Consider the following 115343-nt stretch of genomic DNA (forward strand, 5'->3'; position numbering starts at 1 on the left):
GCGATCCCGTGCGGTGGGCGTGGGAGGAAGTGCCCGAGTCCATCGTGCGGGAGGCCGCCCGTTCAGCTCGGTGCACGAAGAACGACATCTGCTTGGCGGCCTTCGCCTGGGCGCTGCGGTGGGACGCCGCACGGACAGCGGCCGGCGGCAACGCCCGTCATCGCGACTTCGACGCCGTCATTCCCATGTCGACCCGTGACGCCCGGAGCAGAACGGTACTCGGCAACCAGTTGGCGGCTTACCGGCTTCGTCTGCCCGTCTCGGCCGGAAGCTTCGAGGAGGCGGTGGACCGGGTGGTCGCGCAGAGTCAGGTGGCGCGCTCCCACCGGCGACGGGATGCGACGCGCCGGTTGCTGGAGCTGAGCCCGACTCCGGTGGGGGCCTGGGCGAGCAGAGTGCTGATGGGCCCCTGCACCACACCGATGATCGCCAGCAGTCTGACGTTCCCCGCCGTCGGCCCATGCCTGGGGGCGCGGCTGCTGGGAGCGTCGATGATGTACAGCCTCGCAGGTGGCCTGCGGTCCTATCTGTCCTTCACCCGGGCCCAGGGAGTGGTGCGATGCGGCCTGGCACACCGTGCCTCCTGGCGGGCGGACGGCGTTCCGGCGCTGTGGCGGCGCGTCCTGGTCCAGAGCCGGGGGCACCCAGAACGACGGCCCGGACACAACGGCGAGCTGCTCGATGAGGCGTGAGGAGATTCTGTGCGACGCGTACCCGGAGCCCGGGCCACGGCACGGCGTGGTCTTGCCGTGTTGGCCGTGTTGGCCTCGATGACGTGTCTGGCCGGGGCGACGCGGCCCGCGGCGGTTCCCCGGGCGGAGGTGGGCGGCGGCTCGAACTACTTCACCTATCGGGTCGACGCGGATTGCACGCGTGAGCCGTATGGCGTCGTCAACAGTTACGACCGAGCCCCCGACGTGATCAGGGACCAGTTGGCCCAGCTGGTCCGGGCCGGCCAGAAGCGGTTGCGGATCCCGGTGTTCCACCACCGGGGCGCGGACTCCGGGACCGTCATGGACTCGGCGGACGGTGGTCTCAGCCGCGGGAATCTGCGCAATCTGCGTGAGCTGCTCAGCGACGTGAAGAGGGCCGGTTTCCAAGGGGTGGAGGTCGCCTTCTTCCCCAAGGACGCCAACGATCCGGCGGAGTGGAAGACGTTCGACCGGGCCCTGTACGCCGAGAACCGTGCGGTCATCCGCCAAGTACGCGCGGAAGTCGTACGCTCCGGGCTTCCGTACGTACTCGATCTGCTGAACGAGGGGGCACCGGCCGACGGCCAGGATGTTCTGCTGCGGTACGACAGGACCCTGTGGCAGGACTACCGGCGGGAGTTCGGCACGTCGGACACGGTCGGTTTCTCGATGACGGTCTGGATCGCCGGCCGCGTGCCCCATCTGCCGTCCGTCTACGGGCAGGAGCCGCCGAAGGTCCTGGAGGTGCATCTGTACGGGCAGGAGGGCAACGGCGACGAATACCGGCAGTTCATGGATGCCGACGCCGCGCTGGACGCCCTCGGGTACCGGCAGCCGCTGATCGTCGGTGAGGCGTACTACGACGACGCGGAGGCCGCCGACGGCATCCGTCGGGCCATGCGGGACGGTGACCGGCCGGTGCGCCACCTCACTCAGTGGCCTTGGCCGCGGCAGGCACGTTGCCCGGCCGCGGACGTCGCACCTCCCGCCGCCTGGAGCGCGTACCGGACGGCCGGATTCTGATCGTTCAGCCACCGCTCCTCGCGCCGGTCGTCCCGCATGACCGGCGGTAGGGCTGTTGGGGGAAGTGCACCGCCCACTCCTCGCGGTTCAGAGGGCCGTCGAGGGCGCAGACGCGACGAATGACGGCGGAGACGTCGTGGGACCAGAACCGCACCGTGGCGTCCTGGCCGGTGGTGGCCAGCGTGCGGCCGTCGGGGCTGAACTCCGCGTCGAGGACCGGGCCGGTGTGGCCGTGCAGCGCGGTGAGCAGGACCGGCCGGTCGGGGTGGGTGACGTCCCACAGCTGCGTCGTACGGTCGTCGCTGGTGGTGGCAAGGGTTCTGCCGTCGGGTGCGAAGGCTGTGCCGCGCGACGCCTCACGGTGACCGATCATGGTGCTCAGCGGAGCGGTGGTTTCCCGCACCGGTCCCTTGGCCCCGCGTGCCGGGAGGCGCCACAGACGGACCTTCCGGTCGTCGTCCGTGGTCGCCAGGAGCCGCTTGTCGGGCGAGAGTTCCACGCCGTTGACCTGGTTGGGGTGGAGCAGATCGGCGATGACCACGGGGTGTCGGCGGTCGGACAGGTCCCACAGGCGGGCGCGGTAGTCGCCGCCTGCGGTGGCCAGGAGGCGGCCGTCGCCGCTCAGGGCCGCCGAGTTGACGCGGTCGGTGTGTTCGTTCACCTCCGCCAGGTGCGTGGGACGCGAGGGGTGACGGATGTCCCACAGTTGGGCGGTGTGGTCCTCTCCGCCGGTGACCAGAAGGTTTCCGTCCTCGCTCATGGCCACCGTGTACACGGCGTCGGTGTGGTGGGTGAGGGTGTGGATCGGGGTGGGGTCGCGGGGGTCCGTCACGTCCCACAGGCGTGTCCGGCGGTCCTGGCCGGCGGTGGCGAGGAGGCGGCCGTCGGGACTGACCGCCACCGCGTTGACGGCGCCCGGATGCGGGACGGTGGCCAACGGGGCGACCGGGCCGCTCCGCGCGCGCTTCCAGAGCCGGGCTCCGGACGCCGCGTCCGCGGTGACCAGCAACCGGCCGTTTCGGGCATAGGCCATCGACGGTGTCGCGGCAGGGGTCAGGACGACCGGTGCGGGCAGCTGCCACAGCAGCAGGCGGCCCTCGTCATCGCCGGTGACGAGGGCACCTTCAGGGCCGAAGGCGGCGGCGCGCACCGGGTTGGGCTGCGGCAGGGTCATGAGTTCCCGGCCGCGGTCGAGGTCCCACAGCCGGGCGGTCTGGTCGTCGCCGCCCGTGACCAGTTGCCGCCCGTCGGAACGGAACGCCACGCTGTGGATCAGGCCCTTGTGCCCGCGCAGGATCTTCGGCCGCTCGGGTTCCCGGGGGTCGCCGACCGGGGTGAGATGGACGGTCTGGTCGAAGCTGACGCTCGCGAGGGTCCGGCCGTTCGGCGCGAACGTCACTCCGCGCACCTGGGCCCTGTGGCTGCGCAGCGTCGACAGGAGGGCGGGCGGCACACGGTGGTTCACGCGCCACAGCCGGACGGTGTGGTCGTCGCCGGCGGTGGCGAGGGTACGGCCGTCGGGGCTGAAGGCGACGCCGTTGACCGGCCCCCGGTGGTGGCCGCCGGTCGCTTCGGGGACGAGGACCGGCCGGTCGCGGCGCGTGAGGTCCCAAACGCGTACCCCTCCTTGCTCGGTGACCGCGGCCAGGGTCCCGGCGTCGGGGCTGATGGCCAGTGCCGAGACCGCCCCGCCCGCCGGGAGCGAGAGCAACCTCCTGGGAGGGGCCTTCGACAGGGCCCACAGCGTCACGGTGGCATCCGCGCCCCCGGCGGCCAGGAGCCGCCCGTCGGAGGTGATCGCCACGCCGGTGAGGGGGCCACGGCCTTTCAGGGAGGCGATCACGGCCGGCCGGGTGCGGTGGCGTACGTCGGTGAGCCGGACCAGCCCGTCCGCGGCCGCCGTGGCCAGCGTGGAGTCGTGGAAGGCGACTTGGCGCACGGTGTACCGGTGCCGGGGCAGCGGGGTGGAGTAGACGCTCCCCGAGGAAGCCAGCAGCGCGCCGCGCGTCTGCGCGGAGGAGGCCACGCGGTGGGCGGCCAGGCTCAGACGCATGGCGAGTGAGGGGTCGACCTGCCGGAGCCGCTCGGCCTCGTCGACCGCCAGCTGTGCCGCCGAATGGTCGCGTTCGGCCAGCGCGTCGGTCCGCTGCCGCAGCGCGTATCCCGTGGCACCGGCCGTCAGCAGCACCAGGGCGGAGAGCAGGGCGACCAAGTGCCGAAGGCGGCGGGTACGGCGACGGTGGGCGGCCGCCTCGTCCTGCTCCCGGCGTACACCGGCGTCCAGGAAGCGGCGCTCGGGAGAGTCCGCGGGGACCAGGCGGCCGTTGAGCCAGTCCACCGCCACGGCCAGCTGTGTTCCCCGGTACAGCACGGCCGGGTCGTGCCCGCTCGCCTCCCACGCCTCGGCGGCCTCGGCCAGGCGCTGGTGGTTGCGCAGGCCCACGCGGTCGGCGTCGATCCAGCCGCGGAGCCTCGGCCACGCGTACAGCAGCGCTTCGTGGGTGAGTTCGACGCAGTCGGCGTCCATGGTCAGCAACCGCGCGTCCGCGAACGCGCGCAGCACGCTCTCCGCCGCTTCCGGCTCGGGCAGGGAGGACACCAGGCGCCTGTGGTGGACCCGCCGACGGGTGTCCTGGTCCGCGTCGCCGATGCGGACCAGCCCCAGCAGCAGCCTGCGCGCCATGGCCTGTACGTCGGGGACGAGCCCGGCGTAGACCTGTTCGGCGCTGGAGGCGACGGCGCCCGTGATACCGCCCGTGCTCCGGTAACCCGCGACGGTCAGCCGCCCTTGCTCCCGGTGCTGCCATGTCGTCAGCAGAGCGTGAGCGAGAAGCGGGAGCGTTCCGGCGCCCGGGCAGGGAGAGGCGGGAGAGACCTGGCCGCCGGTGGGAGAGGCCTGGCCGCCGGCGCCGAGATCGCTCAGGAGCAGCTCCACCAGCCCCGCTTCCAGCTCAAGGCCGGCTGCCCGCGCCGGGCCGGTGATGGCCGCGCGCAACTCGTCGGAGGCCATGGGTCCCAGCAGGAACTGACTGCCCCGCAGGGCGGCGACCAGTTCCGGGTGGGACAGGCACTGGCCGTAGTAGTCCGCCCGCACACCGAGCACGACCAGAATCCGGGCCTGCGAGCGCGGGGCCGGCCGGGACGGGGCCGGCCGGGACGCCGACCGGGACAAGGCGTGCAGCGCCCGTACGAAACGACGCCGCTCGTCTGCCGAATCGCACAGGGTGAAGACCTCCTCGAACTGGTCGACCACCAGTACGAGACCCGGCAGGGCCGACGTACGCCGTCCCGCGTCCGCCTGCCGTGGCATCCCGCCGCGGTGGCCGCTCACTGTCTCCCGTACCAGGGACGCGAACTTTTCGGGGTCGGCAGCCGACGCCTGCCGCAGGGCTTCGGCGTCCGAGCCCGTCGCCGCGGACAGGACCCGCACCAGTTCCGCTGTTGGCCGGGAAGACGGTGTGAGGCACAGCGACGGCCACGCCTGCGCCCCCGGTACGGGGAGGGCACCCCGTGCGATCGCGGGCAGCAGCCCGGCGTGCAGGAGAGAAGACTTGCCCGCGCCTGACGGCCCCACGACGACGACCGGCTCGCCCTCACCGCCGCGCAGCAGATGCCGCGTCACGTGGCCGACGAGCGCGGCGGTCGCCCGCTCCCGCCCGAAGAACCAGGGGGCGTCCTGCCTCCCGAACGAGGCCAGGCCCGGGTAGGGGCAGACCGCCCCGGCGGAGCTCCGGCCCGGCGGCGCCAGGGCGGCCAGCGCGCCGTCGGCACCCAGCGCCTCGTCGCAGCCGAGGGCGAGATCAGTGCTGGCGGGCTTCTGGCCGTTCTCGACCTTGCTCAAGTGACCACGGCTGTAGTGCACGAGACGGGACAAGTCGGCCAAGGACAGCCCGCGTTCCGTCCGCAACCGACGCAGGCGCTCCCCGAATGTCTCACCGACCACCCCGGACGGCTTCTGTTTCACCAGGTCAACGGGTGTTTCCTGTTTCCGCTCCCGCAAGGCGACAGGCACCTCCTTGGCTCAGTCGGGCCGGTTCACCCACGATGAGATCCGGCACTCTCCGCAGTCGCGAAACTACGGCGAGTCCATCTCCTCGGGACCGGATACGCCCACCCGCCCCCTCAAGGAGTGAGGGCGACGCGGCACGAAGCGCCGTATCCCCGCCCTGACCGGATCAACGACTACCTGCCGCAGTACCTGGCGTGAGAGGGGCGAGCACGTCGACAGCGGCCCGGCGACCGGCGGCAGCCGAGAAAAAGCAATTGACGTACCGACAACGAGAAAGAGCAGTGACGTACCGACAAAGCGCGTGATCTGAACGCGCGACTGCCGGACGCGATCACGCGCCTATCCGGTGCCGGGACCATCCGGTCCCTCACAGCACCGCACACCACACCACACCACCCACACCACACCACACCACCCACACCACACCACACCAAGGAGCACCCATGCGCACCACCCTCACCACCCGCCGCCGCGGCGTCGTCGCCGCCCTCACCGCCCTCACCCTCGCGGGCACCATCGCCTCCGCGGGCACCGCCCACGCGGAAAGCCACCGGCTCGACTGCCTGGTCGACACCTTGGCCTACAAGGTCTGCTCCGGGAAGCTGACGCTCCAGGTGGGCCAGCGGCTCGAAGTGGACCTGGTTTCCTCGGGCGGCCACCAGTTGCAGTTCTGCGCCGAACCGCACGGCGGCGGCATCGACCTCGACTGCACGGGCTGGGTCAACCCTGGCGCCAGCACGCAGCTCGTATGGCACAACGGAACGGCGGGCCCGAAGGACGTCCAGCTCATCGTCGGCCGTAAGTACCCCACGACGGTTCTCGCACGCGGCAGCTACCACGTGCGCTGAGGCACAACCAGAAGTACCGCAATGGGCAGTCGCACTTCACCTACCACGGCAGCCAGGAGAGCAAGGACCCCTTCGGTTGGCGCAGCGTCTGCTTCCACTGCTGACCCGAACCACTCATTGAAGGGCGGTCCTGCCGATCCACGGTCGGCAGGGCCACCCACCAACTCCCGTACCTCCGCCCCATCCTCGGAAAGAGAAGCGTCATGGGCCCCTGCCACATTCCTCCCGACCGCGACATCGAGGTCACCAAGACCGTCTACACGGTAGGCCGCGACTTGGGCGTCTCGGATAAAGTCATGCTCGCCGGCTTCGAAGCCGGGTGGGTCGAATCGCACATGCATAATCTCGACTGCGGAGACCGGGACTCTCTCGGCGTCTTCCAGCAACGGCCCAGCCAGGGTTGGGGAACCCCCGAACAGATCCGGCATGTGCCGTACGCGGCCACGCAGTTCTTCACCCGGGCGGTCCGTGTCGAGCAGCGATACCCACACCTCACTGCCGGTCTCACCGCGCAGGAGGTGCAACGCTCGGCCTTTCCGCCCCGCTACGACCAGGCGGAAGCCAAGGCGCGAGCCCTCCTCGACGAGGCCAGGCGCGCGGTCGGGTCTCCGCCGCGGGTGGCGCGGGTGGGTGTGGGTGTGCCGTCGGTCGTGGACCACGGTTCGGGCATGGTGGTCTTCGGCGTCGACGCATCGGGCGGGGTGACGCATCGGTGGCAGAACACCGCAGGGGGCGCGTGGTCGGCCTGGACGGGCCTTGGCCGGCCGCCGGGGGGTGCGGTGGGCCGTCCCTGGGCGTTGGTGGGCCGCTACGGAAAACTGGCGGTCTTCGTCCGCGGGGCAGACGGGGCCCTGTGGCACACCTGGCAGTCGGAAGCGGGCGCGTGGGCACCTGACTGGGTGTCACTGGGAGGGCGGCTCGCGGACGACCCCTCGGTCGTACTGAGCCCCAACGGAGCCCTGTCGGTATTCGCCCGCGACCCAGAAGGCCGCGTCACCCACACCTGGCAACGCGGCCCCGAACACGGACACGGCTGGCACGGATCCTGGGCCGACATGGAAGGCGCGGTCGCAGGCCGCCTGTCGGTGGTGGTGGGCCGCGACGGCGGCATGGTCCTCTTCGCCCGCGGCACCGACGGCGCCCTGCACCACCGCTGGCAAACCGGAACCGGCGGCCCCTGGTCCGCCTGGACACCCCTGGGCGGGCGACTGGCGGGTGACCCAACGGTCGTACTCAGCCCCAACAACGCCCTGTCGGTATTCGCCCGCGACCCAGAAGGCCGCGTCACCCACACCTGGCAACGCGGCCCCGAACACGGACACGGCTGGCACGGATCCTGGGCCGACATGGAAGGCGCGGTCGCAGGCCGCCTGTCGGTGGTGGTGGGCCGCGACGGCGGCATGGTCCTCTTCGCCCGCGGCACCGACGGCGCCCTGCACCACCGCTGGCAAACCGGAACCGGCGGCCCCTGGTCCGCCTGGACACCGCTAGGCGGACGCCTCACCGCCGACCCCGCCGTCGTACTCAACCCCAGCGGCGACCTCTCAGTCTTCGCCCGCACCCCAGAAGGCCGCATGACCCACACCTGGCAACGCGGCCCCCAACACGGCCACGCATGGAACGACACCTGGGCCGACATGGAAGGCAACCTTGCCCATACCGAGGCTTCCGAGGCTTCCGAGGCTTCCGAGCCGAGTTTCGGTGCCGTCAACGTCCCTCCGGGCCCATGAGCCCGTGCCGCGTCATCGCTGTCCACGGACCCCACGCGGAGAGCGACCGGGCGCCGACGTCGCCATACCTCAGTACCGTGGTCAGCGCTTCGAGGCGTATTCCCGTCACGGTACGTCGAAGAGAGTGCCGCGCTGCTCGGGCGTCAGCTCGCTCTCGTCGACGCGACGGAGCAACGACAGATGTCGCCCCACCTTGCACATGCCCAGTCGGCGCGGACCGAGCCGGATGGTGGTCACTGAGGCTCCGGGGACCCAGCTTCCCCAGAAGACGTGGCCCTTGCCGCACGCGATGATGGTGTCCGCAGCCATGTGTCTCTCCTTCAACTGAGTTGGGGGGTGGGCATCGGTTCTCTATGGGCTTGCTCGACTGGCTACGACGTGACTGGCTACGACGCCTTCGGCCCCTCCCGCGACCGGAACGCGTCGCCCGTCGCCCGTCCTGCGGTACTGGGTCCGCCGGCTCCACGCGGTCCGGCGTCGCGGCGGCGACCGCGGCGGAACCGATCACGCTCAATGATGATCACAGCCCAGGTCGTCGCACCGACCCAGCAGGCCATTTCCGGACATTTTCAGCAGTGGTGGCGAGTAGTGACGCGAAGGGCTCGGCGACACGTGATCAGCACAGCGGCGGCGGTTCGGCGCCTCAAGAAAGAGACGGCAAAGAGGCGGCAACCACCGCACGACGGAAGCCGAACGCCGTTGTCGTCGTTGCCGATGCCTCGGCTGAGGACCGCAGCACGGATCACCCTTCGGCCTCGACTGGTTGAGGCACTTCGGCGGCTCCACAGAGCCGTATCGCTTTGTCCTGCTCGGGCCGGCAGCGGACCGCGAGGAGATGGCCGTGCGTGAGCCGCCCGCGAGCCAAGGAGCAAGCTCCTCGAAAGTGCCTCTCGTCATGGCCGACGCGGCCCGAATACGCTTTCAGGTCACCCGTCGCGCGGAGGACGCGGGCCTGTGCGAACCCCGGCTCAGCGACTTCGTGCTCGCCGTGCACGGCGGCGGCAAGGGCCGCAGCCCCTCGACCGCTCGGGTAAGGGGCTGCGGTGCGCCGTCTCGGACAGCGGCCTCGGACCGGCCGGGGCGGGGCCGTGCGGGCCCGCCACGCTGCCCGTGGCCGACGAGGCGGAGAACGGCCGGGGCCGGTGGCTCGCGCAGGCCCCCACCGAACACGGCGACATCGCGTCCGGCGAGACCGGGACCACGGTCACCCTGGTGGCGCTGCCGCCCTGAGCGGACCTGCCCCGTCAGGTCGCCCTGCCGAACTTCGAGGTCTTCTCCAGGACGTCCGGCGCGTACAGGCGAAGACCCTGCTGGAGCGCGAACTCCGCCAGGTAGGCGCGCAGCACGGGCAGCGGCTCCTCCGCGAGACCGATCATCGTCCGGTTCGCGACCACCGCGGGGGCGGACAGCTCCTCGGCCGCGGCCGCCACCGCCGTGTCGAGATCGGCGGGGCCCGCCGGATCCGCGGCGTCGACGACGGTGTCGCAGATCAGCCGTGCCTCCCGATCGGTGGCGTGGATGCGGCGCCCGGACAGGATGACCTGGCGTGCGATGCGGCTGCCCGCGATGCGCGGCAGCCGCAGATTGGCCACGCCCGGGATGATGCCTTCCTGCGCGGCGGGCAGGCTGAAGTAGGCGTCAGATGCGGCGATCACCCGGTCGAAGGCGAAGAGCAGCTGCATGCCGCCGCCGATGGCGAAGGTGTCGACGGCCGCGATCCACGGCTTCTGCACGGTCCGCGTGGACCAGTGCGTGCCGTGTCCGGCGAGCACGTTGCCGTCCGCGTCGACCGGAAGGACGCCGCGGTGCAGCTTGCTGATGTAGCCGAGTTCGCGCCGCAGCAGGAAGTCCGTGTACGAGATGCGGCCCGCGTCGAGGTGGACGAGGTTGATGCCCGCGCTGAAGACGCGGCGGCCCTGGTAGCGCGGGTGGGTCATCTCGCCGCCGCGCAGGACTCCGACCTTGACCCGGTCGTCCAGGAGCGCCAGGTCGACGCCGACGTCCATAGCGGCGATCAGGTCGTTGTCCTCGGCGTTGAGGGCGGCCGGATTGGTGACGGTCAGATGGGCGGTGTGGCCGTCGAGCTCGACGCGCAGCGGGCCCAGGTCGACGACGCCGTGCGCGGTGAACTCCGGGAGCAGGGCCAGCGACCGGTCCGTCGGGCGGAGCGCCGCGTCCATCAGGTGCTCCCCGGCCCGCTCGTGGCGCAGCACTCCGGCGAAGAAGATGGCCTGGTCGATCTCCCGGCCCTCCTTGTCTGCCTGCGCGAGCACGGACTCGGCCGACATCTGCTCGCGCGTCGGCGCCAGGCCGTCCAGCAAATCGGCCGCGGCGTACACGAGTTCGTCGAGCCACAGGTAACGGGTGCGGGCGTGGGTCAGCGCGTCGTAAAGCGCCTGCCCGTGCTCGGCCATGAACGTGCTGCGCCCGCGCCGGGCCTCGTCCACCGCGGCGCCCAGGAGCCTTCGCTGCTCGGGCGTGCGGTCCGCCTTGCGCGGCAGGTCCGCCAGGAGCTCCTCGGCGCGCGCGGCAACAGCGCGCGGGCCGTCCTGCCAGGCGGCGGCGAGTGCGTGCGTCATCGCTCTTCCCCCGTCCCGAGGCCTGCGGCCGCCGCGCGCAACGCCCGGTCGCACGCGGCGAGATGGGTGCCCAGGGCGTCCTCGAACGGGATGCCGGGGGCGTCGAGTATCAGACCTCTCAGGAGCCGGGCCTCGACGCCGGACCGGCATCCCGCGAGCACCTTGGCCACACGGTCGTCGAGTTCCCCGGTGATCTCGTCGACGACGTCCAACTCCTTGGCCTGGACCGCCTCCAGCGTCCCGGCACCGGCCATGCAGAGGATCAGGCGGCGGGCGCGGGACACACCGGCGCGGTGGGCGAGCCGGTGCACGGCCATGCCGGGCCAGAAGCCGCCGGGCCCGGTGGGCAGGGCGATGCACAGGTCGGGGGCGGCGAGCCGTACGTCCGCGGCCATGAGCAGGTCGAACGCGGGCCCTGTGCACCTGCCGGACGCGGTCACGAGCGTGACGGCGTCCAGGCGTTCCCACTGCCGCAGTGCGCGTTCCCACTTGTTGACCGCGTGGATGCCGACGAGCCCCGGCCAGTCCGTGCGGCCCGGCAGGAGTTCGATCAGCGCCGCGGTGGCCCGTTCGTCCTCGGCCCACTCACGGAACTCCGTGAGCGTCTTGGTCAGCTGCTCCATGCCCTGGGTCTGATCGAGCCGCAGGCGCAGAATTCCCTTGTCCCATAGAGAATCCCGTACGAGATCCCCTACAGGCGTTGCTTCGTCCGCCGTCACTGTCATTCACATCCATCCAGGTCAGCACCGCACAAGTGCGGTTTCGATGGTTGAACCGGGGCCCATGCTCATCAGGACGGCGAATTCGCCGGGGCGCACCACGCCTTCGTCCAGGAGCCGGCGGTAGGAGAAGAGGAAGGAACCACTGGAGAGATTTCCGTGGTCGCGCAGCACACTCACCGTATGCCGCATGTCGTGGCGTGTCAGGCCCAGATTGACCATGACGGAATCGATGACTTTCTTTCCGCCGGAATGCACGACCCAGTGCGCGATGTCCGTGCGCCGCACCCCGGTGTCCGTGAGGAGCGAGTCGACGGCCTCCTCCGCATGGGCTCCGACGACATAGGGCACCTCGCGGTCGAGGAAGAAGCTGAATTTCCCCTGGGCGTCGTCCCAGTCGTAGCGCATCGCCCCCAGCGCCTCCGGGATGAGCAGTCCGGCGAACTTCAGGATCTGCGGACCGTCCTGCGGCGCTTCGTCGCCGGCCATCACCGCCATTGCGGCCGCGCCGTCTCCGAAGAGACTGTTGACGACAGCGCTGCGCATCGTGTCGTCGAAGACGTACGCGGCCGAGCACGCCTCGACGCACAGCATGACGGCAAGCCGCCCCGGATGGGCGCCGGCCCAACCGGACACGGACGTCAGGGCGTTCAGGCCCGCGTTGCAGCCCATGCCGACGATGTCCGTCCGCGAACAGTTCCGCGGCAGCCCCATCTCGCGGATCAGCCGCGCGGAGAAGCCCGGTGTGAGGAAGCCGGTACTGGTCACGCACGTGAGGTGGTCAACGTCGTCGACGGAGGCGCCGAGCTGCTTCAGGCAGCTCTCCAGGGCCGCCGCGCCCATGGCGATGCCGGTCTCCCGGTGTTTGGCGAGGAGTTCACCCTGGCTTTCCGCCCGGGGCCTGCCGGTTTCCGGGTCGAGCGGCGGCAAGGTCAAATGCCGTGTCCTTATCGCGCTGTTGGTGAAGAGCGACCTGATGCGAGGGTCCGTGATTCCGTAGAGGTCGAGTACTTCGGACTGGGTGTAGGAAAGGGGCGGTGTCGCGGTGGCGACATCGAGAATGCGGGGCCGTGGCCCGGCCAGGATTCCTGTCATTCGGCGGTCCCGCCTTCCAGGGATGCTCCGCTGGTGGTGATCGCTTCGCCGGTGGTGATCAGTCCGCCGGTGCTGGTCGGTCCGCCGGTGCTGAGCGATTGCTTCAGGTGGTGTACGAGGGTCGCCGCGATGTCGCGGAGCGGTTCGGGCTGCATCATCTCCTTGTGGGCGCAGTCGATTCGGTACGTCGACGTCCGTCCGTTCACATAAGGCGCGAAGGCCCGCGACGGCGCGTGCGGCGGTGCGTCCACGGGCTCGAAGAACAGGACGTCCCCGTGGAAGACATCGGGACGGTGCTCGTGCGCGAGGCGCTTCCCGGCGAGCGTCAGCTCGACCATCGCTCTGGCCGTGGTCTCCTCCATCCCGGCGAACTCCGCGTCGTTGCGGACGAGGAAGCGCGCGGCTTCGCTGATGTCCAGGTCTGTGGCCGCCACCCCTTGGGCCGACATCTCTTCGGCCGTGTGACCCAGTTCGCGCAGCCCTTCGCGGAGCGCGTGCGCGGCGTCCTCGGCGCCGGGCCGCGCTCGGTCGGAGAGCTGCCCTTCGTCGGAGAGCCGCGCGTCGAGCAGTGCGAGCAGCTCCACCTCCTCGCCCGCCGCCTGGAGCCGCGTCGCCACGGCGTGGGCGAGGGTGCCGCCCATCGACCAGCCGATGAGGCGGTACGGGCCCGACTTCTGTACGCCGCGTATGCAGCGGACGTAGTCGGCCGCCATGTCCGCGAACGAGGCCGGTGCCCCGCCGCCCTCCGACAGGAGGCGCGCCTGGAGGCCGTACACGGGCACGTCGGAGGGGACGTGCCGGAGCAGCCCGGCATAGCACCAGCTGAGACCGGCGCCGGGGTGCAGGCAGAACAGCGGTGGCTCAGCACCCTGCCCCGCCTCCGGCTCCCGCAGCGGCAGGAGCACGTCGAGGGCGTCGCGCGCGGGGGGCGTGCCCGCGAGGCGGCGGGCCAGGGCCTCGACCGTGGGCGCCTCGAACAGGGTCCGTACACCCGCGTCGGCACCAAGGACGGAGCGCATCCGGCTGACGAGGCGGGCCGCCAGCAGGGAGTGTCCGCCCAGGTCGAAGAAGCTGTCGTCGATCGTGACGGACGGCAGACCGAGGGTCTCCGCGAAGAGGCCGCACAGTGCCTGCTCGCGCGCCGTGCGAGGCGTCCGTCCGACCGGGGACGCGGTGTGGTCGGGTGCGGGCAGCCGCCGCCGGTCGATCTTCCCGCCGTCCGTCGCGGGCAGGGCGTCCAGGAAGACGACCGCGCTCGGCACCATGTGGTCGGGGAGGGTCCGCCGTACGTGGTCCCTGAGCTCGGCGCTCTCGCACCGCGCGCCGGGCACGGGCACGGCGTAGCCGACGAGCCGGGCGTCTCCCGGGGTGTCCTCGCGTACGACGGCGGCGGCCTGCACGATGTGCGGGTGAGCGAGCAGTGCCGCCTCGACCTCGGCCAACTCGATGCGGAAGCCGCGCACCTTCACCTGAGCGTCGACACGGCCCACGAACTCAAGACGCCCGTCCGCCAGCCACCGCACAAGATCGCCGGTGCGGTACATCCGCTCACCCGACGCGCCATACGCCACCGCGTACGGGTCCGCCACGAAACGCTCCGACGTCAGACCCGGCTGCCGCACATAGCCGCGCGCCAGCTGCGTGCCCGCCACGTAGAGCTCACCGACCACGCCCTGCGGCACAGGGGCGAGCCGGTGGTCCAGGACGTACACGCGGGTGTGCGGGACCGGCGCCCCGATGGGGACAGCGCCGCTGCCCGCCGCACCGCCGCTGTCGGCCCCGCCGTCGTCACCGTCCGATGCCGGGCTGTCCGGGCAGTCCCACACCGTCACGTCCACGGTCGTCTCGGCGGGCCCGTAACAGTTGGTGAGGGAAGCGTCGAGCGTGTCGGTGAAGGCGGTGGCCGTGCGGTGCGTGAGGGGTTCGCCGCCGCTCAGGACCCGGCGCAGCGAGGTGCATCGCGCGGCCTCACGCGTCCGCAGGAACGCCTGGAGCATGGACGGCACGAAGGTCGCCGTCGTCACGCGCCGCTCACGGATCAGCCGGGCCAGGTACTCCGGGTCCCGGTGGCCGTCCGGCCGCGCCACGACCAGCGCGGCACCGTCGATCAGCGGCCCGAGAAACTCCGGCACGAACGCGTCGAAGCTGGCAGGTGTCTTCAGGAGGGCGCGGTCGTCGCAGGTCAACGGGGACCGCTCCCGCATCCAGCGCAGCCGGTTCACGAGGGCGCGCTGCGGGACCGCCACGCCCTTGGGGCGCCCCGTCGAACCAGATGTGTAGATCACGTACGCCGGGTGGGACGGGTGGAGCGGCCGGGCGCGGGTCGCGTCGGCCGGGTCGCCCAGGTCCTGTCCGTCCGGCGGCGGTTCGCCGGTGTGGTGATCAGGAAGTTCGTCGATGACCACGACGGGAACGCCGGTGTCCGGCACCACACCGGCCGCCGCCGCCCGGGTCACCACACAGCCGGGGCGTGCGTCGGCGAACATGAACGCGACGCGTTCGGTGGGCAGATGCGGCTCTACGGGCAGGAACGCGGCCCCCGCCTTCAGCACGGCCAGCAGGGTCACGACGAGCTCCGCCGACCGCTCCATGACCACGGCGACCACGTCCTCGGGGCCGGTTCCATGGGCGATGAGGCGGTGCGCGAGGCGGTTGGCGGCGGTGTTCACCTGCGTGTAGGTCAAGGTGCCGTCCTCGCCTGTGACGGCGGGCGCCTCCGGGTTCCGCACCGCCTGTTCCTCGAACAGCTCCGCCACGCCCTGATGTGTCGCCGCCGTGGTCGTCCCGCCGTCGCCGTCGGCCACGATCCGTGCGCGCTCGTCCGCCGTGAGCAGGTCCACGTCGGCGACGCGAAGCTCCGGCTGACGGGTGACCGCGTCGAGCAGCCGGGTGAAGTGGCGGGCCAGTGCCTCGGCCGTGGCGCGGTCGAAGAGGTCGGTGGCGTACGTGAGGCCGCCCTCGATGCCTGCCGGGGCGCCGTCGGCGGTGAACCGTTCGGTGAGGTCGAAGGAGAGGTCGAACTTCGCGGCGCTCGCCCCTGCCGCCATCGGGTCCACGCGCAGGCCGGACAGGTCAAGCGCCTGCCGGACGGCGTTCTGGAGCGTGAGCATGACCTGGAACAGCGGGTGGCGAGCCGCGGCGCGGACCGGGTTGAGGGACTCCACCAGCTGCTCGAAGGGCACATCCTGGTGCGCGAAAGCGGCCAGATCCGTGGCCCGCACCCGCTCCACCACCTCACGAAAACTCGGATCCCCCGACACATCCGTACGCAACACCAACGTGTTCACGAAAAACCCGACCAGATCCTCCAAACCCTCGTCCGTCCGACCCGCCACCGCCGTCCCCAACGGCACATCCTCACCCGCACCCCACCGCGACAACACCGCAACAAGCCCCGCCTGCACCACCATGAACACACTCGCCCGCGCCTCACCCGCCACCGCCACCAGACACTCATGCGTCCGAGCAGACAAACCGAACGGCACCACACCCCCACACCCACTCGACGCAACCCCCCGCGGCCGATCCAACGGCAACGACAACTCCTCCGGCGCCCCCGCCAACTCCCCACGCCAAAAACGCAACTGCCGCGACACCAGGCTCCCCGGATCACCCTCCACGCCCAACAACTCACGCTGCCACAACGCATAGTCCCCGTACTGAACCGGCAACGACTCCCACCGCGGCCCCCGCCCCCGCACCCGAGCGGCATACGCCTCCCCGAGATCACGCGCCAGTGGCCCCACCGACCAGCCGTCCCCGGCGATGTGGTGCACCACGAGCAGCAGCACGCTCTCGCGTGGCGTCACCTCAAGGAGCCAGGTCCGTAGGGGAACTTCGGCGCTCAGGTCGAAGGCGTACTCCGCGCGTGCGGCCAGCTCCTCGTCCAGTTTCCGGGGATCCACGCGCACCACCGAGAGCGTCTCGCCCACGTCGGCGGGCGCGAGGACCCGCTGGTAGGGGACGCCGCCCGAGGTCGGGAACACCGTCCGCAGGCTCTCGTGCCGCTCCACCACGTCCCGCAGCGCCGCCGCGAGCGCCGCACGGTCCACCACCCCCGTCAGACGCACCGCCATCGGAATGTTGTACGTCGCCGAAGGACCCGCCAACTCACCCAGGAACCACAGCCGTTGCTGCGCGAAGGACACGGGCAGGCGCTTGGGACGGGTCCGTACGCCGAGCACGGGGCGCACCGTGTCGCCGCCTTCCGGGAGCTGCGCGGCGAGCGCGGCGACCGTGGGGTGGTCGAAGAGCGTGCGGATGCGCAGCTCGACGCCCCATGCGGATCGCACGCGGCTGACCAGGCGGGTCGCCAGGAGGGAGTGACCACCCAGGGCGAAGAAGTCGTCGTCGGCGGTGACCGAGGGCATGCCGAGCAGATCGGCGTAGATCCCGCAGAGCACTTCCTCGCGGGGTGTCCGGGGCGCCCGTCCGGCAGCTGCGCGATGGAACCTCGGTGCGGGAAGGGCTCGTTGGTCTAGCTTGCCGGTCACGGTCAGCGGCAGTGCGTCGACGGCCACCACGGCGGACGGCACCATGTAGTCCGGCAGGCGATCGCCGGTCAGGGCAGCGGGATCCGCGGTGTCGACGGCCTGTGGGTCCACGTCCGCGCCCGGCACCGCATAGGCGACGAGGCGCCGGTCTCCCGGGGTGTCCTCGCGTACGACGGCGGCGGCCTGCACGATGTGCGGGTGAGCGAGCAGTGCCGCCTCGACCTCGGCCAACTCGATGCGGAAGCCGCGCACCTTCACCTGAGCGTCGACACGGCCCACGAACTCAAGACGCCCGTCCGCCAGCCACCGCACAAGATCGCCGGTGCGGTACATCCGCTCACCCGACGCGCCATACGCCACCGCGTACGGGTCCGCCACGAAACGCTCCGACGTCAGACCCACGCGTCCCTGGTAGCCGCGTGCCACACCCGTACCAGCCACGTACAACTCGCCCACCACGCCCTGCGGGACGAGGCCGAGGCCCGCGTCGAGCACGTAGGCCCGCGTGCCGTCCATCGGCCGCCCGATCGGCGGTGACACCGTCGCCAGGTCGGCCTCCGTTACGGCTCCGCAGGTCGCGAAGGTCGTCGTCTCCGTCGGACCGTAGACGTCGATCACGGCGGTTCCGGGACAGGCCCGCAGCACGCTGCCCACGACCGGGGACGGCACCGACTCGCCGCCCGTCCACACCTCGCGCAGTCCGGCGAAGCAGTCCGGTGCCTCCTCGGCCAGGACGCGGAAGAGCCCGATCGTGACGAACAGGGCGGTCACGCCCTGCTGCCCGGTCGCCCGTTCCAGCACGGCGGGGCTCAGCTCGCCCGGTGCGGCCACCACGACCGTGCCGCCACCGAGCAGCGGCGCCCAGATCTCGTACGTCGACGCGTCGAACACATGGGCCGAGTGGAACAGCACGCGCCGGTGCGCGGCGTCGGCGAACCGCCGGTCGGCCGCCAGACCCATGACGCCGCGATGGCTGACGGCGACGCCCTTGGGCCGTCCGGTCGAGCCGGACGTGTACATCACGTACATCAGGCCGTCGGGCCCGACAGCGCGGCCGGTGCGCGGGGTGGCCACCGCGCTCTGCGCCTCACCCTCGTCCGCATCCGGTACGTCCTCGCCGATGTGGATGCGCACGACGCCGTCCATCGGGACGTCCGTGGTGCCGTCCGTGAGCAGGACGGTCGCGCCGGTGTCCAGGAGGATGAACTCGATCCGCGAGCGTGGCCACCTGCCGTCGAGCGGCACGTAGGCGCCCCCGGTCTTGAGCACCGCGAGCAGCGCGACGACCAGTTCCGGCGAACGCTCCATGAGGACGGCCACCGGACGCTCGGGTCCCGCCCCTGCCGCGCCGAGACGCCGTGCGAGACGGTCGGCGCGGGCGTCGAGTTCGGCGTACGAGAGCTCGGTGCCGTCCCCGCCGACGACCGCCGTGGCTTCGGGGGTGCTGCGCACCCGGGTCTCGAAGAGGTCGATGACGTTCGTGGGCGGGAGGTCCTGGCGCCCGCCGTCTCCGTCGCCGAGCAGGCGTTCGCGCTCCCCCGGATCCAGTAGGTCGAGGGCGCCGAGCCTTTGGCCCGGTTCGCTCGCGGCGGCTTCGAGGAGGCGGGTGAGGCTGTCGGCGAGGCGTTGCGCGGTGGCGTGGTCGAAGAGGTCGGCCGCGTAGCCGAGGCCGGCGTCGATGCCCGCCGGGGCGCCGTCGGCGGTGTACCGCTCGGCGAAGTCGAAGGAGAGGTCGAACTTCGCGGTGGCGGGCCGGGCCGGGAGCGGTTCGACCGCGACGCCCTGGAGGCTCAGCCCGGCCTGGCGCGACGGGGGTTGGAAACCGATCATGACCTGGAACAGCGGGTGGCGAGCCGCGGCGCGGACCGGGTTGAGGGACTCCACCAGCTGCTCGAAGGGCACATCCTGGTGCGCGAAAGCGGCCAGATCCGTGGCCCGCACCCGCTCCACCACCTCACGAAAACTCGGATCCCCCGACACATCCGTACGCAACACCAACGTGTTCACGAAAAACCCGACCAGATCCTCCAAACCCTCGTCCGTCCGACCCGCCACCGCCGTCCCCAACGGCACATCCTCACCCGCACCCCACCGCGACAACACCGCAGCAAGCCCCGCCTGCACCACCATGAACACACTCGCCCGCGCCTCACCCGCCACCGCCACCAGACACTCATGCGTCCGAGCCGACAAACCGAACGGCACCACACCCCCACACCCACTCGACGCAACCCCCCGCGGCCGATCCAACGGCAACGACAACTCCTCCGGCGCCCCCGCCAACTCCCCACGCCAAAAACCCAACTGCCGCGACACCAGGCTCCCCGGATCACCCTCCACGCCCAACAACTCACGCTGCCACAACGCATAGTCCCCGTACTGAACCGGCAACGACTCCCACCGCGGCCCCCGCCCCCGCACCCGAGCGGCATACGCCTCCCCGAGATCACGCAGCAGCACGCCCATGGACCGGCCGTCCGCCGCGATGTGGTGCACCACCAGGACGAGCAGATGCCGGTCGCGGCCCGTCGCGGCCAGCCATGCCCGCAGCGGTGCCTCCGACGCCAGGTCGAACTCATACGCCGCCGCCGCTTCTGGCGCCTCCCGCGGAGGCACTCCGCCGGGCGTCCCGTACGTCAGGAGGTCTCCCGTGCCGGTCGCGGCGAGCACCTGCTGGAACGGCTCGCCCGTCGTGCGCGGGAACACCGTCCGCAGGCTCTCGTGCCGCTCCACCACGTCCCGCAGCGCCGCCGCGAGCGCCGCACGGTCCACCACCCCCGTCAGACGCACCGCCATCGGAATGTTGTACGTCGCCGAAGGACCCGCTAACTCACCCAGAAACCACAGCCGTTGCTGCGCGAAGGACATCGGGAGCCGGTCGGGGCGGCTGCGTGCGCGCAGGGCCGGGCGGTCCGTGACGGCGTGCGGCAGCTCGCGCGCCAGAACCTCCACCGTCTGCGCCGCGAACAGCTCCGCCATGCCCAGCTCCACGCCGAGTTCGGCCCGCACCCGGCTGACCAGACGGGTCGCGAGGAGAGAATGGCCTCCCAGAGCGAAGAAGTTGTCGTCGATCGTCGCCTCGGGCACCCCGAGAACCTCCGCGAACAGCGCACACAGCGCCTGCTCCCGTGGCGAGCGCGGTGCGCGGCCGCCGGGCGTCGCGGTGGGGTCGGGGTGCGGCAGCGCGTCGCGGTCCAGCTTGCCGTTCGGGGTCAGGGGCAACGCGTCCAGGAGCAGGACGGCGGACGGCACGGCGTGGTCGGGCAGCACGGTCCCGGCGTGGCGGAGGACCGCCTCGGTGTCCACGGCCCGCGGCGCGCCGCTGGTGGCGGTGACCGGACCGGTGCCACGCACCGGCACGACGTACCCGATCAGACGCTTGTCACCCGCGCCGTCCCGCTTCGTCGCAGCAACCGCCTGTGCGACGTCCGGGTGAGCGAGCAGAGCGGCCTCGACCTCGCCCAGCTCGACACGGAAGCCGCGCACCTTGACCTGGTCGTCGACGCGGCCCGCGAACTCAAGCCGACCGTCGGGCAGACGGCGGGCCAAGTCACCGGTGCGGTACATCCGTTCCCCCGGCGCCGCGCCGTACGACACCGCGTAGGGGTCGGCCACGAAGCGCTCCGACGTCAGGCCCGCACGCCCCTGGTAGCCGCGCGCCAGCCCCGTGCCCGCCACATACAGCTCGCCCACCACACCCGGCGGGACGAGCCCGAGACGGGGGTCGAGGACGTAGGCCCGCGTCCCGTCCATCGGGCGGCCGATCGGCACCACGTTGGGCACGCGGCCCGGGTCCGAGCCCGCGGGGAAGGAGCTCAGGGTCGTGAAGGCCGTCGTCTCCGTGGGGCCGTACGCCGCCGTGACCACGGTGTCGGGACAGGCACGCAGCACCGCGCGGATCGCGGCCGCGGAGACGACGTCACCGCCGGTCGTCACCTCCCGCAAGCCCTTGAAGACCTCCGGTTCCTCCTCCGCCCAGACGCGGAAGAGGCCCGCGGTCACGTGCACGTGGGTCAAGCCGTGCCGGGCCGTGAACCGCGCCACCGCCGCGCCGCCCACCGGGCCCGGCGGTGCGATCACCACCCGCCCACCGCGGGCGAGTGTCGCCCACAGTTCGTACGTCGAGGCGTCGAAGGCGTGGTTGGCGTGGAACAGGACGGTCCGCGGACCGCCGTCGTCCGGTCGGCGACGCCCGTGGGACGCGAACGCCGCGACGGCCGCGTGCGGCGTCACCACTCCCTTCGGGCGACCGGTGGAGCCGGAGGTGTACATCACGTACAGGGGGTGGTCGGGGTGGACGGCGACGGGCGGCGCGGTCCGCCGCTCGTCGGTCTCGTCGGTCTCGTCGGTCTCGTCGGTCTCGTCGGTCTCGTCGTCCGTGGTGACCGTGGTGACCGTGGTGATGTCGAGGACCGGGATGCCCAGGTCCCGTGGGGGTGCGGTGCCGCCGTCCGTCAGGAGGAGTGCGGCGCGTGTGTCGTCGAGGATGAAGCGGGTGCGCGTCGCGGGCGTGCCGGGCTCCAGCGGGACGTAGCCCGCGCCCGCCTTGAGGACGGCGAGGAGCGCCACGACGAGGTCGGCCGAGCGGTCCATGAGGACGGCGACCAGACGTTCGGGCCCCGCACCCCGGGCGCGCAGGTGGCGCGCGAGGCGGCTCGCGCGGGTGTCCAGGTCGCGGTAGGTGAGTTCGGTGGCGTCATCGACGAGCGCGACGGCGTCCGGGCGGCGTGCCACGCGGGCCGCGAACAGCTCGGTCACCGTCGCGGACCGAGCCGCGGCGTCGCGGGCGGCGTCCGCCTCGGCCCGCAGGCGGTCGTGCTCGGCCGCCGTCAGGAGGTCGATGCCGGTGACCGGTCGCGCCGGGTCGCCGACGGCGGCTTCCAGGAGGCGGACGCAGCGTTCGGCGACGAGAGCGGCGGTCCGCGGGGTGAACAGGTCGGTGGCGTAGCCGAGCGTGCCGCTGATCCCGGCCGCCCGGCCGTCGTCGGTGAGCCGTTCGGTGAGATCGAAGGAGAGGTCGAAGTGGGCGACGGGGAAGTCGAGCCGCAGCACTTCCACGTCCAGGCCGGGCAGCCGCGGCGCGGTGCCGGCGAACTTGTGCAAGGAGAACATCACTTGGAACAGTGGGTGCCGGGCCGGCGAGCGTGCCGGGTTCAGCGCCTCGACCAGCCGGTCGAACGGCAGGTCCTGCTGGGCGAGTGCCGCCAGGTCCGCGTCCCGTACTCGCCCGACCAGCTCCGCGAACGTCGGGTCACCGCTCGTGTCGGTCCGCAGGACAAGGGTGTTGACGAAGCATCCCACCAGGTCACCGAGTGCCCGGTCGGTGCGGCCCGCGACCGGCGTGCCGACGGGGATGTCGTCGCCGGCGCCGAGCCGGGAGAGCAGCGCCACGAGCCCGGCTCGCACCACCATGAAGACGCTCGCGCCCAGCGTGTGGGCGAGTTCCGTGACGCGGCCGTGGAGTTCGGCACCGAGCACCAGCGGCACGGTGCCGCCGCGCCGGCTCGCGACCGGCGGGCGTGCACGGTCCACGGGCAGGGTGAGCTCCTCCGGGATGCCCGACAACTGTTTCCGCCAGTAGGTGAGTTGTTGTGCGACGAGACTGCCGGGGTCGTGTTCGTCGCCGAGCAGTTCGCGCTGCCAGAGGGTGTAGTCCGCGTACTGCACCGGCAGTGGTTCCCACAGCGGTGCCCTCCCCAGCAGCCGGGCCGCGTACGCCTCCCCGAGATCACGCAGCAGGACCCCCATGGACCAGCCGTCGGCCGCGATGTGGTGCACCACCAGGACGAGCAGCCGCTCGTCGGGGCCGGTCGGGCAGAGCCACAGCCGCAGCGGCACATCGGCCGTCAGATCGAACTCGTGCCCGACGAGCCGGCGCAGGACCTCGCCCAGCCGCCCTTCTCGCAGGTCCTCCTCGCCCACCGGGCCCACCGGGCCCACCGCGCCAGGAGCCACGTCCGTGAGGAGTTCGCCCACGTCGTCCAGGTCCAGCACCTGCTGGAAGGCCTCGCCCGCCGCCCGCCCGATGACCGTCCGCAGGCTCTCGTGCCGCGCCACGACATCACGCAGTGCCGCCGCGAGCGCCGCTCGGTCCAGGGGGCCACGAAGACGCAGAGCGAGCGGGATGTTGTACGTGGCGGAGCGGCGCTCCAGCTGCCCGGTGAGCCAGAGCCGTCGCTGTGCGAACGATAGAGGGATCACTCGGGGTCTCCTATGTGCCGGGTGAGGTGTGCGGCTGTGCCAGGTGAGGGTGTGCGGCGTGCGGGCCCGCCGCCGGGGCAGCGCACGCCTTCGGGTCAGCGCATGCGTCTCAGGGCGGGACGCTGCGGGGCGGCGGCCGGGGTCCGATCGAGCAGGGGTTCCAGGGAAGCCACCGTCGGGTGCCGGAACAGGAGGGGGAGGTCGAGCTCCACGTCCAGGGCCGCGCGGACGCGGCTCGCCAGGCGCATGCTCAGGAGGCTGTCGCCGCCGAGCGCGAAGAAGCTGTCGTCGATGGTGACCGCGGGCAGGCCGAGCACCTCGGCGAACAGGACGCACAGGGCGCGCTCCCGCTCCGAGCGCGGCGCACGGCCGCCCGCGGCGGCCGGGCGGCCGGGGCCGGCAGTGCCACCGTGTCCAGCTTGCCGTTGACGGTCAGCGGAAGGGCGTCCAGGACGACTGTCGCCGAGGGCACCAGGTAGCCGGGGAGGCGCTCGGCGGCCACCGCTTCGACGTGCGCGACGTCGATCTCGTCGCGGGCCACCCCGCCGCCCGGCACCACGTACGCGACCAGACGCCGGTCGCCGGGCCGGTCCTCCCGCACCACCACCGCCGCCTGCCCGACGTGCCGCTGCTCCATGAGCACGGCCTCGACCTCGCCAGGCTCGACCCGGAAGCCGCGCACCTTCGCCTGGCCGTCGACCCGCCCCACGAACTCCAGTTCGCCGTCCGGCAGTTGGCGCGCCAAGTCACCGGTGCGGTACATCCGCTCGCCCGCGGCCCCGTACGACACCGCGTACGGATCCGCCACGAATCGTCCGGCGGTCAGACCCGCACGGTTCTGGTAGCCGCGCGCCACGCCCGCGCCCGCCACGTACAACTCACCCACCGTGCCCGGCGGGACAAGGCCCAGGGCGCGGTCGAGGACATACGCGCGCCTCCCGTCCATGGGGCGGCCGATCGGCACCACGTCCGCGACGCGGTCGCCGGGCCGGAACGCGTGGCAGGTGGCGAAGGTCGTCGTCTCGGTCGGCCCGTACACGGCCACGACCGTGGTGTCCGGGCAGGCCCGCAGCACGGCGCGCAGCGGCTCGGACGGCACGCGCTCGCCGCCCGTCCACAACTGCCGCAACCCGCCGAAGCAGTCCGGCGACTCCTCGGCGAGGAGACGCAGCAGGCCGACCGTCAGGAACATGCCGGTCAGCTCGTGTCCGGTGACGAGCTCCTTGACGGCGGTCACGGTCAGTTCGCCCGGGGGTGCCACGACGACCCGGCCGCCGTTGAGGAGCGGGGCCCAGATCTCGTACGTGGAGGCGTCGAAGGCGTGCGACGAGTGCAGCAGGACCCGTTCGTGGGCACTGCCGCTGAGGCGCCGGTCCGTGGCGAGGGCGAGCACGTCGTGGTGTGTGACGGCGACGCCCTTGGGCACGCCCGTGGATCCGGAGGTGTACATCACGTAGGCGAGGCCGCCCGGATGTGCCTCCGCGGCGGTGCCCTCGCCGGTGGTGTCCGGGGCCAGCGTGCGGGGCGGCGCCGTATCCGTGAGCAGGACGCCCGCCCCGGTGTCGCGCAGGATGAACCTGCGGCGCTCCTCGGGCCAGCGCGCGTCGAGCGGCACATAGGACGCGCCGGTCTTCACCACCGCGAGGAACGCCACCACCAGCTCCGCCGAGCGCTCCATCGCGACGGCCACGCGGCCCTCGGGGCCGACGCCGCGGGCGACGAGTTCGCGGGCCAGCGTGTCGGCGCGCGCGTCCAGTTCGCGGTAGGTGAGGCGGGCGTCGGCCTCTTCGACGGCCACCCGGTCGGGGTGCCGCGCCACCCGGGCGGCGAAGAGCCGCGGCAGGGTCGGGGCGAGCGGGTGCTCGGGGACTGCCGGGGCGCTGCCCGGGGCCCAGTCGGTGAGCGTGCGTGCGCGCTCTTCCGCGGAGAGGACGTCCGTACGGGCCACGAGGCGGCCGGGGTCGTCCGACGTCGCCTCCAGGATGCGGACGAGCCGGTCGAGGATGCCACGCGCGGCGGAGGCGTCGAAGAGGTCGGGCCGGTGGTCGACGCGCAGCCGCAGCCGGTCGCCGGGGTGGGTGATCAGGGCCAGCGGGTAGTGCGTGCCGCCCCGGTCCTCCGTACCCGTGATCTGGGGCCGCTCCTCGTCCGCGCCCACCGGTTCCTCGTACGCCGGGTAGTTCTCGTGCACGACGACGGTGTCGAACAACTGCCCCGCGCCTACGTCGCGTTGCAGGCCGGCGAGTGCGACGTGCCGGTGGTCGATCAGCCGTGCCTGTTCCTCCTGCAGGAGGGTGCAGACGGCGGCCAGACTGTCGGCGGGGGCGATCCGCACGCGTACGGGCAGGGTGTTGATGAGCAGACCGACCATCTCGCCCACGCCGGGGAGCTCGGGTGGCCGTACCGACACGACGCTGCCGAAGACCACGTCGTCGCGGCCGGTGAGCTTGTGCAGGAGCACGCCCCAGGCGCCCTGGATCAGGGAGTTGAGGGTCAGCCCGTGCTCGGCGGCGCGGGTGCGCAGGTCACGGGTGAGACCCTCGGTGAGGTCCGTGGTGAGGTGAGCGGGGGCCTGCGCGGGCCGGTCGTCGTCGCCGTGCGGCGCCAGCTGTGTGGGGCCTTCGAGGCCCGCGAGTGCGGCGGCCCAGGCCGTGCGCGCGGCGTCTTGGCCCTGCTCGGCGAGCCAGGCGAGGTAGTCGCGGTAGGGGCGGACCTTCGGCAGGCGCGCGGGGTCGCCGTGGTGTGCGTAGAGGGTGAGCAGCTCGCGCACAAGGACGGGGACGGACCAGCCGTCGAGGAGGATGTGGTGGTAGGTGAGAGAGAACAGGTGCTGTTCGTCGGCGAGTCGGAGGAGGGTGAAGCGGATCAGGGGTCCGTGAGAGAGGTCGAAGCCACGGTCCCGTTCCGCCGCGAGCAGGCGGGCCGCTTCCTCCTCGGGTGCCGCGGTGCTCTCACCTCCGGCGGCAGCTCCCGCGGTGCGCAGGTCCTGCTCGCGCCAGGGGGCGTCCACGTCGGCCGGTATGACCTGGACCGGGCGGTCCAGGTCCTGGTGGAGGAAGCTGGCGCGGAGGTTCGCGTGGCGGTTCAGGAGCGCCCGGCAGGCGGTACGCAGCCGGGCGGGGTCGACGGCGCCTGCCAGGCGCAGGGTCAGCTGGACGCCGTATCCGTCCGCCGTGCCCGCTCTGCCCTTTCTGCCGTGCAGGGTGTGGAAGAGCAGTCCTTCCTGCAGCGGGGACAGGGGCAGGATGTCTTCGATTTCCGCGCTCACCGCGAAGTCCTCCAAGTGTTCTCAAGCCGCTCGATCTGCTCCTGGCTGAGGGAGAGCAGGGCGAGGTCGGACGGCGAGCGGCCGCCCGCGCGCGGCCGCGCGGCGTGCCGGGCCAGCGCGCGCAGGCTCGCCAGCCAGTGCTCCGCGAGTGCGGCCACCTCGGACTCGGCGAAGAGGCCGCCGGGCCAGGAGAGGGTGGCGTGCAGGCGCGGGCCTCCGCCGTGGTCCTCGACCAGGGTGGTGATCTCCAGGGCGTGGGACATCGCCAGGCCTGCCGGGCCGCGCGGCGGGCCCGGCGGGGACGCGACGGGGCGCCAGGCGGTGGGCGCGCGGTCGTCGGCGACCGCGAGTCTGCCCAGGTGGTTGAAGAGGATCTGGGGGCGGTCCTGCCGGGCCAGCTCAGCTGCCGTCTCGCTGTTCAGGTAACGCAGCAGACCGTGGCCGACGCCGCTGTCCGGCACCGCTCGCAGCTGTTCCTTGACCCGCTTGAGGGCGGCGCCCACCGCGGGCCCCGCGGCCCGGATGTCGTCCAGGTCGTCTGCGTCGAGGCCCGCGTCCAGGCGTACGGGATGCAGGGTCGTGAACCAGCCCACGGTGCGCGAGATATCGGCGCCCGGCACCAGCGTCGCCCCGCGGCCGTGTCCCTCCATGTCGATCAGCGCGCTCCCGCCGCCGGCCCTGCCGCCGTCGTGGCGCCAGGCGGCGAGGGCGAGCACGAGACCGGTGAGCAGCACGGTGGGCACGTCGGTGTGGAAGGCCGCGGGTACGCCGTCCAGGAGCGGGGTCGTGTCCGACGCGAGCAGGGTCACCGTGCGGGACAGTGCGGTCGCGCCGACGTCCTGTCGCGGATCCAACGCACGGGCACCCAGTAATGGTTCGGGCTGCTTCAGGAACTCCGTCCAGGCCGGGAGTTCCGCCACCCGCTCCGGCGTGCGTGCCCGCTCCACCAGAGCGGCGGCCCAGGCACGCAGGGAGGTCACCACCGGCGCCGGGGCCGGGGCAGCCCCGCGGCGACGGCCTCCCAGGCCGCGGCGAGGTCGGCGAGCAGGATGCGCCAGGACACCGCGTCCACCGCCAGGTGGTGGGCCGTGAGCAGCAGTTGACCGTGTCTCTCGCGGCCCGCGTCGAACCACACGGCCTGGAGCACGGTGCCCTCGCGCGGCCTCAGGCGGCCCGGCGCGGTCTCGGCCTCCTCGGCGACACGGACCCGCAGGCTTACGGCGTCCGCCCCGGCCACGTCGATCCTGCGTACGCAGTCAGCGGCGTCGACCGTGCCCGTTTCGGGGATGTACGGGAGCCATGGCGTCGTCGCGTCGCCGTCCAGGCGCATGCGCAGCGCGTCGTGGTGGTCGAGCAGCGTCTGCACCGACGCGGTCAGAGCGGCCTCGTCGAGGTCCGGCGGGGTCCAGACGAGCGCCGACTGGTGGAAGGCGTCCAAGGCGTCCGCCGTGCCGCCGCGCTCACGGAGCCAGTGCATGATCGGCGTCGGGCAGAGGGCACCCGTGCCGGACTCCGGGGCGGCTGGGGCAGGCCCGTCCTCGACGGCTTCGCGTGCCGCGTCGGCGAGTTCCGCGACCGTGGTGCAGCGGAACACGTCGCCGGGGGTGAGCACGAGCCCGACGGCGCGCGCCCGGCCGACCAGGTCGATGGCGAGGATGCTGTCGCCGCCGAGGTCGAAGAAGCCGTCGTCGACGGTGACCGCGTCCACCGAGAGCACCTCGGCGAACAGGCCGCACAGGGTCTGCTCGCGGCCCGCGCGGGCGGGGCGGCCACCGGGCGCCGCGGTGAACACGGGCGCGGGAAGTGCCGCACGGTCGAGCTTCCCGTTCGCCGTCACCGGCAGCGCGTCCACGACGACGACGGCCGCGGGGACCATGTACTCGGGCAGCACGTCGCGCACGGAACGCCGTACGTCCGCCGGATCACATCCGTGGGGTGCGCCGAGGGCCGAACCGGTGGGAACAGCTCGCACGCCGCCTCCTGCCGGCACCACATACCCGATGAGCCGTGGCTCTCCCGGACCGTCCGTACGGACCACCACCGCGGCCCGCGCCACCCGGGGGTGCGCGACGAGGGCGGCCTCGACCTCGCCCGGCTCGATGCGCAGGCCCCGCACCTTCACCTGGTCGTCGACGCGACCCACGTACTCGACCTGCCCGTCGGGGCCATGGCGTGCCAAGTCGCCCGTGCGGTACATGCGTTCACCGGCGGCTCCGTACAGACTCGCGTAGGGATCCGCCACGAAACGCTCGGCCGTCAGCGCGGACCTGCGCACGTAGCCGCGCGCCAACTGCGCGCCCGCCACGTACAACTCCCCCACCGAGCCCGGCGGGACGAGCCCGAGGCTGCCGTCCAGGATGTAGAGGCGGGTGTTCGCGACCGGTTCCCCGATCGGCACGGGTCCGGCGCTCGACGCGTCGTCGGGGGCGCAGTCCCACGCCGTGACGTCCACCGCCGTCTCGGTCGGCCCGTAGAGGTTGGACAGCGGTGCGTCCACCGTGGCGAAGTACGCGGACACAAGCTCTCGCGACAGTGCCTCGCCACTGCTGAACACACGGCGCAGTGCCGAGGGTTCACCCGCACGCGGCGCCTGAAGATACGCCTGGAGCATCGAGGGCACGAAGTGCGCCACGGTCACGCCGCGCTCGCGGATCACGTCGGCCAGGTAGTCGGGATCCTTGTGGCCCTCCGGTTCGGCGACGACCAGTGTGGCGCCCTGAACGAGCGGCCAGAAGAACTCCCAGACGGACACGTCGAAGCTCGCGGGGGTCTTCTGCAGCACGCGGTCCTCTGGGGTGAGGCGGTAGCGGTCCTGCATCCAGGCGAGGCGGTTGGCGATGCCGTCGCGGGTCACCATGACGCCCTTCGGGCGCCCGGTCGAGCCGGAGGTGTAGATCACGTAGGCGGGGTGGGACCCGTGCTGCCGGCCACCGGGCCGCCTTGCCTGCTCGCGCGCGGGGGCCGGTGCGTCCGGCTCGCCCCGCTGGTCCTGCTCGTCCAGTACGAGGCGGGCGTGCCCGGTGTCCGGCAGCGTGCCGGTGGCGGCACTCCCGGACACCACGACGCACAGCGGGTCCGCGTCCCGGAGCATGAACTCAAGGCGTTCGCGCGGCAGCTGCGGGTCGATCGGCAGGAACGCCGCGCCGGTCTTGAGGACGGCCAAGAGCGTGACGATCAGCTCCGTGGACCTCGGCAACGCGATGCCGACGACGTGCTCCGGGCCCGCGCCGTGGCCCGCCAGGCGCCCGGCCAGGCGGTCCGCGCGGGCGTTCAGTTCGCGGTAGGTCAGCTCGGTGTCCCGGAAGACGACCGCGGTGGATTCAGGGGCACGGATCGCCCGCGCCGCGAAGAGGTCCGCCACCGTGGCCTCGGGGAGGGCGGCACGGGTGTCGTTCAGGTCGCCCAACAGCCGCTCGCGCTCGGCGGGTTCGAGCAGGTCGGCCCGGCTCAGGAGGAGGTCCGCGTCGGCGGCCACGGCATCGAGAAGGCACACGAGCCGCCGGGCGACGCCGGCTGCCGTCGCCGCTTCGAAGAGGTCGCGCGCGTACTCGACGCTGCCGACGATTCCGGCGGCCGTGCCGTCCGGCGCGAACCGTTCGGCGAGCTCGAAGGAGAGGTCGAACTTGACCGCGGGGGCGGTGAGCGGTTCGCGCTCCACGCGCAGCCCGGCGAGTTCCAGCTCCACGTCGGCGACGCCCTGGAAGGCGAGCATCACCTGGAACAACGGGTGCCGCGCCAGCGAGCGCCGCGGGTTGAGTGCCTCGACAAGGCGGTCGAAGGGCATGTCCTGGTGGGCGAAGGCCGCCAGGTCCGCATCACGCACCCTGCCGAGGAGTTCGCGGAACGTCGGGTCGCCCGAGGTGTCGGTGCGCAGCACCAACGTGTTGACGAAGAAGCCCACCAGGTCGTCGAGCGCGTCGTCCGTGCGCCCGGCCATCGGCGCGCCGATGGCGATGTCATCGCCCGCGCCGAGCCGCGTCAGGAGCCCGGCGAGTGCCGCCTGCACGACCATGAAGACGCTGGCGCCTTCCTCACGGGCGAGGCGCCCGAGCCGGTCGTGCAGCCGGGCGTCGATCACGAGCGGCACGGAACCACCACGGTGCGACGCGGTCGGCGGGCGCGGGCGGTCGAAGGGCAGCGCCAGTTCCTGCGGAAGACCGTCCAGTGTGCGCAGCCAGTAGTCACGTTGAGCAAAGGCGAGGCTCTCCGGGTCGTCGAGCTCGCCCAGGAGCTCCCGCTGCCACCGGGTGTAGTCCGCGTAGCTCACGGGCAACGGCGCCAGTTCCGTTCCCCGTGCCTCGCATCGGGCCGCGTACGCGGCGGAGAGGTCCCTCATCAGCGGGGGCACCGACCAGGCGTCGCACGCGATGTGGTGGATGACGAGGAGAAGCATGTGCTGGTCGCGTCCGAGGCCGAACAGCCGGGCCCGCAGGGGTACTTGCTCGGTGAGCTCGAAGGCCCGCGCCGCCTCCGCGGCGAGCAGTGCCGGTACCTCATCGGGGTCCGTGTCGACCACGGTGAGAAGCGGGCCGACCTCCGTCGGGCCGAGAACCCTCTGGTGGGGCTGCCCGTCGGCCCCCTTCGGGAAGACGGTCCGCAGACCGGCGTGCCGCTCCGTCACGTCCGTCAGCGCTTGGGCCAGGGCCTCGCGGTCGAGCGGCCCGGAGAGACGCAGGGCGAGCGGCATGTGGTACGTCGGCCCGGGGCCCTCCAGCTGGGCGATGGTCCAGAGCCGACGCTGAGCGTACGAGAGGGGCAGCGGTTCGGGAAGCCGAGAGGGCGAGGGAACCAGCTGGGGCCGCACCTTCCTGGCCGCGGCAAGGCCCGGGGAGAGCGCCGCGACGGTCGGCGTCTCGAACAGCGCCCGCATCTCCAGTTCGAGGCCGAGCGCCGACCGGACGCGGCCCGCGAGGCGCGTGGCCGTCAGCGAGTGGCCGCCCAGGTCGAAGAAGCTGTCGTCGATGCCGACGCGCTCGACGCCGAGCACATCGGCGAAGAGCCCGCAGAGCGCCGCTTCCAGTGGGGTACGGGGCACCCGTCCCGGCGCCGCCCCGAAGTCGGGCACCGGCAGGGCGTCCCGGTCGAGCTTGCCGTTCGCCGTGATCGGCAACGCGTCGACGACGACGACGGCCGCGGGCACCATATAGTCGGGCAGCTGCCGGGCCAGTTCGGCGCGGAGCAGCTGGGGCCGCGGGGCGGCGGCCGTCCCGCCCGGCGCCGAACCACTGGAGGCCGGCGGAACCACGTACGCGACGAGGCGCTTGTCCACGCCGTCCGTCGGCTGCGCGGCAGCCTGTGGTCCGACCGAGCGGAACTCCCGCACCAGGGCCACGGCCTGGCCCACGAGCGGGCTGCGTCTGAGTGCCGCCTCGACCTCGCCGAGCTCGATGCGATAGCCGCGGATCTTGACCTGGTCGTCGGCGCGTTCCAGGTAGTCGAGCGTGCCGTCAGGGCGCCAGCGGGCGATGTCTCCCGTGCGGTACATGCGTTCGCCGGGCGCTCCGAAGGGGTCGGGCACGAAGCGTTCGGCGGTCAGGGCGGGGCGCCGCCAGTAGCCGCGGGCGAGGCCCGCGCCCGCCACGTACAGCTCGCCCGGCACCCCGATGGGAACCGGGCACAGCCGCGCGTCCAGGACATGGGTGCGAGTGTGGTCCATGCTCCGGCCGATGGGCACGGCGTCGGGCACCGGATCGGCCGCCGTGTACGGGATGTGCGTGGCGAAGGCGGTGGTCTCCGTCGGCCCGTAGGTGGAGCGGATCACCAGGCCGGGGCAGGCGCGCTGCAGGGCGCGGATCGCATCCGCGGAGACGACGTCGCCGCCGGTGGAGATTTCCCGCAGCCCGGCGAAGATGTGCGGCGACTCTTGCGCGAGGACGCGGAACAAACCTGCCGTGGCGTGGATGTTGGTCGGCTTGTGGGTGGCGATCAGGCTCTCGATGTGCGCCGCCGTGGGCGGTTTCGCCGGGGCCACGATGACGCGTCCGCCGCGCAGCAGCGGCACCCAGAGTTCGTAGGTCGAGGCGTCGAAGGCGTGGTTGGCGTGGAACACGACGCGTTCGGCGACCTCGTCGCTCCAGCAGCGGTCGAGCGCGAACGCGGCGACGTTGGCGTGGGTGGTCGTCACGCCCTTGGGCCGGCCGGTCGACCCGGAGGTGAACATCACGTAGGCCACCGCGTCGCCCGGAACGGCCGTGCCGGGATTCGCCGCGTCCTGGCCGCCGGACAGGTGGCCGGGGCCCACCTCGATCACGGGCGGACCGTCCGCCGCGGCCTCGTTCCCGGCCGTCGACGCGTCGGTCAGGAGGAGGCGTGCCTCCGTGTCGGCGAGAATCTGCCGGGCGCGCCCGGCCGGGTGTCCCTGGTGCAGCGGCACATAGCCCGCGCCCGCCTTCAGTGTCGCGAGGATCGCCGCCACGAGGTCCGTCGAGCGTTCCATGAGCACCGCGACGAGGTCGCCGGTGACCACGCCTCGCGCGATGAGATGCCGGGCGAGACGGTTCGCGCGCGCGTTCAACTCCTGGTACGTCAGGGTCTCTTCGGCGGATACGAGGGCCGGCGCGTCCGCGTGCCGCTCCACCACCCGCTCGAACAGCTCCACGAGGTTCGACGTGGGCGGCGGCGTGCCCGTGCCGGTGTCGCGCCACGCGCGCAGCAGGCGCCGCTCGTCGGCACAGAGCAGCTCGACGCGCGCCACCGGCTCGTCCGGTGTGTGTGCGAGCGCGTCGAGGAACGCGGTGAACCGGTCGCGGTGCCGGGCCAGCTCCTCCTCGTCGTACACGGCGGGGTTGGCCTCCAGTTCGAGCTGGACGCCGCCGGTGCCGTCCTGGGTGCCGACCGCCACGACCGAGAGGTCCCTGACCGGTCCCGTCATGACCTGGTGGCGGGTGACGCGCAGACCGGAGAAGACCGGGTCCTCCGCGAAGGCGACGGTGTTGACGGACGGTCCGAAGAGGTCCTGCGCCGCGCCGGAGAGGCCGAGTTCGGCCCGCAGCTCCTCGCCGCGGTAGCGCTGGTGCCTGATCGCCTCGCTGACCCGCCCCCGGGTCTGGTCGACGAGCTGGGTGAACGTCGTCGATGCGTCGAGGGTCAGCCGCAGGGGCAGCACGTTCACGGCCAGCGACGGCGTCGTGGCCGCGGCTCCACCGACGCGGCCCGCGAGCGGCAGGCCGACGACCACGTCGCGGGCGCCGGTGAGCCGGTGCAGGTATGCGGCCGTCGCGGCGACGACGAGGAGCGACCAGCGGCCCGCGGCGCCCGGCAGCGCCTCAAGGAGCCGGGCCACCCGCTCCCCCGGCAGCCGTACGGAGCTGCGCAGGACGGCGGCGGAGGGTGCGGCGGCGCGTCCGGCGAGGGTGACGGGCGCGGGGGCCTCGCTGCACTCCCCCAGCCAGTGGGCGCGGTCGCGCGCATGGCGTGGCGATGCGCGGTACTCCTCCTCCTCGTCGAGGAGGCTGCCCAGGGGCGCGAAGCCGCTCGGGCCGGGCTCGCGCCCCTCCGCGAGAGCGCTGTAGAGGTCCGCGACGCGGCGCAGGTAGAGGTTCTGGCCGTACCCGTCGAGGGCGATGTGGTGGTAGCGGAGGTGGAGCCAGGCCCGGTCACCGGTGAGCCTCAGCAGAACGTGCGCCGCCAGGGGGCCGTGGACCAGGTCCATGGGGGCCGCCAGGTCCGCGTCGATCCATGCCTTGGCCGCGGCCTCCGCGTCGTCCGCGGGCCGCGCGCGCAGGTCGACGACGGACAGCGGGTCGTCCGGCACGTCGGCGATCCGCAGGCGCAGTTCGTCCTCGTACGCGACGAACCGCGCCCGCAGGGTCTGCGTCTCGGCGAGTGCGCGGCGTACGGCCTCCCGCAGCAGCGGGACGTCCAGGTCGCCGTCGAGCGCGAGGCGGACCCCGCAGGTGAGCAGTGGGCTGCCGGGGTCCAGCTGGTGGGCCAGCCAGACGCCTTGCTGGGCGGGGCTCGCGGGTCGGTACGTATTCGGGTCTGCCACTCCGCCAGTCTCGAAGTGCGCGGCATGCGGGCCCTATTGGTGCGTTATCGCTCCTTGATCCGGCCGGTCCGCGGTTGCGTCGTCGCTCCCTCGTCCCGCCAGTCCGCGTACAGCGGCCGCAGGGCGTCGGCCAGAAAGAGGTCCCGCATGGCGACCCGCTGGATCTTGCCGCTCGTCGTGCGCCGGACGGTGCCCCGGCGCAGCAGGGCCACGCCCCGCACGGGGAGGCCGAACTCGCGGCTGACGGTCTGCTTCATGGCGGCGGCGAGCCGCGCGAGCTCCTCGTCGGACAGCCGCCCCGCCACCTCCTGCGTCACCACGAGTGCTTCCTCGTGCCGCTCGCCGTGCTGCTGGGGAACGGTGAACACGGCGCCGGGCAGCTTCGCCAACTGGGCGTGCCGGCCGACGAGCTCGTTCTCGACGTCCTGCGGATAGAGATTGCGACCGTTGATCACCAAGGTCTCCTTCATCCGCCCGGTGATGAAGAGTTCCCCGTCGACCAGGGCCCCCAGGTCTCCCGTGCGCAGGTATCGCTCGCCCCGCAGCGTGGCGCCGAAGGTCTCCTCGGTGGCCTCCGCGTCGTCCCAGTAGCCCCGGGCGACGGCGGGCCCGCTCAGCCAGAGCTCGCCGATGCTCCCGTCGGGCAGGACGGCGCCGGTCCCGGGGTCGACGATCAGGCCCGCGACGTCCTGGAGCGCACCGCAGCTGACGAGCTCGCGCGCGTCCGAGGCCCCAGGGGGCGTCACGGCCGCGAGCACGTTCCGCTCCAGGAGTGCGGTGTCGGCCAGGAGCACGGCCGGCGGCCGCAGGACCGTTCCGGAGACCAGAAGCGTCGCCTCCGCGATGCCGTAGCACGGCACGAGTGCGTCCCGCCGAAGTCCGTGGGGAGCGAACCGTTCGGCGAACTCCCGCAGTGTCGCCGCCTGTACGGGCTCCGAGCCGTTGACCGCGTACCGCAGGCGCGACAGGTCGAGCCCTTCGATCTGCTCGGGCCTGACGCGTTGGAGGCACAACTCGTAGGCGAAGTTGGGGGCGTTGGTGTGGGCGATGTCGAACCGGTCGACCGCGCGCAGCCATTGGTGGGGCCTGCGCACGAACGCCATGGGATTCATGGTGACGACGCCTCTGCCCAGCAGGACGCCGGTGAGCAGATGACCGATGAGCCCCATGTCGTGGTAGAGCGGTATCCACCCGCCGTGCCGGGTCCCGGGCGGGATGTCGAAGGCCGCCCCCATGGTCGCCACGTTGTGCAGTAGATTGCCGTGAGTGACCACCACGCCCTTGGGGTCGGACGTCGACCCCGAGGTGTACTGGATCAGCGCGGGAGTGTCGGGGCTCGCGGACCCGTCGTACACGGCCCCCTCCTCCGTCAGGTCCGAGGCCGTGACCTCCGACGCCACCTCCTGCCCCCCGGTGACCAGCAGGGGAACGCCCCGCAGCGTCTGTTCACCCGCCCAGCCGACGGCCGCCGCATGGTTCTCGTCGTCGGTGAGGACCGCACGGACGCCCGCCTGCCGCACGATCCCCTTGACTCGCACGAGTTCCCGCCCGTTGTTGCCGGGCAGCGGGGCGGGCACCGCGATGAGGCCCGCGTACAGGCACCCGAAGAAGGCGACGGGGAACCCGGTGCCGGACGGGTACTGGAGCAGCACCCGGTCGCCCGCCAGCAGCCCCGCCTCCGTGCGCAGCCGGGCTGCGAGCCTGCGCGCCCGCCGGTCCAGACCGGCGTACGTCAGGGTGTCGTGGCCGTCGTCGTTCTCCGGGTCCCGGATGTGGATCACCGCGGCCTCGTCGGGCCGCGATCGGGCGAGGCCGCGCAGCACCTCGGGCAGGCTGGACGCGTTGCGTACGTCGGTCATCGGTCAGGCCTTTGCGGTGGAGGCGGGTCGTCCGGGGTCAGGGGCGGTACGTCCGGTCAGGAACTGCGCTGCTCGCGGAGGAACTCACCTACCCGGAAGGCGAGTTCGATGGACTGGACGGCGTTCAGACGAGGGTCGCAGGCCGTTTCGTAGCGGCTCGCGAGATGGGTGTCGAGCACCTCGTCGAGGTCGCCGCCGAGGCATTCGGTGACGTCGTCGCCGGTGAGTTCGAGGTGGATGCCGCCCGGGTGCAGACCCTCCTCCTTGTGCACGGTGAAGAACTCGCCGACCTCGGCGCTGATGTCGGAGAGGCGGCGGGTCTTGAATCCGCTCTCGGAGACGAAGGTGTTGCCGTGCATGGGATCGCACGCCCACACCGGGGCGTGCCCGGCGTCCCGCACGGCCCGCAGTAGCGGGGGCAGCAGGTCGGCGCCCTTTCCGGCGCCGAGCCTGCTGATGAGGACGAGCCGCCCCTGCTCGCGGTCCGGGTCAAGGCGCTCGCACAGCTCGCGCAGCTGGCCGGGTGTGGTGGAGGGGCCGACCTTGATCCCGATGGGGTTGCCGATGCCGGACAGCAACTCCACGTGGGCACCGTCGATTTGACGGGTTCGGTCGCCGATCCACACCATGTGCGCGCTGGTGTCGAACCAGGTGCGCCGCTGCTCGTCGTAGCGGGTCAGCGCCTGCTCGTAGTGGGGCAGCAGGGCCTCGTGCGAGGTGAAGAGCTGGATCTGGTGCAACGCGGCCTCGGAGCGGGTGTCCACGCCGCAGGCGGACATGAACCGCAGCGCCCAGGTGATGTCGTCGGCCGCCTTCTCGTACCGCTGGCCTGCCGCGCTGCGGCGGACGAACTCCTCGTTCCAGGCATGGACCTGGCCGAGGTCGGCGTAGCCGCCCATCGTCAGGGCGCGCAGGACGTTGAGGGCCGCCGATGAGTGGTGGTAGGCCCGTAGCAGCCGGTCGGCGTCGGGGCGTCGCGCGTGCGGGGTGAACTCGGGCCCGTTGACGATGTCGCCTCGGTACACGGGCAGTTCGACGCCGTCGACGACTTCGGTGGGGCGGCTGCGGGGTTTGGCGAACTGGCCGCCGATGCGGCCGACCTTCACCACGGGCAGGCCGGTTCCGTAGGTGAGCAGGATGGCCACCTGGAGGATCACCCGCAGCTTGCCGCGGATGCCGTCCTCGGTGCAGGAGCTGAACCGTTCGGCGCAGTCCCCCGCCTGGAGCAGGAACCCCTTGCCCGCCGCGACACCGGCGAGGGAGCTGCGCAGGTCGAGGATCTCGTCAGGCAGCACGAGCGGGGGCTCCAGCGCCAGGGTGTTCTCCGCGTGGCGCAGGGCCTGGAGGTCGGGCCAGTCCGGCTGCTGCGCGACGGGGTGACCGCGCCATGAGCCGGGGCTCCAGGCGGCTGCGACGGGTGCGTCGAGGGGTGCGCCCGCGTCCGTTCCGGCGTCGCCGTGCGGGGCCGGCAGTACTGGCGTGTATGTGTCGCTCACAGTCATCCGATCAGTTCCTTGATCGTGGCACCGGGATCCCCGGCCCGCATGAGTACTTCTCCGACCAGGACCGCGTCCACTCCGGCCCGCTCCAGTTCGCGCGCGTCCCGTGCGCCGCGGACGCCGCTCTCGCCGACCATCACCCGGCGTCGGCCCACCCGCTCGCGCAGCCGGGCGGAGAGAGTGCGGTCGATCGTGAAGTCCCGCAGGTCGCGGTGGTTGACGCCGATGACCGTGGCGCCGGCCGCGAGGGCGACGTCCACCTCCCGGGCGTCGTGCACCTCGACCAGCGCCTCCATGCCGAACCGCCTGATGTACCTGAGCAGTTCGGCCAGGCGCTCGGGAGCCAGCGCGGCGACGAGGAGTAGTACGGCGTCGGCGCCGAGCGCGCGGGCCTCCAGGATCTGGTACTCGTCGACGATGAAGTCCTTGCGCAGGACGGGGACTTCGACTGCGGCGCGGGCGACGACAAGGTGGTCGGGGCTGCCCCCGAAGCCGTCCTCGTGGGTGAGCACCGAGATGGCGCTCGCACCGCCGCGCTGGTAGGCGCGTGCCAGCTCGGTCGGCCGGTAGTCGTCGGTGAGCGGCCCCTTGGACGGGCTGCGGGGCTTCATCTCGGCGATGACGCCGAGGCCCGGCTCCTTGAGGGCCGTGGCGAAGTCCCTGGGCGGGGGCGCGGCGGCGGCGAGCACGGACAGCTCGGACGCGGGGCGCAGCGCACGCCGCCGTTCGGTCTGCCGCTCGGCCTGGGTCACGAGCCCGGCGAGGATGTCGCTCACGCGGTCACCGCCAGTTCGACCCGCTGCCAGGAGGCGCGGGTCCAGCGTTCGAGGAGGTCGGCGGCGGCTCCGCTGTCGACCGCGGACGCTGCGGTGCGCAGGGCGTCGCGCCAGGTGCCGGCCACGTCGGCGACGCGCAGGGCGGCGGCCGCGTTGAGCAGGACGATGTCTCGCGCGGGTCCAGGTTCTTTGGCCAGGACCCGGCGGATGACGGCCGCGTTGACCACCCGGTCGCCGCCGGTCAGATCGCTGCCCCGGGACGGCGGGAGGCCGAGGTCGGCCGGGTCGAAGCGGTGGGTGGTGCGGCGCCCGTCGCGCAGTTCGACGACGTGGGCGGGTGCTCCGGTGCTCAGCTCGTCCATGCCGTCCTCACTGTGGAACACCAGGGCGCGGGTAACGCCGAGGCGCTCCAGTACCTCCGTCATCGGGTCGACGAGGTCACGGCTGGGCACCCCGAGGGTCCGCAGCCGTGCGCCCGAAGGGTTGCAGAGCGGCCCCAGGAGGTTGAAGACCGTGCGCGCGCCCAGTTCCCTGCGCGGTCCCGCCGTGTGCTTGAAGGCGGGGTGGAAGACGGGCGCGAACAGGAAGGTGATGCCCGCTGTCTCCAGGCAGGCGGCCGCCTCGTCGGCGCCGAGGTCGATGCGGACCCCGAGCTCCTCCAGGACGTCGGCGCTGCCGCAGGCGGAGGACGCGCTGCGGTTGCCGTGCTTGGCGACGCGCACCCCGCAGGCGGCGGCGACGATCGCGGAGGCGGTGGAGATGTTGAAGGTGTTCAGGCCGTCGCCACCGGTCCCGCAGGTGTCGAGCAGCTCCCCCTCGCACTGCACCGGCGTGGCGAACTCCTGTGCCGCGCGGGCCATTCCGGCGAGGTCGTCGACGGTCGCGCCGCGCACCGTGACGGCCAGGGCGAACCCGGCGATCTGCGCGGACGTGGCGTCGCCGCGCATGATCACGCGCATCGCCTGTGCCGCTTCCTCCTCGGTCAGGCGTCGGCGCGCGACCGCTCTCAACAACTCAATCATCACTGCACTCCAGGAAGTTGGCGATCAGCTGCTTGCCTTCGGGGCTGAGGACCGATTCCGGGTGGAACTGCACGCCGTACGTCGGGTGGTCGCGGTGCCGCAGGCCCATGATCGTGCCGTCCGCCGTGCGGGCGGATGCGACGAGTTCCGCAGGGAGACCGGCGGGCTCGACGACGAGCGAGTGGTAGCGGGTGGCCGTGAACGGGTCGGGAAGTCCGGCGAGGACGCCGCTGCCGTCGTGTCGTACGAGGGAGGTCTTGCCGTGTACCGGCGCGCCGCGCACCACGGAGCCGCCGAAGGCCGCGGCGATGCACTGGTGGCCCAGGCAGACGCCGAGGATCGGCAGCCGTCCGCTCAGCTCACGGACCGCGTCGACGGAGATACCCGCGCCGACGGGGGAGCCGGGCCCCGGAGAGATCAACAGCAGGCCGTGCGCGGCGAGTTCGGCGACACTGGTGGCGTCGTTGCGGAAGACCGTGGGGCGCCCGCCCATCTCGGCGACGTAGTGCACGAGGTTGTACGTGAACGAGTCGTAGTTGTCGATGACCGCCACGCGCGGCCTCGCGGCAGCGGCGCGGGGGCCCGTGGAAAAGCTCATGCCTGTGCCTCCGCGCGTCGTACGGCCGTGATCATCGCGCGTGCCTTGTGCAGCGTCTCGCGGTACTCGGACGCGGCGTCCGAGTCGGCGACGATGCCCGCGCCGGACTGCACGTGCACCTGGCCGTCGGCGACGACCAGGGTGCGCAGGGCGATGGCGAAGTCGGTCAGGCCGTCGAAGCCGACGAGGCCGAGCGCGCCACCGTATACGCCGCGCTGCTGCGGCTCCAGCTCCGCGATGATCTCCATGGCCCGGATCTTGGGTGCTCCGGAGAGCGTCCCTGCGGGAAAGGCCGACCGCAGCGCGTCCAGCGCGCTGCGCCCCGGCGCGAGCCGACCGGAGACCGTGGACGACAGGTGCATCACGTGCGAGAACCGCTCGACCTGCATGAGCTGTTCCACCTGGACGGTGCCGGGCTCGGTGACCCGGCCCAGGTCGTTGCGCCCGAGGTCGACCAGCATCACGTGCTCGGCGCACTCCTTCTCGTCGGCGAGCAGTTCGCGCTCCAGGTCCAGGTCCGTCGCGGGGTCCGGATGGCGTGGTCGGGTGCCGGCCAGCGGGCGGGTCCGGACGCGCCTGCCCTCCGACTTGACGAGCAGCTCGGGTGAGGCACCGATGATGTGGCGGCCACCGCCCAGGCTCAGGTGGTACATGTACGGCGACGGATTGGTCGCCCGAAGATGCCGGTAGAGGTCGAGCGGGTCGGCGCGCAGGGGCCTGCTGAGCCGCCGGGAGAGGACGATCTGGAAGGCGTCCCCGGCCATGATGTGTTCGCGGGCGCGGGCGACCCGGTCGGTGAACTCCGCCTCGGTGAGGTTGGGGGTCCAGCCGTCCATCAGGTCCTCGTCCGCCGGGACGGTGTCCATCAGCGGACGGCCCGTGAACCCGGCGGGTGCCGCGGCGTCCCGCAGCCTGTCACCCAGGTGCACGATCCGGCCCACGGCGTCGTCGTACGACTCGCGTGCCGGGCGGTGGAGGGTCATCAAGAGGACGCGCCGGGTGGCGTGGTCGAAGACCACGAGGTCGTCGGCGGCCAGGAAGGCGGACTCGGGCAGGCCGGGCGGCGCGCCCGCCGGGACCGGCAGCTCCTCGAAGTGACGCGACGTCTCGTACCCGAGATAGCCGACGACGCCGCCGGGGAACGGCGGCCGGCCGTGCACGGGTGCCACCGACACGGCGAGCATGGGTTCCAGGGCGGCCAGCGGGTCGCCGTCCGGCAGGTCGATCGGGACCGGCCGGTGGCCCACGTACGAGTAGCGTGCGACGCCGCCGGACACGGGCACGCTCTCCAGCAGGAAGCCGGCCTCGTCGGGCCCGCACAACTGGGAGAACGCGGTCACGGGGCTGATCACGTCGGCCAGGAACTCCTGGTGCAGCGGGATCACGTCGTACTTCTGTGCCAGCTCCGCCGCGGCGGAGCGATCGGGCACGGTGGCGCGGGCGGCCTCGGCCAGCTGGGCCGCGACCTCTTCGGTCGGATAGGTGGTCATGTCGCCTTCCTGGGCGGGCCACACGCCCGCTGTTCCCTGCCGGAAATGTCTCGCCTGCCGGTGAACGGCAAATTGAACGAATGCGGCCTCGAATCCACCGCCGCAGACCTTACGAATGCGCCTTATAGCTTCGCTATTGAAGCCATATCCTTTCCGCTCCTCCGCATCTCCTTGACGTGACTTCTCGGGCACTGATAGTTTCCCGAGGGTCCAGCACGCTTGCTCGCCCCGAGTTGCGGCCGCATGTCCACCACCTTGCAAGGGATCAGCAACCAAGGGGACATGGCGGACATGACGCACGCTCAGCACTCACTCGAAACCGTCCGGGCCTGGCTCATCGAGTATTTCGCCCGTCACGTGCGCTGCCCGGAACAGGACATCGACCCCGCGCGGACGTTCTCGGACTACCATTTCAACTCCGTCTCCCTCGCGGGCCTCGGCGTCGATATCGAGGATCACTTCGATGTTGTTCTCGACGCCACCGAATTGTGGGACCACCCCAGCATCGACATCCTGAGCATCCTGCTCTCACGGAAACTCTCCACCGCCTCCGACGAGGCCCCGGACAGAGTGAACTGAAGGGACGGGATATCGGTCATGGACTTCAGTCTGTTGTACTTCGCAAACCGAAAAGTGGATGACGCGCCCGCCGAGTACGACCTGCTCTTCGACGCCGCGCGCTTCGCGGACCGCAACGGCTTCACCGCCGTGTGGCTGCCGGAGCGGCACTTCCACCCGTTCGGCGGCGCGTACCCCAATCCGGCGCTGGCGGCGGCCGCCCTCGCGGTGCGGACCGAACGCGTGCGGCTGCGGGCCGGCAGTGTCGTCGCCCCGCTCCACGATCCGCTCACGGTGGCGGAGGACTGGGCGTTCGTCGACAACCTGTCCCGCGGCCGGGTCGACCTGGCCCTCGCCACCGGCTGGAACGCCCACGATTTCGTACTGGCACCCGAGCGGTACGCCGAGCGCCGCGCCCACACGGTCGAGAGCGTCTCGGTACTGCGGGACCTGTGGGCGGGCAAGACCGTCGAGCGCACCGACGGCAAGGGGCGCCCCGCGCAGGTCGCCACCTATCCGCGCCCCGTGCAGGCGGACCTGGACATGTGGCTGACCTGTTCGTCCGACCCCGCCGGTTTCGAGCAGGCCGGGGCGCTGGGACTCAACGTACTGACCGCGCTGCTCTTCCAGAACGTGGCGGATCTGGAGCCACGCGTCCGCGCCTACCGCGCCGCGCGGCAGCGGGCGGGACACGACCCGGACACCGGCCGCGTGACGCTGATGGCGCATACCTTCGTCGGCGAATCCGACGACTCGGTTCGGGAGTTGGTGCGCGCGCCGTTCCTTGAGTATCTGGCGTCGTCCGTCGACCTGTGGCAGGACCACTGGCCGGAGCTGCGGGCGCACAGCGGCACCGCGCTTTTGGAGCACGCCTTCGAGCGCTACTTCCGCACCTCGGCACTGCTCGGCTCGGTCGAGCGGTGCACGCGCTTCGTGGAGCGGCTGCGGGCGTGCGGCGTCGACGAGGTGGCCTCGCTCATCGACTTCGGCGCGCCCGCCCCGGCCACCCTGGGTGCCCTGCACCATCTGGACCGGGTCCGGCGCGCCTTCGCCGGCTGAGCGGGCCCCCGATCGGCCGCCCGCCGTCGTCGCCCTCCGTCAGGGGGCGTCGGACGCGGCGGCGGCCATGCGCCCCACGCCGACGACCGCGCGGCGCGGGATGGTGATGCGCCACTTGCGGTCGGCTTCCTCGTAGCGCAGTTCGCTCTCGGCGAGGGAGCCCTCGCCCTCCGGGTACCGGAAGATGGCCCTCGCGGTCTCGGTCACCCAGCGGTACGCCTCGTCGTCGGTCCGTCCGTCGAAGACCTTGACCAGGCCGTACATGTTGAGCAGGTACCGGCCGATCTCCAGCTCGGCCTCTTCCGGGGAGTCACCGACTGCGGTGTACGGATCGTCGATCTCCGTGACCTCGTGGTGGTCGTACCCGGCCATCGCCAGGTACCCGCCGATCTCGTCGCGGGTGAAGTGCGGGAACTTGTGGCCGGTCGCCGAGTACTTGTCGGTGACCTCCTCGAACCAGACGTCCACGGGTGAGCCGACCAGGAAGTCGTGCAGGATGAACGTCCCGCCGGGACGCAGCATGCGGTGGGCCTCGGTCGCCACCGTCTGGCGGTCCGACGGCGGCACGTGGTGCGAACCGTAGGCCAGCAGCACGGCGTCGACGGACCCGTCGCGCAGCAGCGGCTGCTCCGCGCGCTGTAGCAGCGCCGGCATGCCGGCCGCCCACGCCGACGTGATCATGTGCGGAGACGCGTCGCAGGTGAGGATGTTGAAGTCGCCGATGCCCTGTTCCTCGCACACCTTGCGCACCAGACCGTCACCGCCCAACAGGTCCACCAGGAAGGGCCGTTCACCGTTCGGCCTCCGGCGCGCGGTGTCCGCGAAGCCAAGGAGTTTTCTGATGCCGGTCTCGCGGGCCCGCGAGTTGAGCGTCTGGGCCTGTACGTACTCCACGCCTCGGCTGCTCCGAGCGTCGGCGCCGAAATCGTCGTGCCGCTCCAAAGTCGCGCCCAGGGCGGCCTCCCAGTCTGCCAGCCGCCGCGGATCGGTGAGGGCGTGCAGCTCGGGATGGCTGCTCCGCAGTTCTGCCAGCTGGCTCCGCACGTCGTCCCCTGTCACCGCGGAACGGCTCGTCTGTGCGTGCATGAGTGAGGACTCCTCTGCATGGGGGGGTCGGCAGATCGTTCGCCACCGCGACGCTAGGAGCACGCACTTTCCCCTCGCTATCGATCGGGTTTCGACCCTGACGAAAGTTAGGCGAAGAGGAGTCGTTCGTGCCTGGTGGGAGGCGGTGGCGGGCTTCTACGGTCGGTCCCGCTGCACGACGCAGTGGGATGGGACGAGTCCAAAGGACGTCAGGGAATGAAGAAGCGGTTGGACGAACCCGGTGGTGCCGCGGGACTTGACGATCCCGGCGGACCCACCGGGGCCGTCGCCCAAGGCACCCCGCCACTCGGAGCGGGCGTGGACGCCGGTGTCGGGCTGACCACGGACCAGGTCGCCGAGCGCGTCGCCGCCGGCCGGATCAATGATGTGCCGCCCCGGTCGAGCCGGAGCATCGGCGAGATCGTCCGGGCCAACCTGTTCACGCGCATCAACGCGATCATCGGTGTGCTGTTCGTCATCATCATGATCGTCGGGCCGGTGCAGGACGGTCTGTTCGGCGGTGTCATCCTCGCCAACACCCTGATCGGCATCATCCAGGAGGTGCGCGCCAAGCGGACCCTCGACCAGCTCGCGATCGTCGGCGAGAGCAAGCCGCGCGTCTGGCGCGACGGGAAACGCGTCACGCTCGGCGCATCCGAGATCGTCATCGACGACACCATCGACCTGGGCCAGGGCGACAAGATCGTGGTGGACGGTACCGTCACCGCGGGCCAGAACCTGGAGGTCGACGAGTCGCTGCTCACGGGCGAGGCGGATCCCGTCGTCAAGCAGCCCGGCGACGCGGTGATGTCCGGCAGCTTCGTGGTGGCGGGCACCGGCAGGTTCACCGCGACACGGGTGGGCCAGGAGGCGTACGCGGCGCAGCTCGCCGAGGAGGCCAGGCGCTTCAGCCTCGTCAACTCCGAGCTGCGCAACGGCATCGACCGGATCCTGAAGTTCGTGACGTACGCGATCATCCCCGCGGGCATCGCGCTGATCATCACGCAGTTCATGGTGAACGACGACGACGCGCCGGAGGCGATCCGCCGCATGGTGGGCGGTCTGGTCCCCATGGTTCCCGAGGGTCTTGTCCTGCTGACCTCGCTGGCCTTCGCGGTCGGCGTCGTCCGGCTCGGCAAGAAGCAGTGCCTGGTCCAGGAGCTTCCCGCCATCGAGGGGCTGGCCCGGGTGGACACGGTGTGCCTGGACAAGACGGGAACGCTCACCGAGGCGTCGATGGACATCGACGAGGTGCGGGTGCTGCTGCCGGACGCGCCCGTCGACGAGGTGCTCGGTTCTCTCGGGGCCGCCGACGAGCGGCCCAACTCAAGCCTCCAGGCGATCATCGCGGCGTACCCCGCTCCCGAGGGCTGGACGTGCACGGCGACCGCGCCGTTCTCGTCCGCCCGGCGGTGGAGCGGCGCCGCGTTCACCGAACCCTCCGGTGCGGCGTCGGCGTGGCTGCTCGGCGCGCCCGACACGATGCTGCCGGCCGGGCACCCGGTGCTCGCGGCCTCGGACTCCTACGGGGCGCGGGGGCTGCGGGTGCTGCTCCTGGCGCGCTGCTCGCAGCCGCTCGACGAGCTCCTCGAACATCCGGCGGCAGTGCCGGACGCGGTGACGCCGGCCGCGCTCGTCGTCATCAAGCAGCGCGTACGTCCTGAAGCACCCGCCACCTTGCGGTACTTCGCCGACCAGGGCGTCTCGGTCAAGGTGATCTCGGGCGACAACGCGGTGTCCGTCGGCGCCGTCGCGTCGAGCCTGTCCCTGCCCGGCGCGCACGACCCGGTGGACGCCAGCTCTCTGCCGGACGACCCGGACGAGCTGGCCGACGCCGTCGAGCGGAACTCCGTCTTCGGACGGGTCGGCCCGCAGCAGAAGCGGGACCTGGTGGGTGCCCTGCAGGCCCGGGGCCACACCGTGGCGATGACGGGCGACGGTGTGAACGACGTGCTCGCGCTGAAGGACGCCGACATCGGCGTGGCCATGGGGTCGGGCAGCCCCGCCACTCGTGCGGTCGCCCAGATCGTCCTCCTGAACAACAACTTCTCCGCGCTGCCCTCGGTGGTCGCGGAGGGCCGCCGGGTCATCGGCAACATCGAGCGCGTGGCCAACCTGTTCCTGACCAAGACTGTGTACTCGGTCCTGATGGCCATCGTCATCGTGATCGCCCAGGTGCCCTACCCGTTCCTGCCGCGCCACATCACGCTGATCGGCTCCCTCACCATCGGCGTGCCCGCGTTCTTCCTCGCGCTGGCCCCCAACTCGGAGCGCGCCAGGTCGGACTTCGTCGGCCGTGTCCTGCGGTTCGCCGTGCCCGCGGGCGTGCTCGCGGCGGCCGCCACCTCGGTCGCGTATCTCTTCGCCCGGTCCGTGTACGACGACAACCTGGACGCCGAGACGTCGGCGGCGACCCTCGCGCTGTTCCTCACGGCGCTGTGGGCGCTGGCCGTCATCGCCCGCCCGTACACGTGGTGGCGTGTCCTGCTCGTCCTGACGATGGCCGGGGGCTTCGCCGTCGTCCTGGTGGTGCCCTACCTCCAGGAGTTCTTCCAGCTGAAGCTGGTCGGCATCACGGCCCCGTGGACGGCGGTCGCCTGTGCCGTGGCCGCAGGGCTCGTCCTCGAAATCGTGTGGGCCCGGATGCGTCGGCAGCTGGCCGACGACTGAGCCCACCGGGGCGGTACATCCCCCGCGCCGCCCGTGAGAGGGACGCCCGGCCTCGTGCCGGGCGTCCCTTTTTGCCTTTTCCCTCCCCTTTGTGGGCTATTTCACCGGCAGCCGCGCTGGCGGGGGCAAAAAGATCGGACGGCCTGATTCAGCCATTTTCGCACGTGGCCTGGTTTCGGCGTGTCGCGCTCCGCGGCACCTCGGTCCGGGCGGGCTCCACCGCCGCCACCACGGCCGTTCGGGATTGGGTACCACAATCGGCGCGTCTTATTACTGGAGCGTAAGCAGGGGGCGCGGCGAAGGAGCCAGGGAATAAAACACGACGTTCTATCGAAAGCCAGGGAAGCTACCTATCGAAAGTTGAGTGTTGTACCCGAGGAAGATCCGTATCATGCAACGGAAGGCAGAGAGGAGGCGCCACGAACGATTAACCGGGCCGGCGCAATCGCAGAAGTTGCAGGCACGGTCAGAGTCGGACACACCGCGCATCGCGCCACGAGCGCTGTGAAGTCGGCGATATCAATCGTCCACGCTCTTGCCACACCCTCCTAAAAGTGCACCACTCGCCTGTCCGCCGGACAGACGCGCTGCCGCCTCCGTCGATGAATTCGGAGTACGGCATTCCGGATCACGGGTGGCACCATAACGACAGGGGCTCTCACCTGCGGTAAGGGCACGCGGCGCAGCAGAGAGCCGGGTGTTTTCGGGACATTGCATCAAGCGGATATCAGTAAAACTTGACACGGGGGTTTCAAGCGTCATGGAATTTGAGCTGATAGATCTAATATCCCAGAGCCTCGCAAGCGGCGAGCAAAATGGAAATTCCGCCTCACATCAACAAAGCAATTCCGCGAGCACCGCAAGCACAAAGGCAAGGGAGAGTACGGAAACAGAAATCGGGCTCGATTTCCGAATACTTGGTCCACTTGAGGTACAGATGAACGGCCAGGGCCTCACGGTCGGTGGGCCCCGGCAGCGCGCAATTCTCTCGGCCCTCCTTCTCTCCGCGAATCAGGTCGTGTCTTTCGATTCACTGATCGAGAACGTATGGAATGGGCGCCCGCCGAGCACCGCCCGCACTCAGGTGGCCATCTGCATCGCCACGCTGCGCAAGATTTTCCGGTCGGCCGGCTGGAGCCGGGAAACGATCATCACCGCCGCACCCGGCTACATGCTCAACCTCGCCGGCCACACGCTCGACTCCCTGCGCTTCGAACATCTGGTCGGGAAGGCAACAGAGTTGACGGCCGAGAACCGCCCTACCGAGGCGGCAGCAGCCCTCCGGGAGGCCCTGGCACTGTGGCACGGACCCGCCCTCGGCGGCGTCTACGCGCCCTTCGCCGAGACCGAGGCGGCCCGCCTCAACGAACAGCGGATGCTGGCTGTTGAGCAGCACATGGCGCTGCGGTTGCAGCTGGGCGAGCACCAGGCCATCCTCAGCGCGCTCCAGGCCCTGGTGGGTGCCTGCCCGCTGCGCGACCGGATCCGCTACTACCTGATGCTCGCCCAGTACCGCTCGGGCCGGCGCGCGGAGGCGCTCACGACGTTCCGTGACGGAATGCGGCACTCCATTGAGGAGATCGGCCTCGAACTGGGCGCGGACCTTCAGTCGCTCCACAACTCGATCCTGCGTGACGAATTTCCGCAGCTCGACGTTCCCGGAATTTCCGCGTCACAAAGCGAAAAGCAGCAGTCCGCTCCGTGCCAACTCCCGGAAAGTGACGCGTGCTTCATCGGGCGTAGTCACGACCAGTGGCTCATGAATGAGGCACTGCTAGACGGTTCTCCGCAGAATCCGGTCCCCATCGCCTACATCACGGGAAGCCCCGGGATCGGGAAAACGAGCCTCGCTGTCAACTGGGCGCACCGAGTGGCGCACCGTTTTCCTGACGGCCAGTTGTTCGCGGACCTCAGGCAGGGCGAGCCGCTCGACGTGCTCCACCAGTTCCTGCGCCAACTGGGCGCGGAAGGACCGCTGCCCACACAGACCGCGGAGGCTTCCGAGCTCTACCGCACGATGCTGGAGGGCAAGCGCGTCCTGGTGATCCTCGACCACGCGTCGTCGTACGCCCGGCTGCGCCACTTGCTGCCGGGCAACGGCGAGTGCTGCGTACTCATCACCGGGCAGGCCAACCTGGACGAGCTGCTGCAGAAGTACCGCGCCCTGCGGCTGCGCATCGGCCCCCTTTCCGACGAGGAGTCAAGGGAGCTGTTGGCCGGCGTGCTGCGGGACACGAGGGCGGACGAGTCCCATGAGGCCACCGAACAGCTCAGCGCGCTCTGCGGACACATGCCGCTCATGCTGCGCGCCGCGGCCGCCAAGCTGCTCACGAAGCAGCACTGGCGCGTCCTCGACCTCGTACGGCGCCTGGAACGGTCCGGCGACCGGCTCGCGGAACTCAGCATGGGGGACGACTCGCTGCGCGCCCGACTCGACCACAGCCTGCGGGAGTTGGACCCCGAGGCGGCTTCGGCCTACCGCGAGCTGAGCCGACTCGACAACGCCGACTTCGAGGCGGCCGAGGCGGCGAAGGTGCTCGGCACGGACCTCTTGGACGCCGAGGACCTCATCGAGACCCTGGTGGACGCGCAGCTCCTGGAAGTGGTGGGCCGCAGCCCCTGGGGCGAAATGCGCTACCGATGGCAGGAGTTGGTGCGGCTGCACGCGGTGCACTCGCTGAGCGCCACCCCGCGCGAGGCGAGCCTGGCGGACTGAACGGCCGCACCGCTCCAAGGCCCGTACGGCCCCGCAGAGGGCCGTCGTACGGGCCTTCGCGCGTGGTCCGGACAGCACTGCGCCCCGCTGGATCGCGTCCAGCGGGGCGGAGGGTGCCGGGCCGTTCCCGGCGGAGAGGCGCTCCTGTGGCGGGGCCGTCCGATCAGCTGTCGACGCTCATCGCGTCGATGAGGCTCTTGGGCCGCATGTCGGTCCAGTTCTCCTCCACGTACTCGAGGCAGGCCTCCCTGTCGGCCTCGGCGAAGGCGACCGTCCAACCGGCTGGCACCTCCACGAACGACGGCCACAGCGAGTGCTGGCCCTCGTCGTTGACCAGCACGAGATAGCGGCCGTCTGCGTCTTCGAACGGATTGGTCACGTCGCATTCCTTCCGGGAACGTCGGGTGGTGATCTGCACGGACTGCGGGGTCCTGCCCCCGACCCTGGCGACGGTACGGAGCCCGCGTTTCCTTCCGATATCGGTTCGTTTTCCGCACGGCCGGCCTCGACTGCGCTCAGCCGCCGTGCCTTTTGACCTCCGGACGGTGCTGCGCGACGGCATCGGGTCCTGACCAGGGCCGGTGCAGCAGCTGTTCGTCGAGAAAGGCCGTGACCAGCTCCCTCGTGATGCGGGAAGCGTCCCGGGCGGGCAGTGTGACGTCCTTGCCCGTCCGGCCGATCCGCTCGATCAGGGGCGCGTAGTCGGTGAAGGACAGATGGCCCGCGCCGTCCACCGCGAACCAGCGGCGCCGGCCCGAGAGGTCGCGCCAGGCCTTGTCCCATGTCGGGTCGGCGCCGGGCCTGCCGTGCTCACCGGCACCCAGCAGCATGAAGGGCCGCCGGACCGTGGACCTGCCGGTCGTGTGGAAGGTGCCGTCCATGTTCACGCCCGCCGCGAACCCCGTGTCCTTGCGCAGCGTCTCGAACGCGGCGGACCCACCGATGGAGTGGCCCACGAGCGCGACCCGCGACGGGTCCAGCGGCGGCAGCGCTCCCCCGCCGGAAGCCGCCGACCGGAGCAACCGCTCCCGCACGAACGACAGATCGGCCGCGCGCGTCGCGGAGACCGTCGCCCCGTCCGTGCCCCGCTTGCAGGCCCGGCAGCCCGTCACCCGGCCGTCGGGATGACCGATGGCCGCCGCCTCGTAGGCGTGGTCGACCGCTGCCACCGCGTAGCCCTTGCTCGCGAGCTCCTCGGCGAGCCCGGTCAGCGACGACCGGGGCAGGGAGAAGCCGGGTGAGAGCAGCACGAGCGGCAGGCCGCGGGCGGGCGCGGGCAGCGGCGGCGCGAGCGTCCGCGCGTGCACCCGGGTGCGGCTGAGCAGATCCGCGGGAGCGCCCTCGACACGGTGCCGGCGCAGGATCATCTCCGACTCACGCGCCGAGACGTAGCGGGCGCGCGGCACCTGGGACGGCCGCGCGGGATACCAGAAGGAGACCATCAGCTCCCGGACCCGGTCGGGGTTCCAGGGGTCGCGCCGTGCGGTGTCGCGCAGCTCCGTCGTCCGCAGACCGACCGGCAGGGCTCCCGTCGGCGCCGGCAGGACGGGCGCGGTCCACGCGGCCGTCCTGGGCGGTGGCGGCTCGGCCGCGCTCCGCCCGTTGGCGGCGGCGGGCGCGACCGCCAGCATCGCCGCCGCCACCAGGACGCCGCATCGACGCAAGGGACGCACGGCTCCGGTCACCTTCAGCATCAGCGCTCATTTCGTCGAGAAGTACTGAACGCTGATCACGCTAGGCGCGGAAACCGGCCTCCGGCGGCACTGACGGCATACTCATGGCCTTGGACAAAAAGAACATTTCCTACGGCTGTTTCCGGGCGCCGTCCGCCCGTACTTCCGCCGTGCGTTCCCGCGCCCGTGCCCTGACTTTCAGCAGGTCGTCACATCCAGACGGTGCCGAGGCTCACCGACTTCACGCCGGTGATGTTCTTCGGCCCGTTCGCACCCTCGCTCGGGTCGTAGTCGAAGTCCACGTACGTGGTGTCCATGAAGTGGCCGCAGACCAGAGGGCTGTACTCCGACTTCACTCCTGACGCGGTCTCGTAGCTGATGTACCAGGCCACGCAGCCGCCGTCGGGCCCGCCGAGGCCGCCGCCGGGCAGCAGGTCCTCGACGTATCCGGTCACCCGGGCCCGGCCGTCGTCCCGCACACAGACGCTGATGTCGCCGCGGCCGAAGTCCTGCGCGTCGCTGTCGGTGGTGCAGCCCGCCGCGGGGGCGCGGCCGGGGCGGCGGACGCCGTCGGCGTCGAGAGGAGAGCGGCGGCCGCCAGCACCGCCGAGGCGGCGGTGGCGCGCTTCGATCCATGCATGGTCATGTCCTGTCGGTAGGTGATGCTCGGGTTCAGTCGGTGGTGGTGCTCCGGTCTCGGGGCCGCTCGCGGATCCGGGCCCGTCCCGCCACGCCCAAGGAGAGCGCCTCCCGGAGCCGGACCGGCCGCACGGCGTCCCCGGAGCGGGCGATGTCGCGCAACTCCCGGGCCACGGCCTGTGCTTGGACCGCCCAGTCGTCCAGTTGGTCGGCGACGGGACCGGCGTTGGCAGTGAGGATCTCCGCCCAGCGCTCGGGGTTGCCGTCCGCGGTGCGGGTGACGTCCCGCAGGCCCTGACCCGCGAGCCGTACGGCCGACTCGTCCCCGCCGAGCAGCCTGGCGGCCGCCAGGCTGGCGATGAGGTGCGGCGCGTGCGAGACCAGGGCGACCGCGCGGTCGTGGGCCTCGGCGTCGAGCAGGACCGAGACCGCGCCGCACAGCGCGACCAGTTCCAGGGCGCAGTTCAGGGCGAGGTTCCCGGTGAAGTCGGTCGGGGTGAGAGCCCAGGGACGGCCGTCGAAGAGATCCGCCCGGGGCTCCGGAGGGCCCGCCCCGATGTCGACCACGGGCGCCCCGCTGACCAACGAGGTCAGGTCGCAGCCCTGCTCAAGGACTTCCTGGTGCAGCCGGACCTTGACCCCGGAGACGTCGGTGTAGCAGTGCGCGGTACCGAGCTTCTGGTGCTCGGCGAGAACGGGGGCGACCTGGCCGGGCGGCACCGTGATCACCGCGATGTCGGCCGGCCGCGGAGGCTGCGCGGCGAGGCCCGCACCGCGCGCCTCGGCCGCCCGCGCCGCCTCGGGGTCCGCGTCGATCAGGTACGTGGTCACACCGTGCCGTCGCAGTGCGAGCCCCACGGAGCAACCGATCAGTCCGGCGCCCACTATGGCGGCGCTGCGCATGCGTCATCCTCTCTCGCCTTCGGGCCGGGAACGACACCGTGGACCGACGCCAGGGGGCATCGGTCCACGGGGGTTCTCGTCAGCCGAAGATCTTCACGGCCTGGTAGTAGGTCCAGGCAGTGCTGTTGCAGTTCGTCTTCTTCTCGGCGGTGTAGCCGTTGCAGACGCGCTTCATGTCCTCGTAGAAGGCGCTGTCGACGCGCGCCTTGTTGGCGTCGAAGCTGCCGGCCGCCTTGTAGTTGCGGTAGCCGAAGTCATGGCGCGCGCAGGCGTTGTTGAAGGGGAAGCCGAACGGGTTGTCGGGTGCCTGGGTGCAGTAGTCGGTCGACCAGTCGAACCCGTACGCGGCCCAGTCGCCCTGGTTGCGCTGAGCGGAGTTCCACGCGTTCTGGCTCGCCGCGCTGGTCTGGGTGAAGGAGGCGAGCACCGCCGGCTTGTCGGCGGGGGCCGCCTGCGCGGGAGCCGCAGTGACGCCGAGCGCGAGCGCGCATCCTGCGACGGCGAGTGTCGTGGTGGTACGACGACGCATGTCCGAGCCTCCAAGTTGAGGGAAGGGGAAGCGCTCCCACCTTGGCGGCGCCCGATATGCGGCCCGTATCGCGTTGTTATCACCACCGGTACCCGAGGTGCCACGACCGGTACGCGGACACGGCGACCGGACTCGGCGACCGGACACAACGGCCGTACACAGCGGACGGGGCCGCATGCCGGGGGGAGGCATGCGGCCCCTGGGAAGGGCGGCTTGGGGATGCGCGATGTCCTAGGCGTCGCGGCGGCGCAGCACCATGAGCCCGGCCGAGAGCGCGGCGAGCGCCCAGAGCAACAGGACGAGCACCGCGGTGCCGCCGTTGTAGGGGTCACTGTCCTGCGTCATCAAGACGGTGCCCGCGACGCTCGGCATGTAGTCGGAGGCGGTCTCCAGCCACTTGGCGCCGACGACGCCCATGAGTTGGGGCAGGGCGAGCAGCACCATGATGAGCGTGGTGATGGTGCCCGCGGCGCTGCGCAGGACCGTTCCCAGGCCGATGGCCATCATGGTGAGGAAGGCGAGGTAGACGGCCGCGCCGACCGCTGTCCCGAGCAACTGGCCACCCGTGTAGGTGCCGTCGTCCCCCATCAGGGCGGCGGCGACCAGGCTGCCGAGGATGCTGAACACGAAGCCGGCGACGGCGACGACCGCCATGACGACGACCGACTTGGATACCAGCATCCGGGCGCGCTTGGGCACGCTCTGGAGCGTCGTGCGGATGGAACCACTGGAGTATTCACTGGTGAGCGCGAGGGTGGCAAGCACCACCACGGTCAGCTGGGAGATCAGGAAGGCCTGGGAGGCATGGTGCGGGGCGGGCATCGCCACGTCGACGCCCTTCTTCGCACTGGCGTCGGCCGAGGCGCCGACCATGGCGGCGAAGCCCACGGTGAGCAGTAGGCCGACGACGAGGTTCCACCAGGTCGCCCGGACGCTCCAGAACTTCGTCCACTCGAACGCGATGGCTCCGCTGAAGCCACCGCCCTTGACGGGGCCGACGAGCTTGGGGGCCGTTGTTGTCGTTGTCATATCCGCTTACGCCTTCTGGTGGTCCGGTGCGTCGGTGGCCTGCGACAGGGTGGGAGAGCCGTACTCCACGCTGGCAGCGGTGAGTTCCATGTAGGCCTGCTCCAGGCTGGCCTTGCGCATGCTCAGCTCGTGGACGGGGACCCGGTGGTGGAAGGCGAGGTCGCCGATCTCCTCCAAGGTGCCGCCGACGACCATGAGCTCCTCTGGCGCCGCGTCCGCGCTCTGCTCCACGCTCATGCCGAACTGCAGCAGTTCGCGCCGCAGGACATCGGGCTGCGGGGTTCGGACACGGACGGCGTTGAGCGAACTGCCCGCGATGACCTCGTCGATCGGGGCATCGGCAATGATCTTGCCGCGGCCGATGACCACCAGGTGGTCGGCGGTCTCCTGCATCTCGCTCATCAGGTGACTGGAAACCAAGATCGTTCGTCCCTCCGTGGCCAGGGACCGCATCAACTCCCGCACCCAGCGCACGCCGTCCGGGTCAAGGCCGTTGACCGGCTCGTCGAAAAGCAGCACCTTGGGATCGCCGAGCAGCGCGGCGGCGATGCCCAGACGCTGGCCCATGCCGAGTGAGAAGGAACCGATGCGCTTCTTGCCCACCTCGCTGAGGCCGACGGTCTCCAGCACCTCACCGACCCTGGACGCCGGGATCCCGTTGCTGCGGGCCAGGCCGAGCAGGTGGTGGTAGGCGGAGCGGCCGGGGTGCCCGGCCCGCGCGTCGAGCAGGGCGCCCACCTCACGCAGCGGGTGCTGCAGATCCGCGTACGGCTTGCCCTTCACGAGCGCCCGGCCCGTCGTCGGCGTGTCCAGACCGACGATCATCCGCATGGTGGTCGACTTGCCCGCGCCGTTCGGGCCGAGGAATCCGGTGACCTTACCCGGATTGATCTCGAACGAGAGGTCCGACACGGCCGTCTTGTCGCCATACCGCTTGGTCAAACGGTCCAAAGTGATCATCGCCTGGTGGCTCCTTCCAAAGTCACGAGAGCAACGCTAGGGATCCGGCGCCGCCGGAACATCTGGCGAACGGCACGGGCGTACTCGACTTTCGGCAGGTCCGGGGTCATGGCCCCCTCTTGTAGCGTGCTGGAATGCAGCAATGGCAGGCCGCACGCCGACGGACCGGACGATTCCTACGGAGCCTTGGCTCCGAACAGCCCTTCGCCAGGCGCGGCGATCTGGTGCTGCTCCTCGCACTGCTCGCGCTCTCCGCTTTCACCGCACAGGCCCTCGCGACCACGCCGGCCATCTGGCTGACGGCATGTCTGGTCATCGCGGGCGCGGTCGTGGTGCAGCGCACGGCGCCGCTGTTCTCCCTGCTGCTGGCGGCGCTGCTCGCGCTGTTCTATCCGTGGTTCGGCGCGAACCTGTGGCCGGCGATGGCGGCCGCGGTCCTCAGCTTCCTCGCGGGCCGCAGGCTGACCCGGATCCGGCACGCGCACATCGTCTTCCTCTGCGTCGCGGTGGCCGGCTTCCTGCTGGTCAACGCCCTCCCCGACGCCAAGGACTGGCTCAGCATGCTGATGACCGAGTTCGTCGCCTGCGTGCTGCCGTGGTGGGCGGGCAACTGGTGGGGGCAGCGCCGCTCGCTGGCGCACGCCGGCTGGGAGCACGCCGAGCAACTGGAGTGGCGCCAGCGCTACATCGCCGAGCAGGTCCGGCTCAGGGAGCGTTCGCGGATCGCGCAGGACATCCACGACTCCCTCGGCCACGAGCTGAGCGTGGTGGCCCTGCTGGCCGGCGGTCTGGAGCTCACCCCCGGCCTGTCCGAGCAACAGCGGGAGTCCATGGGCCAGTTGCGCAAGCGGTGCACCATGGCCACCGAGCGGTTGCACGAGGTGATCGGGCTGCTGCGGGAGGACGCCACGCCCTCACTGACCCCCGCCGACGAGTCGATCGCCCATCTGGTGCGCCGCTTCGCGGAGTCCACCACGCCGGTGGAGTTCCACGAGGAGGGCGCGGGGTCCGGCGAGACACCCCTTCTGTACGACCTCGCCGCCTACCGCGTGGTGCAGGAGGCACTGACCAACGCGGCCAAGCACGCGCCGGGCGCCCAGATCACCGTGCGGGTGGTCCACCGGACGGACGAGACCGTGGTGTCGGTCGTCAACAAGCGCCCGGAGAAGGGCGACCGGCCCCCCGCGACGGGCAGCGGATCCGGCCTGATCGGCCTGGACGAGCGCGTCCGCCTCGCGGGCGGCACCCTGCGGGCGGGCCCGCTCGCGGGCGGCTTCGAGGTGGAGGCACGGCTGCCGCACACCCGGGTCGCACCGTCATGTACGACCGTTCCGCGAGACCTCGCCGCGAGAGCAACGCAGCCCGGCGGTCCGGCCGACGGCGGGAGCGGCGGCGGGAGCAGCGGCGAGAGGGGCGGCGAGAGCAGCGGCGCCGACGATGCCGCTCCGGCCGGGGACGAGGCCGCCGCCGGCTCCCGGGCGCCGCTGCGGAGCGCGTCGAGGGCCGCGCTGCTGCGGACCAAGACGCGGCTGCGGCGCGACGCGCGGCGGGCCGCCCTGATCCCGGTGCTCCTCGGCGTGGTCATCGTCTCGCTCCTCGCGGGCCTGTACGTCTTCACCTCGGTGGCCACCTCGCTCTCCCCCGAGGGCTACGCGCGGCTGCGGGTCGGCGAGCCGCGCGCGGACCTGGAGTCCGTACTCCCGTCGCGGCGGATCAAGAAGCCCCCGCCGGTGGTCACCGAGCCCGTCGTCCCTGAGGGCGCCCAGTGCGAGTACTACCGGGCGAGCACCAGTCCGCTGCAGATCACCGACGCGATGTACCGCTTGTGTTTCAAGGATGATGTGCTCGTGGCCAAGGACACGCTCTGAGAGCAGCGCGCCCCGCAGCGGCCACCTGTGGGGCCGATGAGCAGAAACCTTCAGGGAAGGATCGGATGATTCGCGTATTGCTCGCCGACGACGAGACCATCATCAGGGCAGGGGTTCGCTACATCCTGACCACGGAGCCGGACATCGAGGTGGTCGCAGAGGCGTCCGACGGGCGTGAAGCAGTCGAACTGGCCCGCAAACACCGCCCCGACGTGGCGTTGATCGACATCCGGATGCCGGAGATGGACGGCCTGACGGTCGCGGGCGAACTGCGGTCCACCACCCCGCAGACCGGGGTGATCATGCTTACCACCTTCGGCGAGGACAAGTACATCGAGCGCGCCCTCGACCAGGGGGTGGCGGGCTTCCTCCTGAAGGCGTCCGATCCGCGGGACCTGATCTCCGGCGTCCATGCCGTGGCGTCCGGGGGTTCGTGTCTCTCCCCGCTGGTGGCCCGGCGTCTGATGACCGAGCTGCGCAGGGCGCCCTCGCCGCGCTCGGAGGTCTCGGGGCAGCGTACGACGCTGCTGACCAAGCGCGAGCAGGAGGTCCTCGGAATGCTGGGCGCGGGCATGTCGAACGCCCAGATCGCCCAGCGGCTGCACCTGGTCGAGGGCACGATCAAGACGTATGTCAGCGCCATCTTCACGCAGTTGGAGGTGCGCAACCGCGTGCAGGCGGCGATCATCGCCTACGAGGCGGGGCTGGTGCAGGAGGTCGATCTCAACGGATAGTCGACCGATGGTCGAGAGATAGGGCCCAGCACACCGCAGGGGGCCTGCGAGGACTCCTCGCAGGCCCCCTGCTCGCCTCAGCCCTGCACCTGGTCCTTGATGAACCGGGCGAGCCGCAGCGCGCCTTCGGTCGCCTGGCCGGTGGTGAGGTAGCTGCAGGAGAGCCGGATCTGCCGGTCACCCGCCGTGTCCAGGTGGAAGTGGCGCATCGGCGTCCAGATGACGCCGTACTTCTCTGCGGAGACGTGCAGCGCGGCCTCGTCCGCGGGGAACGGGACGTCGAGCGTCAGGAAGAAGCCGCCGTCGGGGTCGTTCCACCGGACGTCCGCCAACTCCGGGCCCCCGGCGCCCAGTTCCCGTGCGAGGGCCTCCCGCAGGTGCCTCATCGTGGCCTGGTAGTGGCGCGCCGCGCCTTCGTTCGCCGCCCGTAGTCCGCCGCCGTTCTGCAGCAGCATCCCGGCGACCGCCGCCTGGCTCAGGCTTGAGGTGTTGACGGTGACCATGCTCTTGACCTTGGCCAGTTCGTCGGCGAGCAGCCCGGGCCCACCGCCCTCGCCGCCCTCGACCAGCTGGTCGGCGACGACGAACCCGACGCGGGCGCCCGGGAAGGCGGTCTTGGCGAACGAGCCCAGGTAGATGACGCGCCGGTCGGTGTCGAGGGACTTGAGCGTGGGGCGCCGGACCGAGCTGAACACCCCGTAGGGATTGTCCTCCAGAAGCAGCAGCCCGTGCCGGCCCGCGGCGGCCAGGAGGGCCGTGCGGTCGTCGCGGTGCATGCTGACGCCCGTGGGGTTGGAGCAGTCGGGCACCACGTACAGGCACTTGGCCCGGCGGCCGCTCGCCTCGATCTCCCGTACGGTGCGGTCGAGCCCTTCGAGGCTCGGGCCGTTCGGGGTGCCGGGCACGGCGACGACCGGGATCCCCAGGAGGGCGGCCGCGCCGGTGATGCCGACGTACGAGGGGCTGTCGACGAGGAGCACGTCGTCGGGGCCGGTGAACAGGGCGCGCAGGGTGAGCAGGACGGCTTCTTGGCAGCCGACGGTCACCACCACGGAGGCGGGGTCCACCGTCATGTCCTCGTCGATGTCGAGCATGCGCGCGACGACGTCCCTGATCTGTCCCGCGGTCTCGCCGTACTGGTAGAGCGCCGTGCGGACCCGTTCCTCGGAGTAGCCGCGCTCGCGCAGGTGGTCGAGGTAGGTCTCGATGAAGCCGGGCACGTGGGCGACGTCGAAGTCGCCCTCGTAGGGCCGCCCCGGGGCGAAGGAGATCGCCTGCGGATAGCGCAGGGTGACTTCGTTGAGGAAGGTCATCGTGTCGAGCAGCGGGGCGGAGAGGCTGGGGTGCAGGGCGGTCCGCGGCAGGGCGCCCAGCGAGCTCCCGCCGCCTGGCGTGGTCGTCATCCGCGACTCCTGTCTGTGTGAGGTCGGCCGTGTCCCGGCAGCAGGACGGTGTGCGTGTCGATCGTGTCGAGTGAGGCATGGCCGGTGAGCACCATGGTGTCGGCCAGTTCCGCGGTGAGCAGCGCGAGCATCCGGTGTACGCCGTCGCCGCCGCCCGCCGCAAGGGCGTACAGGGCGGGCCGCCCCACGAACACGGCGCGTGCGCCGAGCGCGAGCGCCACCAGGATGTCGCTCCCGGACCGGACGCCGCCGTCCAGGAAGACGGGGCAGGCGCCGCCTACGGCGGACACCACCTCGGGCAGGGCGTCCAACGCGGCCGGCGCGCCGTCGAGTTGGCGGCCGCCGTGGTTGGAGACGAGGATGCCGCGGACGCCGGCGGCCACCGCCGCCTCCGCGTCCCGCGCGGTCAGCACGCCCTTGGCGAGCACGGGCAGCCCGCTCGCCTCCCGCAGCCGGTCCACGGCCGACCAGTCGAGTGAGCGGTCGAAGGCCAGCCTGCTGTGCGCTCCCGGTGTGGCGCTTCCCGCGGCGGCCGTGCCCGTCAGGTTGGCCGGGGTGATGTGCGACGGGATCGCGAAGCCGTTGCGCAGGTCGCGCAGGCGGCGTCCGGTGAAAGGGGTGTCGACGGTGAGGACCAGTGCCTGGTAGCCGCTGTCGCGGGCGCGGCGTGCCAGGTCGAGGGTGGTCCCTTGCTCACGGAAGCAGTACAGCTGGAGCCAGAGCGGCGCGCTCGCGGCGTGGGCCACCTCCTCGATGCTCCGGCTCGCGAAGGTGCTGAGGACGAGCGGGACACCGATCCGGCCCGCGGCCTCGGCGCTGCCCAACTCGGCCTCCTTGTGGGCGAGTTCGTGGTAGGCCACGGGCGCTATGCCGACGGGGGCCGCCCAGCGGGAGCCGAGCACCTCCACGGAGGTGTCCGGCTCCTCGATGCCGGGCAGCGCCTTGGGACGCAGCCGCACGAGGCCGAAGGCGGCCTCGTTGGCCGCGAGCGTCCGTTCGCGGCCCGCTCCGCCCGCCATGAAGTCCCAGTCCTGGGGCGGCAGGACCTGCCGCGCACGCTCGGCGAAGTCGTCCAGCGTGAGCGGCTCCCGCAGGTCGGGCGCCGTGGTGGCGGGCACCCCGGTGGCAGGCGTCATCGGCCGGCCACTTCCCGCTCCCTCTCGACCGCCTCGTACAGGGCCTTGATGTTCGAACTGCCGAAGCCACGGGCGCCGTTGCGCTGGATGTACTCGTAGAAGAGTGTGCTGCGCGGGTAGGGCGAGCGGGTGAAGATCTGCAGCAGGTAGCCCCACTCGTCGCGGTCCACGAGGACGTTGGTCTCGCGCAGGTCGGCGATGCGGTCGGCCATGCCGCTGACGCGCTCGTTGAGCAGGTCGTAGTAGGCGCCGGGGGTGCGCAGGAAGGCCACGCCGCTGTCGCCGAGGGAGCGGACCGAGCCGACGATGTCGTCCACGAGGAAGGCCAGGTGCTGCACTCCCGGGCCGTTGTGCGCGTTCAGGAACTGGTTGATCTGGCCCGGCACGCGGGTGTCGTCGGGCTCGATGAGGGTGAAGGTGATGCCTCCGTCGGCGTTGCGCACCACGATGGAGTCCATCGCCTGGTCGCCCACCTCGATGTACTCGGAGGAGTAGTAGGGCGTGTCGAAGGCCGCCTCGTAGAACTCGGCGGTGCGGCGCAGGGTGCCCGCCTCCAGGCAGACCGCGACGTGGTCGATGACGGGCCGGGGCCCCGCGGGCTCCGTGGCTGCCGGAAGGAGCGCCCAGTCCCGGTCGGGCGGCAGGTGCCCCGCGCGGCCCTCGACGTCGGCGAGCAGGGTGTGCTGGATGTCGCCGAAGCCGGAGACGGTGGCGTACCAGGTGTCCTGGCCGCGCACCTGCGAAGGGGTCGGCCGCTGCACGGCGTTCGCGCCGGCGAGCACGGCCCGGTCGAAGCCCGACTGGACGTCGGCGCAGCTGAAGGCGAGGTCCGCGATGGAGTCGCCGTGCAGGTCGACGTACTGGGCGACGGCGGTTCCCGGCTGTAGCGCCTGGGTGACGACGAGCGTGACCCCGCCGCGGCGCAGCACCGTGGACCGGCGGTCGTGCGTGCCGGTGGCGGGACCCGCCACGGCCAGCGGCACGAAGCCGAGGCTGTCGATGAGGAAACCGGCGGCAGCCCGGTCGTCCGTGACGTACAGCTCGGCGTACGCAATGGCCCTTGGCGGCATGGCGGCTCTCCAATGAAAAGAAGGGGAGGGAAACGGGAAAACGCGCCGTGAAGACACTTCCCGCATTCTCGATCAGGAAAGTCGAATAGACTTGATGACCACTCTACAAATCCCCCGTATACCCTCGCTATCGGCCGGTTATCACCGTCTCTACCTGCGGTTATCGCCTTCGAGAACAGTATTGACCAGATTGCGGAAGCCTTGCTAGCGTCCCACTTCACACTTAATTGAATGCCGCTCGATCGGCACCTCGATTATTTTTCTGCACGGTACGAAAAGGCCGGGGGGTCCGGCGGAAGATTGTGAGGAGACAGGTGTCTGAGCTCTCGACCATTCGGCACGGTCTGACCAGTGCGCAGCACGAGGTGTGGCTCGCTCAGCAGCTGGATCCGCGCGGCGCGCACTACAAGACCGGCTCCTGCCTGGAGATCGAAGGACCGCTGGACCATGCCGTGCTGAGCGCGGCCCTGCGGCACACCGTGGCCGAGACCGAGACCCTTCGCTCGCGCTTCCTCACCGACGAGCAGGGCCGCCCGTACCGCGCCCACTGCCCCGTCGCCCCGGAGGGCTCGAACGCCACCGAGGACCCGAACGGCGTGCCCTACACCCCTGTGCTGCTACGGCACTTCGACCTCACCGGACACCAGGACCCGCGGGCCGAGGCGCTGCGCTGGATGGAGCGCGACCGCGCGACCCCGGTGGCCCTGGACCGGCCGGGACTCAGCAGCCACGCGCTGTTCACGCTCGGCGGCGGCCGGCACATGTACTACCTGGGCGTCCACCACATCATCATCGACGGCACGAGCATGGCCCTGTTCTACGAGCGGCTCGCCGAGGTGTACCGCGCCCTGACGGACGGACGTGAGATACCGCCCGGCTCCTTCGGTGACATGGACAGGATGGTCACCAACGAGGAGACCTACCGCGCGTCCGCCCGGCACGCCAAGGACCGCGCCTACTGGACCGGCCTGTTCGCCGACCGCCCCGAGCCCGTCTCGCTCACCGGCCGCGGCAGCGGACTCGTCCTGGCCGGCACCGTGGTGAGCCGCCGCCTGGGCCCCGAGCGCACGGCTGTGCTCGACCGCGCCGCCGAGGCGACGGGCTCCCCCTGGGCCCGCGTGGTGATCGCCGGTGTGGGCGCCTTCCTGCACCGGATGACGGGCGCGCGGGACATCGTGGTGTCCGTCCCGGTCACCGGCCGGTACGGCGCCAACGCCCGCACCACGCCCGGTATGGTCTCCAACCGGCTTCCGCTGCGCCTCGCCGTGCGCCCGGAGCAGACCTTCGCGCAGCTGATCGAGCACGTCTCCGAAGGTCTGAGCGGCCTCATGGCGCACAGCCGCTACCGCGGCGAGGACCTGAACCGTGAACTCGGCGGCTCGGGCGTGGCAGGGCCGACGGTCAACGTCATGCCCTACATACGGCCGGTCGACTTCGGCGGCGCGCTCGGCGAGATGCGCAGCATCAGCTCGGGCCCGACGACCGACCTGAACTTCGTTCTGACCGGCACTCCCGAGACCGGGCTCCGCGTCGACTTCGAGGGCAACCCGCAGGTGTACGACGCCCGGGACCTGGCCTCGCTCCAGGAGCGCTTCGTCCGGTTCGTCGAGGACCTGGCGGCCGATCCCGGCGCGCCCGTCGACGAGGTCGCGCTGCTCGCGCCGGACGAGCGCCGCCGCATCCTGACGGAGTGGAACGACACGGCGCACGAGGTGCCCGACGCGACGCTGCCCCAGCTCCTCGCCGAGCAGGCCGCCCGCACCCCGGAGCACGAGGCCGTCGCCTACGAGGGCACCTCACTGACGTACGCGGAACTGGACGCCCGGGCCGAGGAGTTGGCCAGGTCCCTGGTCGACCGCGAGAGCCGGCCCGAGCGGTTCGTCGCGGTCGCGGTGCCCCGCTCGACGGAGCTCGTCGTCTCCTTGCTCGCCGTGCTGAAGTCGGGCGCGGCGTACGTGCCCGTCGACCCCGGATATCCGGCGGACCGCATCGCGCACATCCTGCGCGACGCGGGCGCCATGCTCGTCCTGACCACGCGCGACACCGAGGAGCGGCTGCCGCAGGACGGCACCCCCCGGCTCGTGCTCGACGGCCCCGGCCGTGCGCCAGAGCCCGCCGCAGCGGCGCCGGCAGCGACCCTCGACCCGTGCCACCCCGCCTACGTCATCTACACCTCGGGGTCCACCGGCCGCCCCAAGGGCGTCGTCATCTCCCACCGGTCCATCGTCAACCGCCTTGCCTGGATGCAGGACACGTACGGCCTCGACTCCGGTGACCGGGTGCTCCAGAAGACCCCTTCCGGCTTCGACGTGTCCGTGTGGGAGTTCTTCTGGCCGCTGACTCAGGGCGCCACACTGGTCGTCGCGCGCCCCGACGGCCATCTGGACCCGGCCTATCTGGCCGACACCGTCCGGCGCCAGGGCATCACCACCCTGCACTTCGTGCCGTCGATGCTCGACGTGTTCCTGCGCGAGCCCGCCGCGGCGTCGCTGACGGGTCTGCGCCGCGTCTTCTGTAGCGGCGAGGCGCTCTCGGCCGAGCTCAGCGCACGGTTCAAGGCGGTGTCGGACGTCCCGCTGCACAACCTGTACGGGCCCACGGAAGCCGCCGTCGACGTGACGTACTGGCCGTGCGCGAAGGACATGGGGTCCGGCCCGGTGCCGATCGGCCGCCCGGTATGGAACACCCGGATGTACGTGCTCGACGCCGCGCTGCGGCCGGTGCCCGCGGGCACGCCCGGCGAGCTGTACATCGCCGGTGTCCAGCTCGCCCGCGGCTACCTGGGCCGTCCCGGCCTGAGCGCCGAGCGCTTCACCGCCGATCCGCACGGCGGGCCGGGCAGCCGGATGTACCGCACGGGCGACCTCGCCCGCTGGAACCACGACGGCAGCCTCGACTACCTCGGCCGCGCCGACCAGCAGGTCAAGCTGCGCGGCTTCCGCATCGAACTCGGCGAGATCGAGGCCGTCCTCGTCCGGCAGCCGGAGGTCGCCCAGGCCGCCGTGGTGCTGCGCGAGGACCGGCCCGGCGACCAGCGCCTGGTCGCCTATACGGTCCTCACGGACACGGATGCCCCGGACGACGGCAGGCCGCTCTTCGGCACCCTCAGCGCCCGGTTGCGTGAGCTGCTGCCCGACTACATGATGCCCTCGGCGTACGTCACGCTGCCGGACCTTCCGGTCACCCCGAACGGCAAGCTCGACCGCAGGGCCCTGCCCGCTCCCGACCGCACGGAGCGGTCCGGCGGCCGTGCGCCGCGCACGGCGCGCGAGGAGCTCCTGTGCGCGCTGTTCGCCGAGGTCCTCGGGGTGGACGAGGTCGGCATCGACGACAGCTTCTTCGACCTGGGCGGCCACTCGCTGCTCGCCACGCAGCTGATCAGCCGGCTGCGCGCCGCACTCGGCGCGGAACTGTCGATCCAGCAGGTCTTCGAGTCGCCGAGCGTGGCCGAGCTCGCCGTGGCGCTCCAGGGCGCGGGGCGGGCCCGTACGGCGGTCACCGCCCGGCAGCGGCCCGACCGCCTTCCGCTTTCCTTCGCCCAGCAACGCCTCTGGTTCATCCAGCAGTTCGAGGGCCCATCGCCGCTGTACAACATCCCGGCGGCGCTGCGGCTCACCGGCCCGGTGGACGCCGAAGCCCTCGCGGCGGCGATCGGTGACGTGGTCACCCGGCACGAGAGCCTGCGCACGGTCTTCGCGGAGGACGAGCACGGCCCCCACCAGGTGATCCTGTCACCGGAGCAGGCCAAGGTCCGCCTGGAGACCCTCGACAGCGACGCACAGCGGCTGACCGAGGACATCGCCCGGGGGGCCCGTCACCCCTTCGACCTCACCAGTGAAGTCCCGCTGCGCACCACCCTGTTGCGCCTCGCGCCGGACGAGTACGTGCTGCTGCTCGTGCTGCACCACATCGCCGGGGACGGCTGGTCCCTGGCCCCGCTCGCCCATGACCTGGGCACCGCCTACGCCGCCCGGCTCGACGGCGCGGCCCCCGGCTGGGAGCCGCTGCCGGTCCAGTACGCCGACTACACCCTCTGGCAGCACGAACTCCTGGGCGCCGACGAGGACAGCGGCAGCGAGAGCGCCCAGCAGCTCGCCCACTGGAAGCGGGCGCTCGCGGGCCTGCCCGAGCGGCTCGAACTGCCCACCGACCGGCCGCGTCCCGCACGCCGCGACAACGCCGGTGACCGGCTCGACCTGACCGTGCCCGCCGATCTGCACCGCTCGCTCGCAGGACTGGCCACCGAGACGCGGACCAGTGTCTTCATGGTGCTCCAGGCAGCACTCGCCGGTTTGCTGACCCGGCTCGGCGCGGGTGAGGACGTACCGATCGGCTCCACCATCGCGGGGCGCACCGACGCGGCGGTGGAGAACCTCATCGGCTTCTTCGTCAACACGCTCGTGCTGCGCACGGACACCAGCGGCGACCCGACCTTCCGTGAGCTCGTCGGCCGGGTCCGGGACACCGACCTGGCCGCCTACGCCCACCAGGACCTGCCCTTCGAGCGGCTCGTCGAGGCGCTCAACCCGGACCGCAGCACGTCCCACCACCCCTTGTTCCAGGTGGCGTTGACGTTCGACACCACGCAGCAGGAGGCCCTGGGCGAGCTGGGCAGGCTGCCCGGCATCAGCACGACGCGGCTGCCCGTGCACACCGGGCTCTCCCGGTTCGACATCGTGTTCGCGTTCGACGAGAGCCGTGACGCCGATGGCGAAGCGGCGGGGCTCGACGTCGCGGTGGAGTTCAGCACCGAGCTGTTCGACGCCGGGACCGTCGTCACCCTCACCGAGCGGCTGCTGCGGCTCCTCACGGAGGTCGTCGCGGATCCCGACGTGCGCCTGGGCGCACTGGATGTCCTGGCGCCCGGGGAACACCGCGAGCTGCTCGTGGCGGCCAACGGCCCGTCGTCCGCGACTGAGGCCGCCGAGACCGCCGAGGCCACGCTGGTGGAGCTCTTCGAACGGCAGGCCGCCAGGCACCCCGACCGCACGGCACTGACCTTCGACGGCACATCCCTGTCGTACGCCGAGCTCAACGCGCGCGCCAACCGCCTCGCCCGGCTCCTCGTCGCCCGCGGGGCCGGGCCTGACGCCCTGGTCGCCCTCGCCCTGCCCCGCTCGGCGGAGCTGGTCGTCGCGCTGCTCGCCGTGGTCAAGTCGGGTGCCGCCTATGTGCCGCTCGACCCCGGCTATCCGGCCGACCGGCTCGCCTACGCGCTGTCCGACGCGGCGCCCAGCGTCCTGCTCACCGACCGCGACACCGCCGAGCGGCTGCCCGCGCACGCGGTGCCGTGTGTCCTCATCGGCGACGGCACGGACGCGTACGGCTCGGACGACCTCGCCCAGAGCGAGCGGGTCAGACCGCTCGACCCGCGGGACACCGCGTACGTCATCTACACCTCCGGCTCGACGGGGCGGCCCAAGGGGGTGGCCGTGCCGCACCACAACGTCGTGCGGCTGTTCTCCGCCACCGAGCACTGGTTCGGCTTCGACGAGCAGGACGTGTGGACGCTCTTCCACTCCTACGCGTTCGACTTCTCCGTGTGGGAGCTGTGGGGTCCCCTGCTGCACGGCGGCAGGCTCGTCGTCGTACCGCACGACGTCAGCCGCGATCCCGCCGCGTTCCTCACCCTGCTCGCGCGGGAGCGGGTCACCATCCTGAACCAGACGCCGTCGGCGTTCTACCAGCTGGCGGCGGCCGACCGCGAGCTACGGCCCGAACTCGTCCTGCGGCACGTGGTGTTCGGCGGTGAGGCGCTCGACCTGTCCCGGCTCGCCGACTGGTACGAGCGGCACGGCGATGACGCCCCCGTTCTGGTCAACATGTACGGCATCACCGAAACCACCGTCCACGTCTCCCACTTCGCCCTCGACCGGGCCACCGCGGCGGCCTCCTCGGCGAGCACCATCGGCGTCAACATCCCCGACCTGCGGGTCTACGTCCTCGACGACCGGCTGCGGCCCACCGCGCCCGGCGTGACCGGCGAGATGTACGTCGCCGGCGCCGGCCTCGCCCGCGGCTACCTGGGACGCCCGGGACTCACCGCCGACCGCTTCCCCGCCGACCCCTACGGGGCTCTCTTCGGCGAGCCCGGCACCCGGATGTACCGCACGGGCGACCTGGCCAGGCGCCGCACCGACGGCGGCCTCGACTACCTGGGGCGCGCGGACCAGCAGGTGAAGATCCGCGGCTTCCGGATCGAGCTCGGCGAGATCGAGGCCGTGCTCGCGGCCCACCCCCGCGTCGACGACGTGGCCGTGCTCGCGCGTGAGGACACCCCGGGCGACCTGCGGCTCGTCGCGTACGTCGTGACCGGTGCGGACGTCACTGCCCGTGCGCTGCACGACCACGCCGCCGCCCAACTGCCCGACTACATGATCCCGTCGGCGTTCGTCACCCTGGACGCCCTGCCGCTGACGCCCAACGGCAAGCTCGACGGCAAGGCACTGCCCGCCCCCGCGCACGCGGGGCAGGTGACGGGACGCGCGCCGCGCGGTCCGCGCGAGGAGATCCTGTGCGCCCTGTTCGTCGAGGTGCTCGCGGTCTCCCGCCTGACCATCGACGACAACTTCTTCGACCTGGGCGGCCACTCCCTGCTCGCCACCAAGCTCGCGGGCCGCATCCGCGGCACCCTGGGCGTCGAGCTCTCCGTGCGCCAGCTCTTCGAGACGCCCACGGTCGCCGGGCTCTCCGCCGCCCTTGCGCAGGCGGAGCACGCCAGGACGCCGCTCACGGCCGGGGTCCGCCCCGAACGGCTTCCGCTGTCGTACGCCCAGCAGCGGCTGTGGTTCCTGCACCGACTCGAAGGTCCCTCGCCCACCTACAACATCACCGGCGCGCTGCGGCTGACCGGCGGGCTCGACGCGGAGGCACTGCGCGCGGCCTTCCAGGACGTGATCACCCGCCACGAGAGCCTGCGGACCGTCTTCACGGAGGACGGGCAGGGCGCGCGGCAGACCATCCTGGACGCCGACGACGTGCGCTTCGAACTGCCGCTGACCGACACCGGCGAGGACCAGCTCGACGAGCGGCTCGAACGGGCCGCCCGGCACTGCTTCGACCTGCGGACCGACATCCCCGTGAAGGCGGAGCTGTTCCGGCTCTCCGGTGACGAGCACGTGCTGCTTCTGATGATTCATCACATCGCGGGCGACGGCTGGTCCCTGGGCCCGCTGATCCGGGACCTGGCCGATTCCTACACGGCCCGCGCAGCGGGCCGGGCCCCGGCCCTGCCGCCCCTGCCCGTGCAGTACGCCGACTTCGCCCTGTGGCAGCGCACCTCGCTCGGGGAGGCGTCCGACGCGGCGACCCCGGCGGGGCGCCAGCTCGCCCACTGGAAGCAGGCCCTGGCCGGGGTGCCCGACCGGCTCGAACTGCCCGCGGACCGGCCGCACCCGGCCGCCGCGTCGCACCGCGGCAGCCGCGTCCCGCTGGCCGTGCCCGCGGAGCTGCACCGGGGGGCCGCCGAACTGGCCAAGGAGTCACGCACCAGCGTCTTCATGGTGCTCCAGGCGGCGCTGGCCACCCTGCTCTCCCGCATGGGCGCCGGTGATGACATTCCCCTCGGCACGCCGGTGGCGGGGCGGACCGACGAGGCCGTGGACCAGGTCGTCGGGTTCTTCGTCAACACCCTGGTGCTGCGCACCGACACGGGCGGCAACCCCACGTTCCGCGAGCTGCTCGACCGGGTACGCGACACCGACCTGACCGCCTACGACCACCAGAACCTGCCCTTCGAGCACCTGGTGGATGCCCTCAGCCCGACCAGGTCGCTCTCCCACAACCCGCTGTTCCAGGTCCTGTTGAGCCTGGACACCACCCAGCAGGACGCGCTCGCCGCGATGGCCTCGACCGGTCTCGGCGTGACGCTGATGCCCGTCGCCACCGGGGTCTCCAAGGTCGACCTGGCCTTCGAGATCGCCGAGCACCGTAACGCCGACGGCACTCCGGCGGGCCTGTTCGGCGCGGCCGAGTACAGCACCGACCTCTTCGACGAGAGCACGGTCACCGCGCTGGTGGACCGCTTCCTGCGGCTCCTCGGCGCCCTGGTCGCCGAGCCGGGACGGCACATCGGTGACGTCGACGTCCTGAGCGAGGAGGAGCTGGCGCGCGTCCTGGTCGAGTGGAACGACACACCGCGCAAGCCGGTCGGCCAGACCTTCGCCGCGTACGTCGAAGACCATGCGGCGAAGGCGCCGGAGCGCGCCGCGGTCGAGTTCCACGGGCAGGTCCTGTCCTACGGCGAGCTGAACGAGCGGGCCAACCGCCTGGCCCGCCGTTTCCTCGAACTCGGCGCGGGCCCGGAGCAGTTCGTGGCGATGGCCCTGCCGCGCTCGGCCGACCTGATCGTCGCCGCCCTCGCCGCCTTCAAGGCGGGCGCGGCCTACCTGCCAGTCGACCCCGCCTACCCCGCCGAGCGGATCACCCACCTCCTCGACGACGCCTCACCCACGCTCGTCGTCACCACGTCCGCCATCGCCACCGGTCTCCCGGACACCGCCGTACCGCTGCTCCTGACCGACGGCGCCGAGACCGCGACGGCCGTCGAAGGGCTGCCCGCCCACGACGTCACCGACGCGGAGCGGCCGGCGCCGCTGCGGCCCGAGCACCCGGCGTACATGATCTACACGTCCGGCACCACGGGCCGGCCCAAGGGTGTCGTCGTCACCCACACCGGCCTGCCCGGTCTGGTCGACATCTTCACCCGCGACTGCGCGGCGGGTCCGGGCAGCCGGGTCCTACAGCACCTCTCCCCCAGCTTCGACGCGTCGTTCTGGGAGCTGGCGATGGGCCTGCTCACGGGCGCCACCCTCGTCATCGCGCCGCAGGAGACCACGCCGGGTCCCGAACTGGCCGACCTCGCGACCCGGCACGCGGCGACCCACCTCAGCCTGACGACGTCCGTCCTCGGACTGCTTCCCGAAGGCTCGCTGCCGGACGGGCTCACCCTCGTCGTCGGCGCGGAGTCGATCCCGCCCGAGCTGGTGGAGCGCTGGTCCGGCGGCCGTACGATGCTCAACTCCTACGGCCCCACGGAGACCACGGTCTGCTCGACCATGAGCGGGCCGCTGTCCGGGCCGCTCACCCCGCCCATCGGCTCCCCCGTCACCAACACCGCGGTGTACGTCCTGGACGCGGCCCTGCGTCCGGTCGCCCCCGGTGTGCCCGGCGAACTGTACGTGGCGGGACCGCACTTGGCGCGCGGCTACCACGACCGGCCCGCGCTTTCCGCCGAGCGGTTCGTGGCCAACCCCTTCGGGGCACCCGGCAGTCGCCTCTACCGGACCGGCGACCTGGTGCGCTGGCTGCCCGGCGGCGAGCTGGAGATCCTGGGGCGCGTCGACACCCAGGTCAAGATCCGCGGCCTGCGGATCGAGCCCACCGAGATCGAGGCCGTGATCACCGAGCGCCCGCACCTGGACAGGGCAGCCGTGATCGTACGGGAAGACCGGCCGGGTGACCGGCGGCTCGTGGCGTACGTGGTGCCCGAGCAGGGTCACGCCCTGGACGCCGCGGCGCTCCGCGCCGAACTGCGCGAGACCCTGCCCGACCATATGATCCCGACGGCGTTCGTCTCCCTCGACGCGCTGCCGCTGACGATCAACGGCAAGCTGGACCGCAAGGCGCTGCCCGCCCCCGACTACTCCGTCCGGCCGACCGGGCGCGCCGCCCGCACCCCGCGGGAGCGGCTGCTGTGCGAGCTGTTCGCCGAGGCCCTTGGCGTGGCGTCCGTCGGCATCGACGACGGGTTCTTCGACCTCGGCGGCGACAGCATCCTGTCCATCCAGCTCGTCGGCCGGGCCCGCGCGGCAGGACTCGTCCTGTCGGTGCGTGACGTCTTCGAGCACCAGACGCCCGCGCTGCTCGCCGATGCCGCCACTGCCGAGGACGACGCCGGGCACGGCACGGACCGGCGGGAGCGGGGCGCCGACGTACCGGCGCACGGCCCGGCACCGCGCACCCCGATGATGGGCTGGTTCGCCGACCTCGGTTCGGCGGCCGCCGAGTTCAACCAGTCCCTGGTCCTTCGTGTGCCCGCCGACCTCGACCTCGACGCGCTCGGCGCCGCACTCCTGACCGTGCTCGACCACCATGACGCGCTGCGGATGCGGGTGGCCGACGACTGGACGATCCAGATCCCCGAGGCCGGTTCCGTCACGGTGGCCGACTGCCTGGTCCGGTACGACGCCACGGGGCTCGACGAGTCCGCACTCCGCTCGGCGGTGACCGAGCAGGCACGCGCGGCCCGCGCACGGCTCGCTCCGTCCGACGGCCGGATGCTCCAGGCCGTGTGGCTCGACCGGGGCGCCGGGGCGGGTGACGGCGCGCCCGCGCCGGACGGTCTGCTCGTGCTCGTCGCCAACCACCTGGTGATGGACGGCGTCACCTGGCGCATCCTCGTGCCCGACCTGGCGGCCGCCTACGCGGGAGACGCGCTCGCCCCGGTGGGCACGCCGTGGCGGCAGTGGGCGCTGTCCCTCGCGGACATCGCCGTGGAACCGCGGATCGAGGACGAGCTCGACCACTGGCGTTCGGTGCTCGGCGACACCCCGCGCACCCTGCACGCCGACCGCACGCGTGACACCCACGCGACGGCGGGCGAGATCACCGCCGAACTCGACGCGGAGACCACCGAGGCCCTGCTCACCTGGGTCCCCGGCGTCTGCCACGCGGCGATCAACGACGTGCTCCTGAGCGCCTTCGCCGTCGCCGTCGCCGAGTGGCGGCGCGGGCGCGGCGACGACTCCGACGCCCCCGTCGTGGTCGACCTGGAGAGCCACGGCCGCCACGAGGACGCCGTCCCGGGCTCCGAACTCAGCCGCACGGCCGGCTGGTTCACCTCCATGTACCCGGTCCTGCTGGCGCCGCCCGCCACGGCGGCCACCGGTGGCGCGTCGATGATCCACGCCCTGAAGGCCGTCAAGGAGCAGCTGCGCACCGTGCCGGGCGACGGCATCGGCTACGGCCTCCTTCGCCACCTCAACCCTCGCACCGGGGCCACCCTCGCCCCGCTCCCCGCACCCGACTTCGGCTTCAACTACCTCGGGCAGATCGGCCAGGGCGGCGCCCACGAAGGCCCCTGGACCATCGCGGGCGGAGACGTCGCGGGGATCGACGGCACCATGCCGCTGGCCCACCCCGTGGACCTCAACGCCGTGGCGAGCGAGACTTCTTCGGGCACCCGGCTGCGGGCGAGATGGACCTACGCCGCGTCCGAGCTGGATGCCCAGGACGCGCAGCGCCTCGCCGACGCCTGGTTCCGGGCGCTGAGGCAGCTCGTCGACGAGGCCCGCGGATCCGGCGCCGGCGGCCTCACCCCGTCGGACGTCACCCACCCGGAGCTCGACCAGGCAGACATCGAGCACCTGGAGCGGCTCGTGCCGGGCATCCAGGACGTCCTCCCGCTCGCGCCTCTCCAGGAGGGCTTCCTCTTCCTCAACCTGTACGACGAGAGCGCCCGTGACGTCTACGTGGGCCAGCTCTCCTTCGTACTCGAAGGGCGCTACGACGGGGAGCGCATGCGGGCCGCGGCGCAGGCGCTGCTGCGGCGGCACGCCAACCTGCGCGCCGGGTTCCGGCAGACCGCTTCGGGCGCATGGGTACAGGTCGTGCCCGCCGACGCTGAACTCGACTGGCGTGAGGCCGACTTGACCGCTCTCCCCGAAGGCGAGCGGCAGGCTGCGGCCGACCGGCTCGCTGCCGAGGACCGGGGTCGGCGCTTCGACCTGACGTGCCCGCCCCTGATGCGGTTCTCGGTCATCAGGACGGCCGTGGACCAGGTCCGCCTCGTCATGACGAACCATCACATCGTGCTCGACGGCTGGTCGATGCCACTGCTCCTGGAGGAACTGACCGAGCTGTACGTGTCCGGGGGCGACCCCGTGGGCCTGCCGCGGGTGCGCCCGTACCGCGACTATCTCTCCTGGCTCGGCGCCCGCGACCGCGACGGCGCCCAGGAGGCCTGGCAGAATTCCCTGGCCGGGCTCGACGAGGCGACGCTGCTCGCCGCCCCCTCTGACGCTCCTTCTTCTTCTGCTGCTTCCTCTCCTCATGCTTCCTCTGATGTCGGCGCGGTCGCGTCGGACCCGCTGAGCGTGCCGTTCGGCCTGGAAGCTGACGCCACCGCGGCCCTGGCCTCCTGGGCGCGGGGCCAGGGCGTGACGATGAACTCGGTGGTGCAGGGCGCCTGGGCACTGGCCCTGGCCCAGGCCACCGGCCGTGACGACGTCGTCTTCGGAGCCACCGTCTCCGGACGTCCGCCAGAGCTGCCGGGCGTCGAGTCGATGGTCGGCCTGTTCATCAACACCCTGCCCGTACGGGCCCGCATCGACCACGCCGAACCCGTCAGCGGCTTCTTCCGCCGCCTCCAGGCCGAACAGGCCCGCCTCCTGGACCACCAGTGGGCCGGCCTCGCCGACATCCAACGCTGGGCCGGACACACCGAACTCTTCGACACCGCCATGGTCTTCCAGAACTACCCGGTGAGCGCCGACGCGACGAGCGGGCTCTTCGGCGACCTGCGGGTGGCCGGATTCGACGCGGTCGAGAGCACCGACTTCACGGTCAACCTCGTTGCGCACACCCGGGGATCGGACCTGCGACTGCGGCTCGACTACCACGCGGACCTCTGCGAGGAGGAGCTGGCCCGGTCACTTGCGGACCGGGTGGTGCGGGTGCTTCAGGCGCTGGTCTCCGACGCCGATCTGCCCGTGGGACAACTGGACACCCTCGACCCCGTCCAGCGGGAACGGGTGCTGGTGGAGTGGAACGGGGCGACTACCGAGCTGCCTGACACACCACTGCACGAACTGGTGACCCAGCAAGCACTCCGAACGCCGGACGCCGTGGCGGTGGTATGCGAGGGTGACTCGTTCACCTACCAGGAACTGGACACACGCGCCAACCAGCTCGCCAGGCACCTGCTCCACCAGGGGCTCGGAGCAGAGCAGTTCGTGGCACTGGCTCTGCCGAAGTCACTGGACGCCGTTATCAGCATGCTCGGTGTTCTGAAGACCGGCGCCGCCTACCTGCCCATCGACCCCGAGTACCCGGCCGACCGCATCAGCTACATGCTCCAAGACGCCAACCCCGCCCTCACCCTGACCGAGCCGGTCCCGGCTGCGGCATACCAGGAGTACTCCACCGCCGAGATCACCGACGCCGAACGACGGGTGCCCCTCTCGTCCCGCCACCCCGCATACATGATCTACACCTCAGGCTCCACCGGCCGCCCCAAGGGCGTCATCATCGAACACCACGCCCTGGCCACCTACCTCCACCGAGCCCGCACCACCTACCACGCCACCACCGGCACCACCACCCTCCACTCCCCCCTCGCCTTCGACCTCACCATCACCGCCCTGTGGACCCCCCTCACCAACGGCGGCACCGTCCACCTCACCACCCTCGAAAACACCAGCACCCAACCAACCCTCATCAAAGCAACACCCAGCCACCTCCCCCTCCTCAACACCCTCCCCAACACCGCATCGCCCTCCCACACACTGATCCTGGGCGGCGAAGCCCTCCTAGCCGACCACCTCGCCACCTGGCACAACCAACACCCCGGCGTCCAAGTCATCAACGCCTACGGCCCCACCGAATCCACCGTCAACATCACCGACCACCACATCGACCCCACCACCCTCACCGAGGGACCCGTCCCCATCGGACGCCCCTTCGCCAACACCCAGGCCTACGTCCTCGACTCAGCCCTGCGCCCCGTCGCCCCCGGCACCACAGGCGAGCTCTACCTCGCCGGCGAACAACTCGCCCGCGGCTACCACAACCGCCCCGCCCTCACCGCCGAACGCTTCACCGCCAACCCCCACGGCACCCCCGGCAGCCGCATCTACCGCTCCGGCGACCTCGCCCACTGGAACCACAACGGCCACCTCATCTACGACGGACGCGCCGACCACCAGATCAAACTCCGCGGCCACCGCATCGAACTCGGCGAAATCCAAACCGCCCTCACCACACAACCAGGCATCACCCAAGCCACCGTCACCCTCCGCGAAGACCACCCCGGCGACCAACGCCTCATCGCCTACATCGTCACCGACCCCAACCACTGGGACCACACGGCCACCCACACCGCCCTCACCGCCCAACTCCCCCACTACATGGTCCCCTCAGCCATCGTCACCCTCGACACCCTCCCCCTCACCCCCAACGGCAAGCTCGACCACAAAGCCCTCCCCGCCCCCGACTACACCGCGGTCACAACAGGCCGAGCCCCGCGCAACCCCCGCGAAGAAATCCTCACCGGCCTCTACGCCGAGGTATTGGGCGTCGACCGCGTCACCATCGACGACGACTTCTTCGACCTGGGCGGCCACTCCCTCCTCGCCACCCGCCTCGTCAGCCGCATCCGCACCACCCTGGGCGCCGAGTTGTCCATCCGGCAGCTCTTCGAAACCCCCACCATCGCCGCCCTCTCCCACGCCCTCGACGCCTCCCACTCCGTCCGCACCTCCCTCACCGCGCGCCCCAGGCCCGAACGCATCCCCCTCTCCTACGCACAACAACGCCTCTGGTTCCTCCACCAGTTCGAGGGCCCTTCCTCCACCTACAACACCGTCACGACCCTCCGCCTCTCCGGCACGCTCGACGAGGACGCGCTGCGCACGGCGATCGACGACGTCGTTGCCCGGCACGAAAGCCTGCGCACCGTCTTCACCGAGGACGAGCAGGGTTCGTACCAGATCGTGCTGCCCACGGAGGCGGCCGAGACACCGTTCATGGTTGTCGACGTGGCGGAGGAGCAGCTCGACGACAGCCTGGCCGAGGCGGTCGGCCACTGCTTCGACCTCACTCTCGAACTCCCGCTACGCACCTGCCTGTTCCGTGTCTCCGAGCAGGAGCACGTACTGCTCCTGCTCATCCACCACATCGCCAGCGACGCCTGGTCCCGCACCCCCCTGGCCCAGGACCTCACCGCCGCGTACGCCGCCCGCATGCGGAGCGATTCTCCCAAGTGGACGCCACTCTCCGTGCAGTACGCCGACTACTCCCTCTGGCAGCACGACGTCCTCGGCGACGACAGCGACGCGGACAGCACGGCGGGCAAGCAACTCGCCTATTGGACCGCGACGCTGGCCGGGCTTCCGGAGCAGCTCGATCTGCCCACCGACCGATCACGTCCCGCCGTCGCGAGCAACGAAGGCGACCGCATCCCGTTCACCCTCCCGGCAACACTGCACACGCGGCTGACGGAGCTGGCGCGTGCCACCAACACCAGCGCCTTCATGGTGGCCCAGGCCGCGGTCGCCGCGCTCCTCACGCGGCTCGGCGCGGGCGAGGACATCCCCGTCGGCACCCCGATCGCCGGACGCACCGACGACGCCACCGACCACCTCATCGGCCTCTTCATCAACACCCTCGTCCTGCGCACCGACACGGCAGGCGATCCCACCTTCCGCGAGCTGCTCGACCGCGTCCGCGACACCGACCTCTCCGCCTACGCCCAGCAGGACCTGCCCTTCGAGCGGCTCGTCGAGGCACTCAACCCGACCCGCTCCCTCTCGCACCACCCGCTCTTCCAGGTGCTGCTCACCTTCAACAACACCGATCACCAGGGTGCGTTGAGCGAGATCGCGCAGCTTCCGGGGCTCGACGTCTCGTACCGGGAGATCCAGCGGACGACCTCGAAGTTCGACCTGTCCTTCGGGTTCGCGGAGTCGTTCGACGAGGCACGCCGCCCCCAAGGCATCAGCGGGGCGCTGGACTTCAGCACCGACCTCTTCGAACGCACATCGGCCCAGGCCATCGCAGACCGCTTCGTCCGCCTGTTGGAGGCCGTGACCGCCGCTCCTGATCAGCGCATCGGCGACATCGACCTGCTCAGCGCTGTCGAGCGGCAGCGGGTGCTGGTGGAGTGGAACGGGGCGACTACCGAGCTGCCTGACACACCACTGCACGAACTGGTGACCCAGCAAGCACTCCATACGCCGAATGCCGTGGCGGTGGTATGCGAGGGTGACTCGTTCACCTACCAGGAGCTGGACCAGCGGGCGAACCAGCTCGCCAGGCACCTGCTCCACCAGGGGCTCGGAGCAGAGCAGTTCGTGGCACTGGCTCTGCCGAAGTCACTGGACGCCGTTATCAGCATGCTCGGTGTTCTGAAGACCGGCGCCGCCTACCTGCCGATCGACCCCGAGTACCCGGCCGACCGCATCAGCTACATGCTCCAAGACGCCAACCCCGCCCTCACACTGACCGAGCCGATCGCTCACACCGAGTACACGGACCAACCCGATTCTGAGATCACCGACGCCGAACGACGGGTGCCCCTCTCGTCCCGCCACCCCGCATACATGATCTACACCTCAGGCTCCACCGGCCGCCCCAAGGGCGTCATCATCGAACACCACGCCCTGGCCACCTACCTCCACCGAGCCCGCACCACCTACCACGCCACCACCGGCACCACCACCCTCCACTCCCCCCTCGCCTTCGACCTCACCATCACCGCCCTGTGGACCCCCCTCACCAACGGCGGCACCGTCCACCTCACCACCCTCGAAAACACCAGCACCCAACCAACCCTCATCAAAGCAACACCCAGCCACCTCCCCCTCCTCAACACCCTCCCCAACACCGCATCGCCCTCCCACACACTGATCCTGGGCGGCGAAGCCCTCCTAGCCGACCACCTCGCCACCTGGCACAACCAACACCCCGGCGTCCAAGTCATCAACGCCTACGGCCCCACCGAATCCACCGTCAACATCACCGACCACCACATCGACCCCACCACCCTCACCGAGGGACCCGTCCCCATCGGACGCCCCTTCGCCAACACCCAGGCCTACGTCCTCGACTCAGCCCTGCGCCCCGTCGCCCCCGGCACCACAGGCGAGCTCTACCTCGCCGGCGAACAACTCGCCCGCGGCTACCACAACCGCCCCGCCCTCACCGCCGAACGCTTCACCGCCAACCCCCACGGCACCCCCGGCAGCCGCATCTACCGCTCCGGCGACCTCGCCCACTGGAACCACAACGGCCACCTCATCTACGACGGACGCGCCGACCACCAGATCAAACTCCGCGGCCACCGCATCGAACTCGGCGAAATCCAAACCGCCCTCACCACACAACCAGGCATCACCCAAGCCACCGTCACCCTCCGCGAAGACCACCCCGGCGACCAACGCCTCATCGCCTACATCGTCACCGACCCCAACCACTGGGACCACACGGCCACCCACACCGCCCTCACCGCCCAACTCCCCCACTACATGGTCCCCTCAGCCATCGTCACCCTCAACACCCTCCCCCTCACCCCCAACGGCAAGCTCGACCACAAAGCCCTCCCCGCCCCCGACTACACCGCGGTCACAACAGGCCGAGCCCCGCGCAACCCCCGCGAAGAAATCCTCACCGGCCTCTACGCCGAGGTATTGGGCGTCGACCGCGTCACCATCGACGACGACTTCTTCGACCTGGGCGGCCACTCCCTCCTCGCCACCCGCCTCGTCAGCCGCGTACGCACGGCGTTGGGGATCGAGCTCTCCGTGCGGCAGTTCTTCGAGGCCCCGACCATCACCGCGCTGTCCGGTGCGCTCGACGGGGCCGGGCGTGCCCGTGCCGCTCTCACCGCGCGCCCCAGGCCCGAACGCATCCCCCTCTCCTACGCACAACAACGCCTCTGGTTCCTCCACCAGCTGGAAGGGCCCACCCCGACCTACAACATCCCCACCACCCTCCGCCTCACCGGCACCCTCGACCAGCACGCCCTGCACCAAGCCCTGCGCGACCTCGTCGCCCGCCACGAAAGCCTGCGCACCAGCTACTCCGAGGACGAGCACGGGCCCCGGCAGGTCATTCACGAGTTCACGCCCGAGATCCTGCCGTTGGCGGTGGTGGCCACGGACGAGGAGCAGTTGGAGACACGGCTCTCCGAGGCGGTTCACCACGCCTTCGACCTGACGGCCGACATCCCGGTGCGTGTCACGCTGTTCCGGGTGGGCGAGGAGGAGCACGTACTGCTCCTGCTCATCCACCACATCGCCAGCGACGCCTGGTCCCGCACCCCCCTGGCCCAGGACCTCACCGCCGCGTACACGGCCCGGTGCGCGGGCGACGCGCCCGGCTGGAAGCCACTGCCGGTCCAGTACGCCGACTACGCGCTGTGGCAGCGGCACATACTCGGCGACGACAGCGACGCGGACAGCACGGCTGGCAGGCAACTCGCCTATTGGGCGGCGCAGTTGGCCGGGCTCCCCGAGCAGCTCGACCTGCCCACCGACCGGCCGCGGCCCGCCGTCGCGAGCCAGGACGGAGGCCGGGTCGGGTTCACGCTCGACGCGGAACTGTACGAGCGCCTCACGGAGTTGGCGCGTACCACGCACACCAGCACGTTCATGGTGGTGCAGGCCGCGATCGCAGCGCTGCTCACCCGCCTCGGTGCGGGAGAGGACATTCCGATCGGCACACCGATCGCGGGGCGCACCGATGACGCGACGGAGAACCTTATCGGGTTCTTCATCAACACCCTGGTCCTGCGCACCGACACCAGCGGCAACCCCACCTTCAAGCAGCTCCTGGAGAACACGCGCCGCACCGACCTGGCCGCCTACGCGCACCAGGACCTGCCCTTCGAGCGGCTCGTCGAGGCACTCAACCCCACCCGTACGCTGGCCCATCACCCGCTGTTCCAGGTGATGCTCGTCCTGAGCACGGCGGAGACGGACCCCGACGCCTCGCTCGGTCTGCCGGGGCTTCGGGTCACCGCGGAGCGCAGCAGGCTCGGTGCGGCCAAGGTCGATCTCGCCTTCGCCCTCGCCGAGACGCGGGACGCCGACGGCAGGAGCAGCGGGCTGACCGGGGCCCTGGACTTCCGTACCGATCTGTTCGACCGGTCGACGGCGCAGTCCCTGGTGGAGCGGTTCATCCGGACCCTGGACGAGGTCACCGCGGCCCCTGACGTCCGCCTGTCCCAGGTGAGTGTCCTCAGCGACGCCGAGCGGCACTGGCTGCTCGGTGACGGGGCCTCGGCGAGCACGCTGGAGACCCTGGATGCGACGCTGCCCGAGCTGTTCGCGGCGCAGGTGGCCAGGACGCCGGACGCGCCGGCCGCCGTGCAGGGCGGGACGACGGTGTCGTACGCCGAACTCGACGCCCGTACGCACCGGTTGGCCCAGGTCCTGCGCCAGCAGGGCGTGCGGCCGGGGACGCCCGTGGTCATGCTGATGGAGCGGTCCTTGGCCCATGTCGTGGCCACCCTGGCCATCGCCAAGGCGGGCGGTGCCTATGTGCCGCTGCACGACACCTATCCGCTGGACCGCATGCGCTACGTCGTGGCGGACACCGCCGCCACCCTGGTCCTCACCGACCGGGCGGAGTCCGCGCGGGCCGCGGAGCTGGGTGCGCGGGTCCTGGTGGTGGACGAGCACGGCGTCCCGTCCGACGCGGCGCACGACGCCGGGCTGAGCGTGGGGCTGCGGCCGGAGGATCTCGCGTACGTGATGTACACGTCCGGTTCCACCGGTCTTCCCAAGGGGGTGGCCGTCACCCAGCGCGGCGTCGTGGACCTGGTCCGCGACCACTGCTGGCGGCCCGACGCGCACGAGCGGGTCCTCCTGCACGCCCCGCACGCCTTCGACGTGTCCTGCTACGAGCTGTGGGTGCCGCTCGTCTCCGGTGGCACGGTCGTCGTGGCACCGCCCGGGCACCTGGACGCCGCCGCGATCACCGAGCTCATCTCCGTCCACCGCATCACGGCGGTCCACCTCACCGCGGGCTTCTTCCGGGTCGTCGCGGAGGAGGCGCCGGAGTCCTTCGCCGGGGTGCGGGAGGTGCTGACCGGCGGTGACGTGGTGTCGCCCGCCGCGGTCGCCCGGGTTCTCGAACACGCCCCTGACACCGTGCTCCGTCACCTCTACGGGCCGACGGAGACCACGCTGTGCGTGACGCAGCACGAGATCGGGGCGCCCTACACGGCGCAGGGCAGCCTCCCGATCGGCCGACCGACGGGGAACACCCGGACGTACGTACTCGACCAGTACCTTCAGCCGGTCCCTGCCGGAGTGCCCGGCGAGCTGTTCATCTCCGGCAGCGGCCTGGCGCGCGGCTACCTGGACCGCCCCGACCTGACCTGCGAGCGGTTCGTCGCCGATCCGTTCGGCGGGGCGGGGGGCCGGATGTACCGCACGGGCGACCTGGTGCGGTACAACCCGGCGGGCGAGCTGGAGTACCTGGCGCGCGCCGACGACCAGGTCAAGATCCGCGGCTTCCGCGTGGAGCTCGGCGAGATCGAGGCGGTCCTCGCGCCCGGCCCGAACTGGCCCAGGCCGCCGTCGTCGTCCGCGAGGACCGGCCCGGTGACCGGCGCCTGGTGGCCTATGTGGTGGCCGCGGACGGACCTGCCGGTGACGTGGACACGGGCGCGCTGCGCACCTTCGTGCGCCAGGCGCTGCCCGACTACATGGTGCCGTCCGCGTTCGTCGTCCTGGATGGTCTGCCGCTGACCGTGAACGGCAAGCTGGACCGTAAGGCGCTGCCCGCCCCGGACTACGCGGCGGCGTCCACCGGACGTGTCGCCCGTACGCCCGAAGAGGAGCTGCTGTGCACGCTCTTCGCCGAGGTGCTCGGCCTGCCGACGGTGGGGGCCGAGGACGGGTTCTTCGACCTGGGCGGTGACAGTATCCTGTCCATCCAGCTCGTCGGCCGGGCCCGCGCCCGGGGCCTGACGCTCTCCGTGCGGGACGTATTCGAGCACCAGTCGGCGGCTCAGCTCGCCGAGGAGCTCGGCAGCCGGGACGACGGGCCCACGTCTGAGTTCGCGGAGGTCGATCCGTACGGACCCGTACCGGCGACCCCCGTCATGGCGCGGATCGCCGACCTCGGCCTGGGAGGCGATGACTTCAACCAGTCCGTCGTGGTCTCGGTGCCGCCCGCACTGGACGGGGCCACGCTGACCGCAGCCTTCCAGAAGGTGCTGGACCACCATGACGCGCTGCGGCTGCGCGCCGGGGCGGACGGGACGATGGATGTCCGCGGACCCGGCGCCGTGCCGGCCGCGGAGATCCTCGTCCGCGCCGAGGTGCCCGGCTCCGGGTCCCTGCCCGAGTCCGCGTGCGGCTCCGGCTCGGCGTCAGGCCCGGGCGCCGCCGACGACGTCGAGGATCTTGTCGCCGAGCTCGCGTACGCCGCGCGGGACCGCCTCGCGCCCGCCGACGGCCGGATGATCCAGGCGGTCTGGCTCGACCGGGGGGCCGAGCGGGAAGGGCTGCTGATCCTGGTCGCCCACCACCTCGTGGTCGACTCGGTCACCTGGAGCATCCTCGTACCGGATCTCGCGGCGGCGTACGGAGGAGGTGAGCTCGCCCCCGTCGGCACCTCGTGGCGGCAGTGGGCCGTCTCCCTGGAACGGCTCGCCACCGACCCGCGCATCCAGGCCGAAGCGGACCACTGGGAGACCACGCTCACCGCCGACGCGGCCCTGCGGGTTGACCGCGGGCGCGACCTCCACGACCGTGCGGGCCGCGTCACGCTCGACCTGCCGTCCGCGACGACCGGTGCGCTGCTCGACGAGGTGCCGGGCAGTGTCAACGCGAGCGTCAACGACGTGCTCCTGACCGCTTTCGCCGTCGCCGTCGCCGAGTGGCGGCGCGGGCGCGGTGACGACCCCGACGCCCCCGTCGTGGTCGACCTGGAGAGCCACGGCCGCCACGAGGACGCTGTCCCAGGCGCCGAACTCAGCCGCACCGCGGGCTGGTTCACCGCCCTCTACCCGGTGCGACTCGAACCGGGCGTCGCGGACTGGGCCCGGCTGCGCCAGGACGGTGCCGCCCTCCGCGACAGCCTCAAGCAGGTCAAGGAGCAGCTGCGGGCCGTGCCGGGCAACGGCATCGGCTACGGCCTGCTCCGCCACCTCAGCCCCACCGCGGGACCACGGCTCGCGGCTCTGCCCGAGCCCGAGTTCGGCTTCAACTACCTGGGGCGCCGCACCCGTCCGGTGTCCGGCGAGCCGGAGCCCTGGAGCGTGATCGGCGGCGGAGTCGCGGCTTACCGGCCCACGGCACCGATGGCCCACGCGGTGGAGATCAACTCGGTGGTGTACGAGGGGGACGAAGGCCCTCGGTTGCGCGCCGACTGGACGTACGCGAGGAGCTTGGTCCCCGACCAGGACGCCCGGCAGCTGGCCGAGCACTGGTTCCGGGCCCTCGAAGCCCTCGTGGAGCACGCCGGCCGCCCCGGTGCGGGAGGCCTGACCCCGTCCGACGTGACACTCGACTCGCTCAGTCAGTCCGAGATCGAGGAGTTCGAATCCGACCTTGAGTCCGAGTGGGAGATTGAGCAGTGAGTCAGCAAACGTCTCGTTCGCGTAGCAAGATCGAGGACATACTTCCGCTGTCCCCGCTGCAAGAGGGCTTCGTGTTCCTCGGGATGCTCCACACGGACGGCCCCGACCTCTACGTGGGCCAGGTCGCCTTCGAACTCAAGGGTCCGTACGACGGGGAGCGCATGCGGACTGCGGCGCAGGCCCTGCTGCGCCGGCACGCGAACCTGCGCGCCGGATTCCGGCAGCGCAAGAACGGCGCCTGGGCCCAGATCGTCCTTCAGGAGGTAGAACTCCCGTGGCAGGACGCGGACGTGAGCGACCTGCCCGATGAGGACCGGCAGGCGGCGGCCGACCGGCTCGCCGCCGACGACCGGGCGCACAGGTTCGACCTGGGCCGGCCGCCGCTGCTGCGGTTCACGGCGATCCGCCTGTCCCGCGACCGGGTGCGGCTTGTCATGACGAACCATCACATCGTGCTCGACGGCTGGTCGATGCCGGTGCTGCTGCGCGAACTCATGGCGCTGTACGCCGCCGTGGGACAGACCGCCGTCCTGCCGCGGGTGCGTCCGTACCGCGACTACCTCACCTGGCTCGGCGCCCGCGACCGCGCCGCCGCCCAGGAGGCCTGGCAGGAGTCCCTGACCGGACTCGACGAGGCCACCCTGCTCGCCCCGGGCAGCGCGGCGCCGCCGACCGCGCCCGAGCACGTCTCCTTCACCGTGGACTCCGCAGTCAGCGGGGCGCTGGCCTCCTGGGCGCGGGGCCAAGGCGTGACGATGAACTCGGTGGTGCAGGGCGCCTGGGCACTGGCCCTGGCCCAGGCCACCGGCCGTGACGACGTCGTGTTCGGAGCCACCGTCTCCGGGCGTCCGCCAGAGCTGCCGGGCGTCGAGTCGATGGTCGGCCTGTTCATCAATACCCTGCCCGTACGGGCCCGCATCGACCACGCCGAACCCGTCAGCGGCTTCTTCCGCCGCCTCCAGGCCGAACAGGCCCGCCTCCTGGACCACCAGTGGGCCGGCCTCGCCGACATCCAACGCTGGGCCGGACACACCGAACTCTTCGACACCGCCATGGTCTTCCAGAACTACCCGGTCGAGGAGGGCGAGCTCGCCGCCCCTTCGGACACGGAGCAGCTGCGGGTGGCATCGGCGGACATCAAGGGCGGCACGCACTTCGCGGTGAACGTCGTCGCGACGATGCGCGGCTCCGAACTGTCCTTCCGCGTCGACTACCGCCCCGACCTCTACGAGGCGGAGTACGCACGCGGCTTCGGCCAGCGGGTGGTGCGGGTGCTTCAGGCGCTGGCCTCCGACGCCGATCTGCCCGTGGGACAACTGGACACCCTCGACCCCCTCCAGCGGGAACGGGTGCTGGTGGAGTGGAACGGGGCGACTACCGAGCTGCCTGACACACCACTGCACGAACTGGTGACCCAGCAAGCACTCCGAACGCCGGACGCCGTGGCGGTGGTATGCGAGGGTGACTCGTTCACCTACCAGGAACTGGACACACGCGCCAACCAGCTCGCCAGGCACCTGCTCCACCAGGGGCTCGGAGCAGAGCAGTTCGTGGCACTGGCTCTGCCGAAGTCACTGGACGCCGTTATCAGCATGCTCGGTGTTCTGAAGACCGGCGCCGCCTACCTGCCCATCGACCCCGAGTACCCGGCCGACCGCATCAGCTACATGCTCCAAGACGCCAACCCCGCCCTCACCCTGACCGAGCCGGTCCCGGCTGCGGCATACCAGGAGTACTCCACCGCCGAGATCACCGACGCCGAACGGCGTACAGCATGGTCACCCCGCCACCCCGCATACATGATCTACACCTCAGGCTCCACCGGCCGCCCCAAGGGCGTCATCATCGAACACCACGCCCTGGCCACCTACCTCCACCGAGCCCGCACCACCTACCACGCCACCACCGGCACCACCACCCTCCACTCCCCCCTCGCCTTCGACCTCACCATCACCGCCCTGTGGACCCCCCTCACCAACGGCGGCACCGTCCACCTCACCACCCTCGAAAACACCAGCACCCAACCAACCCTCATCAAAGCAACACCCAGCCACCTCCCCCTCCTCAACACCCTCCCCAACACCGCATCGCCCTCCCACACACTGATCCTGGGCGGCGAAGCCCTCCAAGCCGACCACCTCGCCACCTGGCACAACCAACACCCCGGCGTCCAAGTCATCAACGCCTACGGCCCCACCGAATCCACCGTCAACATCACCGACCACCACATCGACCCCACCACCCTCACCGAGGGACCCGTCCCCATCGGACGCCCCTTCGCCAACACCCAGGCCTACGTCCTCGACTCAGCCCTGCGCCCCGTCGCCCCCGGCACCACAGGCGAGCTCTACCTCGCCGGCGAACAACTCGCCCGCGGCTACCACAACCGCCCCGCCCTCACCGCCGAACGCTTCACCGCCAACCCCCACGGCACCCCCGGCAGCCGCATCTACCGCTCCGGCGACCTCGCCCACTGGAACCACAACGGCCACCTCATCTACGACGGACGCGCCGACCACCAGATCAAACTCCGCGGCCACCGCATCGAACTCGGCGAAATCCAAACCGCCCTCACCACACAACCAGGCATCACCCAAGCCACCGTCACCCTCCGCGAAGACCACCCCGGCGACCAACGCCTCATCGCCTACATCGTCACCGACCCCAACCACTGGGACCACACGGCCACCCACACCGCCCTCACCGCCCAACTCCCCCACTACATGGTCCCCTCAGCCATCGTCACCCTCGACACCCTCCCCCTCACCCCCAACGGCAAGCTCGACCACAAAGCCCTCCCCGCCCCCGACTACACCGCGGTCACAACAGGCCGAGCCCCGCGCAACCCCCGCGAAGAAATCCTCACCGGCCTCTACGCCGAGATCCTCGCGGTGAGTGACGTCACCATCGACGACAACTTCTTCGACCTGGGCGGCCACTCCCTCCTCGCCACCCGCCTCGTCAGCCGCATCCGCACCACCCTGGGCGCCGAGTTGTCCATCCGGCAGCTCTTCGAAACCCCCACCATCGCCGCCCTCTCCCACGCCCTCGACGCCTCCCACTCCGTCCGCACCTCCCTCACCGCACGCCCCAGGCCCGAACGCATCCCCCTCTCCTACGCACAACAACGCCTCTGGTTCCTCCACCAGCTGGAAGGGCCCACCCCCACCTACAACATCCCCACCACCCTCCGCCTCACCGGCACCCTCGACCAGCACGCCCTGCACCAAGCCCTGCGCGACCTCGTCGCCCGCCACGAAAGCCTGCGCACCGTCTTCGCCGAGGAGGCCGACGGTGAGCTCGGGCCCCAGCAGATCGTGCTGCCCGTCGAGCGAGCCGACGTGCCGTTCGCGGTCGTCGACGTGACCGAGGAGGAGCTGGCCGACCGACTGGCCGGCGCGACCGGGCACGCCTTCGACCTGACGACTGAGATCCCCATCCGGGTGGCGCTGTTCCGGGTGGGCGAGGAGGAGCACGTACTGCTCCTGCTCATCCACCACATCGCCAGCGACGCCTGGTCCCGCACCCCCCTGGCCCAGGACCTCACCGCCGCGTACACGGCCCGGTGCGCGGGCGACGCGCCCGGCTGGAAGCCACTGCCGGTCCAGTACGCCGACTACGCGCTGTGGCAGCGGCACATACTCGGCGACGACGCCGACCCGGAGACCGCGGCGGGCCGGCAGCTTGCCTACTGGACGCAGCAGTTGGCCGATCTCCCCGAGCAGCTCGACCTGCCCACCGACCGGCCGCGGCCCGCCGTCGCCGGTTACTCGGGCGACCGGGTGCCGCTGGCCGTTCCCGCGGAGCTGCACCAGGGGCTCACGGAGCTTGCCCGGTCCTGCAACGCCACCGTGTTCATGGCCGTGCAGGCCGCGCTCGCCACTCTGCTCAGCCGGCTCGGCGCGGGAGAGGACATCCCCGTCGGCACCCCGATCGCGGGGCGCACCGACGACGCCACGGACCACCTCATCGGCTTCTTCATCAACACCCTGGTCCTGCGCACCGACACCAGCGGCAACCCCACCTTCAAGGAGCTCCTCAGCCGCGTACGCGACACGGACCTGGCCGCCTACGCGCACCAGGACCTGCCCTTCGAGCGGCTCGTCGAGGCACTCAACCCGACCCGCTCCCTCTCACACCACCCGCTCTTCCAGACGATGCTCACCCTGCACAACACGCAGGGCACGACGGCGGAACGATTCGCCGGTCTTTCTGCCGAGGTGGTGGCATCGGAGTCGGTGTCGGCCCGTTTCGACCTGTCGTTCGCGCTGGCCGAGCGGTTCGGTGACGGCAACGCCTGCGCGGGCATGAGCGGCAGCGTCACGTACAGCACGGACCTCTTCGACCGGACGACCGCGCAGGACATCGCCGACCGTCTGGTCCGGCTGCTCACCGCCGCCGTGGCCCACCCCAACCGGCCCGTGGCCCAGTTGGAGATCATGGATGCGGCCGAGCGGCGGCTCGTCCTGGAGGAGTGCAACGACACCGCCTCCGAGGTGCCCGCCGATTCGGTGGTGCGTCTCTTCGAGCGGCAGGCGGTGCTCTCGCCCGACGCGACAGCCGTCACGTTCGCGGACCTGAGCCTGTCCTACGCCGAGCTCAACACCCGCGCCAACCGCCTGGCCCGGCATCTGATCGCCCGGGGCGCGGCGCCCGGCCGGTTCGTCGCGGTGGCCCTGCCGCGCTCGCCCGACCTCGTCGTCACGCTGCTCGCGGTCCTCAAGTCCGGTGCGGCCTATCTGCCGATCGACCCCGGTTACCCGGCCGACCGCATCGGCTACATGCTCGACGACGCCGCCCCCGCCCTCACCCTGACCGAGCCGGTCGCGGAATCCGCGTACGCCGGGTACGCGGGCTCCGACCTCGGTGACGGGGAGCTGCGGGCACCGGTCTCCCCCGCGCACCCGGCGTACATGATCTACACCTCGGGGTCCACGGGGCGCCCGAAGGGCGTGGTCGTGCCGCGCGGGGCGCTGGGCAACTTCCTCGCCGCGATGGGCCGCAGGTTCACGCCGGGCGCCCGGGACCGGCTGCTCGCGGTGACCACGGTCGGCTTCGACATCGCGGGCCTGGAGATCTTCCTGCCGCTGCTGCACGGTTCGGTGCTCGTGCTCGCGGACGAGGAGACCGCCAAGGACCCGCACGCGCTGCTGCGTGCCGTCACGGCCTCGGACGTCACCATGGTGCAGGCGACACCGAGCCTCTGGCAGGGTGTGGTGGCCGCGGCACGGGACGAACTGGCCGGTGTGCACGTGTTGGTGGGCGGCGAGGCGCTGCCCACGGAGCTGGCTCGCGCGCTTGGCGACCGGTCCCGCTCGGTGACCAACCTGTACGGGCCGACGGAGGTGACGATCTGGGCCACGGCCGCCGACGTGTCCGAGGCGGGCCCCGTCATCGGCCGGCCCGTCGCCAACACCTCGGCGTACGTCCTGGACGCGGCGCTGCGTCCGGTACCCGTCGGGGTGCCCGGTGAGCTGTATCTGGCAGGTGCGCAGCTCGCGGAGGGCTATCACCTGCGGCCGGGCCTGACGTCGGAGCGCTTCACCGCCGACCCCTACGGTCCGCCCGGCGCGCGCATGTACCGGACGGGCGACCTGGTGTGCCGTCGGCGCGACGGTGCGCTGCGCTATCTGAGCCGCGTCGATCAGCAGGTCAAGCTACGCGGCTTCCGTATCGAGCTCGGTGAGATCGAGGCGGAGCTGGTGCGTCACCCCTCGGTTGCGGAGGCCGCGGTGACGGTGCGCGAGGACCGGCCGGGCGACCAGCGTCTGGTGGCGTACGTCGTGGCGGCGGACACGGCGCCGGTCACGGGGGTGCTGCGCGACCATCTGCGTCACCGGCTGCCGGAGTTCATGGTGCCCACGGCGTTCATGACGCTCGACACCCTGCCGCTGACAGCGAACAAGAAGCTGGACCGCAAGGCGCTGCCCGCCCCGGAGTATGCCGCCGAGTCGGTAGGTCGTGCGCCGCGTGGTCCGCGCGAGGAGATCCTCTGCGCGCTGTTCTGCGAGGTGCTCGGCACCGCCCGGATCGGCATCGACGACAGCTTCTTCGATCTCGGCGGGCATTCGCTGCTCGCGAGCCGTCTGGTCAGCCGCATCAGGACCGCGCTCGGGGTCGAGCTGCCCGTGCGGCAGTTCTTCGAGACGCCGACGATCGCCGGGCTCTCCGGTGTGCTCGACGGGGCCGAGGGTGCCCGGGAGCCGCTGGTGGCCAGACCCAGGCCGGAGCGTGTGCCGCTCTCCCCGGCCCAGCAACGGCTGTGGTTCCTCTATCAGTTCGAGGGCCCTTCGGCGACGTACAACGTGCCGACGGCGCTGCGGCTGAGCGGCGAGCTCGACCGGGTCGCGCTCGGCCGGGCGATCGGTGACGTTCTTGAGCGGCACGAGAGCCTGCGTACCGTCTTCGCCGAGGACGAGGAGGGCTCGCGCCAGATCGTGCTGCCCGCCGACCGGGCCGGCCACGGCCTCGACGTCGTCGACGCCACGGAGGAGGACGTCGAGGAGCGGGTGCGGGAGGCGTCGCGTCACGTCTTCGACCTGACGGCCGACATCCCGTTCCTGGCGCGGCTGTTCAGGATCTCCGCGACCGAGCACGTCCTGTTGCTGCTCATCCACCACATCGCGAGCGACGGCTGGTCGATGACCCCGCTCTCCCGCGACCTGATCGCCGCGTACGCGGCGCGCCGCGAGGGCGACGCCCCCGGCTGGCAGCCGCTGCCGGTCCAGTACGCCGACTACGCCCTGTGGCAGCACGACGTCCTGGGTGACGAGTCCGATCCGCGGAGCGTCGCGGGCCGCCAGCTCGCCTACTGGAAGGACGCCCTGGCCGGTCTTCCCGACCAGCTCGAACTGCCCACCGACCGGCCGCGGCCGGCCACCGCCGGGTACACCGGTGACCGCATCCCCTTCACCGTCCCCGCGGCACTGCACACGCGCCTGACGGAACTGGCCCGCTCCACGCGCACCAGCACCTTCATGGTGGCCCAGGCGGCGTTCGCGGCGCTGCTCACGCGGCTCGGCGCGGGTGAGGACATTCCCATCGGTACGGCGGTGGCGGGCCGCAGCGACGACGCCACCGAGGACCTTGTCGGGTTCTTCGTCAACACCCTCGTGCTGCGCACCGACACCAGCGGCAATCCCACGTTCCGCGCTCTCCTGGGCCGGGTGCGGGAGGCCGATCTGGCCGCGTACGCCCATCAGGACGTGCCGTTCGAGCGCCTGGTGGAGGCGCTCAACCCCACGCGCACCCTCGCCCATCACCCGCTCTACCAGGTGATGATCACGTTCAACAACACAGCTGCCGCGTCGGGCGATGAGGAGCGGACGGAGGGCGCGCGGGGCGGCACGCTCCTGGACGCGACCCGGATGACGGCGAGCACCGGGGTGGCCAAGTTCGACCTGTCGCTCACGCTCGGCGAGGGCCACGACGCTGCGGGCACGCCCACAGGCATGCGGGGTTCGCTGGAGTACCGCACCGAGCTGTTCGACCGCGAGACCGCCGAGTCGATCATCTCGCGGCTGCTCGGCGTCCTCGGCTCGGTCACCGCCGAGCCGGACCTGCCGATCGGCGGGATCGGTCTGCTGAACCCGGCCGAGCGGCGCCAGCTCCTGGAGGAGTGGAACGACACCGCGCGCCCCCAGCGTGAGAGCACGCTGCCCGAGCTGTTCGAGGAGCAGGCGGCGCGGACGCCACGCAAGCCCGCGTTCTCCGCGGGCGGCACCACGCTGTCGTACGCGGCGCTCAACTCCCGTGCCAACCGGCTCGCCCATCTCCTCGCGGAGTGCGGCGCGGGACCCGAGCAGGTGGTGGCGATCTCGCTGCCGCCGTCGGTGGAGATGGGTGTCGCGGTGCTCGCGGTCCTGAAGACCGGTGCCGCGTATCTGCCGGTGGACCAGAGCAGTCCGCGCGAGCGGGTCGCCACGATGCTCGACGACGCCGACCCGATCTGCGCGCTGACCCTGCTCTCCGTGCCCGACGAGGTGTTCCCCTCGGAGCTGCCGCGGCTCGTCCTCGACAGTCCGGAGCTGATCGAGCGGCTCGCCGGGCAGCCCGCGCACGACCTGACGGACGAGGACAGGACCGAGCCCCTCACGCCGTGGAACGCGGCGTACATCATCTACACGTCGGGGTCGACGGGCCGACCCAAGGGAGTGCTCGTCGAGCACCAGCCAGTCATCAACTACCTCGCGGTCTCGGCGGAGTTGTATCCGGGCGTGGCGGGCAACGCGCTGCTGCACTCGCCGCTGTCCTTCGACCTGACGGTGACGGGTCTGTTCGCGCCGCTCCTGAACGGCGGCTGTGTGCACCTCGCCGACCTGGAGGAGCTGCACGAGCGGTCACTGACCGGTGACGGGCCCCAGGACCTGCCGCAGATGACGTTCCTCAAGGCGACGCCGAGCCATCTGCCGCTGATCACCGAGCTGCCCGGTGCCTGCGTGCCGCAGGGTGAACTGGTGCTCGGCGGCGAGTCGCTGACGGGCCGCGCGGTGCGGACGCTGCTCGCGGCGCACCCGGATGCGACGGTCCTCAACGAGTACGGCCCGACCGAGACCATCGTCGGCTGCACCACCTGGACCGTGGAGAGCCCGGACGACCTCGCGGACGGCGTGCTGACGATCGGCCGTCCGTTCCCCAACACCCGGATGCTCGTGCTCGACCCGTACCTGCAACCCGCCCCCGCGGGCGTGCCGGGCGAGCTGTACGTCTCCGGGGTGCAGTTGGCGCGCGGCTATCTCAACCGGCCGGGGCAGAGCGCGTCGCGGTTCGTCGCGAACCCCTTCGAGGGTCCCGGCAAGCGGATGTACCGCACCGGGGACATCGTGCGCTGGAACCGGCGCGGCGACCTGGAGTTCATCAGCCGGGTCGACGACCAGGTGAAGATCCGCGGCTTCCGCGTGGAGCTGGGAGAGGTCGAGTCGGCCCTGTCGCGGCACCCCTCGGTGCCGGAGGCGGTCGCGGTCGTACGGGAGGACAGGCCGGGCGACCGGCGCCTCGTCGCGTACGTGGTGGCGGGGGACGCTCCCGCGGTGAGCGACGCGGAGCTGCGGGGGCACCTGCAGGACTCGCTGCCCGACTACATGGTGCCGTCGGCGTTCGTCCGCCTGGACACGCTGCCGCTGACCTCGAACGGCAAGCTGGACCGCAAGCGGCTGCCCGCGCCGGACTACGCGACGCTCAGCACGGGCCGGGCGCCGGGCACGCCGCGCGAGGAGCTGCTGTGCCGGCTGTTCGCCGAAGCCCTCGGGCTGGAGTCCGTCGGTGTCGACGACGGCTTCTTCGACCTCGGCGGGGACAGCGTCCTGTCCATCCAGCTCGTCAGCAAGGCCCGCGCACAGGGCCTGGCCCTCTCCGTACGGGACGTCTTCGAGCACCAGAGCGTCGGTCACATCGCCGAGGCCCTGGGTGCGGCGGAGCCCGAGGCGCGGGTGTCCGGCGCCGTGGACCAGGGGGCGAGCGGGCCGGTGCCCGCCACGCCGATCATGCGCTGGCTCGCCGAACTGGGCGGCCCCCTCGACCCGTTCAACCAGTCGGTGGTGGTGTCCGTCCCCGCGGACCTCGACGAGGAGCGACTGGTCGCGGCCCTGCGGGCCGTCGTCGACCGTCACGACACCCTGCGCCTGCGGGTCGCCGACGACGGCACCATGTCGATCCCCGAGCCCGGGGCACCGGACGCGTCCGGCCTGCTCGTCCGGCACGACGCGCCGGAACTCGACGACGGCGCGCTGCACACCACCGTCGCCGAACTCGCCGCCGCCGCGCGCGACCGGCTCGCACCCTCCCGGGGCGAGGTGCTCCAGGCGTGCTGGCTCGATCGCGGGCCGCGCCGGCCCGGGCTGCTCGTCCTGGTCGCCCACCACCTCGCCGTCGACGCGGTGAGCTGGCGGCTCCTGGTGCCCGATCTGGCCGCGGCGTACGAGGGCGGTCCGCTCAGCACGGCCGGTACCAACTGGCGCCAGTGGGCCACCACGCTCGACGAGCTGGCCGCCCGCCCCGCCACCGAGGCCGAGGCGGACCACTGGCTGGAGGCGGTCAGGAGCCCGGCCGAGCTGACCCTCGACCCGGCGCGGGACACCCACGCCCGGTCCGGGCAAGTCGTCCTCGACCTCGACACGGACACCACGGATGCCCTGCTCACCTGGGTCCCCGGCGTGTTCCACGCGGAGATCAACGACCTGCTGCTCACCGCGTTCGGCCTGGCCGTCACCGACTGGCGGCGCACCCGCGGCCACAGCTCCGACACCGCCGTCACGGTCGACCTGGAGAGCCACGGCCGCCACGAGCACCTCGCGGCCGGCGCCGACCTCACCCGCACCACCGGCTGGTTCACGTCGATGTATCCGGTCCTCCTGAGCCCGGGGGTCACCGACTGGGCGGACGTGTGGGACGGCGGCCCCGCAGCGGGGCGCGCCCTGAAGCGGGTCAAGGAGAAGCTGCGGGCCGTCCCCGGCGACGGCATCGGCTACGGCCTGCTCCGCTACCTCAATCCCCGCACCCAGGGCCGGTTCGCCGGACTCCCCGCCCCCGCCTACGGTTTCAACTATCTGGGGCGGTACACCGGAGGGCGTGGCGCGGGCCGGGGCGGTGAGCCCGACCTGTGGAGCGTCCTGGGCCGTGGCGTCGCGGGCCAGCATCCGGACACCGCGCTCGCGCACGCCGTCGAGCTCGTCGCGGGTGCCCACGACACGGAGCACGGGCCCCGGCTGCACAGCGTCTGGACGTACGCGAGTGCCGTGCTCGACGCCGAGGACGTACGGCAGTTGGGCGAGGGCTGGTTCAGGGCCCTGAGGGCGCTGGTCGAGCACGCGCGCCGCCCGGAGGCCAGTGGCCTGACTCCCTCGGACGTCTCCCTCACCTCGCTCAGCGAGGACGACATCACACGACTCGAAAGCGAATGGGGCTCCCTCTGATGGCCAAGTCCGGCTTGGAAGACATCCTTCCGCTGTCCCCGTTGCAAGAGGGCATGCTGTTCCACAACCTCTTCGACGACCAGGAACTGGACGCCTACAACGTCCAGGTCTTCATCGAACTTGACGGGAACGTGGACGCGAACCGGCTGCGGGAGGCCACCGGGGCGCTGCTCGCGCGGCACTCGAACCTGCGCGCCGCCTTCCGTCACGAGGGTCTCAAGCGCCCGGTGCAGCTGATCCCGCGCGGGGTCGCCCTGCCCTGGCGCGAGGAGGACCTGCGGGCCGAGGCCGAGGGCGAGCGGGAGGACGCGGCGGAGCGGATCGCCTCGCAGGACCGCTGGACGCGGTTCGACCTGGGCCGCCCGCCCCTGATGCGCTTCACCCTGATCCGGCTGACCGCGAGCCGCTACCGCCTGGTGATGACGAACCATCACATCCTGCTCGACGGCTGGTCGATGCCGGTGCTGCTGCGCGAGATGATGACGCTGTACACCGTCCACGGCGACGTGACGGCGCTGCCCCGGGTCCGCCCGTACCGCGACTACCTCACCTGGCTCGGCTCCCGCGACCGTGAGGCGGCGCGCGAGGCCTGGACGGAGGCGTTCGCCGGGTTCGACACCCCGAGCATCGTGGCGCCGGACCGGGGGGCGCTCACCGCGGCACCCGAGCGGATCGACTTCTCCGAGGACGAGGCGGCCAGCGCCGCGCTCACCCGGTTCGCCAAGTCGAACGGTCTGACGGTCAACACCGTGATCCAGGGGGCCTGGGGCCTGGTCCTCTCGCATCTGATGGGCCGCGACGACGTGGTGTTCGGCGTGACGGTCAGCGGGCGCCCGCCCGAGCTGCCCGGCATCGACACCATGGTCGGCCTGTTCATGAACACCCTGCCGCTGCGCGTCCGGCTGCGGCCCGCGGAGCCGCTGACCGCGTTCCTGCGCCGGGTGCAGTCCGAGCAGACACGGCTGATCGACCACCAGTGGGTGGGGCTCGCCGAGATCCAGCGCTGGGCGGGGTCGGGCGAACTCTTCGACACGGCCATGGTGTTCGAGAACTATCCGCTGAACTCGAGCCGCGGGCGGCCCCAGGGCGCCGCACCCGACGCGGACCTGCCCACGGTCCTGAAAGTCCACTCGCGCGACCAGATGCACTATCCGCTGGGCCTGCTCGCCCTGCCGCGCGAGACCCTGCGGTTCTCGCTCGGCTATCTGCCGCAGGTCTTCAGCGCCGAGCAGGTCGAGTCCGTGATCGCCGCGTTCCGCAGGGCGCTCGGCACGATCCTGCGAAGCCCGCAGACCCCCGTGGGCGCGGTCGCGCTCATTGACCCGGCGGTGCGCGGCACGGCCCTGGAGCAGTGGAGCGGCTCGGACGACGTACGGCCCGCCGAGCGGTTCACCGACCTGTTCGAGGAGCAGGTGGCGCGCACCCCCGACAAGACGGCCCTGATCGCCCCCGACGGCAAGCTCTCCTACGCCGAACTGAACGCCTCCGCCAACCGTATGGCGCGGCGCCTGGTCGAGCTCGGCGTGGGACCGGAGCGGCCGGTGGCGATCGTGGTGCCGCGCCGCACCGAACTCGTGGTGGGCATGCTGGCGGTGCTCAAGGCGGGCGGCGCGTACGTGCCGATCGACCCGGAGTACCCCTCCGACCGCATCCGGCACATGATCGAGGACTCCGACCCCTCGCTGGTCCTGACCACGGCCGACGTGGACACCCAGGTGAGCGAGGAGTGCGGCGGGCCGCTGACGTTCGTCATGGACGACCCGCAGACCGGCAGGTCGCTGCGCAAGCACTCGGCGGTCAACCTCGTCGACGCGGACCGCAGCGGTCCGCTGCTGCCCGGCCACCCGGCGTACGTCATTTACACGTCGGGCTCGACGGGCCGCCCCAAGGGCGTCGTCACCGAGCACCGGGCGCTCTCGGCATTCGTCAGGCACTGCCGATCCGCCCAGGCGCCGGACATCTCGGGGCTCTCCGTGATGCAGGCGTCGGCGTCGTTCGACCAGAGCGTCGGCTCGCTGCACGCTCCGCTGATCAGCGGTGGCTGCGTCCGCGTGACGGACCTGCGGGACCTCGCCGAGACGGCCGTGGCCGAACCCGGCTTCCGCCGGGCGACGTTCATGAAGGGCACCCCCTCGCACCTCGCGCTGCTCGCGACCATGCCGGAGAGCGTCTCGCCCTCCGGGATCCTCACACTGGGCGGCGAGGAGCTGCGCGGCGAGCTGCTCACGCAGTGGCGCGCCGGGATGCCGGGGGTGACCGTGGTGAACGTCTACGGCCCCACGGAGGCCACCGGCCACTGCCTGGAGTACTGGATCACGCCGGAGACCGAGGTGGCGCCGGGGCCCGTGCCCATCGGCACCCCGCACGAGGGCGTGCGGGTGTACGTCCTGGACTCGGCGCTGCGGCCGGTGGGCCCCGGTCTCGACGGCGAGGTGTACCTGGCGGGCGTCCAGCTGGCCCGGGGCTATCTGAACCAGGGCCGGCTGACGGCCGAGCGGTTCACCGCCGACCCGTTCGGCGCGCCGGGCACCCGCATGTACCGCACCGGTGACGTCGCCCGCTGGAACGAGGCGGGCGAGCTGACGTTCACCGGCCGCGCGGACCGCCAGGTCAAGCTGCGCGGGTACCGCATCGAACTCGGCGAGATCGAGGCAGCCGTCGCGGACCGGCCGGGTGTCGCCCAGACCGCGGTCGTGCTGCGCGAGGACCAGGCGGGCGACCAGCGTCTCGTGGCCTACGTCGTCGCGGACCGTGCCCGGTGGGACGAGGCCGCCGTGCACGCCGCGCTCGCCGACCGGCTCCCGGACTTCATGATGCCCTCGGCGTTCGTCACTTTGGACGCCCTGCCACTCAGCCCGAACGGCAAGCTGGACCGCGCGGCCCTGCCCGCCCCCACATACACCGGGCGGGTGTCGGGCCGTGAGCCGCGCACACCGCGTGAGGAGATCCTCTGCGGACTCTACGCGGAGATCCTCGCGCTGCCGCAGGTCACCATCGACGACAACTTCTTCGAGCTGGGCGGGCACTCCCTTCTGGCCACGCGGCTCGTCAGCCGCATCCGTACGACGCTGGGCGCCGAGCTCTCCATCCGGCAGTTCTTCGAGACGCCGACGATCGCCGCGCTCTCCGGTGTGCTGGAGCGGGCGGGCCGGGCCCGTGCCGCGCTCACCGCTCGCACCCGCCCCGAGCGCATCCCGCTCTCCTACGCACAGCAGCGGCTCTGGTTCCTGCACCGCCTGGAGGGCCCGAGCCCCACGTACAACATCCCGACCACGCTCCGTCTCACGGGCCCCCTGGACCCGCGGGCCATGCGCCGGGCGCTGCTCGACGTGATCTCCCGTCACGAGAGCCTGCGGACGACGTTCGCCGAGGACGAACACGGGTCACGGCAGGTGGTCGTCGACCCCGCCGACGTGCGGCTCAGCTTCGAGACGGCCGACACGACGGAAGACGCCTACGAGGCCGATCTCGCGCAGGCGGCCCGTCACGCGTTCGACCTGAGCGCCGAGATTCCCGTCCGCGCCCGCCTGCTCCGCCTCTCCGCGCAGGAGCACGTCCTGCTCCTGCTCATCCACCACATCGCCAGCGACGCCTGGTCCCGCGCCCCGCTCGCCCACGACCTGAACGCCGCCTATACGGCGCGCTGCGCGGGTGAGGCGCCCGCGTGGGAGCCGCTGCCGGTGCAGTACGCCGACTACGCCCTGTGGCAGCAGGAGGTCCTCGGCGACGACAGCGACGCGCAGAGCATCGCGGGCCGACAACTCGGGTACTGGAAGACAGCGTTGGCCGGTCTCCCCGAGCAGCTGGACCTGCCCACCGACCGGCCGCGCCCCGCCACCGCCGACCACACCGGCGACCGGGTGTCCTTCGCCGTCCCCGTGGAACTGCACGCGCGGCTCGCCGAGTTGGCGCGCGCCACGCACTCGACGCTCTACATGGTGCTACAGGCCGCGCTCGCCACCCTGCTCACCCGGCACGGCGCGGGCGAGGACATCCCCGTCGGAACGCCCATCGCCGGACGAACCGACGACGCGACCGACGGCATCGTCGGCTTCTTCGTCAACACGCTCGTCCTGCGCACCGACACCAGCGGCGACCCCACCTTCAAGGAGCTCCTCGGGCGGGTGCGCGACACCGATCTCGGTGCCTACGCCCACCAGGAGCTTCCCTTCGAGCGGCTCGTGGAAGCCCTCAACCCCACCCGGTCCCTCTCCCACCACCCGCTCTTCCAGGTGGTGCTCGCGCTGCAGAGCGCGGGCCCCAGGCCGGCGGACGGCGCGGGCGGCCCGGCGCTTCCGGGCGGTCTGGTCATCTCCGGGCTCGGCGGCGCGGCGGCGACCGCCGCCAAGGTCGATCTCGGGTTCTCGGTGTCGGAGCGGCGGGCCGCGGACAACGCCCCCGCCGGGATCTCGGGCGTACTCGACTACAGGACCGACCTGTTCGACCACGGCACCGCCCAGGCGCTGGTGGACCGGTTCGTGCGGGTGCTCACCGAGGCGGCCGCACATCCCGAGCGTCCGCTGAGCCGGATCGACGTCCTGGGCGCCGAGGAGCGCCACGTGGTCATCGAGGCGTGGAACGACACGGCTAAGGGCCTGGCTCCGACGACACTGCCGCGCCTCTTCGAGCAGCACGTGCGACAGCGGCCCGACGCCGAGGCGCTCGTCTTCCGCGGTGAGTCGCTGAGTTACGCGGAGCTCAACGCGCGCGCCAACCGGCTCGCGCGGCTGCTGGTCGCACGCGGCGCCGGACCCGAGCGCGTCGTCGCGCTCGCGCTGCCCCGATCCCCGGAGCTGGCCGTCGCCGTCCTCGCGGTGGCCAAGGCGGGCGCCGCCTATCTGCCGCTCGACCCGGGGCATCCCGCCGAACGGATCACCGGCACGTTGCAGGACGCGGCTCCGGTGGCGCTCCTCACGACGAGCGCGGTCGCCGCCGGTCTGCCGGACGCGGCGATGCCCCGCATCCTCCTGGACGCGTCCGCCCCGGCGGCCGACGAGGACTCGGGCGACTTGACCGACGCCGACCGGATCGCGCCGCTCCTGCCGCTCCACCCGGCCTACGTCATCTACACCTCCGGCACGACCGGCCGCCCCAAGGGTGTGAGCGTGACGCACGCGGGCCTGCCCGGCCTGGTGGACATCTTCACCTCGCAGTGCAGGGTCGCCCCCGGCAGCCGCGTCCTGCACCACCTGTCGCCCGCCTTCGACGGCGCGTTCTGGGAACTGGCGATGGGGCTGCTGACGGGTGCGACCCTGGTCGTCGCGGAGCCCGGCATCACCCCCGGCCCCGACCTCGCGGACCTCGCGGTGCGGCACTCGGTCACGCACGCGGCGATCACTCCGGCGGTGCTCCAGCTGATCCCCGAGGGGGCCCTGCCCGCCGACATGACCCTGGTCGTCGCCGCCGAGAGCTGCCCGCCCGAGCTGGTCAAGCGCTGGTCTTCGGGGCGCGTGATGCTCAACTCGTACGGGCCGACCGAGGCGACGGTCTGCGCGACCATGAGCGCCCCGCTGACGGGCGCGGTCGTCCCGCCGATCGGCGGCCCGATCGCCGACACCGCCGTCCACGTCCTGGACGGCGCCCTCCAGGCGGTGCCGCCGGGCGTGCCCGGTGAGCTGTACGTGCGCGGCCCCGGGCTCGCCCGCGGCTACCTCGGCAGGCCGTCCCTGACCTCGGGGCGCTTCGTGGCCAGTCCGTACGGCCCCGCGGGCAGCGTGATGTACCGCACGGGCGACCTCGTGCGCTTCAACCGCGACGGCGACCTGGAGTACCTGGGCCGCACCGACACGCAGATCAAGCTGCGCGGTATGCGCATCGAGCCCACCGAGATCGAGGCGGTGGTGACCCGTCAGGCTGGGATCGCGCGGGCCGCGGTCCTGGTCCGCGAGGACGCGCCGGGCGACCGCCGCCTGGTGGGCTACGTCGTGCCGGACGCCGGCACGGCCGTGGACACCGCCGCGCTGCGCCAGCGGCTGCGCGAGCTGCTGCCCGAGTACATGGTGCCCGCCGCCTTCGTCGCCCTGGACACGCTGCCGCTCACCGCGAACGGCAAGCTCGACCACGGCGCGCTGCCCGCCCCCGAGTACCGCGCCGCCGACGGCCGGGCCCCGCGCACCCCGCGCGAAGAGACCCTGTGCCGGCTCTTCGCCGAGGTGCTCGAACTGGACCTGGTCGGCCCCGACGACGGTTTCTTCGACCTGGGCGGCCACTCGCTGCTCGCGATCCGGCTCGTGGAGCGAGCCCGCGCCGAACTCGGCGTGGAGATGGCCGTGCGCGACCTGTTCGCCGCGCCGTCGGTCGCGGACCTGACGGCACGGCTGGCCGAGCGCGGCGACCACGAGCCGATGGAACGCCTGCTGCCGCTGCGCGCGTCCGGCTCCGGGCGTCCGGTGTTCTGCGTCCACCCCGGCTCCGGCATGAGCTGGTGCTACTCCGGTCTCGTACGTCATCTCCCGCCCGAGATACCGGTGTTCGGCATCCAGGCCGCGGGTCTCGACGGCGAAGGACGGCTGCCCGACACGCTTGAGGAGATGGCCGCCGAGTACGCCGACCTGGTCCAGGAGGCGCAGCCCCAGGGTCCCTACCGGCTGCTCGGCTGGTCGCTGGGCGGCAACGTGGCCTTCGCCATGGCAGTCGAACTGCGCGCACGCGGCGCGGAGGTGGAGCTGGTGACGTTCCTCGACGCCTACCCGCGCAGTGCGACGTCGGGCGACGAGACCCCGCTGGCCGAGGTGTTCGCGCACAACCTGCGGGACGCCGGGTTCGACGTCACGCCCGCGGAACTCGCCGACGGCGCGTTCCCCGCCGCACGCTACCGCGCGTTCCTGCACGCCACGGGCGACCCAATGGGCCGCCTCGACGAGGCCGAACTCGCTTGTGTGCTCAAGGTGTTCATGAACAACGCCCGACTGATGCGCGGCCACACGCCGGGCAGCTTCGACGGTGACGTGCTGGTCCTCTCGGCCGAGCAGGCGCCCGCCGAGAAGCTCGCGCGCCGCAACGCCGATTCGTGGCGTCCGCACGTGACGGGCCGCATCGAACGGGCCGGCGTGGACGCCGACCACCTCGGGCTCGTCCAGTCCGACGCCGCGCTCGCCCGGATCGGGCAGGCCCTGGCCGAACAACTCCCGGCCGATTCCCGCCGCCCCACGACCCAAGGAGCCACCGCCATGTCCCCGTCGAGCGAGGTTGCCTGACGCCATGCCTGTCCTCACCGTCAACAGCATCAAGCTCAACTACTACGACAACGCACCGCCCGGCAAGAACGGTTCGACGCCCACCGTGCTGCTCGTCATGGGCTCGGGCGGCAGCGGCCGGGCCTGGCACCTGCACCAGGTGCCCGCCCTGGTGGCCGCGGGCTTCCGGGTGATCAGCTTCGACAACCGGGGCATCGCGCCCAGCGACGAGTGCCCCGAGGGCTTCGGCATCGACGACCTGGTCGCCGACACCGCGGCGCTCATCGAGGGACTGCGCATCGGCCCCTGCCTGGTGGCGGGGATCTCGATGGGCTCGCACATCGCGCAGGAGCTCGCCCTGACCCGGCCCGACCTCGTGGACCGCATGGTCCTGATGGCCACCCGAGCCCGCCCCGACGTACTGCGCGACGCGCTGACCCGGGCCGAGATGGAGCTGTACGACCGGGGTGTGGAGCTGCCCGCCGCCTACGGTGCCGTGATCCAGGCCATGCAGAACCTCTCGCCCCGCACCCTCGACAACGACCAGCAGGCGCGCGACTGGCTCGACATGCTGGAGCTGACCCGGGCCTCGGGTCCAGGTCACCGGGCGCAGCTCGCGGTGGGCGCCATGCCGGACCGGCGCGCGGCCTACCGGGGCATTCGGGCCGCCACCCGGGTCATCGCCTTCCAGGACGACCTGATCGCGCCGCCCGGCCTGGGCCGTGAGGTGGCCGAAGCGATCCCCGGCGCCGAGTTCGAGGTCGTGCCCGACTGCGGGCACTACGGCTACCTGGAGTCGCCGGACACGGTGAACAAGAGCATCGTCGAATTCTTGCGCCGGTGAACGCTCCGGTGAACGCGCCGGTGAAGGGGAGCGAGTTGAAAGGGAGCGAGTTGAACGACGAGTTCGAGACGGGCCTCACGCGGGACGACCGGGAGCTGCTCTCCCTCACACTTGAGGTGTGCCCCGGTTTCAGGCCGGCGGAGATCGTCTACCGCAGCCGCACCTCACTGGTGTTCGGCGGCTCCCTGGACGGCACCGAGGCCCTCGCCAAGATCCGTACGCCGGACTGGCGGCGCCAGAGCCTGCGCGAGATCGACACGTACGACCTCTTCGACGAGGAGCGGCCTCCGGTGGCGGTGCCGCGCCGCTTCGGCTCCGACAAGGAGCGCGCGGTGCTGGTCCTCGAACGGCTTGCGGGGGAGGTCGTGGCGCCGGACCGGTTCCCGGCCGCCCCGGTCTCCGACGCGGATCTCACCGGGGTGCTCGATGCCGTGGAGCGCCTGCGGCACTGGCACCCCGAGGGGGCGCGCGCGTGGGGGGTCGACTACCGGAAGATGCTGGAGGGCGTGCACGCTCAGGGCGTGTTCGACGACGCGGAGTGGAAGGCGACTCTCAGGCTCCTCGAACTGTCGGGAGAGCCACGGGAGTTCGGGCACGGAGACCTGGTGCTCGCCAACGTGGTGCGCACCGACGGCCGGTACGTCCTGATCGACTGGGCGAGCAGCGCGCTGTATCTCCCCGGGCTCGATCTGGCCCAGCTCTGGCTGCTCCTGGGGGACGTCCCGGGGGCACGGGCGCGGATCGAGGCCGAGGTGGCGGGCCGCGGTGACGTCCGGGAGGGCCTCGCGCCGTTCCTGCTGAACCTGACTCTGCTGCTCTACCGCGAGCGGCGCGCCCACCAGCGGTTCACGGACACCCTCTCGCAGGAGCGTGCCGTGCGGCTGGACGCCGCCTGGGACCTGTGCCGCGAGCGGGTCGGTCGCTGCGTGGAGATGACGCACTGACGGGGCTCACCCGCGGGACACGCAGAAGGGCCTCCCGGTCATCGACCGGGAGGCCCTTCTGCGTGGGGGCTACTTGATGAGCAGCTGGTGGCTGGCGAGCTCGCGGTAGAGCGGGCTGCTGCCGGTCAGTTCCTCGTGCCGGCCCGCGGCGACGACCTCGCCGTGTTCGAGGACCACGATCTGGTCGCTGTCCACGACGGTGGAGAGCCGGTGGGCTACCACGAGCAGGGTCCGGTCGGCGGTGACGGTGCCGATCGCGTTCCGCATGAGGGCTTCGTTGCGGGCGTCGAGGTTGCTGGTCGCCTCGTCGAGCAACATGATCGGCGGCGCGGCCAGGAACGTCCGTGCCAGGGCGAGGCGTTGGCGCTCGCCGCCGGACAACAGGACGCCGCCCTCACCGACCTGGGTGTCGAGGCCGTGCGGCGTACGCATGATCACGTCTTCGAGGTTGACCGAGCGCAGTACCTCCCGCATGTCCTCGTCGGTGGCGTCGGGCGAGGCCAGGGAGAGGTTGTCGCGGACCGTTCCGGCCAGGACCGGCGCCGTCTGCTCCACGTAGCCGAGCGCGTTGCGCAGCTCGCGGCGCGGCAGGTCGCGCACGTCGCTCCCGCCCACCCGCACGATGCCCGACGTGACGTCGTAGAACCGCTCCACCAGGGACAGCAGCGTGGACTTGCCCGCGCCCGAAGGGCCGACCAGGGCGGTGCGGGTGCCGCGGGGAACCGTGAGGGACACATCCCGCAGGACGCTCTCGCCGCCCGCGTAGCCGAAGCTGACCCGGTCGAACTCGATCGCGGGCGGACTCACGGTGCCGGCGTCCGCGTCGGGCCTGGTCCGCTCCCGTACGGAGAACGAGCCGTCGGTCAGCGGACCGGTGGCCTTGCCGCTGCCCGCCCGGTCGGACTCCTGCGGTAGGTCGAGCACCTCCTCGATGCGCTGGAGGGCACCGAGCCCCGACTGGAGGCGGGAGTAGGCGGTCAGGGCGCGGCCGAGCGGAAACCACAGCATGAACAGGAAGAGCACGAACGCGACCATGTCGCCGACCTGGATCGCGCCGCTGGCCACGCGGGCGCCGCCGAGGCCCAGGACGACGAGGAACGCCACCTGGATGGTGGTCGAGGTGATCGGGTTGATCATCGCCTGGAGCTTGGCGATGCGCATTCCGGCGCTGTAGGCGTCCTTGGCGTACCCGTCGACGGCCTCTTCCTCGCGGTGCTCGGCGCCGCTGGCGCGGATCGTGCGTACGGCGGAGATCGCGCGCTCCACGGCGGAGGTCATCTCGCCGATGCGGTCCTGGGCGTCCCTCGACGCCCCGCGCACCCTGCGGGAGAGACCGACGACCGCGACGACACCCAGGCCGAGGCCCAGGGCCGTGGCCCCGAACAGGGTGGGGTCGATCAGGCACATCATGACCGCGGAGCCGCCGACCATGACGACGTTGGTCACCGTGTCGAACAGGCCTGATGTGACCACCGCGCGCAGCAGCGTGGTGTCGGCGCCGACACGGGAGAGCAGGTCTCCCGTGCGGCGCTGGTCGTACTCGGTGATGGGCAGCCGCAGGAGCCGGGCGACCAGGCGGCGGCGCGCCGTGAGGACCAGGCCCTCGGCGGCGCGCTGCAGCAGGTAGTCGCGGATCCCGCCGAGCACGGCCACCACGATGAGGACGCCGATGAGCAGGGCCACGAGCTTGCCGACCGGTTTGTCGGCCTCGATGTCGGCCAGTACGTCACGGGTCAGCACCGGCTGACTGAGCGTGAGGAGGGTCACCACCAGCGAGAGCACCGCGACGATCCCCAGCGTCGACCAGCGGCCCTGGAGATACGGGAACAGGGAGCGCAGCCCGACCTTCCGGCTCGGCTCGGCGGGCGGCTTCGGCGCTTTCACCGCTGCTGCATCTGCTTGCGGCGCGGGCGACCGCTCCCTGGTCTGCGTGCTCGTCATCGGACTCCAACTCCTGTTTTCCTGCGGGGGGTTCGCCGGTCAGGCGGGCTGCGCCACGTCGCCGAGCACGTAGCCGTCGGCCGGGCGCATCGCCCGTGAGCGGCGCAGATCGGTCATCACGAAGGTGCGCTGCAGCCAACGGTCGGTTCCGTCGTAGCGGGGGGTGAACTCGGTGCGGCCGTGGACGGTGACGCGGTTGTCGACGATCGCGAGCTCGCCCGGGTTGAGGCGGTAGGTCGCGGCGGACCTGGTGAAGTGGTCCTGGAGATCGCGCAGGGCCTCGGCGGCGCGTTCGGTGACCGGCCTGGTGGCCGCCAGGTCCACCCGGATGTCGGGGTCCGCCGGGTCGCCGCTGAGCACGGGTGCGGCCACTGCGTCGACGTCGCCCATGTTGAAGGAGGGCGGCGGCGCGGTGACGAACTCCGGTGCCCACAGGGCCCGCAGGGTCTCGTCGGACAACACGGGGAGCACCTGCCGTATGCAGGCCGTGCGCAGGCCGGCCTGACCCAGAGGGTCGGCGCGCAGGCACAGCAGCATCACGAAGTCGGGGCGGTGCTCGTGAAAGGCGTTCTCGTTGTGGAACGTGAGCAGGGTCGAGCCCGCGTTGCCCTGGAACTCCTCCATGCCGGGGACGGGGACGACGTCCTGGACGAGGGCCCCGTTCTTCTCGGGCCGGAACGCGCCGGGGTCGCCGAGTCCGCAGGCGACCATCAGCAGGACGGCGGCGCCGAGCGACGGCTCGCGCTGGACGGAGCCGTTGACGTGGGGCGTCGGCGGCAGTTCCAGGGCGTCGACGGGCAGTCCGCGCAGCAGTAGACCGCCGCCAGGACCCGAATCGCGGCGGAATTCGGCGAGGGTTCTGCGCAGGGCGACGGGCAATTCGTGCCAGGATTTCCTGGCGCTCTCGACCCATTCGACGTCGTCGGGGCGGCCCGATGCCTGAGTGGCGAGTTTCCACGCGATCTCTTCGACGCGTTCCGCATCGGATGGGTTCAGCGTCACGTCGTAGCGCGGAGCCGATCGGTCGGCATTCGCTGCCATGTTCATAGCCTCCGTCCACTGTCTTTTATGTGCCCTCCGGACGCTATGGCCGGGCGTTATCGGCCGCGTATCGAGTCAGCATGAGCAGGAATTCCCGTGCCATTTGTCGCGGCGGAACGGCAGACGCCTGAGCGCCGGCTCACCGTGGCGGGCGGGCCGGCGCTGCGGGATGCCGCTGCCTCGTGGCGGGGGCGCGTGCCCCGTCAGGCGCGTACCTCCTGTACGGGTTCCGCGCCTGACCAGACAACCGCGGCGGAGCCCCAGGTGAGGCCGCCGCCGAAGGCGGTCAGGAGCAGACGGTCCCCCGCGGCGACGCGCCCCTGGGCGGCGGCGTCGGCCAGGGCGAGGGGGATGGAGGCGGCGGCCGTGTTGCCCACGTCCGCGATGTTGGAGACGACACGCTCCGGGGGCAGACCGAGGCGCTTGGCCACCGACGTGAGGATGCGGATGTTCGCCTGGTGTCCGACGAACGCGTCGACGTCCGCCATGTCCCAGCCGGCCTTCCCGGCGACGGAGCGGGCGGACTCCGTCATCGTGGTGACGGCCCGGGTGTAGACGTCGCGCCCCTGCATGGTGAGGTGCTCGCCCCCCGGCGGGATGGTGATCAGCTCGTCCCCGGAGCCGTCGCTGCCGAGTTCGGTGTGCAGGACCGCTCCCGGGTCGCTCGTACGGCCCCGCTCCAGGAGGACGGCGCCCGCCCCGTCGCCGAACACGACGGCGGTCGTCCGGTCGTCCGGGTCCACGATCGAGGAGTAGACGTCCGCGCCGATGACCAGAGCCCGGTCACAGGCGCCCGCGGTGATCATCGAGGCGCCCACGGTGAGCCCGTAGACGAAGCCGGAGCAGACGGCGGACAGGTCGAACGCCGCCGCCGCGAGCCCCAGTTGGGAGGCCACCCAGGGTGCGGTGGCCGGGCAGCGCCGGTCCGGGGTGGTGGTCGCGAGCAGGACCAGGTCGCAGCCGTCGCGCCCGGCGGACTTCAGCGCTGCGGCTCCGGCGGCGACGGCGAGGTCTCCTGTTCCGGTGGACGCGGAGACCCGGCGGCGCCGGTCGATGCCGGTGCGCCGGTGGATCCAGGCGTGGTCCGTGTCGAGGTGCCGTGACACCTCGTCATTGGTCACCACGGTCTGCGGCAGGCAGGTGCCGAGTCCCGTGACGACGGCGCCGACCCTGTCACTCGGTCCGGTCATGCGCCCCCTCCTTCCGACGAGATGAGCGGTGCGGTCACCGGGGCGTGCCCGGCGTGGGCGGCCGCCACGTGGCGTTCCGCGAAGTCCTTGCGGGCGATGGGCGCGGTGATCAGTTCCTCCGGCACGGCGAGCAGCTGGAGCAGTGCGTCGCCGTCGAGGTCGGCCGCGGCCGCCGCGCCGCGGGCCTCTTCGAGCCGCAGGATCTCGTCCTGGTCGAGGATCCCCGCCCGCAAACCGGTGAGCGCGTGTTCCAGGACGCAGGACGCCGCGTACTGCTCCAGCAGGCGCCGGGACAGCGGGGTCTCGGCGTGCGCGGCCCAGTGGCCGATCGCCATGGTCTGGCAGACGGCCCGGGTCCACCGGGTGCTGGCCTCGCCGGGACCGTTCCGCTCGACGTCGTCGAGCAGGGCGTCGCAGACGGCGCGCAGTCGGCGGGCCGCACTCAAGTCGCTCGCCCCGGCGACCGCCTCGTCGAGCACCGCGTCGAAGTCCTCGCGGTGGCGCAGGGCGTAGCGGGTGGCCTGGTAGCCGAGGACGGTGTTGTCGCCGCCGAAGGTGACGGCGATCTCGTAGTCGTGGAGCAGGGGCGTGATCTGGTTCAGGTCGTGGTAGCCGAGTCCGCCGCACAGTTCCCGCGTCTCGGCGAGCGTGTGCCGGGCGTCGCCCGTGCAGCCGGACTTGCCGCAGGAGATCAGGGCGTGCAGCACCTGGTCACGGGCCGGTTCGCCGTGGGCGGAGCGGGCCATGGCGATCGAGGAGAGCGCCTCGACCGCGTACTGGGCGGCGAGGGCACGGCCCACGGCCGTGGACAGCCGCACGCGGTAGTGCTCGTGGCCGATCAGCGCCCTGCCGAAGGCCCGCTTGGTACCCGCGAACCGGGTGGTGACGGTGCAGGCGAGGCGCTGCGCGTACGCCGCGCCCACCGTCGGGAAGAGCCGCTCGTGGGTGAAGGTGGCCAGGCACTCCTCGAAGCGCCGGTGGCGGGGCAGCGGGGAGCTGTAGGTGCCCTCCGCGTCGATGGAGGCCCAGCGGTTCATCAGGGCCGACAGCGGGAGCCTGCAGTCCGTGAAGGACAGGACGCCGGTCTGGTTGGCCGTGACGCCGCCCTTCGGCTCGGCCCGTCCGATGCTCACGCCGGGCAGGACCACGCCGTCCTCGCGCAGCGGGACACGTATCCAGTGGTGGCCCTCATCCCGCCCCGCGACCGTGAGGCGGCTCAGCACCATGGCCACGTCGCCCGTGTGCAGGCTGTTGCCGATCCACACCTTGCTGTCGGCGGGCCGGGGGGTGTTCAGGACCAGCGTCCCGTCCCGCGGGTCGTACGTGGCGGTGGTCCGCACCTGCTTCAGGTCCGAGCCCGCGTGCAGCTCGGATCCGGCGAAGCAGTAGACCTTCGTCATGTTGTCGATCTCAGGCTCGTGGGCGCGCAGCTGCTCGGGGCCGCCGTGGCTGAGCAGCGCGTCGCCCGAGATCTGGTGGGAGACGAGGACGTTGAGGAGAGACAGGTCGTACGCGCCGATCCAGCCCATGGTGCGCAGGAAGCCTGGGAAGTCGTCGCTCTCGCCGCGGCCCAGCCAGAGCGAGTTCGCGGTGAGACCGGCGGCGTTCAGGAGACGAGCCCGGCGAAGTGTCAACAGGCTGTAGTCGTGAACGCTGAGATCGTCCGGTCTGATGGTGGCGAACTCGGGTCCGGCGAGGACACGGGCCAGCTCTTCTTCGCGTGGGGTCATGGGCTCTCCTGGGAGGGGTCGCGGGGGGGGTGGCTGTGCGGCCGCGCCGGGGTGTCAGGCGTCCAGCACCAGAGCGCAGTTGCTGCCCCCGAACCCGAAGGAGGTGCTCACCGCGACGGTCCCGCCGTGGCTGCGCGCGCTGCCGAGGACCAGGTCGAGGCCGGGCAGGTCGGGGTCGGCCCGCTCCGTGTGCGCGATCGGCGGCAGGATGCCGCTGCGCAGGCTGCGCAGCGTCAGGACGGCCTCGATGGCGCCGGCCGCGCCCAGGGTGTGGCCGAGCAGCCCCTTGTTCGCGGTGACGGACGGTCCGTGGGGGAAGAGGCGGGTGATGAGCCGGGCCTCGGTCAGGTCGTTCTGCGGTGTCGACGTGCCGTGCGCGTTGACGGTCGCGATGTCCCGCGCCGCGACGCCCGCCGCGGCGAGCGCCTGCTCGACGGCGGCCGTGGCGCCCGCTCCGTCGGGGTGCGGGGACACGGGGTGGTGCGCGTCGGACGTGCTGCTGTAGCCGAGGAGGCGGCCCAGTACGTCGGCGTTGCGGGCGCGGGCCTTCTCCGGCTTCTCCATGACGACGGCCGCGGCGCCCTCGGAAATGACGAAGCCGTCGCGGTCCGCGGCGAACGGGCGTGAGGCGTCGGGCCCCTTGTGCTCGGAGAGCGCGCCCGCCCGGGCGAACCCGGCGACCACGAGCGGGGTGACGCTCGCGTCCGTGCCACAGGCGATGACGGTGTCGCAGATCCCGGAGTCGAGCAGCGTCTTGCCGAGTCCGATCGCCGCGGCCCCCGAGGCGCAGGCGGCGACCAGGGTGTGGCTCGGCCCGGTGATCCCGTACCGGATGCTGATGGTGCCCGCCGCCATGTTGATCAGCGAGCGGGGGTGCAGATAGGGCGAGACCATCGCGGGGCCGTTCCGGCCGAGCCGCCGGTGCTGCTCCTCCGACGTGGTCACACCGCCGAAGGCGGAGCCCACCACGACGCCGACCCGGCTGCCGTCCCAGCTCGCCGGGTCGAGCCCCGACGCGGCGAGCGCCTCGTCCACCGCCGCCAGGGCGAAGCGGATGAAAGGGTCGGTGCGGGCGGTGCCGCGTCCGGTGAGCTGCCCCGGCCGCAGGGGCGGCACGCGCAGGCTGTGCCACGCCCCGGTGCCGTCCAGCGGCTCCGGGTCGCCCGCCTCCAGGGACCGGGCCGCGCACAGGGCGTCCCAGGTCGTGCCGGAGTCGGTGCCGGCCGGGGTCACCAGGCCGGCACCCGTGATGGCTGCGGGGCCTTCGCTCACGCCGCTTCCTGGGCCGCGCCGCCGACCAGCAGGACCACGTCCCCGACGGTGAGCTCCGCGATGCGCGTCTCCTCGCCGCCGAGGTCCACACCCGCCTCTTCCTGGATCCTGACGATCAGCTCGGCAATGGCGAGGGAATCCACGTCGAGGTTGCGCAGCAGGGCACTGTCCGTGATCTCCGTGGGGTCCACTTCCAGGTCCTCGGCCAGGATCCCGTACACGATCGCCTTCGGGTCCACGCTCATGGCTTTCACCTCTACTGGGGTTCAGGGTTGCTTCGACGCCTCGTAACACGATTTCGGATCTACTGTGCCGGCACCGGATATGGAGCACCTATCGCGCTGTTATCAAAGAAAAGAAGCGGAGGAAGAGGTGGAACGAGGGGCAGAAAGCGCGGGAACAAGTCACCACCCGCCGACCGAGCCGACCAGTGGCGATCGGGGTCAGCGCGAAGAAGTGCCGGAACCCGCATCCGTCGGCTGTGCCGGTGACCGGCGAGTGAGGTTTTCTCAACGATGAGCCGATGGTGCGGTGAAAAGGGTGTACCGCTCACTGCTCGCCCAGCCGGACCGGATGACGATCGCGGTGGACGAGATGCTCCGGTACCCAAGCCGTGCCGCTTCGCGTCGTTGACGACACGCCGCCACTCCGCGACCTCGTCGTCATCGGGATCAGCAATCCGGACGGGCCCTTCGGCGACAAGCCGCTCGATCAGCTCCCGTGCCTTCGCCCGCCGTGCCCGGGCGACGGACCGCTCGCAACAGAAACCGCAGTTCAAAGCCGGTTTCTCGACTCGGTGGGCGCCATTCCTGAGCCCGGAGCGTCACATGAGCGTCACGGTCGACAAGAGGCCCCGGCCTTGCCGGAACGTGACAGCGGCCTCGGCCGCCGACTCGTGGCCGACGAGGTATCGACCGGAGCGCCGATCCATTGCGTGGGCCGCTGCCTTGGACATCCCGTTCGACCGCTGCGGCGATCTGTTCCCGGAACCATTCACGTCGGGCAACAGGCGGCCTTCTCACTTGCCGACGAGGCCCATGTGCACGTCGTTGTAGCGGTCGCCGTGCACGCCGATGCGGGCCACTGTGGCGTCGAGGTCCGCGATGTCGTCGGCGGACAGGGCGACCTGAGTCGCGCGGGCGTTCTCCTCCAGGCGTTCGACGCGGCGGGTGCCCGGGGGGGCGGGACGATCCGGGGGTGCTGGACGAGCAGCCAGGCCAAGGCGACCTGTCCCGCGGTGGCATTCCGGCGTGGGCAAGCGTGGCGACGTGGTCGATCAGAGCCTGGTTGGCGGCGAGGTTGTCCTGGTCGAACCGCGGGATGGTGGTACGGATGTCGCCCTGGGTGAACGTGGTCGTGGTGTCGACGGCGCCGGTGAGGAAGCCCTTGCCGAGCGGGCTGAACGGACCTTCGACCTGGTGGACGAGTAGCGGCGCCCCACAGGAAGCCGTTGGGGAAGGCGCTGTTCATACGCTGCTCCTTGTCGTTCACGGGCGTGTTCAGGCTGTGCTTTCGGCGGTGTAGCGCAACCCGTGCCCGAACGGGTAGAGCGGATCCGTGCTCTCCTGCGGCACATCGGGACGTCCGGCCTCGACCTCGGCCATGGATCGCGGAAGTTGGAAGGGCAGGGATCCCTCCGGCGTGGCCCGGCCGAACAGGACGTCGAGCAGCGCCCGGTCGCCGGCGCCATAGGCGGCGAGCAACGCAGCGGCACGGTCGGCGATTTCGGGGATGACGGCGGGCCGTTCGAGGTGGATGGTGACGACGGTGGGCACCCTGTCGGGCAGGGCGAGGATCTGCTTGAGGCGCTCGCGGTCGAAGTCGAGCCGGCCGGCGTGGAAGAAGGACTCGAACAGGCCCGGGCGGGGCTCGTAGGGGGTGTTCAGGCGCAGCACCGCGAGGTCGGCCTGAGCCGGGTCGGTGACGATGTCGGTGTACTCGGCGGCCACGGCCGGGTCGACGCCTTCCACGTACAACCGGGGGCGGCCGGTCAGCGGCAGTACGCCGGCACGGTTCTCCAGCAGGGTCAGCGAGCGGCGCTGGGCGGCCTCTCCAACGGTGCGGAAGTCGGCGCGGCCGACGATCTCTTCGGCGGCGTCCGGGTCGACATAGCGGCGGTCGTCGAACAGCCCGAGGCGGAACTTCTCGGCGAGCAGGCGGGTGACGGAGGCGTCGAGGCGGGATTCCGCCAGCCGTCCTCCGCGGACGAGTTCCACGATCAGCTCGGGACATGCCTCGCCGCCGATCTGGTCGGCGCCCGCGTGCAGCACCTTCAGCGCCCGCTCCTCGGGCGTGAGGTGTTCCACGCCCCAGGCGCGGGCAGCGTGCATCTCGCCCATGATCGGACCGTCGTTGATCAGGCCCCAGTCGGTGCAGACGATGCCGTCGAAGCCCAGCTCCTCGCGCAGCAGCCCGGTGATGATGCCCTTGTTGAAGCCGAAGCCGACCTCTTCGTGCCCGGTGCCGACCGGCATGCCGTAGTACGGCATCATCTGCGTGGCCCCGGCGGCGATGGCCGCCTTGAACGGCCCCAGGTGGTAGTCGAAGAAGCCGCCTGGGTAGACCTGTTCCCTGCCGTAGGGGAAGTGCGGGTCCTCGCCGTCCTTCTGCGGGCCGCCGCCGGGGAAGTGCTTGACCATCGCGGCCACGCTGTCCGGGCCGAGCTGATCCCCCGGACCACGCAGGCCCTCGATGTACGCGGCGGCCATCCGGGAGGTCAGGTCGGCGTCCTCGCCGAACGTGCCCGAGATGCGGGCCCAACGCGGTTCGGTGGCCAGGTCGATCTGCGGGTGCAGGGCGACCCGCAGACCGACGGCCAGGTACTCGCGGCGCACAATGTCGCCGTACTGGCGTGCCAGCTCCACGTCGTCGATGGCGGCCAAGCCCAGGGTTTCGGGCCACTGGGAGAAGGGGCCGGCCATCATCGCGGTGCCCGGGTTGTCGGTGAACGCGTGGCGCGGATCGGTGGACAGCGTCACCGGGATGCCCAGCCGGGTGGCGGCGGCCTGCTCCTGGAGGCGGTTGTGGAGCTCCGCCATCTCGCGTGGGGTGCCCGCGCCCAGGAGGTTGAAGTGCGACATGAGCCGGTCGGACATCATCCGCTCGGCGGTGAGGCCGACGGGTGCGGGGTTCGCTCCGATGCCTGTCGCGTGGTGGAAGAGCAGCCCGGCCTTCTCTGCCGGCGTCATACGGGGCAGCAGGTCCGCCACCCGTTCTTCGACGCTGCGGCTGGGGTCCTGGTAGGGGTGGGTCACTGCTGCTCCTCGGTGGTGCGGTGGGGGGCGTGGAAGGTGTGGATGCCGGGCCCGGCCCGGGTGGGCTCGGCGCCCGGCAGGTCGATGGTGGCGTCGGTGCCCTGGGGGGCGGTCACGGTGACCGTCAGCCGGCCGTCGGTCAGGCGCCACGCCACCTCGGCCCGTCCGTACGGTGTCTCGTACGCGGCCTTGGCCCAGGTGAGGCCGCCGCCGGGGCGGGGCCGGACGAGCAGGCGGCGGTAGCCGGGGGCGGCGGGGGCGAGACCCGCGACGGTGCGGTGCAGCCAGTCGGCGACCGCACCGAGCGCATAGTGGTTGAAGGAGGTCATCTCTCCGGGGTTGACGCTGCCGTCGGGCAGCAGACTGTCCCAGCGCTCCCAGATCGTCGTGGCACCCATGTCCACCTGGTAGAGCCACGACGGACAGGAGCGCTCCAGCAGCAACCGGTACGCGGTATCGGTGTGGCCGGCGGCGGTGAGCGCGTCGCACACCAGCGGCGTGCCGAGGAAGCCGGTGCCGATCCGGTGGCCGCGCTCTGCCACCAGAGCGGCCAGCCGGTTGCCGGCCTCGGTCCGCTCGGCGTCGTCCTGGAGCAGGTCGAAGCCGAGGGCGAGGGCGTAGGCGGTCTGGGTCTCTTCCGTCAGGTGGCCGCCACGGGTGTGGAAGCGGGCGCGGAAGGCTTGCCGTACGGCATCGGAGAGTGCGTGATAGTGCTCGGCGTGGTCCTTCTTCCCCAGGACGTCGGCGGTGCGGGCCAGCAGTCGGGACGAGTGCGCGAAGTAGGCGGTCGCAACGAGTGGGGAGGAGGT

52 protein-coding genes and 1 pseudogene (2 of these 53 running past the window's edge) are annotated in these 115343 nt (G+C 71.7%); 17 read left to right on the plus strand and 36 right to left on the minus strand.

Annotated elements, in window-relative coordinates; translation table 11 throughout:
* A protein-coding gene (locus ACOBQB_RS07775; RefSeq protein WP_423590477.1) for a wax ester/triacylglycerol synthase domain-containing protein crosses the window boundary here: on the plus strand, nucleotides 1-692 show its 3' portion. The gene continues 448 nt to the left of window position 1, outside the view; only the last 692 of its 1140 coding nucleotides appear in the window; its start codon lies beyond the left edge, outside the window; it ends in the stop codon at nucleotides 690-692.
* A 66-nt stretch (nucleotides 693-758) separates the two neighbouring features.
* Nucleotides 759-1715, plus strand: coding sequence for a hypothetical protein (locus tag ACOBQB_RS07780; RefSeq protein ID WP_423589845.1), 957 nt, complete (start codon nucleotides 759-761; stop codon nucleotides 1713-1715).
* A 4-nt stretch (nucleotides 1716-1719) separates the two neighbouring features.
* Here ACOBQB_RS07780 and ACOBQB_RS07785 read toward each other — a convergent pair whose 3' ends face one another.
* Entirely contained in the window at nucleotides 1720-5727 is a 4008-nt protein-coding gene (locus tag ACOBQB_RS07785) for a helix-turn-helix domain-containing protein (protein WP_423589847.1), read from the minus strand.
* A 440-nt stretch (nucleotides 5728-6167) separates the two neighbouring features.
* On the opposite strand from ACOBQB_RS07785, the gene ACOBQB_RS07790 reads away from it, so the two are divergent.
* Both ACOBQB_RS07790 and ACOBQB_RS07795 read left to right on the plus strand, forming a co-directional pair.
* Nucleotides 6168-6572 (plus strand): hypothetical protein, encoded by a 405-nt coding sequence (locus ACOBQB_RS07790; protein ID WP_423589849.1) that lies wholly within the window; start codon nucleotides 6168-6170, stop codon nucleotides 6570-6572.
* Between the two features lie 203 nt (nucleotides 6573-6775).
* Nucleotides 6776-8302, plus strand: a complete 1527-nt coding sequence (locus ACOBQB_RS07795; protein ID WP_423589850.1) for a hypothetical protein — start codon at nucleotides 6776-6778, stop codon at nucleotides 8300-8302.
* 105 nt (nucleotides 8303-8407) lie between these two features.
* Here the strand turns inward: ACOBQB_RS07795 and ACOBQB_RS07800 are convergent, their stop codons facing one another.
* From ACOBQB_RS07800 to ACOBQB_RS07870, 15 genes are all read right to left on the minus strand, one after another.
* Nucleotides 8408-8611: a hypothetical protein gene (locus ACOBQB_RS07800; RefSeq protein ID WP_423589851.1), complete on the minus strand. Its 204-nt coding sequence runs from the start codon at nucleotides 8609-8611 to the stop codon at nucleotides 8408-8410.
* Between the two features lie 935 nt (nucleotides 8612-9546).
* Nucleotides 9547-10881: a (3,5-dihydroxyphenyl)acetyl-CoA 1,2-dioxygenase DpgC gene (gene dpgC / locus ACOBQB_RS07805; protein ID WP_423589853.1), complete on the minus strand. Its 1335-nt coding sequence runs from the start codon at nucleotides 10879-10881 to the stop codon at nucleotides 9547-9549.
* Nucleotides 10878-11606: an enoyl-CoA-hydratase DpgB gene (gene dpgB / locus ACOBQB_RS07810; protein WP_423589855.1), complete on the minus strand. Its 729-nt coding sequence runs from the start codon at nucleotides 11604-11606 to the stop codon at nucleotides 10878-10880. The genes dpgC and dpgB overlap by 4 nt, the downstream gene beginning before the upstream one ends.
* A gap of 15 nt (nucleotides 11607-11621) precedes the next feature.
* On the minus strand, nucleotides 11622-12695 hold the full coding sequence (dpgA, locus tag ACOBQB_RS07815; RefSeq protein ID WP_423589857.1) for a 3,5-dihydroxyphenylacetyl-CoA synthase DpgA: 1074 nt from the start codon (nucleotides 12693-12695) through the stop codon (nucleotides 11622-11624).
* Nucleotides 12692-23389, minus strand: a complete 10698-nt coding sequence (locus ACOBQB_RS07820; RefSeq protein WP_423589858.1) for an amino acid adenylation domain-containing protein — start codon at nucleotides 23387-23389, stop codon at nucleotides 12692-12694. Before ACOBQB_RS07820 ends, dpgA begins: the two co-directional genes overlap by 4 nt.
* Nucleotides 23390-23484: 95 nt before the next feature.
* On the minus strand, nucleotides 23485-23706 hold the full coding sequence (locus tag ACOBQB_RS07825; protein WP_423589860.1) for a phosphopantetheine-binding protein: 222 nt from the start codon (nucleotides 23704-23706) through the stop codon (nucleotides 23485-23487).
* Complete coding sequence (locus ACOBQB_RS07830) at nucleotides 23640-26657, minus strand: non-ribosomal peptide synthetase (protein ID WP_423589862.1); 3018 nt, start codon at nucleotides 26655-26657, stop codon at nucleotides 23640-23642. Before ACOBQB_RS07830 ends, ACOBQB_RS07825 begins: the two co-directional genes overlap by 67 nt.
* Complete coding sequence (locus ACOBQB_RS07835) at nucleotides 26654-27637, minus strand: condensation domain-containing protein (RefSeq protein ID WP_423589864.1); 984 nt, start codon at nucleotides 27635-27637, stop codon at nucleotides 26654-26656. The genes ACOBQB_RS07830 and ACOBQB_RS07835 overlap by 4 nt, the downstream gene beginning before the upstream one ends.
* Nucleotides 27634-34644 carry an amino acid adenylation domain-containing protein gene (locus ACOBQB_RS07840; RefSeq protein ID WP_423589866.1) on the minus strand — a complete coding sequence of 2337 codons (7011 nt, stop codon included), beginning with the start codon at nucleotides 34642-34644 and terminating at the stop codon, nucleotides 27634-27636. The genes ACOBQB_RS07835 and ACOBQB_RS07840 overlap by 4 nt, the downstream gene beginning before the upstream one ends.
* Nucleotides 34645-34688: 44 nt before the next feature.
* On the minus strand, nucleotides 34689-36503 hold the full coding sequence (locus tag ACOBQB_RS07845) for a fatty acyl-AMP ligase (protein ID WP_423589868.1): 1815 nt from the start codon (nucleotides 36501-36503) through the stop codon (nucleotides 34689-34691).
* A gap of 56 nt (nucleotides 36504-36559) precedes the next feature.
* Nucleotides 36560-38005, minus strand: coding sequence for a class II 3-deoxy-7-phosphoheptulonate synthase (locus tag ACOBQB_RS07850; protein WP_423589870.1), 1446 nt, complete (start codon nucleotides 38003-38005; stop codon nucleotides 36560-36562).
* Nucleotides 38002-38778 carry an indole-3-glycerol phosphate synthase TrpC gene (trpC, locus tag ACOBQB_RS07855; protein WP_423589872.1) on the minus strand — a complete coding sequence of 259 codons (777 nt, stop codon included), beginning with the start codon at nucleotides 38776-38778 and terminating at the stop codon, nucleotides 38002-38004. The genes ACOBQB_RS07850 and trpC overlap by 4 nt, the downstream gene beginning before the upstream one ends.
* On the minus strand, nucleotides 38775-39800 hold the full coding sequence (trpD, locus tag ACOBQB_RS07860) for an anthranilate phosphoribosyltransferase (protein WP_423589874.1): 1026 nt from the start codon (nucleotides 39798-39800) through the stop codon (nucleotides 38775-38777). Before trpD ends, trpC begins: the two co-directional genes overlap by 4 nt.
* Nucleotides 39793-40398: an anthranilate synthase component II gene (locus tag ACOBQB_RS07865; RefSeq protein ID WP_423589876.1), complete on the minus strand. Its 606-nt coding sequence runs from the start codon at nucleotides 40396-40398 to the stop codon at nucleotides 39793-39795. The genes trpD and ACOBQB_RS07865 overlap by 8 nt, the downstream gene beginning before the upstream one ends.
* Entirely contained in the window at nucleotides 40395-41888 is a 1494-nt protein-coding gene (locus tag ACOBQB_RS07870) for an anthranilate synthase component I family protein (RefSeq protein WP_423589877.1), read from the minus strand. Before ACOBQB_RS07870 ends, ACOBQB_RS07865 begins: the two co-directional genes overlap by 4 nt.
* A gap of 243 nt (nucleotides 41889-42131) precedes the next feature.
* Between ACOBQB_RS07870 and ACOBQB_RS07875 the strand changes: the two genes are divergently transcribed.
* Together ACOBQB_RS07875 and ACOBQB_RS07880 are read left to right on the plus strand one after the other, a co-directional pair.
* Nucleotides 42132-42467 carry an acyl carrier protein gene (locus ACOBQB_RS07875; RefSeq protein WP_423589879.1) on the plus strand — a complete coding sequence of 112 codons (336 nt, stop codon included), beginning with the start codon at nucleotides 42132-42134 and terminating at the stop codon, nucleotides 42465-42467.
* Nucleotides 42468-42485: 18 nt separating this feature from the next.
* Nucleotides 42486-43505, plus strand: a complete 1020-nt coding sequence (locus tag ACOBQB_RS07880; protein WP_423589881.1) for a MupA/Atu3671 family FMN-dependent luciferase-like monooxygenase — start codon at nucleotides 42486-42488, stop codon at nucleotides 43503-43505.
* A 39-nt stretch (nucleotides 43506-43544) separates the two neighbouring features.
* Here ACOBQB_RS07880 and ACOBQB_RS07885 read toward each other — a convergent pair whose 3' ends face one another.
* Nucleotides 43545-44591 (minus strand): class I SAM-dependent methyltransferase, encoded by a 1047-nt coding sequence (locus ACOBQB_RS07885; protein ID WP_423589883.1) that lies wholly within the window; start codon nucleotides 44589-44591, stop codon nucleotides 43545-43547.
* 216 nt (nucleotides 44592-44807) lie between these two features.
* Here ACOBQB_RS07885 and ACOBQB_RS07890 point away from each other — a divergent pair, with 216 nt between their 5' ends.
* Nucleotides 44808-47261, plus strand: a complete 2454-nt coding sequence (locus ACOBQB_RS07890) for a cation-translocating P-type ATPase (protein WP_423589885.1) — start codon at nucleotides 44808-44810, stop codon at nucleotides 47259-47261.
* A 937-nt stretch (nucleotides 47262-48198) separates the two neighbouring features.
* Nucleotides 48199-49977 carry a BTAD domain-containing putative transcriptional regulator gene (locus tag ACOBQB_RS07895; protein ID WP_423589887.1) on the plus strand — a complete coding sequence of 593 codons (1779 nt, stop codon included), beginning with the start codon at nucleotides 48199-48201 and terminating at the stop codon, nucleotides 49975-49977.
* A gap of 163 nt (nucleotides 49978-50140) precedes the next feature.
* Here the strand turns inward: ACOBQB_RS07895 and ACOBQB_RS07900 are convergent, their stop codons facing one another.
* From ACOBQB_RS07900 to ACOBQB_RS07930, 7 genes are all read right to left on the minus strand, one after another.
* Complete coding sequence (locus ACOBQB_RS07900; protein ID WP_423589888.1) at nucleotides 50141-50356, minus strand: MbtH family protein; 216 nt, start codon at nucleotides 50354-50356, stop codon at nucleotides 50141-50143.
* A gap of 136 nt (nucleotides 50357-50492) precedes the next feature.
* Nucleotides 50493-51671: an alpha/beta hydrolase family protein gene (locus tag ACOBQB_RS07905; protein WP_423589890.1), complete on the minus strand. Its 1179-nt coding sequence runs from the start codon at nucleotides 51669-51671 to the stop codon at nucleotides 50493-50495.
* Nucleotides 51672-51859: 188 nt separating this feature from the next.
* Nucleotides 51860-52129, minus strand: a complete 270-nt coding sequence (locus tag ACOBQB_RS07910; protein ID WP_423589892.1) for a hypothetical protein — start codon at nucleotides 52127-52129, stop codon at nucleotides 51860-51862.
* A gap of 193 nt (nucleotides 52130-52322) precedes the next feature.
* Nucleotides 52323-53192: a prephenate dehydrogenase gene (locus ACOBQB_RS07915; RefSeq protein WP_423589894.1), complete on the minus strand. Its 870-nt coding sequence runs from the start codon at nucleotides 53190-53192 to the stop codon at nucleotides 52323-52325.
* A 79-nt stretch (nucleotides 53193-53271) separates the two neighbouring features.
* Nucleotides 53272-53721, minus strand: a complete 450-nt coding sequence (locus ACOBQB_RS07920; RefSeq protein WP_423589895.1) for a phospholipase — start codon at nucleotides 53719-53721, stop codon at nucleotides 53272-53274.
* Between the two features lie 231 nt (nucleotides 53722-53952).
* Complete coding sequence (locus ACOBQB_RS07925) at nucleotides 53953-54750, minus strand: ABC transporter permease subunit (protein WP_423589896.1); 798 nt, start codon at nucleotides 54748-54750, stop codon at nucleotides 53953-53955.
* Between the two features lie 6 nt (nucleotides 54751-54756).
* Entirely contained in the window at nucleotides 54757-55710 is a 954-nt protein-coding gene (locus tag ACOBQB_RS07930; protein WP_423589897.1) for an ABC transporter ATP-binding protein, read from the minus strand.
* A 134-nt stretch (nucleotides 55711-55844) separates the two neighbouring features.
* On the opposite strand from ACOBQB_RS07930, the gene ACOBQB_RS07935 reads away from it, so the two are divergent.
* Nucleotides 55845-57578, plus strand: a complete 1734-nt coding sequence (locus tag ACOBQB_RS07935; protein ID WP_423589899.1) for a sensor histidine kinase — start codon at nucleotides 55845-55847, stop codon at nucleotides 57576-57578.
* A 65-nt stretch (nucleotides 57579-57643) separates the two neighbouring features.
* Nucleotides 57644-58312 carry a response regulator gene (locus ACOBQB_RS07940; RefSeq protein WP_423589900.1) on the plus strand — a complete coding sequence of 223 codons (669 nt, stop codon included), beginning with the start codon at nucleotides 57644-57646 and terminating at the stop codon, nucleotides 58310-58312.
* A 77-nt stretch (nucleotides 58313-58389) separates the two neighbouring features.
* Here ACOBQB_RS07940 and ACOBQB_RS07945 read toward each other — a convergent pair whose 3' ends face one another.
* Genes ACOBQB_RS07945 through hppD form a run of 3 tightly spaced genes read right to left on the minus strand, consistent with a single transcriptional unit; the run spans nucleotide 58390 to nucleotide 61921 of the window.
* Entirely contained in the window at nucleotides 58390-59715 is a 1326-nt protein-coding gene (locus ACOBQB_RS07945) for a PLP-dependent aminotransferase family protein (RefSeq protein ID WP_423589902.1), read from the minus strand.
* The gene (locus ACOBQB_RS07950; RefSeq protein WP_423589904.1) at nucleotides 59712-60851 is read right to left on the minus strand and encodes an alpha-hydroxy acid oxidase; all 1140 of its coding nucleotides are present in this window, start codon (nucleotides 60849-60851) and stop codon (nucleotides 59712-59714) included. The genes ACOBQB_RS07945 and ACOBQB_RS07950 overlap by 4 nt, the downstream gene beginning before the upstream one ends.
* Nucleotides 60848-61921, minus strand: a complete 1074-nt coding sequence (gene hppD / locus ACOBQB_RS07955) for a 4-hydroxyphenylpyruvate dioxygenase (protein WP_423589906.1) — start codon at nucleotides 61919-61921, stop codon at nucleotides 60848-60850. Before hppD ends, ACOBQB_RS07950 begins: the two co-directional genes overlap by 4 nt.
* A gap of 314 nt (nucleotides 61922-62235) precedes the next feature.
* Between hppD and ACOBQB_RS07960 the strand changes: the two are divergent.
* From ACOBQB_RS07960 to hasP, 6 genes and pseudogenes are all read left to right on the plus strand, one after another.
* Nucleotides 62236-82137: pseudogene (locus tag ACOBQB_RS07960) on the plus strand (non-ribosomal peptide synthase/polyketide synthase); the annotation flags it as partial.
* A 125-nt stretch (nucleotides 82138-82262) separates the two neighbouring features.
* Complete coding sequence (locus ACOBQB_RS07965) at nucleotides 82263-84233, plus strand: condensation domain-containing protein (RefSeq protein ID WP_423589908.1); 1971 nt, start codon at nucleotides 82263-82265, stop codon at nucleotides 84231-84233.
* Nucleotides 84230-95143, plus strand: coding sequence for an amino acid adenylation domain-containing protein (locus tag ACOBQB_RS07970; protein WP_423589909.1), 10914 nt, complete (start codon nucleotides 84230-84232; stop codon nucleotides 95141-95143). Before ACOBQB_RS07965 ends, ACOBQB_RS07970 begins: the two co-directional genes overlap by 4 nt.
* Complete coding sequence (locus ACOBQB_RS07975; RefSeq protein ID WP_423589910.1) at nucleotides 95143-102339, plus strand: amino acid adenylation domain-containing protein; 7197 nt, start codon at nucleotides 95143-95145, stop codon at nucleotides 102337-102339. Before ACOBQB_RS07970 ends, ACOBQB_RS07975 begins: the two co-directional genes overlap by 1 nt.
* A gap of 4 nt (nucleotides 102340-102343) precedes the next feature.
* Nucleotides 102344-103162, plus strand: coding sequence for an alpha/beta fold hydrolase (locus ACOBQB_RS07980; RefSeq protein WP_423589911.1), 819 nt, complete (start codon nucleotides 102344-102346; stop codon nucleotides 103160-103162).
* A gap of 50 nt (nucleotides 103163-103212) precedes the next feature.
* Complete coding sequence (hasP, locus tag ACOBQB_RS07985; RefSeq protein WP_423589913.1) at nucleotides 103213-104106, plus strand: 3-hydroxyasparagine phosphotransferase; 894 nt, start codon at nucleotides 103213-103215, stop codon at nucleotides 104104-104106.
* 69 nt (nucleotides 104107-104175) lie between these two features.
* Here the strand turns inward: hasP and ACOBQB_RS07990 are convergent, their stop codons facing one another.
* From ACOBQB_RS07990 to ACOBQB_RS08020, 7 genes are all read right to left on the minus strand, one after another.
* Nucleotides 104176-106047 (minus strand): ABC transporter ATP-binding protein, encoded by a 1872-nt coding sequence (locus tag ACOBQB_RS07990; protein WP_423589915.1) that lies wholly within the window; start codon nucleotides 106045-106047, stop codon nucleotides 104176-104178.
* A gap of 39 nt (nucleotides 106048-106086) precedes the next feature.
* Entirely contained in the window at nucleotides 106087-107088 is a 1002-nt protein-coding gene (locus ACOBQB_RS07995; protein ID WP_423589916.1) for a TauD/TfdA family dioxygenase, read from the minus strand.
* 203 nt (nucleotides 107089-107291) lie between these two features.
* Complete coding sequence (locus ACOBQB_RS08000; RefSeq protein WP_423589918.1) at nucleotides 107292-108278, minus strand: beta-ketoacyl-ACP synthase III; 987 nt, start codon at nucleotides 108276-108278, stop codon at nucleotides 107292-107294.
* A complete protein-coding gene (locus ACOBQB_RS08005; RefSeq protein ID WP_423589920.1) occupies nucleotides 108275-110008 on the minus strand; it encodes an acyl-CoA dehydrogenase family protein in 1734 nt (577 codons plus the stop codon). The genes ACOBQB_RS08000 and ACOBQB_RS08005 overlap by 4 nt, the downstream gene beginning before the upstream one ends.
* Nucleotides 110009-110062: 54 nt before the next feature.
* Nucleotides 110063-111280, minus strand: a complete 1218-nt coding sequence (locus ACOBQB_RS08010; RefSeq protein ID WP_423589922.1) for a beta-ketoacyl-[acyl-carrier-protein] synthase family protein — start codon at nucleotides 111278-111280, stop codon at nucleotides 110063-110065.
* Nucleotides 111277-111525 carry an acyl carrier protein gene (locus ACOBQB_RS08015; RefSeq protein ID WP_423589923.1) on the minus strand — a complete coding sequence of 83 codons (249 nt, stop codon included), beginning with the start codon at nucleotides 111523-111525 and terminating at the stop codon, nucleotides 111277-111279. The genes ACOBQB_RS08010 and ACOBQB_RS08015 overlap by 4 nt, the downstream gene beginning before the upstream one ends.
* Nucleotides 111526-112298: 773 nt before the next feature.
* On the minus strand, nucleotides 112299-112538 hold the full coding sequence (locus ACOBQB_RS08020; RefSeq protein ID WP_423589924.1) for a hypothetical protein: 240 nt from the start codon (nucleotides 112536-112538) through the stop codon (nucleotides 112299-112301).
* Here ACOBQB_RS08020 and ACOBQB_RS08025 point away from each other — a divergent pair.
* Nucleotides 112531-112710, plus strand: coding sequence for a hypothetical protein (locus tag ACOBQB_RS08025; protein WP_423589926.1), 180 nt, complete (start codon nucleotides 112531-112533; stop codon nucleotides 112708-112710). The genes ACOBQB_RS08020 and ACOBQB_RS08025 overlap by 8 nt on opposite strands.
* Before the next feature lie 69 nt (nucleotides 112711-112779).
* Here the strand turns inward: ACOBQB_RS08025 and ACOBQB_RS08030 are convergent, their stop codons facing one another.
* Nucleotides 112780-114534: a glycoside hydrolase family 3 N-terminal domain-containing protein gene (locus tag ACOBQB_RS08030; protein ID WP_423589927.1), complete on the minus strand. Its 1755-nt coding sequence runs from the start codon at nucleotides 114532-114534 to the stop codon at nucleotides 112780-112782.
* Nucleotides 114531-115343, minus strand: the final stretch of a protein-coding gene (locus tag ACOBQB_RS08035) for a family 78 glycoside hydrolase catalytic domain (RefSeq protein ID WP_423589929.1). It continues 1491 nt past the right edge of the window; the window shows 813 of its 2304 coding nt (coding positions 1492-2304); its start codon lies beyond the right edge, outside the window — the gene reads right to left on this strand; the stop codon is at nucleotides 114531-114533. The genes ACOBQB_RS08030 and ACOBQB_RS08035 overlap by 4 nt, the downstream gene beginning before the upstream one ends.

Source organism: Streptomyces sp. G5(2025), assembly GCF_049542075.1.
In the GTDB taxonomy this organism is placed as follows: Bacteria; Actinomycetota; Actinomycetes; order Streptomycetales; family Streptomycetaceae; genus Streptomyces.

Excerpts from the sequence above, each read along its gene's own strand:
- ACOBQB_RS07940 (WP_423589900.1), top strand. The coding sequence starts at position 57,644 with ATGATTCGCGTATTGCTCGCCGACGACGAGACCATCATCAGGGCAGGG.
- ACOBQB_RS07880 (WP_423589881.1), top strand. The coding sequence starts at position 42,486 with ATGGACTTCAGTCTGTTGTACTTCGCAAACCGAAAAGTGGATGACGCG.
- ACOBQB_RS07895 (WP_423589887.1), top strand. The coding sequence starts at position 48,199 with ATGAACGGCCAGGGCCTCACGGTCGGTGGGCCCCGGCAGCGCGCAATT.
- ACOBQB_RS07865 (WP_423589876.1), bottom strand. The coding sequence starts at position 40,398 with ATGAGCTTTTCCACGGGCCCCCGCGCCGCTGCCGCGAGGCCGCGCGTG.
- ACOBQB_RS07925 (WP_423589896.1), bottom strand. The coding sequence starts at position 54,750 with ATGACAACGACAACAACGGCCCCCAAGCTCGTCGGCCCCGTCAAGGGC.
- ACOBQB_RS07845 (WP_423589868.1), bottom strand. The coding sequence starts at position 36,503 with ATGACCGACGTACGCAACGCGTCCAGCCTGCCCGAGGTGCTGCGCGGC.
- ACOBQB_RS07935 (WP_423589899.1), top strand. The coding sequence starts at position 55,845 with ATGCAGCAATGGCAGGCCGCACGCCGACGGACCGGACGATTCCTACGG.
- ACOBQB_RS07990 (WP_423589915.1), bottom strand. The coding sequence starts at position 106,047 with ATGACGAGCACGCAGACCAGGGAGCGGTCGCCCGCGCCGCAAGCAGAT.
- ACOBQB_RS07920 (WP_423589895.1), bottom strand. The coding sequence starts at position 53,721 with ATGCGTCGTCGTACCACCACGACACTCGCCGTCGCAGGATGCGCGCTC.
- ACOBQB_RS07875 (WP_423589879.1), top strand. The coding sequence starts at position 42,132 with ATGTCCACCACCTTGCAAGGGATCAGCAACCAAGGGGACATGGCGGAC.
- ACOBQB_RS07975 (WP_423589910.1), top strand. The coding sequence starts at position 95,143 with ATGGCCAAGTCCGGCTTGGAAGACATCCTTCCGCTGTCCCCGTTGCAA.
- ACOBQB_RS08015 (WP_423589923.1), bottom strand. The coding sequence starts at position 111,525 with ATGAGCGTGGACCCGAAGGCGATCGTGTACGGGATCCTGGCCGAGGAC.
- ACOBQB_RS08000 (WP_423589918.1), bottom strand. The coding sequence starts at position 108,278 with ATGACCGGACCGAGTGACAGGGTCGGCGCCGTCGTCACGGGACTCGGC.
- ACOBQB_RS07995 (WP_423589916.1), bottom strand. The coding sequence starts at position 107,088 with ATGGCAGCGAATGCCGACCGATCGGCTCCGCGCTACGACGTGACGCTG.
- dpgB (WP_423589855.1), bottom strand. The coding sequence starts at position 11,606 with ATGACAGTGACGGCGGACGAAGCAACGCCTGTAGGGGATCTCGTACGG.
- ACOBQB_RS07890 (WP_423589885.1), top strand. The coding sequence starts at position 44,808 with ATGAAGAAGCGGTTGGACGAACCCGGTGGTGCCGCGGGACTTGACGAT.
- hppD (WP_423589906.1), bottom strand. The coding sequence starts at position 61,921 with ATGCCGCCAAGGGCCATTGCGTACGCCGAGCTGTACGTCACGGACGAC.
- ACOBQB_RS07950 (WP_423589904.1), bottom strand. The coding sequence starts at position 60,851 with ATGACGCCTGCCACCGGGGTGCCCGCCACCACGGCGCCCGACCTGCGG.
- ACOBQB_RS07850 (WP_423589870.1), bottom strand. The coding sequence starts at position 38,005 with ATGACTGTGAGCGACACATACACGCCAGTACTGCCGGCCCCGCACGGC.
- trpD (WP_423589874.1), bottom strand. The coding sequence starts at position 39,800 with ATGATTGAGTTGTTGAGAGCGGTCGCGCGCCGACGCCTGACCGAGGAG.
- ACOBQB_RS07930 (WP_423589897.1), bottom strand. The coding sequence starts at position 55,710 with ATGATCACTTTGGACCGTTTGACCAAGCGGTATGGCGACAAGACGGCC.
- ACOBQB_RS07945 (WP_423589902.1), bottom strand. The coding sequence starts at position 59,715 with ATGACGACCACGCCAGGCGGCGGGAGCTCGCTGGGCGCCCTGCCGCGG.
- ACOBQB_RS08005 (WP_423589920.1), bottom strand. The coding sequence starts at position 110,008 with ATGACCCCACGCGAAGAAGAGCTGGCCCGTGTCCTCGCCGGACCCGAG.
- dpgC (WP_423589853.1), bottom strand. The coding sequence starts at position 10,881 with ATGACGCACGCACTCGCCGCCGCCTGGCAGGACGGCCCGCGCGCTGTT.
- ACOBQB_RS07885 (WP_423589883.1), bottom strand. The coding sequence starts at position 44,591 with ATGCACGCACAGACGAGCCGTTCCGCGGTGACAGGGGACGACGTGCGG.
- ACOBQB_RS07800 (WP_423589851.1), bottom strand. The coding sequence starts at position 8,611 with ATGGCTGCGGACACCATCATCGCGTGCGGCAAGGGCCACGTCTTCTGG.
- ACOBQB_RS07870 (WP_423589877.1), bottom strand. The coding sequence starts at position 41,888 with ATGACCACCTATCCGACCGAAGAGGTCGCGGCCCAGCTGGCCGAGGCC.
- ACOBQB_RS07905 (WP_423589890.1), bottom strand. The coding sequence starts at position 51,671 with ATGCTGAAGGTGACCGGAGCCGTGCGTCCCTTGCGTCGATGCGGCGTC.
- ACOBQB_RS07790 (WP_423589849.1), top strand. The coding sequence starts at position 6,168 with ATGCGCACCACCCTCACCACCCGCCGCCGCGGCGTCGTCGCCGCCCTC.
- ACOBQB_RS07980 (WP_423589911.1), top strand. The coding sequence starts at position 102,344 with ATGCCTGTCCTCACCGTCAACAGCATCAAGCTCAACTACTACGACAAC.
- ACOBQB_RS07795 (WP_423589850.1), top strand. The coding sequence starts at position 6,776 with ATGGGCCCCTGCCACATTCCTCCCGACCGCGACATCGAGGTCACCAAG.
- ACOBQB_RS07915 (WP_423589894.1), bottom strand. The coding sequence starts at position 53,192 with ATGCGCAGCGCCGCCATAGTGGGCGCCGGACTGATCGGTTGCTCCGTG.
- dpgA (WP_423589857.1), bottom strand. The coding sequence starts at position 12,695 with ATGACAGGAATCCTGGCCGGGCCACGGCCCCGCATTCTCGATGTCGCC.